The following is a 106,703-nucleotide window of genomic DNA, read 5'->3' on the forward strand; positions in this document are numbered from 1 at the left end:
CTCGTCGTCGCACACTCCGTGGAAGCGGACGAACGCGGGCCCGGTGAGGGCGAGCGGGCCGCGCCCGGCGACCTCGTACATCTCCTGGTACGCGGCGCGGAGGAACGCGTCGAGCCCGGAGTTGTCGATGGTCGCCCCGCGGACGAGGATCCGTTCGGCGGCGCCCTGGCGGATGGTGACGCGGTGGGTCATCTCTGTTCCTTCGGTCAGTCGACTCAACAGGCTGTGGACCGTGGAGCGCTGCACCTCCAGTCGCCGCTCGGCCGCCGACAGATGGGCCCGCAGGGCGGCGACCAGCTCCTCCTGGCCGCCGCCGAGCAGCCGGCGCACCTCCTCGACGGGGATGTCCAGTTGCCGCAGCGCCCTGATCGAGCGCGCCGTACGCACCTGGTCACGCCGGTAGTACCGGTAGCCGCTCACCGGATCGACGAACGTTGGCACCAGGACGCCGCTGGCGTCGTAGTGCCGGAGCGCGGTGACCGAGAGGCCACCGGCCTGCGAGAACTGCCCGATCGGCAGCAGGTTTCTCCTGTCCACGGCTCCGACTGTGCCGTCTCGGGTTACCCGAGAGTCAAGCCCGTCAGGGCCTGGCGTAGGGGCGGGTCATGATCTCCATGTTGTGGCCGTCCGGGTCGGCGAAGTACGCGCCGCGGCCGCCGAAGAGGCGGTTGACGCGGCCCGGTTCGGAGTGACCGGGGTCGGCGTAGTAGGTGACGCCGATCGCGTCCAGCCGGGCGATCATGCCGTCGAACTGCTCGTCGGGTACGAGGAACGCGTAGTGCTGCGGCTGGAGCGGCTCGCCGGCGGGCTGCTGGTAGTAGTCGAGCGTGACGTCGTTGCCGAGGTCGACGGGCAGGAACGGGCCGAAGGGGGCGCCGGGCGTCAGGCCCAGGACGGCGGCGATGAACTCGGCCGACAGCTGCCGGTCCGTGGCGTGGACGACCGTGTGGTCGAGCTGGATACGTGTGACGGACATGGTGTGGTCGCTCTCCAGGTCTCGGGTTTCGGGTTTCGAAGCGAAGACGTGGAGGGGGTGGCGGGCCTCTGGCCCGCCCGGTGGTCATGCGGAGGCCGGGGGCCTCGCTCGTGTGTGGCCCAAGGCCGACCCGGCAGTCACCGGGCCGACCTTACGCGTTGTCGGCGTCAGTCCGCGAGGCGGAGGCTGAACCGGTAGAAGATGTCGCCGACTTCGATCCAGCCGATCTGCCGGCAGCCCCGATCCGTGCCGACGCCGTCGCAGTTGAATCCCGCGACGACCATGCCGTTCAGTTCCCGGGAGTCCTGGTCGTTGACGGTGATCACCGGCCCGCCGCTGTCGCCGGGGCGGGCGATGACGGGGCTGGGGCTGGGGTTCGGGTCGCTGGCGCTGCCCCACACATAGGCGCCGTTGTTGACCCAGGTGGCGCTGCCGGCGTACGCGGTGCGGATGTTGCAGGCCACCTTGGTGGTGTAGCCCAGCTGGCAGGTGAAGTCGCCGACGACCGCGTTGCGCACGCCGTTGAGGCGGCGGGTGTACCCCTGTGCGTCGACGCCGTCCCACGTGTAGCGGCTCGTCGCCGTCTCGATGAACGCCGAGTCGAGGTCGTCCAGCTTGGCCCCGACCGTGCCGACGCGGTTGCCGCCGGCGGTGAAGACGGTCTCGCCGAGCCCGTAGCAGTGGCCCGCGGTGACGAGCCACTGGCGGTTGTCCGTCGCGCTGTGCGCCGGGATGCCGCTGGTGCAGTGGGCGAAGGAGCCGTTGGCGGGTCCGAGCGCGGCGCCCGCGTAGTACGGCGCCGAGTCGTTCCAGCGGCTCAGCGGCACCATGGGGGACGACTGGCGGACGCGGATGGGGGTGGTGCGGGCCGCCGCGAGTTCTTGCGCGACGGCGGGACCGGCGAGGTACTTCTGTGCCGCCTTCGCGTCGTCGACGGTCAGCTCGATCGCACCGCCGTCGACGGTGCTGCCCGCCATCCGGATCTTGAAGGGCAGGTCCTTGCGGGTGCGGAAGTCCGTGATCTCCTTCCTGAGCTGCCGGAGCGTCTTCGCGCTCTTGCGTACGTTCAGCAGCTTCGTGTCGGCCTTCGGGCCGGCCCTGCGCACCGCGTCGAGGAAGGCCGCGGCGCGGGTCGTGTCGGTGAGGTAGACGTTCACCGAGCGGTAGTCGGCGGCCATCTCCACCTGCGTGTACACGTCCGCGTACGCGCTCCGGCCGACCTGCGCCGCGGCGTCGGCCACGACCCTGAGCGGTTCCAGCACCCGGCCCTGCTGTTGCGGCGTCATGGCCGCCACGGCATCGGCGGACAGGGGTCCGGGCGCCTCCGCTTCGGCGGCCGCCGTCGCACCGAGAGGGAGGACGGCCAGCACGGTGGCGAGCGCGAGCGAACGCCAAGCAGCCTTGTTCATACATCTCCTCGAATGGTGACGCTGTGTGTATCGCGTGTACGCAGCGTGACCGTAGTGATCGCCCGAAATGCCGGGCAAGGGCGCACGGCGGCCCTCGGGGGGCGTGCGGGGGGCGTGCGCCCTTGCCCGGGTCAGGCGGTGGCGGGTCCGCCCGAGGAGGCGAAACCGTCCTGCTCGACCGACTCCACGAGCGCGTCCGTCGCCCGAAGCGCCTTGACCTGTCCGGGGGAGAGGGGGGCGGCGAAGCCGTTCATCGCGGTGCGGAAGACGTGGACGGGAGTGATCCCGTAGGCGCGCGCGACGGCATCCGGGTCGAGGCCGCGCCGCACGGTGACGATGTACGTGGGGTGGTCGGCCGGGGCTGTTGCCCGGGACGTGGGCACGGGTGCGGGTGCGGGGTCGGCGTCGGCGGCGTCGGCGGGCAGGGCGCTGACCGCGGCGACCAGTACGAGGAGGAGCGCGGTCGGCAGTGCTCGGCGGCGCGGGCTCGGGGGGTTGCTCATGCGGCGAGGCCACCACCTGCGGCGGGGCCGGTCAACGCGCCCCGCGGGCGTGGTGGGAGTGCGCGCGGTCCGTACGGGTGAGGGCCCGGCGGGCGATCGGCCAGGTGGGGGGGGGCGGCGGTTCAAGCCGCGCCGACGCGGCCGCCGATGGGAGGGGAGGGTGGCGCCCGACGCGGCACCCGTCGCAGCGGTCCCGGCCCGTCGCCCGTGCCCACCTCGTTCGCCCCGTCCACCCCGTCAGGGAGTTCCGTCCATGCGCCTGTTCGCCCGCCTGGCCACCGCCGCCCTCCTCGCCGTGCCGCCGATCGCGGCGGGCCCGGCCTCCGCCGTCGCCCCCGAGCCCCCGGCGCCGCTGCTGACGGCGGCGGACCCGGTGCCGGGCCGGTACATCGTGACCCTGGAGGAGGGGCGCGACGCGGCGAAGGTCGCGCGGGAGCTGGGGCTGAAGCCGTCGTTCGTCTACACGTCGGCGATGACCGGCTTCGCGGTGCCGCTGACGGCGGACGAGCTGGCCGTCGTACGGGGCAGCTCCGGGGTGAAGTCGGTCGAGGAGGACGCCTCGGTGAAGGTGCCGATGCCGGTCGAGGCGGGGGAGGCTCGGGCGCCGTCGAACTCCTGGGGGCAGGACCGGATCGACCAGCGGAACCTGCCGCTGGACCACGACTTCACCACCGTGGGCGACGGCGCGGGCGTGACCGCGTACATCTTCGACAGCGGCATCGACTACGCGCACGAGGAGTTCGGCGGCCGGGCCGTGTTCGGCTTCGACGCGATCGGCGACGGCCGTCAGGGCCAGGACTGCTCCGGCCACGGCACGCACGTGGCGGGCACGGTCGGCGGCGCGACGTTCGGGGTGGCGCGCAAGGTGAACCTGGTCAGCGTCCGCGTGCTCGGCTGCGACGGTTCGGGCTCGTGGTCGGGGGTCCTCGCGGGCATGGACTGGGTCGCCAAGAACGCCCACCAGCCGGCGGTGCTGAACGGCTCCTTGGGCGGGGACCGCTCGGCCACGGTGAACAACGCCGCGACCGCCCTGGCCGAGGCGGGCGTGCTGCCGGTCTTCGCGGCGGGCAACTCCTCGGTGGACGCGTGCACGTTCTCGCCCGCGTCCGCCGGGGGCGTGGTCGCGGTCGCCGCCTCCGACCAGTCCGACGAGCAGACCGGCTTCTCCGACCACGGCCCGTGCGTCTCCCTCTACGCCCCCGGCCAGGCCATCGTCTCCGCGAAGCTCGGCGGCGGGAGCGTGGCCCTCAACGGCACGTCGATGGCCGCGCCGCACGTCACGGGCGTGGCCGCCCTCTACAAGCAGGCACACCCGAGCGCGACCCCGGCGGAGGTCGCGGCCTGGCTGGTGGAGGCGTCCACGAAGGACGTCCTGACCGGCGTCGGCGAGGGCAGCCCGAACAGGCTGCTGTTCACTGGTGGTCTCTGATGGTCGGAGGGTCCTGATGAACCCGGCCCGCAGCCCGATCGGGGTTAGGCTGCGGGCCGAGGGGGATCATGGACACGCCACCGCCGCTCGTGGAGCGGCTCCGGAACCACGTACGGCTGGCCGCGGCCTGCGCGTTCAGCGCGGTCGCGGTGCTGTACGCCGTCCTGTGCTCGAAGTTGAACGTCGTGGACATGTCCGACGGCGTGTGCGACTACGGCGGCTGCCCGCGCGGGCTGGATTCGCTGCTGTGGTGGACCCTGCTCGCCGGGGCGGCTGCGGGCGGATTGTGGTGGTCCGTGGTGAAGCGCCGCGCGTACCGCTCCGGCATCGGCTGGACCATGGCCCTCGCCGTCGGCCTCGTCGCCCTGGGGCCCGGCTGGCTCGGCTTCTCGTGGCTGCGCGGTCCGCACATGGACCTCTTCTCGTACCAGGTCCCGGACGGCCCGGGCGCGGACAAGCCGCTCGGCTCCTGGGCGGGGCACCCGGACACGGGGGTCGTGGTCCGGGCCCGCGCAGACGTGGTGACCGGCTACAACGGGGAGGGCCGCCACGGCTGGAGCATCCCCGCCCCGGCCGGCGGCGCGGTGTGCGCGATGAGCGGCGACACCCCCTCCGGCATCGGCCTGCTCACCGTGACCACCGCGAAGAGCACCTGCGGCAACCGCCTCGTCGCGGTGGACGCCACGTCCGGCAAACAGCTCTGGACCAAGGACGTCCCGAAGCTCGTCGGCAAGCCGTCCGCGGGCGGCTCGCTGGCCGTGACCGCGACGGCGGATGCCGTACTCGCCCACGACCTGGTCACAGGCGGCGAGCTGTGGCGCTCCCCGCTTCCCGCGGGCGCCGTCGCCATGGAGGTCGCCGCGGCTGCGGACCGCGTCCTGCTCATGGCCCGGACCGACGCGGGAGTCGAGCTGTTCGCGCTCGGCGCCCGCACCGGCGCCGTCGCCTGGCGGTACCCGATGCCGGTCGGGTACGAGTCCCCGCGCATCGCGTCGGCGTCCCCGGCCGCCGCCGTCGGTGCCGGGCGCCTGCTGGTGTTCGACGAGGCGGGCCGGGTGCGCGCGCAGTCGCAGGAGCCGTACGTCCCGACCACGGGCGAGACGGAGTGGCTGGTGGTCGGCGACGTGCTGTACGCGTCGGTCCCGGAACGGGAGAAGCGGGAGCTGCTGGCGGCGTTCTCCCTGAAGGACGGCCGCCACCTGTGGACGCGGGCCTTCGAGGACGACTGGCGGGTCCGGGCCCTGGCCGCCGGCCGGGCCGGGCGGATCGCCGTGGTCACGGAGGGCGCGTACCACCACCTCTGGCACCTCGACCCGCGAACCGGCAAGCCGGACGGCGAGTCGACGGTCCTGCGGGGCCTGCGGCTGGGCGAGTCGTTCGCCCTCCACGGGAGGACGTTCGTCAACCTCGACGACGACGGCAGCCTCCCCCCGATCTTCGACGTGGCCCCGACCTTCGGTTGGTGAGTTGCGTTGTGAACTCCGCGTCGCCTCCTCGACACCATGGGGCCCCGTGAGCCCACCTCCGGATCGACCGAATCGTCATGCCCGTGGCGACGCGTGGTTGGCCCGGATGGGTGAGGGTGCTCAGAGAGTGGCGAGGAAGGAGTTCCAAGCCGTCGCGCCGAACACGAGGTGGGCGTCATCGGGCCGCTTGGAGTCCCGGACGGGGACGAGGTCGGGGTGGCCGGCGGCGACTTCGAGGCAGTCGCCGCCGGTGCCGTCGCTGTGGGTGGACTTGCGCCATGTGGCCATCTCCACGCAGCTACCGCCGCTGGCATCGCTGTAGCTGGACTTGTGCCAAGTGGCCGCCGACAGGTCGTACTCAGGCGTGCTGATCATGTTCGTAATCCTCCGCCACCGATTCGATCAGGGCCAGGGACTTGCGCGGTGACAGCGCGTTGGCCGTGAGGAGATCGTAGGCCAGGGAGTGCTGGGTGACGGTGGCCGGATCGTCGAACAGCTGGCCCGTGCCCATGCCTTGGACGTAGGCGAGAGGGGGCGCGTCCTCAAAGGAGAGCAGCTGGACGAACCCGCCCATGGCCGCGTGGAAGCCCGCGCTGAACGGCAGCACCTGCGCGATGATCCGGTGCGATCGGATCAGCCTCGCGATGTGGCGCAGCGCCTCCGCCAGTACCGCCGGATCTTCCCCGGACCTGCGCAGAACCGACTCGTCGAGTACGCACCAAAACAGTGGCGTTGTTGGGTCGCGGAGCAGGGCGGCTCGGGCCAGTCGGTTCGTGACCAGTTCGTCGATCACCTCCTCCGGGGCGGTCGGGTGTCCGGCCCGGAAGACCTCCCGCGCGTAGGCCTCCGTCTGGAGCAGGCCGGGCATCAGCTGGGGCGCGTACTCGCGGATCTCCCTCGCCAGCGCCTCCGCCTCAGCGGCAGCCGCGAAGTGATCCGGGTACTTGGACTTGGCCGCCGCCCCGCAGTTCCGCGTGAAGAAGCCGTTCGTCCCGAGGATGTCGTCGATCTGCCGCGCGAAGTCGATGTGCATGCGGCGGGTGCCCGCCTCCAGTTGGCCTATGAACGAGCCGCTCACGAAGAGCGGTTCGCCGAGTTCGGTCTGGCTCATGCCCGCGCGCTCGCGCGCCACGCGGAGTTCGGCGCCGAGGAGGGCGCGGGGTGAGGAGGAGGGGTCGAGGTTCTTTCCTGGCATGGCAACTCCCTGGTCAACGCATGCGGTTGTTGCGGTGTCCGCGTTGAAAGGCTAGCGAGCGGGCCGCCACGCTGTGTGTCGAAGTCGGATACGCAGAGTGGAAAGGTGACATGTCATGGTGCTCTCCCCACAGGAGCGCGTGCGGGCGGCCGAGGAGGCCGTCCAGCAGCTGAAGGAGTCCCTGGCAGGGGTGGGGGTGGTGTTCCCCTCGCTCGACGTGGAGCGGGTCTCCGCCGCCGGTACCTACGGCCTGCCGTTGGTCGACCTCGGCCGCTGCAACCTGGACACCGCGCTCCGGCTCGCCGCCGTACTCCACGAGCGGGCGCACCCGTGAGCGAGGCGGTGGAGTGGGGGTTCCAGCTCGGCTGGAAGCTGCACGCGCTGGAGGCCGCCCTGGGCGGCGGCGCGTGGAGGCGCGGGGGCGCGGGGCTCTCCGTACGGGTGCGGTGCGACGGCGGCGGGCTGTGGACGGCCGTCGGGGACGACGGCACGCGGAGGGAGGAGCGCTCGGCGGAGACGGCGGACGAGGCGACCGCGCTCGTACAGGAGGCCTTCGGGCTGACGGCGTGGCGGCCGCAGCCGCCCCCGCCGCCGGGGTGGCAGCGGTTCACGCTGCTGCACTGTCCGGTGGGGGAGTGCCCGGAGTTCGAGGACGTTCGTTACGAGGGGCTCAAGGCGCGTCCGCCGCAGGGGTGTTCGGTGGAGGAGGTCGGCGGGTACTTCGGACTGCGCTGCGAGCGGCCGGGGGCACGGCTGCTGGACGCGGTCGCCGAGACCGTGCGGGAGATCCGCGAGGAGCACGGGCTGCTCATGAACGACCTGGGCATCGAGAAGCTGTGGGAGTGGTCGGCGGACGGTGCCGACGGCTGGGGTGCCGAAATCGTCGGCCAGTTGCTGCTGATGGCGGCCGAGCGGGGGCCGGTGCTCGGCTACGGCGCGGATGACCTGGTGCGCTTGCTGCGCACCGCCGCCGGCTGACCCCCGGTTGGCCGGGGAGGTCAGCTGGTGATGGGTTTGCCGTCCTGCTTGCCGCCGACGCAGGTATCCAGGGCGGTGGCCGAGTCGTACTCCACGGTTCCGCCTTGGCTCTCACACTCCTGTCCGGTGACGGTCGGGGCGGCAGCTTGTGCGGCGGGCGCCGCGGCACCGAGAACGGCCAGTACGAGGGCAGCGGTGAAGCCGAGAATTCGTCTGCGCATGGGGGGCTCCTCTCGGTACCAGCGTCGCCCCGCGCCGCCGTTGGCGCACCCGGGCGCTCCAGAGGCGCTTCCAGCGTTAAAGGGGCAGGCTGGTGTTATGGCGAACACGCGGGAGGTTTCCGTGGGGGCGCCTGACGACCTCGGCTTGCGGAAGGTCACGATCGACGGCAAGACCGTGGGAAAGGCCTGGTCTCCCTGGGAACTCAAAAGATTCCTGGATCGTGCCGGTGTGGACCCAGAGCACGAAATCCACTGGTTCGGCGGCGACAGCACTGTCTGGCCGGACAAAGGGGGGTGGCGACGGCGAACGATCGGCTTCTTCGTGTTCGTCGGCCTGCTCGCGACCGTATGTCCGCTCTTCCGGATCGGAATGGCGGACAGCGGGGATGCCCTGACCTACGGCGGACGCATCGCGGGATTCACCATCCTTGTCGCATCAGTGGTGGAATTCTGCGCAGCCTTGGCCTGTATCGACTACTGGGGTAAGCGCCGATGGCGTTACTCGGGGGTGGTCGTCCTGGCCGGAGTCTTGATCGCCCTGTTCAGTGGCATCGCCCTCCTGCTGCTGCTGATCGGCGAGCGCTTCACCGGCTACACCGTGTTCGGTATGGCCCTGACCCTCTGGTCTTCGCTGGCTCTGGCCGAACTCGTCAAATCCCGGGCGTGGAAGGGCCTTCACAATCCCAGGAAGATCGCGATCGGGGCGATCATCTCAACTCTCCTCGCCGGTGCCAACCTGGCGTATTCGCAGATCTACGTCCCCTATGTGAAGACTCCGCTGGTGGAGAGCGGGGCGGAGTTCAAGGACTCGAATCTGGAAAGGCAGGGGGGGCCGCTGTTCGTGACGGTTCATCTGTATGTCAAGAACGAGGGTGAGGTTCCCGTCTACGTCCTCGACAGCAAGTACTGGGTCCATGGCGTGGCCGCGAGCAATCTCTCCGACAAGCCGGTGGGTTCGGCTCCCAAGGGGGCAAAGGCTCCCAAGCCGCCAGAGGAATCGAAGGACGAACTGCTCTACGACGGCGACTTCGTCGCACCGGTGGGTCGAGTGCTGAATCCGGGAGAGGAAATCGCGCAGGACGCGGTCGTTGAGGTGGATGGTCCTGAGAGCCGCACGTATGAAGCGGTCAGGGCCCAGACCGAGGTGTACGTGGTCAGGAAGGACAGGATGAGAGTGCCTCCTGAATACGCGAGTTCCGGAATCGGGGGAGATGATCTCAAGGCGCTGGCCGGCAAGGAGAAGGTTCCGCGCGGCGCGAAATACATGTACCGGTCCGAGGTCTCGAACAGCAGCGAAATACTGAACGTGGCCCGCGGTCCGCAGCGCATAACCTTGTTCAGGGTGGAGAGAGGCCAATGGCCGCGCGTCGTCGTGGACGTATCGCCACCCCGTAAGCGGATAGATTTGGATCCCAGGACTCCCGTGGCGAACAAAAAGCTCATAGAGCGGTACGGCCTATCGGTGGTGCGTGGCTCCACGGCCGAGATCCCCTACCAGGAGCTCCTGGAGAAGGCCCGAGCCGTCCAGAAGCAGGCCGAGCCGCCCAAGTGAGCCCCGCCGTCAGCGGCGCAGGTCGAGCAGCATCACGTCGCGGAGGTCCGTGCCCGGGCCCAGGGGTCGTGCCTCGGCGACCTTGCGGTAGCCCCAGGCCCGGTAGGCGGCCGGCGCGGCTCCGCTCGTGGGGTGGACGTTCAGCAGGACGCGCTCGCGCTCGGCGGGGAGGGCTTCGAGCAGGGCCGTGTGCAGGCTTCGGGCGATGCCGAGGCCGCGCCATGGTCCGCGTACGGCCAGTTCCATGAGGGCGAAGGTGCGGCGCCCGTCCTCGCGCCGCACGTCGGCGGGGACGGGCGTGGTCAGTTCGTCCCACCACACCGCGTCGTGGGCGAGCGCGAAGCCGTACGCCATGCCGACCGGCTCGCCGGTCTCCGTGCGGGCCAGGGCGGCGAGGAAGCCGGGCTTGGCGGCCTGCACCGGGAAGCGGCGGAAGGCGGCGGCGACGTCCTCCTCGGTCTCGTCGTAGGGAGGCTCGGCGAAGGCGTCGGCGTAGACCAGTCGGAAGGCTGCCTCGGCGTGGACCGCCGTCGGACCGTCCATCTGGCTTATTTCGAAGGCTTGTTGCTGCGTCATGCCCTCAAGCTGTCACAGCGCCGGGGTCGGAGTCCCGCGAGTATCCGCCGGTGCGGGGGCGTGGCCCCCGTCCTCACACCTGCCCGGCGCCGTGGGCGCGGGCGCGGGCGCGGTCGTGGAACCAGGCGAGGATTCCCAGCAGGGCCGCGGCGCCGATTCCGTACAGGGGCAGCCACAGGGTGGTCGTGGCGGCCAGGCACTCGGCGACGGCCTGGCGGGCCTGGGTCTGCTGGGCGTAGGCCAGGGCGGCGGGGTCGCTGCCGGCGAGGTTGCCGAGGGCGGCTTCCGTCTGGAGGGCCTGGTAGCGGCCCAGCAGGGCGCACCGGCTGCGGGTGCCGGGCATGGGGAACAGCCAGGCGCGGCGTTGCATCAGCGGGGCGAGGGCGACGGCCACGCACAGGCCGACGACCAGCGCGTACGCGACCAGGCCGCGGGTGTAGGCGGAGCGGATGTCCGGGCTCCACTGCGCCCGCCGCTGGAAGGCGGCCAGCACCGCGAGGAGCGTGACGCCGATGAACGTGGCGAACCACTGCCACGACCCCTGGGCGAGCGCGAAGGTCAGCACGGCGGCGAGCCCGATGCCGACGACTCCGGGGGCGGGGAGGTCACCGCCCGTGTCGGCGGCGGCGCTCGCCCGGCTCGGGGTCACTCGGGTGCGGGGGTCACTCACGGGCCTCTCCCTGGACGGGGAACCCCAGCATCCGCCGCGCGCAGCCCCGCCTCAGGGCGCCATGCCGTACGACTCCGGCGTCCCGCCCGGATGGCCCGCGGGCGGCAGTTCCCGGGCGGCGGAGCGGAAGCGCATGCGGAGGTACTGGGCGTTCGGCGAGGACGAGTCGAAGAGTTGGCGGCCCATGGGCTCGGGGACGGTCGGGCCCCAGAACCAGACCTCGTCGCAGCCGTAGCAGAACGCCGCTTCGAAGAGCGGGGGTGCGGCGTCCGGGTGCGCGTAGGCACGGATGCCCCAACCGGGGGCGAACGCGCAGAGGTTGGGTGTGCTCGTGGGCAGCTTCCGGATCACGGTCAGGGCGGCGGCGGCCTCGGAGCCGTGCCAGTGGGCCACGACGTCGCCGGTCATGGCGTCGCCCCGGTGCTCCGGGCCTGCCGTGATGCGTACGACCTCCAGCCGGGTGGTGGCGGCCACCGCGTGCGGGGGGAGCTTCATGCGGGGGCTTCGTCCGTGCGGAGGCGGGCGTGGAGGTGTTCGTCGTGCCAACCGTCGGCGTGGAGGAGTGCTCCGCGCATGGTGCCCTCCAGGGGGAAGCCGGCCTTGGTCGCGACGGCGCACGAGGCGGGGTTGTGCACGGAGTGGGTGATGCGCAGGCGGTGCAGGCCGAGGTCCTCGAAGGCCCAGCGGGTGATGCGGGCCGTGGCCGCGACGGTGACGCCGGTGCCGCGGCCGGCGGGGAGCAGCCAGTAGAGGATTTCGCCGCTGCCGTCGCGCAGATCGAGGTCGGCGAGGCCGACCAGGCCGAGGGCCGGGCCGGTGGGCGGGGCGATCGCCCAGATCGCGGCCTCCTCCGTCTGCCAGAGGGCGTGGTAGCGGGCGATGTGGGCTTCGGCCTCGGCCGGGGTGCGGCGGGCCGGGCGGTTCCAGTGCCGGATGTCCGGGTCCTCGTACGAGGCGACCAGGGCGGGGGCGTCGGACGCGCGCCACGGGCGCAGCAGCATCCCGCCGGGGAGGGGGAACTCGGGCTGGGGGAGCGCGGCCATGCGGCCGGCCGGGACGACCGGGGGTATGTCGTTGATCATCCCCGCATCATGCGGGAGATTCGCCGCAGGTGTCCTGGGTCGTGGCGCGGGTGAGGCCGTCCGCGATGCGGGTCAGGACGGCGAGGGCCTCGGTCCGCTCGTCGGGGGTGAGGTGGTCGGTGACGCTGCTCTCCAGCTCGGCCCAGATGCCTTCGACCTCGGCGCGCAGGGCGAGGCTGGCGGCCGTGGGTTCGATGATCGTGGCGCGCTTGTCGGTCTCGCTGGGGCGGCGACGGACGAAGCCGGCGTGTTCGAGGCGCCTGATGGTGCGGGTCATGGTGGCGGCGTCGGAGCCGAGCAGGCGCACGAGGTCGGTCTGGCGCTGCGGGCCGCGGTCCCAGAGCTGCATCATGACCAGCTCCTGGCCGGTGTGCAGGCCGACGCGGCGCAGGAGCTGCTGGGCGAGCATGCGGTGCAGGCGGGCGACACGGAAGATCGCGTAGGACATGGGGCCGGCCTGGACGGAGGGCGGCATGCAGGGGCCGGCCGTCGCCTCGGGGGCCGGCCTGCCGGCGGTCGTGCCCTTCGGCTCGCTCATGGGTCCTCGGGTGTGGCGCGCAACTGCTCGAACAGAGATCAGCCTATCGCGGCTCGGACGTGCGCACGGGGGCTGTGTACGGCCCGTCCTTCCCGGAGGGGGTGAGGTGGGTGTGATGCGGGTCACGGGGTTGCGGGAATGGGGTAGCGGATTTACTTGTTCGGACAGTTAATTCCGCTCCGCCCTCGGGCGGCAGCATCCTGTGGAGACGAGGACCCGATCATGTCGACCGCATTCGACTCGTACGAGCTCGCCGGGAAGCGCCTGGCCAACCGCATCGCCATGGCCCCCATGACCCGCAGCCGCGCCGACGCGGCCGCCGGTGCGACGGCCACGGACCTGATGGCGACCTACTACGCCCAGCGCGCGAGCGCCGGCCTGATCATCAGCGAGGGCATCCAGCCCTCGGTGGTCGGCCAGGGCTACCCCTTCACCCCTGGTCTGCACTCCGCGGAGCAGGTCGAATCCTGGCGTCCGGTGACCGACGCCGTGCACCGCGAAGGCGGCGTGATCTTCGCGCAGCTGATGCACACCGGCCGGATCGGCCACCCCAGCCTGCTGCCGGACGGCCTGGTGCCCGTCGCCCCGTCGGCGGTGGCGGCGAAGGGCCAGGTCTTCACCGGCCAGGGCATGTTGGACCTGACCACTCCCGCCGAGCTGACCGAGGACGAGATCCTCCGGACCGTCGAGGACTACGCGAATGCCGCGCGGGGCGCGATGGCCGCCGGCTTCGACGGGGTGGAGCTGCACGGGGCGAACGGCTACCTGATCCACCAGTTCCTCGCCCCCGGCTCCAACCTGCGCACCGACGGCTGGGGCGGCTCGGTCGAGGGCCGGATCCGCTTCGCCATCGAGGTGGCGACCGCGGTGGCCGAGGCGATCGGCGGCGACCGGGTCGGCTTCCGCATCTCGCCCGGGAACACGTACAACGACATCGTCGAGGGCGACGACCTCGACGAGACCTACGGGGCGCTGGTGGCCCGGCTGGCGCCGCTGGGCCTGGCCTACCTGCACCAGCTCGAAGCGGAGGGGCAGCGCGAGCTGGTCCTGCGGCTGCGCAAGGAGTGGCCCGGCACGTTCGTCCTCAACCCGTTCACCGGCGCCGACGTGACGGGACCGGAGGAGTTGGAGCTGGTGGAGGACGGGACGGCGGACCTGATCGCCTACGGCGCGATGTTCCTGGCCAACCCCGACCTCCCGGCCCGTCTCGCCGCCGGAGGCCCGTACAACACCCCCGACACCGCCTCCTTCTTCGGCGGCGACCACCGCGGCTACACCGACTACCCGGCGCTCGGCTGACCCGGCTGACCCGGTTCCCGTCGGCGCCCGTCGGCTCCTCGCGATTGGCTGCCCGAACAGTCAATCGCGGGGAGCCGTTCAGTACGGCGATTCGGCCGAGGCGCGCAGGCGGGCGAGCAGGTCCCGGCCCTGTGGGCTGTCCGGGTCGAAGAACTGGCGTTCCAGGGCGGGCGGGACGGCCGGGCCGGTCAGCCGGATCTCGTGGCAGGAGAAGCAGAAGGCCGCTTCGAAGAGGGGGTCGAGCACGGTCTCGTCGTACGCCCTCACGGTCCAGCCGGGGTTGAAGCCGCAGCGGTGCTGTTCGCTGCCCGGCAGGGCGGCCAACAGCTCCAGCACCCTGCCGGCCTCGGGGTCGGCCCAGCCGCCGACGACCAGACCCGGGGCGGGCCAGGGCTCGGTGAGGCGGACCGTGGTGAGCAGGACGGTGGCGGCGACGGCCTCGGCGGGGAGCAGCATGCGCACAGCATCGTGCACGCCGCTCCCCGCCCGCAGGGGGTTACGCCGGCACCGGTTGCTTCGCCGGTTCGGGCGCGGTGGTCGGGCCGGCGGGCTCCGGGGCGGTGTTCAGGTCGGCCAGCATCCGCTTCGTGAAGCCGAAGAAGAACGTGGCGACGAAGCCCACCAGGTAGCCGACCGCCAGGCCGCCCGCGTAGACGGCGACGGTGACGCCCATGCCGGACTTGCCGTCCAGGAGGGGGAAGAGGGCCCAGCCCGAGGGGCCGATGGCGGTGGAGCCGAAGGTCATGCCGAGCTGGTTGAACAGACCCACGAAGGCCCCGCCCGCCGCGCCGCCGACGCACGCGGTGACGAACGGGCGGCCCAGCGGGAGGGAGACGCCGTAGATCAGGGGCTCCCCGACGCCCAGGAAACCGGCCGGGAGCGCGGACTTGATGGTGGCGCGGAGCGAACCGTTGCGCGGGAGACGGTAGTAGACGGCGATGGCCGCACCGACCTGGCCCGCGCCCGCCATGGCGAGGATGGGCAGCAGGACGGTGTAGCCGGACTGCTCGATGAGCGTGGTGTGGATGGGGATCAGGGCCTGGTGCAGGCCCAGCATCACCAGGGGGAGGAAGAGCCCGCCGAGGACCAGGCCCGCGAAGGCGCCGCCGGCGGCGAGCAGCCAGTTGGCGAAGGAGCCGATGGCGGCGGACGCCTCGCCGGCGAGGAACATCAGGCCGAAGAGGGTGACCAGGCCCGAGACCAGCACCGTGAGGGTGGGGGTGACCAGGACGTCCAGGGCCTCCGGCACCCGACGCCGGCACCACTTCTCGACCTGGACCGCGAGCAGCGCCGCCGCCAGCGCGCCGAGCACGCCGCCCTGGCCCGGCTTGAGTTCCTGCCCGAAGGCGGTGATCTTCGCGACCCCGGGGAAGACGATGATGGCGGCGACCGCACCGCCCAGGATCGCCGTGCCGCCGAACTCCTTGGCCGTGTTGTAGCCGACGAACACCGCGATCAGCGACATGAAGCCGGACGCGATCGCGGCGAGCGCCGGGACCAGGGCCGGGAGCCAACCGAAGTTGGTGAGCACGCCGTTCAGTCCCGCGATCACACCGCAGCCGATCAGGGCCGGGATCAGCGGGACGAAGATGTTCGCGATGCGGCGCAGGAACAGTTTGAAGGGGGTCGCGTTGCGGGCCTTGCGGGCCTCCTTGATGGCCGCGCCCTGGGCCTGGAGGTCCTCCGCCGTCACGGGGTGAGGGGAGGCCGCCGCCGAGCGGCCCTCCTCCACCAGCGCCTCGAACTCCGGGGTCACCCGGGCGACGGCGCCCGGGCCGAGCACGATCTGGTACGTGTCGTCCTCGACCACGCCCATCACGGCGGGCAGCGCCTTCAGGGCCTCGTCGGCGACGAGCGAGCGGTCGCGCAGGGCGATGCGCAGGCGGGTCATGCAGTGCGCGATCGAGGTGACGTTGTCCGGGCCGCCGACCAGGGGGAGGATCGCGGCGGCCGTGGCGCGGTGCTTGTCGGCGGGCGGCGGGGTGGGGGTGGTGGGCTCGGTGGGTTCAGTAGGCATCGTGGGGGTCGCCTTGCTGTCGGGGTGGGCCGGGGTGCCGGGGTGCCGGGGTGCCGGGGCGTCGGTCAGCGGGGTTCGTGGGGTTCGTGGGTGGTGGCGGCGGCGGACAGGGCGGCGCGGAGGTGGCCCCGGGAGGCGGCGAGGAGTTCGGCGGCCTCCTCGCCGTCGACCCCGCCGAGGATGACGAGGACGGCGTTCTTCACCTCGCCGCCGGTGGCGGTCAGCGCGGCCTCGATCTCCTCGTCGGGCGCGCCGGTGGCCAGGGACACGATCCGGCGCGCGCGGGCGCGCAGCTTCTCGTTCGACGAGCGCATGTCGACCATGAGGTTCCCGTAGGTCTTGCCCAGCCGGATCATCGTGATCGTCGAGATGAGGTTGAGTACGAGCTTCTGTGCGGTGCCCGCCTTCAGGCGGGTGGAACCCGTGAGCAGTTCGGGGCCGACGACCACCTCGATGCCGTGCTCGGCGGCGGCCGCGAGCGCGGAGCCGGCGTTGCAGGAGAGCCCGACGGTGAGCGCGCCGCGCGCCCGCGCGGCCTCGACGGCGCCGATCGCGTACGGGGTGCGGCCCGAGGCGGAGATGCCGACGACGGTGTCGTCCGGGCCGATGTCGAGCGCGGCGAGGTCGGCGGCGGCCGACTCGGCCGAGTCCTCGGCGCCTTCGACGGCCTTCACCATCGCGGAGGGGCCGCCCGCGATCAGGCCGACGACCTCGGACGGGTCGGTGTTGAAGGTGGGCGGGCACTCGCTGGCGTCCAGTACGCCCATCCGGCCGGCGGTGCCGGCGCCCGCGTAGACGAGCCGGCCGCCGCGTGCCATGCGTACGGCGATCGCGTCGACGGCGGCGGCGATCTGCGGCAGCCGCGCGGCGACGGCGGCCGGGACGGTGGCGTCTTCGGCGTTCATGGTGCGGGCGATGTCGAGGGTGGACAGCCGGTCGATCTCGGCGAGTTCGGGGCGGAAGGCCTCGGTGGTGAGGGTGGCGAGCTGGGCGCGGAGTTCGGCGTACGCGGTCACGGGGGTTCCTATCGGGCGGAGTGCCGGTGGGCGAGGGCCTCGTACGAGGAGGCGAGCGCGGGCGCGGCCCGCTCGTACGTCCGCTGCGCGACGGCGACGAACAGGCAGTCGACGACGAGGAGCTGGCTGGTGCGGCTGGACATGGCGGCCGGGCGCAGCGCGGTCTCCCGGGCGGCGGAGGTGGCGAGGACGTGGTCGGCGTAGTGGGAGACGGGTGCGCCGGGGCGGCCGGTGAGGGCGATGGTGGTGGCGCTGTGCGCGGGGGCGGTGCGGAGGAGGTAGGGAGGGGGTCGCTCACCTCGCCGGGCCGCTGCCGTCGACGGCTATGACGACGGTGGCGGCGGGGGCCGAGTCGGACTCCTGCTGCGCGGCGAGGGCGGCGGCCGGTGGGGCGGTCACGGGTCCGGCGGGGCGGTTTCCTGCGCCGGGGGCTGCTCCGCCAGCGGTGGGCGCGGCGGTCTGGGCTGTCAACGGGGTCTCCCTGGCAGGGGCGCCCGCGGCCCTGCCCACCGGCGGTGGGAGAAGGGTTTCCTTCGGCTTCTTGCGCACGCGTGAAATCTATTTTCAGGACCGGAGCGGGGCAAGGCGCCATAAGGCCATCGAAAAAGGACCTTCGCCACGGGCCTGCCGCGGGGCCACAATGGGCCCATGGACCACGCGACCCCCCTGGAACAGGCGCTGCATGTCGCCCGCGCGCTCGTGCTCGCCGATCTCGCCGCCGGCGAGGTCGCCGATGCCGATGTCGTCTCCCTCGTCGAGGACTCGGTCACGCACCGCCGGTGGTGGGTGGAGCAGTGGCCGGAGGGCGTCGACTACCTCGCCGGACTCGTCGCCCAGGACGTGCAGGACGCGCTGCTGGAGAAGTACGGCCGCTGGCCGCTGTGCCCGGTCTGCACCCACGGTGAACCGCACGCGCTGGACGTCGAGCCGGAGCTGGGACCCGACCCGCACTGGGTGTGTTCGGAGGCGGGCGTGAGGGTGGCGTCCGTCGGCGCCCTCGGGCCGGTCTTCCACCCGGGCCGGTGAGCCGCCGGTGACGCTCTACATCGACCCGCCGACCTGGCCGGGCCATGGGCGCATGTGGTCGCACCTGGTCAGCGACGTCTCGTACGAGGAACTGCACGCGTTCGCGGCGTCCATCGGCTGCCCGCCCCGCGCCTTCGAGCGCGACCACTACGACGTGCCCTCGCACCGCTACGCGGACGCGGTCGCGGCGGGCGCGGTGGAGATCGGCAGCAAGGAACTGGTCCGCCGCATCACCCAGGCCGGCCTGCGCCGCCCGAAGGGGCGGCCGGCGCCGATGCCGGGGCAGACCGGGCCGGCGGCTCCGGGACGGCGTTCGGCTGGGCCTGTGCCGGGAGCGACCACACGTGCTCCGGAGTCACGATCTTCGTGACCGTGTTGCCGATGAGGGAGCTCAGGTTGCCGAACTTCCCGTCGATGTCGGAGTTGACCACGATCACCATGGTGGTCCGGGCCTGCGGGAGCCGGACGGCGATCGTCTCGTAGCCGGGCAGCTCGCCGTTGTGGCCGATCCAGCCGTCGATGTCGGCGATGCCCAGCCCGTAGCGCACGTCCGGGTACCCGGTGGGGACCGTGCGCAGCCGCTGGGCCTGGGTGCCGGGCTCCAGCAGGCGGTCGCCGTCGGGGAGCCGGCCGTTCACCAGCGTCGGGACCCAGGTGTGCAGGTCGTCCATGGTGGAGATCATCGCGCCGGCGGCCCAGGCCCAGGACGGGTTCCAGGTGGAGGCGTCGACTGTGGTGCCGTCCGGGGTGAAGTTCGTGTAGCCGTGCGCGTACGGGCTCGGCATCGCGGAGCCGGTCGGCAGGGAGGTGTCGTCGAGGCCGGCCGGTTCGAGGACGTGCTCGTCCAGGTACGTGTGCAGGGGCTGTCCGGAGACCTTCTCGACGAGCAGGCCGAGGAGCACGGTGTTGGTGTTGCTGTACATCCAGCGGGCGCCGGGCGCGAACCGGGCCGGGTGCGCGAAGGCGATGTCGAGCAGTTGCTTCGGGGTCCAGGAGCGGTGCGGGTCGGCCTTGTAGGCGGCCAGCCAGGTCTTGTCCTGGGTGTAGTCGTACAGGCCGCTGCGCATCTCGGCGAGCTGACGGACCGTGATCCGGTCGCCGCCGGGCACGCCGGCGAGGTACGTGGAGATCGGCGCGTCGAGCCGTACCTTCCCCTCGTCGACGAGCCGGAGGACCCCGGTGACGGTGAAGGTCTTGGTGACGCTGCCGATCCGGGTGAAGAGCTCGGTCTTCATGGGGGTGCCGGCGGCCTTGTCGGCGGTGCCGAAGGCCCGCTCGTACGATCCGCCGCCGTCGACCCAGAGCCCGACCCCGACACCGGGGATGCCCGCCTCGCGCATGGTCGCCGTGATCGCGTCGTCGAGCTTCTCGGCGGTCGCGGGGTCGATGCCGGCCCGGCCGGGCGGGGCGGCGGGGGCCTGGCCGGCGCACAGCGCGGTCAGCAGCAGGGAGGCGGCGGCGAGGGCCGTGGTCGTCCGCGTCCTCGTCCGCGTCCTCGTCCCAGTTCTCGTCCCGGCCTTCGTCCCGGCATTGGTCCTCGTCCGGTACCGGGCCATCGGGGACCCCCTCTGACGCACGTCCCCGAGTGGTCCCTCCCATCGTAGGAAGGGCAGCTCGGGGCTGCGACCGGGCCGTCGTCAGGCGCGGGCGGGTTCCCCGGCCGGCTCCCCGGTGCGGCCCGGGGCCGGGCTCGCGGAGGCCACGACGCGAGTCGGGGTGGGCGTACGACGGTGCAGGCGCAGCGCGGCCAGGGTCAGGCCGATCGCGGTGACGGTCATGGCCGCGCCCGCCCAGGCGGTGGAGGCGAAGCCGAGGTCCGCGTCGATGACGGTGCCGCCGAGCCAGGGGCCGCCGGTGTTGCCCAGGTTGAAGGCGGCCGTGGTGGTGGCGCCCGCCAGGGTGGGGGCGGCGCCGGCGACGTTGAACATGCGGGCGTTGAGCGCGGGGGCGGTGAAGAAGGCCGAGACGCCGAGGAGGAAGGACAGGGTGATCGCCGCGGCGGCCGTGGAGGCGAGGAGGGCGAGGGCGGTGAGGAAGACGGTGGAGGCGGTGACGCCCCAGATCATCACGCCGAACAGGTGCGCGTCGGCGACCCGGCCACCGATGGTCGTGCCGACCAGGGCCCCGATCCCGAAGAGGCCGAGGATCCACGGCACCCACTTCGAGTCCAGCCCGGCCACGTCCGTGAGCAGCGGCGACAGGTAGCTGAAGGCGCAGAAGACGCCGCCCGCGGCGAGGGAGGTGATGCCGACGGCCAGCCACACCTGGCGGTCGCGGTAGATGCCCAGTTCGCGGCGGAGCGTGGGGCGCTCGGCGGGCAGCGGGATGCGCGGGATCAGCGCCAGGATGCCGGCCAGGGCGATCGCTGAGGCCGCGCCCACCGACCAGAACGCGGAGCGCCACCCCAGGTGCTCGCCGAGGAAGGCACCGGCGGGGACGCCGAGGACGTTCGCGATGGACAGGCCGCCGATCATGACGGCCATCGCGCGGGCCCGCTGGTCCTTGTCGACCATGGCGATGGCGACGGCCGCGCCGACGGCCCAGAAGCCCGCGCAGGCGAGGGCCGAGACGACGCGGGAGGCGAAGAGGAGCTCGTACGAGGGGGCCAGCGCGCCCGCGACCTGCCCGAGGCCGAAGAGGCTGATGAGGGCGACGAGCGTGGTGCGGCGCGGGAGCCGCAGGGTGGCGACGGCCAGCAGCGGTGCCCCGATGACCATGCCGATGGCGAAGGCGGATATGAGCAGGCCCGCCTGGGGGATGGTGACGCCCATGTCCTCGGCGATGGGTGGCAGCAGCCCGGAGAGCATGAACTCGCTGGTGCCGAGTGCGAAGACGGACAGTCCGAGGACGTAGACGGCCACGGGCATGCGGGTGCGGCCTGTGGGGCCCGCGGGGCTCGTGGGGCCCGTGGTGGCTGTCGGGGATTCGGTGCGTACGGGGTTCGGGGCATCAGCGGGCATGACTCACACCAACCGGTGTGAACGCGATCAAATTCCCCGCGGTAGTGAAAGCCCCTCCAGCTCGGCGGTGAGGTTGGCGCGGGCCGGGGCCTCCCAGTGCGCGGCGCCGTACGGGGTGCGGAAGAGCCGGGGCAGGTCGAGCAACTGGCGCAGGACTGCGGCGCGGCCGGTGCGGAAGGCCTCGGCGGGGACGAAGCCGTACTCCTCGCGGACGGCGGCCACGTACGCGGCGTAGGCGTCCGGGGCGCCGGCGAGCACGCCGAGGTCGGCGTCGCAGAGCACTTCGCCGTTGGTGTCGCCGGGGGCGGGGTCGTGGGTGACGGTGAGCCGGACCAGCCGGGCCACCTCGGCGGTGCGGGCGGCGTCCACGCCGAGCTCGGGCAGGGCGCGCTCGGCCATGGCGGCGCTGCGCTCCTCGTTCTCGGAGCGGTCGGGCCGGTAGACGGCGTCGTGGAACCAGGCCCCGAGCCGGACGGCGGCGGGGTCGGCGGCGTGCGGGGCCAGTACGTCGATCCGCGCGAGTACGTCGGCCAGGTGCGCGGTGGTGTGGTACCGGCGCTGGGGCTCCGCCCAGGCGGCGAGGAGCCGGTCGGCGTAGGGGGCGGGGTCGCGGTCGGGGGAGGCGCCGGCGGCGGCGACGGTGGCCTGCCAGTGCGCCCGGAGGGCGGGGGTGTCGTCGTGCGGGGTGCCTGTGTCCATGCGCACATTGTGCGGGTGGCGTGATTGTGCTGGTGGAGCGCGGGCGGAGACCCGTACCCTGATATTGGACTAGACCTATTTTCCATACCCGGACAACCGGACAACCGGACACCCGGACACCCGGACACTCGGACCTAAGGACGGCATCGAATGAGCAACCGTGCGCTCCTGGAGGTGATCGCCCTCGACGTGGAGGACGCGGTCGCGGCCCAGGCCGGTGGGGCGGACCGACTCGAACTGGTCACCGACATGGCCGCGGACGGGCTCACCCCGTCGCGCGAGACCTTCGCGGCGATCAGGGCGGCGGTCGACATCCCGCTGCGCGTGATGCTCCGCAAGGCGGACGGGTTCGCCGCGGGTGACGTCTCCGTGGTGGTGGAGGCGGCGCGGGAGCTGAGGGCGGAAGGCGCGCGGGAGTTCGTCCTCGGCTTCCTGAACCCTGACGGCACCCCGGACCTGACCGCGGTCGAGGCGGTGGTGGCGGAGCTGGACGGCTGCCGGTGGACCTTCCACCGGGCGATCGACCGCGCGGCGGACCGGGACGGGTTGCGCAAGGCGCTGGCGGAGCTGCCCGGGCTGGACACGTACCTGACGGCGGGCTCGGCGGCCGGGGTCGACGAGGGGCTGCCGGTGCTGCTCGCGGAGGCGGGGGCGGCGGGGCGGGGGGAGCCGGGGTACGGGCCGCGGATCCTCGTCGGCGGCGGGCTGACCCTGTCGCACCTGCCGGTGCTGCGCGCGGGCGGGGTCGACGCGTTCCACATCGGCGGTGCGGCGCGGCCCTCCGGGTGGGGCGGGCCGGTCTCGGCGGCGGCCGTCGCGGAGTGGCGCACCGCCCTGTCCTGACGGCCGGGCCCCCCGGGGCGCTGCCCCGCACCCCGCGCCTCAAACGCCGGCGGGGGCTGGATGAGCCTGCCCCCGCGCTGCCCGGCGCACCGCCGCTCCGGGGGCTCGGCCCCCGCACCCCCGCGCCTCAAACGCCGGCGAGGCTGGATGTGCCCGGGCCGGGCTGTCGCGCGCGGCGCCGCTTCCGGGGCTCCGCCCCGCGCCCCGCGCCTCAAACGCCGGAGGGGCTGGAATTGCCGCTGAGCGGCACACCAGCCCCGACAGGCACCACCCAGCCCCGCCGGCGTTTGAGGCGCGGGCGTGCCGGGGACGGGGCGGAGTCCCGGGGGTCAGGTCAGGGGGGCGGGCAACGGGGTCGCGTGGAGGACGGTGAGGCCCGAGACGGCTCGGGTGAGGCAGACGTACAGGCGGCGCAAGCCCGTCCGTTCGTCCGGCTCGCCGTCCACGATCGCCGCCGGCTCGTCCAGGACCACGTAGTCGTACTCCAGACCCTTCGCCAGCGAGGCGGGGACCAGGGTCAGGCGGGACTCGGCCGTGGTCTCCTCGCCGGGGGAGAGCCACACGAGGCCCGCCGCCCGCAGGGCCTCCGTCAGGGCCGGGATACGGGCGTCCGCCGCGATCAGGCCGATCGAGCCCTCGTGGGAGAGGGACGCGCGGCAGGCGTCCAGGACCGCCGCCGTGAGGTCGTCCGTCGGCGAGATGAGGAGCGAGCCCGGGGTCTCGCGGACCGACGAGACCGGCGCCAGCCCCGGTGAGATCGACGGCAGCAGCCGCGACGCGTACGCGATCACCTCGCGCGGCACGCGGAAGCCCGCCGTCAGCTCCTCGACCACCGCCGCCGGCTTGCCCAGGTGCGCGAGGGCCTCGTCCCAGCTGCGCGTGGCCCACGGGGTGGTGCCCTGCGCGAGGTCGCCCAGGACCGTCGCCGAGCCCGTCGTACAGCGTCGCCCCACCGCCCGGTACTGCATGGGGGAGAGGTCCTGGGCCTCGTCGACCACGACGTGGCCCAGCGAGTGGGTGCGCTCCACCAGGTCCGTCGCCTCGTCGATCAGGACCAGGTCCGCCGCCGACCACTTCGCCGACTTCACGCTGCGGAACGGCTTGGACCACAGGAGGAGCTTCTGTTCGTCCGCGGTGAGGACGTCCGCGGCGTGGAGCGCGAGGAACTCCGGGTCGGAGAGCAGGCGCAGCACCAGCTTCGCCGGCTCCACCGGCGGCCAGACCTCCTTGACCGCCGCCTTCACCGCCGCGTTGCGGGCCACCGAGTCCTGGACGCGGTCGTCCGGCGCCTCGCCCGCCTGCTCCATCCGCACCAGCACGGCGTGCGCGATCCGCTGCGGGAGCGCCTCGCGGGCCGCCCCGTAGCGGATGTCGCGGTTCTGGAGCTCCTCGACCATCTCGGCCAGCTCGTACGCAGGCACGCGCCAGCGCCGCGAACCGCGCACCACCATCAGCGCCTCGGTCGGCGCCGTCACGTGCGATTCGAGGGCGCGGCGCAGCACCTCCGCCATCCGGGCGTCGCCCTTGACCACGGCGGTCGCGGCGGCGTCCGTGCCGCGTACCTCCAGGCCGTCACGGGCCACCAGGTCGTCGACGGTGGCCTGCTTGACCTCCAGCTCGCCGAGGGCCGGCAGGACCTGCTCGATGTAGTGCAGGAAGGAACGGTTCGGACCGATCACGAGCGTGCCGGTGCGGGCGAGACGGTCGCGGTGCGCGTAGAGGAGGTACGCGACCCGGTGCAGGCCGACGGCCGTCTTCCCGGTGCCGGGGCCGCCCTGCACGCAGACGGAACCGGACAGGCCGGAGCGCACGATCTCGTCCTGTTCGGGCTGGATCGTCGCGACGATGTCACGCATCGGGCCGACGCGCGGGCGCTCGATCTCCTGCTGGAGGAGCTTGCTGACGGACGCGGACTCGGCCGGGTCGGAGAGGTGCTCGTCCTCGTACGCCGTGAGCTCTCCGCCGGTGTAGCCGAAGCGGCGGCGCAGGCCGATGTCCTGCGGGTCCTGCTTGGAGGCCCGGTAGAACGGCTGGGAGACCGGCGCGCGCCAGTCGATGACCATCGGGTCGCCGCCGGCGTCGTGGACGTGGCGGCGGCCGATGTAGAACTGCTCGCCCTCCGCGCCCTCGGCGAGCTCCGCGCCGGGTGCGTGCAGGTAGTCCAGGCGGCCGAAGAAGAGCGGCGTGTGGGAGAGGTCGGCGAGGGCCTTGATGCGGTCGTCGATCTGGGCCTGGAGGACGATGGCGTTGACCCAGTTCGCGGTGACGTCGCGGATGTCCAGGGCCTCCACGTCCTCGCGCATGGCGCGGAGCGCGGCGCGGGAGGCGGCGAGGTGCGAACGTTCGCGGGTCAGGGGGTTGACGACGGGGTCGGACTCGGGGGCGTGCGCGGGCACGGGACTGCCTCCAGCTGCTGGTGCGGAACAGTTGGCCCGCCGGTTTCCGTCCGGCGGGCGGCTCTCCCCGGTGGGGCGGTGGGAGGCGGCAAGAGCGGAGATTGTAGTCACCGCGGCGTGCGGGCGCGAACGGGTTTCGGGGGCCGGAAGTCCCTCGGGTACGGGACCTCCGTCCGGGTGAGGGGGCGGGGGCGTCAGCCTTTGGGGAGACCCACTAGGGGGTGCCATGCGCCCGGAGGAGGACCCCCGCGGCCTTGGGGTTCCGCCCGCAGGGCGATGTGCGGTGCCGGCCGGGGGCGCACCATGGATACATGAGCACCGCAACCTTCACCCCGATCCAGGGCGGCCGCCCGAGCGGCGCCACCGCCACCTCCACCGGCTCGCACCCCCGGCACTTCGTCGGCAATGCGCTGCGCGCGGCCAAGGTCTTCGCGGCGGCGGCCGTGAGTGTGGTGGTCCTTGGCGAGTACGGGGAGGATGCGGGCGTCCTCCGCCGGTGACCTCCCGGTCGGGGTGGCTGTCCGTTGGTCGGCTGCCGCGCCGCCGGTGACCTCCCGGTACGGGTGGCCGCTCGTCCGTCGGCTGCCGCGCCGCTGCCGGGGCTCCGCCCCGGACCCCGCGCCTCAAACGCCGGCGGGGCTGGGAATGCCGCTGTGTGGCACCCCGCCCCGCACCCTGCGCCTCAAACGCCGGCGGGGCTGGGAATGCCGCTGTGTGGCACCCCGCCCCGGACCCCGCGCCTCAAACGCCGGCGGGGCTGGGAATGCCGCTGTGTGGCACCCCGCCCCGGACCCCGCGCCTCAAACGCCGGCGGGGCTGGAACGTCAGTCGCCGGCCAGTAGTTCGTCCGCGTCCATGATTCGGTAGGCGTAGCCCTGTTCGGCCAGGAAGCGTTGGCGGTGGGCCGCGAAGTCCTGGTCGATCGTGTCGCGGGCGACGACCGAGTAGAAGCGGGCCTCGTGGCCGTCCGACTTCGGGCGCAGGACCCGGCCCAGGCGCTGTGCCTCCTCCTGCCGGGAGCCGAAGGTGCCCGAGACCTGGATGGCGACCGTCGCCTCCGGCAGGTCGATGGAGAAGTTCGCGACCTTCGAGACCACCAGCACGTTGATCTCGCCCTCACGGAAGGCGTTGAACAGCTTCTCGCGCTGCGCGTTCGACGTCTCGCCCTTGATGACGGGCGCGTCCAGGTGCTCGCCGAGTTCGTCGAGCTGGTCGATGTACTGGCCGATCACCAGCGTCTGTTCGCCCTTGTGCTTGCGCACCAGCGCCTCGGTGACCTTCCGCTTCGTCGCCGTCGTCGCGCAGAAGCGGTACTTCTCCTCCGTCTCGGCGGTCGCGTACGCGAGCCGCTCCGACTCGGTGAGGTTCACGCGGACCTCGACGCAGTCCGCCGGGGCGATGTAGCCCTGCGCCTCGATCTCCTTCCACGGGGCGTCGAACCGCTTCGGGCCGATGAGGGAGAAGACGTCCGACTCGCGGCCGTCCTCGCGGACCAGCGTGGCCGTCAGGCCGAGCCGGCGGCGGGCCTGGAGGTCGGCGGTGAACTTGAAGACCGGAGCCGGCAGCAGGTGCACCTCGTCGTAGACGATCAGGCCCCAGTCCCGGGAGTCGAAGAGCTCCAGGTGCGGGTAGACGCCCTTCCGCTTGGTGGTGAGGACCTGGTACGTGGCGATGGTGACGGGGCGGATCTCCTTGCGGGTGCCGGAGTACTCGCCGATCTCGTCCTCCGTCAGCGAGGTCCGCTTCACCAGCTCGTGCTTCCACTGGCGGGCCGAGACCGTGTTGGTGACGAGGATCAGCGTCGTCGCCTTGGCCATCGCCATGGCCCCGGCCCCGACCAGCGTCTTGCCGGCGCCGCAGGGCAGTACGACCACCCCGGAACCGCCGTGCCAGAAGCCCTCGACGGCCTGCTGCTGGTACGGCCGCAGCGCCCAGCCGTCCTCGGCCAGGTCGATCGGGTGCGCCTCGCCGTCCACGTACCCGGCGAGGTCCTCGGCCGGCCAACCCAGCTTGAGGAGGGTCTGCTTGATCTGGCCGCGCTCGGAGGGGTGCACGGCGACGGTGTCCGCGTCGAGCCGCGCCCCGACCAGCGGGGTGATCCGCTTGGACCGCAGGATCTCCTCCAGCACCGGCCGGTCCGTGCTGGTCAGGACGAGTCCGTGCACGGGGTGCTTGGAGAGGGTGAGACGGCCGTAGCGGGCCATGGTCTCGGCCACGTCGACGAGCAGCGCGTGCGGGACGGGGTAGCGGGAGAACTCGACGAGCGCGTCGACGACCTGCTCGGCGTCGTGCCCGGCGGCCCGGGCGTTCCAGAGGCCGAGGGGGGTGATCCGGTAGGTGTGGATGTGCTCGGGAGCCCGCTCCAGCTCGGCGAAGGGAGCGATGGCGCGGCGCGCGGCGCCGGCGAGCTCGTGGTCGACCTCCAGCAGGAGGGTCTTGTCGCTCTGGACGATGAGAGGCCCGTTCACGCACGTACCTTTCCGACGCGGGGCGGTCACCCGGGTGCGGGTGGCCAAACCTCCAGTCTGCCCTATCAGGGAGGAGCGGGGCGGCCGGGGCGTGTTAGCTTGCCCGGGCCAAAAGCGGATCATGGTCGACGGGGGACCTCATGGGAACGAGCGGGTACACATCGCGGACGGACGGCTTCCGAGTCGAGCGGGCCGGTGACAGTGCCGGTGTCGATGCCGCTGCCGACGGCGCGCTTCGGGACTGGCGTCACGTCCACAACCTGGTCGTGCCCACGGCCCCGCTCTCCCCGGACGAGGTGCGGGAGCGGGCCGGACGCAACCGGCTGGACGTCGCGTACCTCGGTGACGTGCTGGTGGGCTGCATGACGGTGCGCCCGGCGGCCGGCGAGGATCCGGTGGTGGTGATCGCGCGGGTGCTGCCCGAGCACCGGGGCCGTGGCCTCGGCGCGGCGCTGTACGAACACGGCCTGGCGCAGGCCCGGGAGTTCGGGGCCGCCACGGTCCGCACCGTGGTGCTGGAGAGCAATCCGGAGGGGCTGCGTTTCGCGCTCGCCCGGGGGTTCGTCGAGGTCGATCGCTACGTGCTGCCCGGGGACACCGTGGCCTTCGTCGACCTGGACCTGGACCTCGACCTCGCCCCCGCGGCGACCGCCTAGTCCGAGCGCAGACCGCGCAGCAGCAGGGCCAGGCCGCCGTCGAACTCCCGGTCCGGCGTGAGGGTCGGGGCTGCGCGCGCGGCCTCGGTCAGGTACGGGAACCGCTCCGGCGGGAGTTCGGCGATGGCGGCCGTGCCCGCGCCGGAGAGGGCGCCGAGGTGTTCCTGCTGGACCGCCCCGATCACGTACGCGAGCAGCGCGCGCAGGGCGATGATCCGCTCCTCGGGCCCGATGCCGGCTTCGCCGAGCACCCCGAGCAGCGTTTCGCCCCAGCCCATCACGCTCGGGGAGCGGTGGCGGTGGGTGAGGACCAGCGGCAGCACGGCCGGATGGGCGGCCACCGCGCCGCGGAGTCGGGCGACGAGTTCGGCGACCCGGTCCTGCCAGGGGCGGCCGGGGGCCGGTGGGGTGGAGTCGACCGCGCTGAGGACCAGTTCCACGACGAGGGCTTCGAGTTCCTCACGGTCCTGGACGTAGCGGTACAGGGCCATCGTGCTGATGCCGAGTTCCACGGCGACGGCGCGCATGGACAGGCCGGTGAGCCCGTCGCGGTCGATGACGGCGAGTGCCGCGGCGGCCAGCCGGGCCGGGGTGTGCGAGCGGGGTCGGGGCATGGTGGTTGACAGCGTACGGCATACGCCTACGCTGGTAGGTGTACGGCATACGCCTAACCAGGGGGTCCAGCTCCGATGAAGCTCTCCGTAGGTTCCGTAGTCCCCTCGCGCACCCTCACCGCGGTCGCGGACGGCGCGTCCGTCGCCGTCCCCGACCCGGACGCCGGGGCCGACCGGCTGATCCACCTCCAGTTCCGCCGGTTCGCGGGCTGCCCCGTCTGCCACCTGCACCTGCGTTCGGTCGTGCGCCGCCATGCCGAGATCGAGGAGGCCGGGATCCGGGAGGTCGTCGTCTTCCACTCCACCGCGGAGGAACTGCGCGAGCACGTCACCGGCTTCCCCTTCGCGGTGATCGCGGACCCCGACAAGCGGCTGTACGTCGAGTACGGCGTCGAATCGTCCTACCGTTCCCTGCTCGCCCCCCGCGCCTGGGGGCCGGTGCTGCGCGCCCTCACCCACGGTCTCTTGGAGATCGCGCGCGGCCGGGCGAAGGCGCCGTCGTTCTTCCCGGACGGCGGGCGCTACGGCCTCCCGGCGGACTTCCTCATCGCACCCGACGGGCAGGTCCTGGCCGCAGGGTACGGGGAACACGTCGACGACCAGTGGCCGGTGGAAAAGCTGCTGACGTTGGCGCGGGAGGTCCGTAGGGTCCGAACATGAGTGACCATCAGAAAGGCTTCGTGTCAGACGGGTTCGAGGTGCCGCGCGTGCTGGTCGGCGCCGGGTTCCGCCTGGAGCCGCTCGGGCCGCGGCACAACGAGCGGGACCTCGCCGCATGGAGCGGGAGCATCGAGCACGTCCGTGCCACGCCCGGATTCGTGGGGCGGGCGTGGCCGCCGCCGGAGGGGATGTCCGCCGAGGAGAACCTGGCGGATCTGGTGCGCCACGCGGAGGACTTCGCCGCGCGCCGAGGGTTCGCGTACAGCGTCCTGGACGGTGACGACGTCATCGGGTGCCTGTACGTCTGCCAGGGGAAGGACGCGCCCGAGCGGGTGAACGTCAGTTCCTGGGTGAGGGCCGACCGGGCGGCGCTCGACGCGGTCCTGTACGCGGCCGTCACGCGCTGGCTCGCCGAGGCGTGGCCGTTCGAGGGGGAGCGGATCGACTACGCGGCCCGGTGAGACGCCCGCGGGGCGGGTACGGAACGGCGCAGGGGCCCGGCACGTGGTGTGCCGGGCCCCTGCGGGGTGTCGGGACGGGTCAGCCCCGGACGGCCTTGCGGCGGCGGGCGCCGAGCCAGGCCGCGGCACCGCCGAGGCCGACGAGGACGACGGCCAGGCCGGAGTACAGGCCGGTGTTGGAGTCGGCGCCGGTGTGCGCGAGGGAACCGGAACCGCCGTTGCCCGTGGTGTGGGTGTTGCCGCCGGTGGTGGTGGTGGTGGTGGTGGTGGCGGACGCGGACGCGGAGGCCGAGGCCGACGCGGAGGGCGACGGGCTCGTCGACGGCTTCGTGGTGGCGGAGCCGCTCGGCGAGGGGGAGGGCGAGGTCGGGGTGGTGGCGGGCGCGACCTTGAACTTGGCCTGGGCGTCGACGAAGGGGTGGGTGTTGCCCTCGGCCAGCGCGGTCTCCGCGTACAGGGTGACCGTGCTCTCCTTCTTCAGCTTCGAGTTCGGACCGACCTTGGCGCGCAGGTGCACCTTGCGCTCGCCGGAGGCCTCGCCGAAGCCCTTCGGGATGTCGGCCAGCCGGTAGCCGTCCTTCGCGGACAGGTCCTTCCACTGGCCGTCGGTCTGGACCTGGAGGCGGATGTCGGCCTCTTCGGCGGAGGTGCCGTCCGAGAGGTTCATGGTCAGGTAGGTCGCCAGGGCCGTGCCGAACTCGCCGTCGCCCGTGGCGCGGTGGTGCAGGTCCATCTCGCGGCACTGCAGCTCGGCGGTCTTGTCCTGGCAGGGGTTGATCCGGTCGATCCAGGTCTCCAGGCTGCCCGGCTTGATGACCGGGTCCGTCTTGAAGATCAGGGTGCCTGCCTCGGTCACATCGGCGTCGTAGCTCGTGGCCTGCAACTTCAGGTCGCCGTCGTTGGTCGGGTAGCTCTTGCCGAGACCGATCGTGACCTTCCAGGTCAGCTTGCCGCCCGCCGGGACCTCGAAGGGCTCGCCCACCTTCTTGCCCGCCGGGTGGAAGATGCCCTGCCAGCCGCCGTCCTGCTGCCCGATGAAGGACTCCGTCGCGGGCGCGGTCACGCCCTCGACCTTGAAGAGGACGTCGGACTTCTGGAGCGGGCTCGCACCGGCCGGGGTGCCGAGGATCCACGGGTGGAAGGAGTGCGGCTGGTCCGAGGTGTTGGCGACGGTCAGCTCGAAGGTCTCGGCCGCTCCGCCGCGGGTCAGCGGGCCGCTCGGCGCCGGGGCACCCATCGTGATCTTCAGCGGGCGCTGGTTGCCGGTCTCGGCCGGGGCGGCGTACGCCGACAGCGGCATGAGGACGGTACCGGCGACGGCGACGGCGGTGGCGGCGGCGGCAGCGGTGGCGCGAGCGGACATGGTCGGATCCCCCCAAGGATTCACGGAAGGCAGGCGAGCGGCGCGGAGCCGCGGTGGCCGGCGAGGTGAAGAAGACGGTCGGGTGGCCGTGGCGGAGCGGCGGCCGGGTGGTGCGGGGTGTCGCTCTCGGGCCGGTCCTGATTCCCCTCGGCCGCTGCTGCGATGCACCGATCTTCACACATCGCGGATCGCTGTTCCATCGCCCGTCCGTCACTGCTCTGCAACAGGGAACGGAGCCGCTCTGACCTGCCAAAACGGGTGCCGTTGTTCCGCTTCTCGGGCGGCCGTCCCGCTACGCGCCCAGGTGCTCCAACGGGTCCGCCGGATACGGGGTCTCCACGGGCAGCAGGGCCCGCGCGGCGGCCGTCTCCCCGGACCGGACCAGGCCGTGGACCTCCCGTGCCAGCGGGGTGACATCGCGGATGGAGACCGTCCACTCGTCGGCGTAGGCGCGCGAGAACGGACCCGACAGACCCAGCTGGAGCGAGCGGTACGGGAGCGGGCCGAGGTGCAGGTCGCGCTCCGGGTCCCACTGGACGCGGGCGGAGGAGTCGCGCAGGGACCGCTTCCAGGCCTCGCGGTCGGTGTGCGTGCCGTGTTCGAAGTGGGACAGGCAGGCGTGGCGCAGCGCGTGGTCGAAGCCGGCGCGGGTGATCTCGACGGCCAGCACCGTCTCCTGGTCGGGCTTCGTGGCCCAGCCGCAGCGGTACATCATCCACAGGAACGAGGGCTTGATCCACGTCATGCGCTCGCGCTTCCAGGCGGCCGGGAAGCGGCCGTCGCGGGCGGCGGGGTCGCCGAGGTGGGGGGCGTAGGCCTGGTAGACGGTGACGGTGGTGTCGGTGTGCGCGGCGCGGATCTGGCGGGTGGGTACGGCTTGCATGCCGTTCAGAGTGCCGGGGCGCCTGCGGCGGGCGCGAGCCGTTTTCCGTGGCGGGCCGGTGCAGGGGGCGTGCCGGGCCCGTGCGGGGTTCGGGTAGGTGGGCCGGCGCGGCGCCGTTGCCGGGGCGCTGCCCCGGACCCCGCGCCTCAAACGCCGGCGGGGCTGGAGTCGCGTCGGGTCGGCGGGGCTGGAGTCGCGCCGGTGGGGCCGGATTCGCTAGAGGTGTTCCTCCGCCAGTTCAGCCACGCCCGTGATGCGGTGCAGGGCGTACGTGCGGACCTCGTCCGCCGTGTGGTCATAGCCCGTCACGAAGCCGCCCTCCACTCGGACCGGGGCGATGACCCGCTGGCTGGCCGCGCCCTCCGCGTTCACGTAGCCGATCCACACCGCCGACCCGGTCAGGGCCGCCGCCTGCACCGTCGCCAGGGTCTCCGCCGCGCTCGTGCGCGGGAGTTCGCCGGGGGCCACCGATGCGGACTCCGCCGACGCCGGCTCCTTGCGGACCGCCGTCGCCGCCACGTCGCCCGCGCGGATCGCCCGTACGGCCGCGCCGAGCAGCGTCTCGTCCGGGACCGGCGGGCCGTCCGGCACCGGTACGGGCGCCTGCCGGTCCGGGGTGCGGTGGGCGTCCGCGCGGGCCACCAGGACGTCGCCGGTACGGGATTCAGCCGCGGGGGCGTAGCCCATCGCCCGCAGACCGTCGAGCAGCGCGGTCGGTTCGGCCTGGGCCGCCAGCACGGTCGGGGCGAGCCGGCGCAGGCCCAGCCCGGCCGAACGCTTGTCGGCCAGGATCTCGTTCAGCATGCCGTCGTCGTCGCAGCGCACGTACGAGGACGCCGCCCCGACGCGCAGGTGCCCGTGGCGCCGGGCCACGTCGTCGATCAGGTACGCGAGCGGTTGCGGCACCGGCGTGATGCTGTGCTCGGCGAGGAAGGCGTGCAGGTCGACCGCGGTCCGCCCGGCGTCCAGCGCACGGCGTACCGACCCCGGCGTGAAGCGGTACACGGTCGCCCCGCCCTTGGACTCCACGTCCGCCAGCACCGCCAGCACCTCGGCGAGCGGGCGCCGCAGCGGGCCCGGGGCGACCGCCGTCAGGTCGGCTTGGAGGAGGACGTGGTCCACCGGCTCGGGCAGGAGCGGCGCCAGCAGGGGTGCGGGGTCGGAGTGCGCGAGCAGGGCGCGACCCGGCCCGGAGAGCGCGCCGCGGCCGGTGACGCCCAGGACCTCCGCGTCGGCCAGCGTCCACCGCGCGAGGCGGGCGCGCAGCTCGCTCGTACCGCGCACGGGACGCTCCCACGCGAGGCGGGCCAGGACCGCCTCCGGGTCGGCGGAGGCGCCCTCCGGCAGGTCGGCGAGGAGTTCGAGGACCCGCCGGCGCACCTCGGGGGCGCCGGAACGGTCGAGTTCGGGGCCCAGCGCCGACAGGGTGCGGCCCTTGGCGTCCTGCTCGCCGACCAGACCGGGCGTCCGGGTCGCCGGCAGCCACGCCGTCACGAGCACCGACCACCGCTCCGCGGGCGGCAGTTCGCACCAGTCGTCGAAGGCGGGCGTGGGCGCGTACCGCTCGTCGGCCTCGCCGTCACTGGCCAGCAGGCCCGCCGCGTAGGCGAGTTCGATCCAGAACGCGGCCTGCGGCTCGGCCGCGTCGAGGGCGACCGCCGTCCGCTTCAGGTCCCGTACGGACAGCCCGCCCGCGCGCAGCACCGGCGGACCGGCGTGCTCCCAGGACTTGACCAGTTCCTCGACGGTGGACAGCGCGGCCAGCGCCTGCCCGGCCGCGTTCGCGTCCACAAGCTGTGGACGGTGCTCGCGGTGCGCGGGCACCGCCGGGGCCACCGGCTCCACGGACCGGTGCGCGAGCCCGCCGCGCAGGTGCAACGCCACCTCGCGGGGCAGCACCACCGTCCGCGCCGACGCGGGCAGCAGCAGCCCCCGATCGCGCAGCCAGCGCACCGGAACCGTCGGATTCGGCGTCACCTCGCCGTACGGAGGACCCCAGACGAGCCGGCCCAGCACCTGGTGCGCCTCCGCCGGAGCGTCGTCCAGCAGCCGCGACATCCGCTGCCGGTCGGTGAACAGGGCCGTCAGCGCCGTCACCGCCGACACCGGGTCGTGGGTGGCGGGCAGCCCGGCGGCCGCCACGATCTCCTGGATCCGCGTCGGCGACATCCCGGCCGTGGCCTCGGAGACCGTGGGGCCCAGGCCCGTCGGGGAGGGCCGCTGCGCGGACGGCGCGAGCAGCTCGCGGGCGGTGCGGACCAGCCGCAGCCGCTCGTCGTCACCCCACACCAGGGCCTGGTCGCGCAGGGTGCCCAGCGCACGGGGGAGCGCGACCCGGGCCCGCTCGCCGTCGCCTTCGCCTTCCGGCTCGCCGCCGGTGAGCAGAGCCTCCAGTACCTCGTAAGGGCACGGTTCGGGGGCCACCGCGAGGGCCTCGGCGGTCTGCAGCGCGAACCGGTCGAGGCGGTCGAGCGCCCGCACCACGGAGGCCCGCGTCCCGGCCCGGGTGGCCAGCTGCGTCACGTCGCCGGGTACCGGGCTGAGCAGGTCCGGGCGGGCGTGGAGCAGCGCGGCGAGCGCCGCGTCGTCGCGGGCACGGAGCGCCTCGGCCAGGGAGCGGGGGAGGGCGCTTCCGCCGGTTGCCCCTGCTGCTCCCGTTGCTCCCGCAGTGCTTGCGTCGGGCACGGTCGCCTCCTCGTCGCGTCGGCCGGTCGGTCGGGTGGGCGGTCGGTCGCCCAGTGCGTCGGCCGGCTCGCCCCCATCCGGCCAACGGTATCCGTTGCGCCCACGGCCGCTCCACGGGCGCACGCGCTACCTTTCGGGCAGCGGGATTGGGAGGAGCCGGGGCATGGGGATCGAAAGCGACCATCTGGTCTACGAATATCTGAGCCGCGTCGGGGACTTGGCGCAGCGCCGACAGCTTTCCTCCGGCGACCGGATGAGGCTCGTGGCGGGGCTGCGGGACGAGATCGACAACCGGCGCGCCAAGTACGACCCGGACACCCCGGCCGCTGTGCGCCGCATCCTGGAACGGCTCGGGACCCCGGAGGAGGTCTTGGACAGGTTGGGGACGGGGACGGGGTCGAGTTCCGGTTCCGGTTCTGTCTCTGCTCCTGCTTCTTCCGTCGCCCCCGTCGCTGCCCCGGCGGTACCGGTCCAGCGGGGCCCCGGCCTGCTGCGCCGCAAGGGCGCGCCGCCGCAGCGGCCCGTGGCCGAGCCGCAGAACGTGCCGCCGCACCTGGCGGGCCTCGACGAGCTCGGCCCGTCCGACGGAGCCGAGCCCGACTGGTGGCGGGTGGCGCCGAGTGCGTACGGGCGGGGGCCGCAGGTCGAGGGGTTCGCGGGCGGCATCGAGATCCCGGACCTCTTCAAGGAGGGGCAGGAGGAGGACGAGGCCGCTGCCGACGCCTCCGCCGGCCCGAAGACCCAGGCGGGCGGGGCGGGCGGGGCGGGGGAAGGGCGCGGGCAGACCCTCGTACGGTTCCTGCGCGACAAACGGCGCGCCAAGCGCGAGGCCGCGGCGGCGGAGCCGGCCGCGGAGGAGACCCCGGCCGCCCGGCCGCGCCCGAACGCCTTCCTCCTGCTGGCCGCGGCCGTGCTGCTCGCGGGGGTGATCAGCGGCTACTGGCTGCTGCTGGTCGTCGGCTGGCTCCTGCCGTACGCGTCGAGGGCCCTGGGCCCCGCCGAACGGAAGTGGACCGTCTTCGGCCCGCCGGGCGTGGTGCTGACGGGAGCGGTGGTGTGGGTGTGGGGCCGCATGAACGGCCGCTGGGGCGAGGCCCTGCCGGAGGACCAGCTGAGCACGGCTCTGCAGGGCATGTGGCCCTGGCTCCTGAGGGGCGCGGGCATCGCCTCGGCGGCGTACCTGGTGTGGCGGGCACGGAGGCGATAGGGGTCGGGCGGGCCGGGCGGAGATGTTCGACCCGGCTCCGACCCAGCGGTCATCACCCTGCAGATGTCGACCACAAGAGCCCCGGCGGGGGGAAGGGCGCGTCGGATCCCTACGCGCTCCTCGACGACGGGGGCTGTCAGCTCTTTTCGGGCTGCTTCCATTCCTGGACGAGCAGTCCGAGCAGGACCTCGTCCAGGAACTCGCCGAGGACCCACGCCGAGGAGCGGAGGACGCCCTCGCGGACGAAGCCGTTGCGCTCGGCGGAGCGCAGCATCGCGTGGTTGTCCGCGAGGGTCTCGATCTGCAGTCGCTGGAGGCCGCGTACGACGAATCCGTAGTGGCACAGCACGGCGACCACGTCGGTGCCGTAGCCCTTGCCACGGGCGGACGGCAGCAGACCGAGCCCGATGTGGGCGGACCGGTTGTGGTTGTCGATCCCCCACAGCGTCGCGGAGCCGACCAGCGTGCCGCCTTCGAGTTCCACGACGGAGAACGGGACGTGCCCCTGCTCCTTGTCGTCCGGGAAGAGCCGTGGGTCCTTCGAGCCGGGAGTGATCGGCCGCCACGGGCCGCTCTCGGCGCGTGAGCCGTTGACCACGTCGTCGTAGAGCTCGGTCCGCAGGATCGGGATGTCTTCCTCGTGCCGGGCCCTGAGCCCGACCTTGCCGCCTCGAAGCATGCGATGTTCCTACCCGGCCGAGCCGGGCGTGGGCAAACCAATAAGCGGTCTGCCCCGACGTGTGCGGGGGTCCGGGCCGACGGGCGACCCGTGTCCCTCAGCCCCCGGCGACGATCTTCTGTTCCTTCTCCACCGGGTCCCTGTCGGCGACCTTGACCAGGTCCAGGAAGGTCTGGTTCTTGGCGATCTCCAAGAGCTGGTCGTTGGTGACCGGCGCCGAGGCGTTGGACTTGGTGTCGGGGTTCACGGACAGCCTGACGTCGCTGCTCCCGTAGCGGAACGAGAGCTCGGTTCCGGTGACGTCGCCGTTGTCCATCGGCATGGTGATCGCCGTGGCGACGATGCCACCGGGCACGGGCAGGGGGGCGTTCTTGCAGACCATGCCCTTCACCTGCAGGCACTGCTTGGAGGCGGGCTCCGACCCCGCCGGGCGCACCGAGAAGATGACGGTGAAGGTCTTGCCGTCCTTCTTGGCCTGGTACATGCGCACGTTGAGGTCGGTCCGCTGCACGGTGCCGACCGACTGCGGCAGCAGGCTCTGGAGCACGGGGACGGCCTGGTTCTGGAAGTTCTCCTGCTTCGCCCGTTCGGCCGGCGGCAGGTCGGCCATCGATGATTCGCCCGGAGTCGGGTCGATGTGCACCGGCGGCTGCGGTGCGGTGCTCGACGGCGGCGCGGCCACGTTGATCACCGCGCCCGACTGCGGGCCGCCGGTGTCGGTCGGCAGTGCGGCGGCGACGGCCACGCCGAGCGCGGCGACGGCCAGGGCGCCGCCGCCGACGGCGAAGCGGACGCGCGCCTTGCGGCGTCGGCCCTGGGCGCGGGCCGGGCCCACCAGGTCGGGCAGCGGGGGCAGGTCGGCGGTCGTGCGGGTCATCGTGTCGCGGATCAGCAGGACGGTCCCGGCGTCGTCGGGGAGTTCGTGGAGCTCTTCGTGGGTGCTCATGGCGTCTCCTCAGTTACCTGTGGCGTAGATGTGGGCGTCCCCGAGCTGCGTCCGCAGCCTGGCCAGGGCGCGCGAGCACTGGCTCTTGACCGTTCCCTCGCTGCACCGCAGCAGCTCGGCGACCGTGCCGACGCTGAGGTCCTCCCAGTAGCGCAGGACGACCATGGCCCGGGCCCGCGGCGGGAGTTGCTCCAGGGCCGCGAGCAGGGTGACGCGCAGGTCGGCGTGTTCGGGCAGCGGAGGGACGTCCGCGTGCCGGTGCGCCAGGAGGTCGCGCAGGCGGCGGCGTCGCTCGGCGAGGAAGGTGCGGGTGAGCACGGTCCTGGCGTAGGCGTCGGGACTGTCGGCGGCGGACACCTTGCGCCAGTGCTGGAACAGTTTCGCGAGCGTCGTCTGGGTCAGGTCGCGCGCGCCGTCCGCGTTCCCGCACAGCAGGTACGCGGTGCGGTACAGCTTGCGCTGACCGGCCCGGGCAAAGGCCTCGAAGTCGTGCTCGGTGCCTGGTGGCATCCGCCCTCCCCTTCACATCGTGTCTCTCATCCCTGTCCTGAGTGCCGGCGCCCGGGAAAGGTTGAGAACGAATTTCGGGGAGATCCGGGGAGGGCCGGCGTTTCCCCCGCGTAGGTCCGCCGTCGGTCTGCCGTCCGCCCGCCTCGGCACAATGGACGGCATGAACCTCACAGTCGGCTTCGACCTCGACATGACCCTCATCGACTCGCGCCCCGGCATCAAGGCCGCCTACCAGGCGCTTTCGGCCGAGACGGGTACGTTCATCGATGCCGACGAGGCCGTCACGCGGCTCGGGCCGCCGCTCGACGAGGAGCTCGCGCACTGGTTCCCGGAGGCCGAGATCCCGGCCATGGCGGACCGCTACCGTGAGATCTACCCCACGTACGCCATCGAGCCGACCCCGGCGATGCCGGGCGCCCGCGAGGCCGTGGAGGCAGTCCGGGCCCTCGGCGGTCGCGCGATCGTGGTCACCGCGAAGCACGAGCCCAACGCCCGCCTGCACCTGGCGCACCTCGGCATCGAGCCCGACGCCGTGATCGGGTGGCTGTGGGCGGAGGCCAAGGCGGGTGCGCTGCGCGAGTACGGGGCGCAGGTGTACGTCGGCGACCACGTGGGCGACGTACGCGGGGCCCGTACGGCCGGCGCGCTGTCGGTGGCGGTACCGACCGGCCCGTGCCCGGAACCGGAGCTGCGCGCGGCTGGTGCCGACGTGGTCCTGCCGGACCTGACCGCGCTGCCGCAGTGGCTGGCGCAGTACGTGGCGGCGGCGCAGCCCGTCTGAGGCGGCGGGTGGTTGCGGGTGCCTCAGGCCGCCTGTGAGGCCCGGGCGGCCTTGCGCTGGGCCGCGGCCGAGCGCAGCACGCCCGCCGCCGAGATGGCGAAGCCGACGCCCATGAGCATGCAGACGGCCCACGCGTACGACGGGAACGGGTCGATGTCGAGGAAGAGCGGGGCCATCGTCACCAGCGTGGCGACGGCGCCCGCGATGAACACGATGCCGCCGGCCTTCACCAGTGCGTCGCCGGGCCGCGCTTCGTCGGGGGAAGAGGAGTCAGTCACCGCACCAGGGTAGTTCCCGGGTCGTGGCGGGTCCCTTCCCGGTGTTTCCCGCAAGGGTCGAGATCCGGGCAGGGGGTGTTCGGCCATGCTTGACGGGCCGCAACTCAGGGGAGACTCTTCACAGCGAGAGCAGGCAGTAACGGCCCAGGTACATGGATACCCTGACCTGCTGAGACATGTTGGTTCGGTTCCGGGTATGTGAGACGGGGTGCGTGCTTTGCCCACCGGCAAGGTCAAGTGGTTCAACAGTGAGAAGGGCTTCGGCTTCCTCTCCCGCGACGACGGCGGCGACGTCTTCGTCCACTCGTCGGTGCTCCCCGCCGGGGTCGAAGCCCTCAAGCCCGGCCAGCGCGTCGAGTTCGGCGTCGTCGCCGGCCAGCGCGGTGACCAGGCCCTTTCGGTGACCGTGCTCGACCCGGCCCCGTCCGTCGCGGCCGCGCAGCGGCGCAAGCCCGACGAGCTCGCCTCGATCGTGCAGGACCTCACGACGCTGCTGGAGAACATCACGCCGATGCTGGAGCGGGGCCGCTACCCCGACCGCACGCACGGCACGAAGATCGCCGGCCTGCTGCGCGCGGTCGCCGACCAACTCGACGTCTGACGACCGGTCCCGCAGGTACGGACTTCCGCGCCCCGCCACTCGAAAGAGCGGCGGGGCGCAGACGTTCTCGGGGACCGGCCGCTCACGGGAAGTCGAGCGCGCCCGGCGCGATGGCCGGCACCAGGCCCTCGGCGGCGGCCCGGGTCAGCAGGCCGCGCACGGCGGCGTACCCGTCCTCGCCGAGCCCGGCCGTGAACTCGTTGACGTACAGCCCGATGTGCTGGTCGGCGACGGCCGGGTCCAGTTCCTGCGCGTGGGCGCGGACGTACGGGCGGGAGGCCTCCGGGTCGTCCCAGGCCATCAGGACCGACGTACGGGCCGACTCGGCGAGTGACCGCAGGGTCTGCGTGCCCAGCGAGCGCTTGGCGATGATCGCGCCGAGCGGGATCGGCAGGCCGGTCGTGGACTCCCAGTGCTCGCCCATGTCGGCCAGGCAGTGCAGCCCGTAGTCCTGATAGGTGAACCGGGCCTCGTGGATGACCAGTCCGGCGTCCACCCGGCCGTCGCGGACCGCCGGCATGATCTCGTTGAACGGCAGCACGACGACCTTGCCGACCCCGTCGGGCAGCACGTCCGCCGCCCACAGCCGGAACAGCAGGTAGGCGGTGGAGCGTTCGCTGGGCACGGCGACGGTCCTGCCCGTGAGGTCGAGGTCCGGCTCCCGGGTCAGGACCAGGGGACCGCAGCCGCGGCCCAGGGCGCCGCCGCAGGGGAGCAGCGCGTACTCCTCCAGCACCCACGGCAGGACGGCGTACGAGACCTTCAGCACGTCGAGCTCGCCGCGCTCGGCCATCCCGTTGGTGATGTCGATGTCGGCGAAGGTGACGTCGAGGGCGGGCGCCCCGGGGACCCGGCCGTGCGCCCAGGCGTCGAAGACGAAGGTGTCGTTGGGGCAGGGCGAGTAGGCGATCCCGAGCGGCTCAGTGCCGCTCATGGCGTCGCTCGCTGCTTCGCTCGCCGCGTCGGTCGCTGCGTTGCTCATGGCGTTCTCCCCAGTTCGCGAGTACGGGGCCCAGTGCGCGGAAGCCGCCGGCGAGCGCGCCGAGCGCGTCCCCGATCCGCCAGGCGGCGCGGTCGCGCGGTCCCACGGCGTTGGACACGGCACGGATCTCCAGTACGGGCAGTCCGTGCGCGGCGGCCGCCTCCGCTACCCCGAAGCCCTCCATGGCCTCGGCCCCGGCCATCGGGTGCCGGGCCGCGAGCGCGGCGGCCCGGGCGGCGGTGCCGGTGACGGTGGAGACGGTCAGTACGGGCGCGAGCAGCGCGCCGGTGGCCTCGGCGGCACGGGCGGCGAGCTCTGCGGGAGGCAGGTGCACGCTGTGCCCGAAGCCGAGGGCGGTGACGTCGAGGAAGCCGTCGGGGGTCTCGGCCCCCAGGTCGGCGGCGACGATCGCGTCGGCGACCACGAGGGAGCCGACGGGGGCGGCGGGCGCGAACCCGCCGCCGATGCCCGCGCTGACCACGAGGTCGTAGTCGGCGAGGGCCAGGGCGGTGGCGGTGCCTGCGGCCGCCGCGGCCGGCCCGACACCCCCGACGAGCACGTCGAGGGCGATGCCGGGGAGGTCCCGCCGGGTCGTGCGGTAGCCACCCGGGAGGGTGCGCGGCTCAGGGCCGGGGGTGTCCGGATGAGGGGTCAGACCGGTGATGGCGGAGTCTGCCTCCGCCGCCACCGCGGTCACCACGAGCGCGCGCACCGGTGGCCGTCCGGTTACTTGAGCTTGAGGTTGAAGGTCCAGACGGCGAGCGGCTTGCCGTCCTCACCGGTCTGGAGGAAGGCGAGCTTCTTCGAGGACGGGGCCTCGCCCTGGCCGCCGGTCGCGAAGACGTCGGCGCCGGGGAAGCTGCGGTAGGTGTTCGACGAGGGTTCGGTGATCGGCTGGCCGTCCAGGATCGCCGACCACTTCTTGCCGTCCGCGACGACCTCGGGCTCGACACCCAGGCGCAGGGTGTCGCCGCGGCCGTACTCGATGGTCTTGGCGTCCTTGAGGCCGGTGAGGCACTCCTGGACCTTGTCCATGGACAGCGGCTCGCCGTCGGAGTGGCAGGCGGCTTCGGCGGACACCGACGAGGTGCCGACCGTCACGGTCGCCAGCGGTGTCGGCTTGTCGCAGGCGGAGAGGAGGAGGAGGCCGGCGGACACGGCTCCGAGGGCCGCGACGCTGCGGCGGGCCCTACCCGAGAAAAGCGGTGCGGTCATGAGCCGAAGGCTATCGGGCCGGTCGGCTGCGCCGCTGCACGGGGTCCGGCCTGCGGTGTGGCGCGGCCTGCCCTCGGTGCGGCGCCACTGTCGGGTGCTCCGCCCCCGCACCCCCGCGCCTCGATCGCCGGCGGGGCTGGAGATGCCGCTGCGCGGCACCCTGGGGCTCCGCCCCAGACCCCGCGCCTCAAACGCCGGCGGGGCTGGGTTTCCCCGGCGGGGCTGGATTGCCCGGAGGGGTGAAATCGCCCTCCGGGCAATCCAGCCGCACCTGGCGGACGGCAGCGGACACATCCAGCCCCGCCGGCGTTTGAGGCGCCGCCGGAGGCAAATGAGCCCCGCCGGCGATTGAGGCGCGGGGTGTGGGGCGGAGCCCGACGGCGGTGCCGCGCAGGGAGCGAGGGGGGGGCGGGGGCGGAGCCCCAGGGGGTTACGCGACTCGGGGACGTTGGGTGCCCGGTTGGGGGTGGCGGGGGGACGTCAGGAGGCCGCGGAGGGCCATCGTCGTGCCGAGGGCGACCATCGCGGCGGCGACCGACATGCCCAGGACCCCGTTCAGCGGCAGGACGATGCCGATCGCGCCGCCGAGTACCCACGCCACCTGGAGGAGGGTCTCCGAGCGGGCGAAAGCCGAGGTGCGCACGGCCTCCGGGACGTCCCGCTGGATCATCGCGTCCAGGGACAGCTTCGCCAGCGCCTGGCAGAAGCCCGCCGTCGCGCCCAGTACGGCCATGAACAGCCCGCTGAAGAAGACCGCCGCCAGGATCGCCACCACGAGGGTGAGGGACAGCACCGCCGCGATGATCGCCTCCGGCGCCCGCGCCCGCAGCCACGCCCCCGCCGCCGTCCCGCACGCGTTGCCGATGCCCGCCGAGACGCCCACGATGCCCAGGGACACCGCCGCGCTCTGCCCCGGCATGGGGTGCTCGCGCAGCAGGAACGCCAGGAAGAAGATCAGGAAGCCGGACAGTGCCCGCATCGAGGCGTTGGCGAGGAGCCCGCACAGCACCGACCGGCTCACCGTCCGCAGGCCCGGCCGCTTCGAGTGCGGCTCGTGCGTGGACAGCCGCGCCCGCCGCTCGCCCTTCGCCTCGTCCACCTTGTGCGGCAGCGTGAACGCCGCGAAGGTCCCCCAGACGAAGACGACGGCGGCCCCGTACAGCGGCCACTGCGGCCCGATCACCTGGAGCCCGGCGCCCACCGGCGCCGCCACGCCCGTGGCCAGCAGACCGGCCAACGTGACCCGGGAGTTCGCCTTGACGAGTGAGAACTTCGGTGGGAGGAGGCGCGGGACCACCGCACTGCGCACGACCCCGTACGACTTGGACGCGACGAGGACCCCGAGCGCGGCCGGGTACAGCTGGATGCCGCCCGTGGCGACCGCGCCCGACATCGTCACCGCCAGCAGCGCGCGGGCCAGCATCGCGGCGGCCATGGAGGCCCGGCGGCCGTGCGGCAGCCGGTCCAGCAGCGGGCCGATCACCGGGGCCAGCACGGTGAAGGGCGCCATCGTGATGCCCAGGTACAGGGCCACCCGGCCGCGTGCCTCGTCCGTGGGGACGGAGAAGAACACCGTCGAGGCCAGCGCCACGGTGATGAGCATGTCGCCGGCGCCGTTGATGGCGTGCAGCTCGATGAGTTTTCCGAGGCCCGATTCACCGGCCCCGTGGGCGTGCGTGGCCCGCCGGATCCCGCGCGCCGTACCGGTGAACGGGGTGTGCAGGGCACGCCCCAGGGCCCGGCCGGCCCGTTTGGCCGGTCCCGAGCCGTCGCCGGACGACCGTGCGGGTGCCACGTGGCCATACTGCCCCAACCCGCCCTCCGGCAGCCTTCCCGGCGCGTCGCCCTGGCGGCCCGGCCGGTCTCCGGGGCCGTTCCGGGTCCGTTCCATGTCCGCGAATCGGACCTTGCATGTGGGCCGGAGGCGTCGGAGGAGGTAGCGTGCGTAGCGCGCCACCGGCGGTTGCTCCTGGCCGCGCGCCTCTTCGCGATCCCGCAGAATGGATCGCATAAAGGTGCGCCCGGAGTCCGATCGGGTGCGGACGTCGACGCGGCCCTCTGGTCCGCTCCGCCCGCGCCACGTACGGACGGCACCGACGGGTCGTTGTGGACGACAGTACGGACGGCGCACACGTGAGACGGCGTAGGAGAGAACGAGAAAAGTGAGTGCTGCGACGACGCGAAGCCGTACCCCGCGTACCCCCGACCGCCTGTGCGTCGAGGCGGTAGAACTCGCCCGCGCGTCGGCCGAGGAGGCCGCGTACCCCGGTGTGGTGGGCGAGCACGTCTCCGCCGTCGCCGAGGGCGACCGGGTCGTCACTCACTTCTTCGAGTGCAAGGAACCGGGCTACCGCGGCTGGCGCTGGGCCGTCACCGTGACCCGCGCCTCCCGCGCGAAGAACGTCACCCTCGACGAAACGGTGCTGCTCCCCGGCGACGACGCGCTGCTCGCGCCGGAGTGGGTGCCGTGGAGCGAGCGGCTGCGCCCCGGCGACATGGGCCCGGGCGACCTGCTGCCCACCGACGCCGAGGACCTGCGGCTGGAGCCGGGCTGGTCGGGCGAGGACGTCCCGCCGCCGAACTCGGTCGTTTCCACCGAGATGGCCGAACTGGTCGAGGCCGAGGACGCCGACGTCACCGACCGCACGGTGGTCCCGGCCCGCGGTTCGATCACCGCGGTGGCCGAGGAGCTGGGCATGCGCCGGGCCCGGATCCTGTCCCGGTACGGGCTGCACAGCGCGGCCGACCGCTGGGACGACTCCTTCGGCGCGAAGACCCCGATGGCGCAGGCGGCTCCCGCCTCGTGCGTCTCGTGCGGTTTCCTGGTCGCGATCGGCGGCTCGCTGGGCCAGGCCTTCGGCGTCTGCGCGAACGAGTTCTCCCCGGCCGACGGCCGCCTGGTCTCCCTGTCCTACGGCTGCGGCGGCCACTCGGAGGCCGCGGTCATGCCGACGCCGCCGCGGCCCGCGCCGCCGGTGCTCGACTCGATGGCCTCGGACGAGTTCCCGCTGCACCCGGCCCCCGCCGCGGACACCGGTTCGGTGCCGCCGGCGGACCTCCAGGCCGCGGACCTGGGTCACTCGTAAGGTCTCCGTCCGCCGGCCGGCCAGGCGGCGTACCCTCGCGGCATGGGGGACGCCGACATGGACATGGTGGGGATGACCGGCCGGGTGACCGGGACGGTCGGGCCGGGCCTCGTGGGCGAGGTCATCGTACGGATCCGGGGCGGGGCGGAGCACTTCCTCGCCCACCCTGTGCCGGGCGCCGGGCCGGAACGGCTGGGCGTCGGAACGGTGGTGACGATCGTCGAGTACCAGCCGCCGCGCACCGTCTACGTGATGGCCGTCTACGACGTCTGAGCCGCGCCTGAGCTGTATGTATCAAGATGGCGATAAGAATCCGCCAACGCCTTCCCGGCCGGCCCGGGCAGGCGCAGACTCGCCCTCGTCGGTGCCGAACGGCACCGGAATAAGGGGGCGTTGCCGATGGCTATCGGCGTCGTGGCGGGAATCGTTCTCGCCGCAATCGTGGCTCTGATCGGCCTGTTCAAGCTCATGTGGCGGGTGGCCGAACCGAACGAGGCACTCGTCATCTCCGGTTCCACGCACCGCACCGAGGGACTCGGCGAGGGCATGGGGTTCCGGATCGTCACCGGACGCGGAACGCTCGTCGTCCCGGGCGTGCAGGCCGTGCGGAAACTGTCCCTGGACCTCAACGAGACGCAGCTGGTCGTCGACTGCGTCACGCACCAGGGCATCCCGCTGCGGGTCAAGGGCGTGGTCATCTTCAAGATCGGCGACGACCTGGTGTCCATCGCCAACGCGGCGCGCCGCTTCCTCGACCAGCAGAAGATGATGCCGGAGCGGGTGCACATCGTCTTCGCCGGTCATCTGCGGTCCATCGTGGGCGGCCTGACGGTCGAGGACATGATCCGCGACCGGGAGAAGCTGACCGGGCAGACCCGGGCGGCCTGCGGCACGGAGATGGAGAAGCTGGGCCTCATCGTGGACTCGCTCCAGATCCACGAGATCGAGGACCCGACCGGCTACATCAAGAACCTGGCGATGCCGCACGCGGCCGCCGTGCAGCGGGACGCGCGGATCGCGCAGGCCGAGGCGAACCGGCTGGCGACGGAGGCCGAGCAGACCGCGTTCGCGCGGATGGCGGAGGCCACCCGGGACAGCGAGATCCTCCAGGCCGGCTACCAGGCCGAACGGGACAAGGCGGCGGCCACCGCCCGCCAGGCGGGCCCGCTGTCGGAGGCGGCGGCGCGCCAGGAGGTCGTGGTCCAGGAGACCAAGGTGGCGGAGCTGGAGGCGCACCGGCGGGAGCAGCAGCTCCAGGCGGACGTGCGCAAGCCGGCCGACGCGAAGGCGTACGAGATCCGGACCCGGGCCGAGGCGGAGCGCGACGCGCGGATCTCGTCGGCCCAGGCGAAGGCGCGGGAGACGGAGCTGGCGGCGGCCGCGGAGGCGACCCGCGTCAAGACGGCGGCGACGGCCGACGCGGCGGCCACGGAGGCCCGTGGTCTGGCGACGGCGACGGCGACGCGGGCGACGGGTGAGGCGGAGGCGGCGGCGACGCAGGCGAAGGGTCTCGCCGAGGCCGCTTCCGCGAAGGCGAAGGGTCTCGCCGAGGCGGAGGCGATCAAGGCGCGGGCCGCGGCGCTGGCGGAGAACCAGGAGGCGGTGGTCGCGCAGCAGCTGGCGGAGAACTGGCCGGCGATCGTGGAGGCCGGTGCGGGGGCCTTCGGCAACGTGGAGCACATGGTCCTCCTCAACGGGGCGGAGGGGATGTCGGAGATGTTCGCGAAGGCTCTGTCCATGGGCGGCGCGGGCCTGGGCGTGGCCCGCCAGCTCCTGGCCTCGATGTCCCAACCCCCGACCGACCCCGGGGCCCCTGCCCCGGCCCCGGCGGCCCCGTCCCTGAACGGCCGAGTCCCGATCCACGAGGAGTGACCACACCGCGGAGCCCGAGACGCCGCTCACGCGGCATCCTGGGCTCCGCCCAGCCCCGCTCCTCAAACGCCGGAGGGGCTGGTTCGCCTCCGGCGGCGCCTCAAACGCCGGCGAGGCCGGATCCGGCTCCTGCCGTCCGTCAGGCGCGGCTGGATTGCCCGCGGGGCAATTCCAGCCCCGCCGGCGTTTGAGGCGCGGGGGTTCGGGGGCGGAGCCCCCGACAGTGGTGCCGCACCTCCAGCCCCGCCGGCGTTTGAGGCGCGGGGTCTGGGGCTGCGCCCCAGGAGGCGGCCCGCAGGGGTCAGTCGGCCGGGCCGCGGCGGCGGAGGAGGCGTTTGGCGGCGAAGACCAGGGCGAAGGCCACCGCCAGGACGGCGGCGCCCTTCCCGAAGCTGCCCTGCGGCTCCGCGGCAGCGGGTGCCCCCGGGGCGGCCGGGGCCGCGGAGGACGAGGGGGACGAGGGCGCGGAGGGCGCGGACGGCACCGGGACCGCCACCACGCGGCTGTTCACGCCCTCCGATCCGAACATCAGCGTCCGCCCGTCCGGCGTGTACGTCACCGACTCCGCCTGCCCCTGCCACGGCGCGTCGACCCGCTCGCCCTCACCCTCCGGCCGCCCGTCCTTCCACGGGTACGCACGGGCCATGAAGTACCCGCGCAGGGTCAGCCGCGTCCCGTCGGGGGAGAACGCCCCGTCCGTCACCCACGGCACGTCCGCGACCCGCCGGAAAACGTTCGACGAGCCCGTCGACAGCTCCGCGGGGCCCTCGTACAGGCCGCCCTTGCTCTCGTCCTTGCTCGCGATGTACACCCGGCCCGTCACCGGATGCACCATCAGCGCCTCCGCGTTCCGCGGCCCGTCCGCGTACCGCACGGTGAACTGCGTCGCCTTGACGGTGACGTCGGCCAGTTCCTTCGGCTCCTCGAAGCGGTAGATCCACACGTGGTCCCAGGTGCCGTTCAGGTTGTCGCCGATGTCCCCCAGGTACAACTGCCCGTCCGGACCGAGGGAGATGGCCTCGACGTCGCGCGGCTTCCCGATGTCCGTCAGGGTGACGCGGGCCACCGTCTTCCCGGTCGCCGAGTCCACGGCGTAGACGTACGGGCCGTCGTCGCTGTCGTTGTGCGTCCAGTACACGCCCGGGTGGATCCGGCTGGCCGCGAGCCCGCTCGACTCCTTGATCCGGGGGTCGGTGATGGTGAACGAGGACGCCCCGGGCGCCCCCGAGGCGACGGCCGCCGAAGGCAGCACGGCGAGTGCGGTGGCGACGGCCGCCACGGCGGCGGATGACAACGGCAGCATGCGCATCCTCCCAGCCTGCCGGCCCGCACCGCGTGTCCGGCATCACAGCTGCTCACAGCGGGCGATCCGCGATGATGACCGGATGCGTTTCATGTTCGTCGGCGACTCCATGACCATCGGACGCGCCGGCGATTACACCTGGCGCCACCGGATGTGGCAGCACCTCGACGCCACCTTCGGCGGCCCGTACGAGATCGTCGGCCCGCGCCACGAGTTGTACGAGGGATCCACCGCGTACGCCGACCCGGGCTTCCCCGAGCAAGCCCGCCGGCACCTCGCCGGCTGGGGCGAGGGCTGGCAGCACATGGCGCCGCTCATCGGGCCGGCCGTCCGGGACTGCGGGGCGGACGTGCTGCTCGTCTCCCTCGGCCTGATCGACCTCGGCTTCTACACGAAGTCCGACGAGACCGCCGCCAACGCCCGCCGTTTCATCGCCGAGGCCCGCGCCGCCCACCCGGGCGTACGGATGGTGCTCCTCCCGGTGATACCGAACGTCCGGGCCGAGGAGGACGCGCCCTTCGCGGCCGAGGTCGACCGCTTCAACGAGCTCCTGGCGAAGGCGGTCGCCGACCTGACGACCGACGCCTCGCCGGTCCTGCTGGCCGCGCGTCCGGCCTCGTACGACATCCACGTCGACACCTACGACGGCACGCACCCCAACGCCTCCGGAGAGCACCGCCTGGCGGGGGAGTTCGCGGCGGTGCTGCACCAGGCCTGGGGCATCGGCGGTCCGTACCGTCCCCGGGCCTGAGAACTAAGCGGTCTCGACCGAACCCGCACCCGCACCCGCACCGTCGTCTTCACCCGCCGCCGGCTGCCGCCGCACCCGCCTGGTCTCCCTCAGGTAGTCCAGGGCCTGCTTCCGGGACACCTCGCCCAGCAGCCGGCCCTCGTGCAGGCCGCGGCGCGCTTCGTTGCGGGCGTCGACGAGCGCCTCGGCGCGCAGCACCAGCAGGCCGCCGAACAGCAGGGAGCCGGCCACCCACCAGGGCGCGTCGGCCATGACGCCCAGCGTGGCGGTGGACAGGCCGCCGAGGGAGGCGAGAAGGCGGGAAACGGTCATCGGTGAACTCCTCGAAGGACGTGCGGGCAGGGGCACTTCGGCGGATCCGCCAACGAATGCCTCGAACATGGCGGTTGGCCGTACAAGCGCGGCCCGGCTCGCCAAGATGGGTGCTCCGGGCAGCGGCGGAGCCCCGGCACCACGGCCGGCGACGACTTCCGCCGAGGACTTTTCTATGCCCGTCACAAGCGGCTGACCAGGGGCTTCGAGCATCCATGAACGCGTGAACGCCCATGAACGGTCCTTGAACGAGGAGTGTGAATGGCAGGAGTCGGAGGCAACCGCCCGAAGGGCCCGCAGCGCCCCGATCCGGCGGCGGCCCCACCCGAAAAACAGCCCTGGGCGGACCTCATGCTCGGGGTGTACGAGGAACTCTGGACGGCGCCGCCACCGGCGGCACGCCTCTCGGTCAACGCGATGGCCCGCAAGGCGCCCATGGCCTCCGGCACCGCCTCGGAGATCTTCTCCGGCAAGAGGGATCCGGACCTGAAGTACTTCCTCGCGCTGGTCCGGGTGCTCGGCGGGGACCCCGGCGCATGGGAGCCGCGCTGGCACCGCGCCGCGGCCCGGGCGGCGGCGATCGAGGCCGGGGAGCCGGTGTCGGACCCGCTGCCCTGGGTCGAGGGCGAAGCCCCCGGCGAGGCGGGCGAGGAGGAGGCGCGACCGCCCCTGTCCGGCCCCGGTACCGAGCTGCCCCGCTACCCGGTCCGCCGCTTCCTGCGGGCCGTCCTCGCGGGGCTGGCCGCGGTGTTCACCTTCCCGATGCGGCTGCGCAGGGACAAGGCCGCCGCGCGGATGCAGCGCCGACTGATCAAGGCGTTCATGGAACGGGCGGCCAAGGACTTCCGCCGTGCCGAGGCCCACCACTACATCGAACCGCGGTTCGTGATCCTGGAGGAGGCGGAGCCCGAGCCGGCCCCCGGAAGCCGACGGCGGGCCAGGAGCGTGCGGCGGACCGCGCCCGAGCGGGTCGCCACCGACGAGCGCGACGTCCGCACGCTGTACGGGGCCAGGGACGAACTGGTCGTGCTGGGCAAGCCCGGCATGGGCAAGACCACGCAACTCGCGCGGCTCGCCCACCGGCTGGCCGAGGAGGCCCTGGCCGGCGGCGACGGTACCGACCCCGCCCACATCCCGGTCTACCTGCGCCTCTACAGCTACCGCGGCGAAGCCGTCGAGGACTGGCTCGCCGCCGAGATGAGCAGGATCCAGGGCGTCTCGACGGTCCTCGTACGCAGCTGGCTGGAGCAGCACCTGCTGCTCCCGGTGCTGGACGGCCTGGACGAGGTCCCGAGGGTGCACTGGCGCAAGTGCGTCAAGGAGCTGCGGCGGCTGCGGGAGATCTGTCCGGGCATGGCCGTCGGCTGCCGCACGGACGAGGGGGATCTGCAACGGCTGGCCCAGAGCCTGCGCGCGCTGCGCTACGTCGAGGTCCAGCCGCCGGAGCCGGGACAGGTGGAGGCCTTCCTCAACGCCAACAGGGCGGCCCTCGCGGACGTGCGCGAGGCACTGGAGGAACGTCAGAGCCTGTGGCAGCTGCTCCGGTCGCCGATGATGCTCAACATCATCTGCGTCACCTACGCCAACCGGTCCGCGGACGACCTGCGCCTGGAGGGCAGCCTCGAAGACCGTCAGAGCCGGATCTTCGACGCCTACGTCGGGACCTGCCTGCGGCGCGAGCGCCCGCGGCCGGACGACGCCCCGCACCGGACGCTGACCTGGCTGACGTGGCTGGCCCGGACGCTCACCGAGCGCAAGGAGCAGGTCCTGTACCTGGACCGGCTGGACGTGAGCTGGCTGTCGCGCCGGGAGGCGATGCTCCCGAAGATCGTCCCGACCGTGGTCATGGCTGCCTGTTCCCTGGGGGTGCCCGTGCTGTGGCTGATGGCGGCGAACCGGGCCGGGTTGCTGCACGCCGACGTGCCGGCCGCCGTGGTCGTGGCCCTGGCCATGGTGGCCAACACCGCGACGCAGGCGTACAAGTCGGAGGAACACTTCCTGACGCTGCCGGAAGAGACGAAGGCCGGTGAGAAGCACCGCGGGGCCCTGGTGATCCCGATGGTGAACAACGGCTTGCCGATGATGATCATCCTGGCCCTGATGATGCTGACGGGCGTCAACCTGGCGTCGTCGGCGACGTTCGTGGTGGGTCTCGCCTACCTGTGGGTCAGCATCACCCAGTGGGAAGGCGCGCTCACCGACGTGTTCTCGCCCGTGGAGCAGTTGCGGTGGACCTGGCGCAGGAGCGAGCGGGCGATGTCGGACGGCGTCATCCCCGTGAAGCGCATGGCGCTGTCCGGCGCCATGTGGATGTCCATCGGGCTCCTGACCGGGCTCGTCGTCCACCTGGTCTGCCCGGAGCCGGGCTGGATCGCCCCCGTCGCGGCCTTCGTCCTGGGCACCTTCTACATCTTCGGCAACCAGTTCGAGCCCTCGATGCAGGACCGGCGCCCCCGCCCCAACGAGGGCATCCGCCGGACGGTCCGCTTCTCCCTGGTCCACGGGTTCGCGGGCCTGGCCGTGGCGGCCGCGTTCGTGACGACGCTCATCGCACTGGCCTCACCCGACCCGGACCTGCGCCGCGCGGCCTTCGTCGCGGGCCTGCTGGGCACGCTGTTCGCGGTGGTCCGCGGCTTCCGCTACGGGGGGCTGGCGGTCGTACGCCACTGGACGATCCGCGCGGTGCTCGCCCACCGGGGCCGCACCCCCTACCGCTACGGGCGCTTCCTGCACACCGCCGAGCAGCGCGTCCTGCTCTTCCGCACGGACAGCGGATACTTCTTCCCGCACAGCCTCGTCCAGCGCCATCTCGACACCACCGCCGAGAAGTTGCTGGAGCGCGTGGGCCCCTTGCCTTGAGCGCACTCGAAGCGTTTGTCTGGTGCCCATGAAGTACACGCAGCTCGGACGCACCGGACTCAAAGTCAGCCGACTCGTTCTCGGCACGATGAACTTCGGTCCCCAGACAGACGAACCGACGAGCCACTCGATCATGGACTCCGCGCTCGACGCGGGTCTGAACTTCTTCGACACCGCCAATGTGTACGGGTGGGGTGAGAACAAGGGCCGCACCGAGGAGATCATCGGCACCTGGTTCGCGCAGGGTGGTGGCCGGCGCGAGAAGACGGTCCTGGCCACCAAGGTCTACGGCTCCATGTCCCGTGAGGGCGAGACCTGGCCCAACGAGGACCGGCTGTCGGCGCTGAACATCCGCCGGGCCGTCGAGGCCAGCCTCAAGCGGCTCCAGACCGACCACATCGACGTCTACCAATTCCACCACGTCGACCGCCGGACCCCCTTCGAGGAGATCTGGCAGGCCGTCGACGTACTGATCCAGCAGGGCAAGATCCTGTACGCGGGCTCCTCCAACTTCCCCGGCTACAAGATCGCCCAGGCGAACGAGACGGCCGCCCGGCGCGGGATGCTCGGCCTGGTCACCGAGCAGTGCCTGTACAACCTCGCAGAGCGGCGTGCGGAGATGGAGGTCATCCCGGCGGCCCAGGAGTACGGCCTCGGGGTCATCCCGTGGTCGCCGCTGCACGGCGGCGTACTCGGCGGGGTCATCAAGAAGGAGGTCGAGGGCGGCCGCCGCGCCTCCGGGCGCTCCGCGGACGCGCTGGCCAACAGCTCGACACGGGCGCAGATCCAGGCGTACGAGGACCTGCTGGAGAAGCACGGCCTGGAGCCCGGCGAGACCGCCCTGGCCTGGCTGCTCACCCGACCGGGCGTGACGGGCCCGATCGTCGGCCCGCGCACCACGGAGCAGCTGCAGAGCTCGCTGAAGGCGCTGGAACTGGAGCTGGGCGAGGAGCTGCTGGCAGCCCTGGACGAGATCTTCCCCGGGCCGGGACCGTCGCCGGAGGCCTTCGCCTGGTGATCAGCGCGGGGCGTCAGGGGTCGTGGCGGGCGCGCCGGCGGTCACTGGCCGACGGCGGCTGCCACGGCCACGACGACGAACATCAGCACGAGCACACCGGCCATCACACGGTTTCTGGTTTTGGGATCCACCCGTCGAGCCTAACCGCTCCCCTCGGGTCGTCCTTCCAGGGGCCAGGCCGCGACGGTCTCGTAGCGGGGCTGCTCCCCGGGGATCCCGCTCGTGGGCAGGTTGCTGCGGACCAGGCTCAGCTCGGTGACCGACCAGGCGGTGCCCTCGAAGGAGGCGAGTCCGTCCAGGTAGGGCCGCAGGTCGTCGCCTGAGCCCTGCTCGGGGTGGTCGCGCCGGATGTCACGGCTGCGGCCGAGGGTGAGGTGCGGGGTGTACCGGTGGTGCCGTCCCATCGGCACCCCGGCCCGCCGGGCGGCGGCCTCGGCGCGCTCGGAGAGCATCCGCATCGCGTCGATGCCCCCGGCGGCCCCGACCCACAGCGCACGGTCCCCGAAGTGCCCGGCGCCGTGCAGGCGCAGGGGGAAGGGGGCCGTGCGGTGGGCGGCGCGTTCGAGGCGGGTGTGCAGTTCGGGGAGCACCTCGTCCCGTACCTCGCCGAGGAAGGCGAGCGTGAAGTGCCAGCCGGCCCGGCCGGTCCAGCGCAGCCGGTCGTCCCGGAGGTCCTGGAGCGCCTGAGCGAGCTCCTCCGCCGCGGAGGCCGGCGGCAGCACGGCGACGAACAGTCTCATGCCCCGAGCCTAGCGGCGCCGCCGGTCCGTTGGACCTGCCGCTGCCCGCTCCCGGGGCGGCGCCCCGGGCCCCCGCGCCTCGCCCGCCGCCGTGGCCGGGAGTGCCGCTGCGCGGCACCTGGGGCTCCGCCCCAGACCCGCTCCTCAAACGCCGGAGGGGCTGGGTTTCCCCTGACGGGGCTGGAATCGCCCTCCGGGCAAACCAGCCGCACCTGGCGGACGGCAGGAGCCGAATCCAGCCCCGCCGGCGTTTGAGGCGCGGGGGCTGGGGCGGAGCCCCCGACAGCGGCGCCGCGCACCCAGCCCCGCGAGGGGAGGGGCGGAGCCCCCGGGGCTACGCGGCCGCCACCAGTTCGCGGCGGTGCGTGGAGGGGACGAACGCCACCCCGTGGCGGGAGACGCTCAGCCGGAGGCCGCCCACACGGGCCAGGACCACCGCGATGGCGACGGACGCGGCCAGCGACACCGCCCCGCCCGCCGCCATGCCGACCTGCGCACCGTACGTGTCCGTGATCCAGCCCACGAGCGGCGCACCCACCGGCGTCCCGCCCGTGAACACCATCATGAACAGGGCCATGACCCGCCCCCGCATCTCCGGGTCGGTGGCCAGCTGCACGCTGGAGTTGGCCGTGACGTTGACCGTCAGCCCGAACAGTCCGATCGGCACCAGCAGCGCCGCGAACAGCCAGAACCCCGGCGCGAAGGCCGTCACGATCAGCAGGGCCGAGAAGAGGACGGCCGCTGCCGTCAGCAGCCGCAGCCGGGAGAGCCCCCGCCGGGCCGCGAGCAGCGCGCCCGCCAGGGAGCCGGCCGCGATCAGGGTGTTGAAGAGCCCGTACGTGCCCGCGTCCCCGTGGAAGACGTCGTCGACGAACGCCGAAAGCCAGATCGGGAAGTTGAACCCGAAGGTGCCGATGAAGCCGACGAGCACGATCGGCCAGATCAGCTCGGGCCGTCCGGCGACGTACCGCAGGCCCTCGCGCAGCTGCCCCTTCGTACGGGGCTGCGGCTCGACCGGGTGCAGTTCGTCCGTGCGCATCAGCAGCAGACCGACGACGGGGGCGGCGAAGGACAGTCCGTTCAGCAGGAAGGCCCAGCCGGAGCCGACGGCGGTGATCAGCACACCGGCGACCGCCGGGCCGACCAGCCGCGCGGACTGGAAGTTCGCAGAGTTCAGGCTGACGGCGTTGGCCAGCTGCTTCTTGCCGACCATCTCGGGGACGAACGTCTGACGCGCCGGGTTGTCCACGACGGTGACGAGTCCGAGCAGGAAGGCGGCGAGGTAGACGTGCCACACATGGACGTGTCCCGCCAGGGTGAGCGCGGCGAGCGCGATCCCGGTCAGGCCCATCGCGCTCTGGGTGGCGATCAGCAGCGGCCGCTTGGGCAGCCGGTCCGCGAGTACGCCTCCGTAGAGGCCGAACATCAGCATCGGCAGGAACTGCAGCGCGATGGTGATGCCGACGGCCGAGGCGGAGCCGGTCAGGGAGAGGACCAGCCAGTCCTGGGCGATGCGCTGCATCCAGGTGCCCGTGTTCGAGACGGCCTGGCCCGTGGCGAAGAGCCGGTAGTTCCGGATCCTCAGCGAGCTGAACATCGAGTTCTTCGAGTTCGTCGAGCTGTTGGAGCCGTTGCCCGCGCGTGCGTCGGCGGAGGTAGAGGGGGTGGATGTGTGGCCGGGTGCGGAGTCTGCTCCGTTTCCCGTACTCAAAAGCGTTCGCCTCCTGGCGTCGTCCTTATAGGTGCGCGAGCTTCTCCAGGACGGGTGCGGCCTCGCGCAGCTTGGCCCACTCCTCCTCGGTCAGCTCGGCCGCGAGCCCGGCCAGGAAGGCGTTGCGCTTGCGACGGCTCTCTTCGAGCATCGCCTCGGCCTCCTCGGTCTGGCGGACCACCTTCTGTCGGCGGTCGTCGGGGTGCGGCTCCAGCGTGACCAGGCCCTTGGCCTCCAGCAGCGCGACGATGCGGGTCATCGACGGCGGCTGCACGTGCTCGCGCCGCGCCAGCTCACCGGGGGTGGCCTGGCCGCAGCGGGCGAGGGTGCCGAGGACCGACATCTCGGTCGGGCTCAGCGACTCGTCGACGCGCTGGTGCTTGAGGCGCCGGCCCAGCCGCATGACGGCGGAGCGGAGATCGTTCACGGCGGCAGCGTCGTCGCCATGGGAAAGGTCACGCATGTCTTTAGAATAACTCATTACTCTCGCTAAAGAATACCGGGTTCCCCTCCCGTCCCTTCCACCACAGCGCGTCAGCCTTCACCAGGCCTCATCACTCGTAAGGGTGAGTGGGGCGCGGAAAGTGACACGCGTACACGCCCGCAGCCCCGACTCTTTCGGCATGGGGACACATGTGCTGAGCATGCGCATAGACGGGGAGCTCCTCGACAGGCTCCGGACTCATGCCGCCAAACGCGGAATGAGCGTCCAGGACTACGTGGTCCGGACGCTCATTCGCGATGACTTCGACGAGCGCTTCAAGGCGGCCGTCGACGAGACAGAGAAGTTCTACGGCCTTACGTAAGGCCCAGGGCGGGCATCGCGTAGTAGAAGACGAACACCGCCGACACGACGTACATGGGCATCGGGACCTCCCGGCCCCGGCCGGTCGCCAGCCGCAGCGCGCAGAAGCTCACGAAGCCGATGCCGATGCCGTTGGTGATCGAGTACGTGAAGGGCATCATCACCATGGCCAGGAAGGCCGGGACGGCGATGGTGAAGTCGCTCCAGTCGATGTCCTTGATCGAGCCCGCCAGGATCAGGAAGCCGACCGCCACCAGGGCGGGAGTGGCCGCCTGGGACGGGACCATCGTGGCGAGCGGGGTGAGGAACAGCGCCACGGCGAAGAGACCGCCCGTCACGACGTTCGCCAAACCCGTGCGGGCGCCCTCGCCGACACCGGCCGTGGACTCCACGAAGCAGGTGGTCGCGGAGGAGGAGGTCGCGCCGCCCGAGGCGACGGCCAGGCCGTCGACCAGCAGGACCCGGTTGATCCCGGGGAACTCGCCGGTCTTCTTGTCGATCAGCTTCGCCTCGTCGCCGACGCCGAGGATCGTGCCCATGGCGTCGAAGAAGCAGGACAGCAGCACGGTGAAGACGAACAGGACGCCCGTCAGCATCCCGACCTTGCCGAAGCCGCCGAACAGGCTGACCTGGCCGACGAGCCCGAAGTCGGGCGCCGCCACCGGGTTGCCCGGCCACTCGGGGACGGTCAGGCCCCAGCCGGAGTCCGGGAGTCCCACGATCAGCTGGACGGCGACCGCGACGACGGTCATGGCCACGATGGAGATCAGGATCGCGCCGGGCGTCCTGCGGATCAGCAGCGCGAGGGTGAGCAGCACGCCGACCGCGAAGATCAGGACGGGCCAGCCGTGCAGGTGGCCGCCGGTGCCGAGCTGGAGCGGGACCGTGGTGTGCGCGGCGTCCGGGATGCGGGTGACGAAACCGGAGTCGACCAGGCCGATCAGCATGATGAACAGGCCGATGCCGATGGCGATGCCCTTGCGCAGGCCGAGCGGGACGGCGTTCATGACCCGCTCGCGCAGGCCGGTCGCGACCAGCAGCATCACGACGAAGCCGGCCAGGACCACCATGCCCATGGCGTCGGGCCAGCTCATGCGCGGGGCGAGCTGGAGGGCGACGACCGTGTTGACGCCGAGGCCGGCGGCCAGCGCGATCGGCACGTTGCCGATGACGCCCATGAGGAGGGTGGTGAAGGCCGCCGTCAGGACGGTGGCCGTGACGAGCTGCCCGCTGTCGAGCTGGTGCCCGTACATGTCCTTGGCGCTGCCGAGGATGATCGGGTTCAGCACGATGATGTAGGCCATCGCGAAGAAGGTGGCGAAGCCGCCGCGGATCTCGCGGCCGATCGTCGAGCCGCGCTCGGAGATCTTGAAGTAGCGGTCCATGGCGCCAGAGGGTTCCTGGGAGGAGGGCTCCGGACGGATGGCTTCGGGGGCGGGGGCCGAGGTGCTCATACGGTCCTCAAATGGGGGTTCATACGAAGAAAATGGGCCTGGCCCAAACCGTTTCAGTATGAACACATGAACGAAGGGGCGTCCATCTCCGCGCGTAGACCCCGAATCGCGGCGCCTAGACTTGGCGCATGGCGAAATGGACTCCGAAGCACGAGGCGCCCGAGCCCCTGGAGGGACCGGTCGTCGCGACCATCGTGGGCGGCACGATCATCTGGTTCGCCATGTTCCTCGCCCAGCTCCCCTTCTACGGCTGGTTCGCCGACCGGGACCTGCTGTGGTGGGTCTGGACCTGCGCCGCCGGCGGCTTCCTCGGCCTGATCGGCATCTGGTACGTCCGGGGCCGCGACGCCGCACTCAAGCGCCACGCGGCGGAGGCTGCTGCGCGGGCCGAGCAGGGGTAAATCCAGCCCCGCCGGCGTTTGAGGCGCGGGGTCCGGGGCGGAGCCCCGTGAAGCGGACCGGCATCCGGTCGCGCTCCATGGCTACCAACGGACGATTCGGGTCATCCCGAAGTCGGATCTTCGCACCGCTCGGCGGGTAAAGCGTTCGAACCACGCTTAACGTCGAAACCATGACGCAGCGGGCGAGGATCGACCATGACGGGCCGGAGCCGGGCGACGCCGCAGGCGGGGGCGGCGGGGCCGCCATCGACGCGGGCGCCGAGCTCGACCCCGTACACCCCGTGCGTCCGCCGGCGCCCCGGTTCAAGCCCGCCGGACTGACCACCGCCGAGGTCGCCGAGCGCGTCGCGCGCGGCGACGTCAACGACGTCCCCGTCCGCAGCAGCCGCTCCACCGCCGACATCGTCCGCGCGAACGTCTTCACCCGCTTCAACGCCATCATCGGCGTCCTCTGGGTGATCATGTTCATCGTCGCGCCGATCCAGGACACCCTCTTCGGCTTCGTGATCATCGCGAACACCGGCATCGGCATCATCCAGGAACTGCGCGCCAAGAAGACCCTCGACGGGCTCGCCGTCATCGGCGAGGCCAAACCCAGCGTCCGCCGCGACGGCCGCACCGCCGAGATCTCCACCTCCGAGATCGTCCTCGGCGACGTCATCGAACTCGGCCCCGGCGACAAGGTCGTCGTCGACGGCTCCGTCGGCGAGGCCGAGAGCCTGGAGATCGACGAGTCCCTGCTCACCGGCGAGGCCGACCCCGTCCTGAAGAAGCCCGGCGACCCGGTCATGTCCGGCTCCTTCGTCGTCGCCGGCGGCGGCGCCTTCACCGCCACCAAGGTCGGCCGCGAGGCTTACGCCGCCCAGCTGGCCGAAGAGGCCTCGCGCTTCACGCTCGTCCACTCCGAGTTGCGCTCCGGCATCTCCACCATCCTCAAGTACGTCACCTGGATGATGATCCCGACCTCGATCGGCCTGATCATCAGCCAGCTCGCCGGCAAGGACTCCAACCTCAAGGACGCCATCGCCCGCACCGTCGGCGGCATCGTCCCGATGATCCCCGAAGGGCTCGTCCTCCTCACCTCCGTCGCCTTCGCCATCGGCGTCATCCGCCTCGGCCGCAAGCAGTGCCTGGTCCAGGAACTCCCCGCCATCGAGGGCCTCGCCCGCGTGAACGTGGTCTGCCTCGACAAGACCGGCACCCTCACCGAGGGCGGCATGGACGTCACCGAGCTGCGTCCCCTCGGCGGAGCGGACCCCTCGTACGTCAAGAAGGTGCTCGGCGCCCTCGGCGAGTCCGACCCCCGCCCCAACGCCAGCCTCCAGGCGATCATCGACGCGTACCCGGACAGCGCGGAGTGGCGCTGCACCGAGTCGCTGCCCTTCTCCTCGGCCCGCAAGTACAGCGGCGCCAGCTTCAGCGAGGGCGACGGCGAGAACAACACCTGGCTGCTCGGCGCGCCCGACGTACTGCTGCCGGCCGGGGACCCGGCGCTCGACGAGATCAACGACCTCAACGAACAGGGCCTACGGGTCCTCCTCCTGGCCCGCTCCGCCCGCGAACTCGACGACCAGGCCGTGGCCACCGGGGTGCGGCCGACGGCCCTGGTCGTCCTGGAGCAGCGGCTGCGGCCCGACGCCGCCGACACCCTGCGCTACTTCGAGGACCAGGACGTCAAGGCCAAGGTCATCTCCGGTGACAACGCGGTCTCCGTCAGCGCGGTCGCCGGGAAGCTGGGGCTGCCGGGCGCCGAGAACACCGTCGACGCCCGCAGGCTCCCCACCGAGCAGGCCGACATGGCCGCGGTCCTGGACGAGAACACGGTCTTCGGGCGCGTCACCCCGCAGCAGAAGCGCGACATGGTCGCCGCCCTCCAGTCCAAGGGGCACACGGTCGCCATGACGGGCGACGGCGTCAACGACGTGCTGGCCCTCAAGGACGCCGACATCGGCGTCGCCATGGGCTCGGGCTCCGAGGCCACCCGAGCGGTCGCCCAGATCGTGCTCCTGAACAACAGCTTCTCGACGCTCCCCTCGGTGGTGGCCGAGGGCCGCAGGGTCATCGGCAACATCACCCGCGTCGCGACCCTCTTCCTGACGAAGACCGTCTACTCGGTCCTCCTCGCCATCCTGGTGGTCTGCTCCCGGGTCGAGTACCCCTTCCTGCCCCGCCACCTGACCCTGCTGTCCACGCTCACCATCGGCATCCCGGCCTTCTTCCTGGCCCTGGCCCCCAACAAGGAACGCGCGAAACCGCACTTCGTGCGGCGCGTGATGCGGTACGCGATCCCCGGCGGCGTGATCGCGGGCACGGCCACCTTCGTGTCGTACCTGATCGCCCGCGCGTACTACACGGGCCCCGACTCCCTCAACGCGGAGACCAGCGCCGCCACCCTGACCCTCTTCCTCACCTCGATGTGGGTCCTGGCGATCATCGCCCGCCCCTACACCTGGTGGCGGGTCGCCCTGGTCGGTGCGATGGGCGGCGCCTTCCTGATCGTCCTCGTCGTGCCGTGGCTCCAGGACTTCTTCCAACTGAAGCTGGTGGGCACCACGATGCCCTGGATCGCCGTGGCCATCGCGGCGGCGGCGGCCACCCTGATCGAATTCACCTTCCGCTGGGTGAACCGCCGCTTTCCCGCCTAGGGCCCGTCTTTCGGATCAGGCCGGGCTCGCGGGGCCTGGGGCCCGTCAGTCGAACCAGCGGTCGCGGGCCAGCTCCGACGTGCGGGACGGGTCCTCCAGGAGGGCCGCCACCTCGAAGCGGCGGGGCCACTGGCCCGCCGACCAGGCGAGGCCGGCCGCCACGCCCTCCAGGGTGGCGGCGTGGAGGGTGCCGTCGGGGGTGCGGCGCCAGTCGAGTTCGGTGCCGCCCGCGATCAGTTCCTCGTGTTCGAGGTACGTCAGCGGGGTGGCGGGGCCGAGGAGGACGCGGACCGAGTCGGGTACGTCGTGCTCCTCGCCCGGGGTCGTGACCTCCGCCGGGACCGTCTCCGAGAGGCGGCGGACCTGGAGGAGGTCCGCGAGGTCGGCGGCCCGGGACGGGGGGACGGGCAGGAGGGGCAGGCCCGTCGTCAGGGGGAGGAGGTCGGGGGCGTCGGCGATGACCGCGTCGGCCGCGTCCACCACCGTGACCTCGCCGTCCACCACCGCGCGCAGCTCGTCCGGGAGCGTGACCTGCTCGGGGTCCAGGTCGGCCAGCGCCCCGTACAGGCCGTGCAGCTGGCGGCCCGTCACCTCGCGGTCCGGGTCGGCCAGGCGGCCCAGGAGCTCGGCCGCGCCGCCCGGCTCGTCGAGGAGGGCCGGGACCGTGGTGCGTACGCCGAGGGCGCGCAGGACCTGCTCGTCCTCGAAGCCGGTGGCGTCCGCCGAGGTGTACAGGCCGTCCAGGAGCGGGTCTCCGCCCGCCGCGCGCAGGCCCGCCGGACGGCGGCCGTCGAGCACCGGGTGGTCGCGCAGCCACCACGCGGTGTACGGGCGCACCGACTGGGTGGTGCCGTCCGGGAGGAGGACGCGCACGGGCTGCGTGAGGGCGTCCCGGAGCGGGGGCTGCGCGAGCATCGCCAGGGCCTGGGGCCAGCAGTCGTCGTCGACCAGGTCGAGGTCGCGGACGGCGACGAGTTCCGTGGCCACCGGGGGGACGGGCAGGTCGGGGAGCTGGTCGAGGAGGTCCTCGCACCACACGTCGACCGCGTCCAGCAGCCCCGCGTCGTCGGGCTCGGCGAAGTCGCCCTCGCGCGGCTCCAGTTCGTCCGGGTCGAGGACCACGTCGGTGGCGCGGACCAGCTGGAACGTGGCGAGGACCCCGCAGGCGGTGAGGGTGCCCGCGTCCCAGCGGGCGGCGAGGTCGGCGTCCACGTACGGGACCTCGTCCTCGCGGATCACGGAGGCCAACGGGCTTCCCGGCAGGAGCAGTTCGCCCGCCGGGGTCAGCTCGCCGTCCTCGTCGGGCAGGGCCAGCGCGCCCAGCCAGGGCTCGTCGCCGGGGGACAGTTCGGCGTCGCGGACCAGCGTCAGGACGATCTCGGCGAGTTCGTCGGCGTCCGGGGTGTCCGCGTCCTCGTCCCAGATCTCGCCCGCGTCCAGGGAGGCCGCGACGGCCGCCCGTACCTGCGGGGTCGTCAGCACGGCCCGCGCCGTCGCCGGGAGCGCGCCGAGCTTCTCCAGCAGCGGGTGCGCCGCGTCCGGGTGGGCCACCTTCAGGCCGAGGCGGGCCAGGTCGGCCGGGGTGTCCGCGTACGGCAGCAGGACGTGGCGCGGGCCGATCGTCGTACGGCCGTCGGCGAGCGGCACGGGCAGCCCGGACAGCCGGTCCGGGTCGACGCCGGCGAGGCTGTCGTAGAGCCGGTGCCACCACTCGGGGGTCCGCTCGATGCCCGCGATCCGCTCGATGGCGTCGCCGAGCGGCAGCCGGCCCACGCCCAGGGTGCGCAGTTCGGGGCGGCGCTCCAGGCCCGCCGGGAGCAGCGTCGGCAGCACCTCCGCGAGGACGCGGACGGTGTCGGCGCCCGCGCCCTCCACCACCTCGGCCTCGAAGGGACGCAGCGCCGACAGCTCCTCGGAGGGGGCCGCCGGGGCGAGGAACGCGGTGCGGGGGAGCCGCTTCAGGACGGCCGCGCGCAGGGCCCCGTCGAGCTCGCCCTTGCCGAGCGGCCCCGGTACGAGGTCCACGAGCGCGGGGCTCACCGGCTCCCACCCGCCGAGGAGTTCGGCGTACGCGTCCGCCGCGCGCTCCACGAGGAAGTCGGTCAGAGGTCCCGGCGCGGGGTGCCGGCGGGTGGTGTCCAGCGGCAGGGTCGCGATGAGCAGGGCGGGGATGCCGAGCGGCTCGTCGGTCGGGGTCGGCGCGTGCACGACCGGAGCGGTGGCGGGGCGCACCGGGGCGCCCTCGGCGTCGACGGGCACCGCCCAGGACACCGCCCAGGCCGGTCGCAGCCGCTCCTCCACGGGCCGGTCGGCGAGCAGGGCCCGCTCGATGGGGCCGCCGTGGCGGACGGTGCGCCAGCGGTTGGTGCCGGTGAGGGAGTCCTCGATGACGGTGTACGGGCCCTCGTCGCGGCGGTACAGGGTGCGGGTGCCCCCGGCGGGCGTGTCCACGACGACCTCGCGCAGCCCCGGCAGGGTCAGCAGCAGGGCGTCGTCGATGCCGGCCAGCAGCCGTTCGGCGAGGTCCTCGGCCGCGGTGTCGCGCAGCGGGAGGACGACGACGGTGTCGTAGCCCTCGGGCGCGGTGCCCTCGGCGGGCAGCGGGAGGCGCAGCAGCGGGACGTGCCCGTCGCGGCGGCGCAGCTCGTCACCGAGGCCGGGGCTGCCGACGGCGGCGCCCCGGGCCAGTTCGCGGGCCTCGGCCAGGGACCAGCGGACCCCGCCGTGCCGGCCCAGCACCGCGGGCTCGTCGCAGACGGCCAGTACGGCGGCGAAGCCGACGCCGAAGCGGCCGACGCTGTCGTGCGCGGGCTCCCGCTTCGCGGAGGCGCGCAGGGTGGACAGCGATTCCACGCCCGTCGCGTCCAGCGGGGCACCGGTGTTGGCGACGGCCAGCACGGCGGGCCCGTGCTCGCCCTCTCCCGGGTGCAGGGTCAGCCGCAGCCGGCCCGGCACCCCGGCCCGAGCGGCGGCGTCGGCCGCGTTCTGCGCCAGCTCGACGACGAGCCGGTCGCGGTAGCCGCCGAGCGCGAGGTCCTCCTCGGCGTTGGCGTCCTCACGGAACCGGGCCGGACCCGCGCCCCACGCGTCGAGCACGCCGCGCCGCAGCCGGGCCGTGCCGAAGGGGTCCACGCCGCTCTGGGCCGCCGTCACTCGCACGCTCACGCCGCTGCCTCCAAGTCGCTTCCCGGGGGTGCTGACCGTGCCGACCCCGGAGCCCTGAAGGTATCGCGTACGGGGCTAGGCCTTGCCCGTGAGGTGGGCGAACACGACGAGGTCGGAGTCCCAGTGGCGGTCCTTCGTGAGGTCGCCGCCGCAGGTGATGACGCGGAGTTCGGCCTTGCCGTGGGTGTCGCCGTAGACCTTGTCGGTGGGGAAGGCGTCCTTCTTGAAGGTGTCGACCTCGTCGACGGCGAAGACGGCGGTGGTGCCGTCGGCCCGGTGCACGTCGATCTCCTCGCCCTTCTTCAGCCTCTTGAGGTCGAAGAAGACGGCCTTCGGGACCTGCGGGGTGTCCATGTGACCGACGACGGCCGCCGCGCCCGGCTCGCCGGGGGTGGGGCCTTCCTCGTACCAGGCCGCGTCCTTCGGCTTGGCGAAGTCGGGTTCCCGCATGACGCCCTGGGCGTCGAGGCCGACGGCGTCCAGTGGGGCGTCCACGCCGATGTCGGGGATCTTGATCCGGTCGGGGACGGAGGGCGGGAGGGAGGAGGCGGCGGTGGTGTGGGCCACGGGGTGGACTCCGGTGGCGGAACCGGTGGCGGAACCGTTCGTGGCCGCGCCCGCCGAGCAGCCGGAGACGAGGACCACGGCGAGGGTCGAGGCCCCCGCCAGGGCGGCCGCGCGGCGCGCGCGGCCGCCCCGGCGGGGGGTGGTGGCCGTGGCGGACTCAGGCATTGCCGGCCTCGGGAACGTAACCGACCGGGGCCTCGCCCGTGTTCACGGAGCCCTTGGGCGTCCTGTGCTCGCTCGGCTTGAGCGGCTGCGGCTTGGGCTGCGGCTTCACGTCGGGGGTGCTCCCGCCCTCGGTGGAGAACTTCACGGTGTCGAACTTCTTGCCGCCCGCGTACGCGTCGACGCCGTAGTAGCCGGTCTTGACGTCCTTGGCGACGACGGCGGTGCCGGTCCAGGTGCCGTGGCCGTCGCTCTTGAGGTCGACCCGTCCGCCGGCGAAGGCGCCCGACTGCACGGAGGCGTTCTTCTCGCCGGTCTTCACGGTGACGACGACCTTGTCGCCGGGGCGGCCGTGGTCGGTGGACAGGCTCAGGGTGGAGGGCGCCGGGGTCGGCTTGCCGCCCTTCTGGACGGTCAGTTGGGCCGTGGCCTGGAGCTTGGCGCCGTCGGGGCCGGTACCGGTCAGGGAGACGCCGTAGGTGCCGTCCGGGACGTCGGCGACGACGGCGGTGCCGCCGCGGCCCTCGGTCATCTTCACGTCGGCGAGGGCCTTGGAGGAGACGGACAGGTTGGTGGAGCCGTCCGGCACCTCCATCCGGAAGCCGACGGAGGCGCCGGGCTTCGCCGTCGACTCCGACAGCTTCAGACCTGCGGCGTCCTCGTGGACGGCCGTGCCGATGGTGGCGAGGGGCGCGACGGGGGAGGGTGCATCGGCGGCGAATGCGGTGGCGGCGCTGCCGAGGGCCATCGAGGAGGCGAGGGCGATGCTCGCGATGGTGAGTGCCTTGTGCATGGGATTCCTCCTGAACGGGCCGGGGTTGTTTCCCGGCACACCAGACATGAGGGACATCCTGGGCGCTCGGTTGCAGTGGCGGTTGGGGGTCGGAGGGGGGCCGCCGAAGGTCCCGAGCGGCATATCCGCAGGCCGCGCGGGGCGTGAAGATCTTCCTTTTAAGTACTCTTTGCCCCGATTTTTGGGACGAAGGTCCCGGAAGCGGACACGGAAACGACGAAGCCCCCGGCGACCGTTCGGTCGCCGGGGGCCCCGTAAGGCTCACCGGATCAGAGCTGCTCGATGACGTAGTCGATGCACGCGGTCAGCGCCTGCACGTCCGCCGGGTCGATCGCCGGGAACATCGCGATGCGGAGCTGGTTGCGGCCGAGCTTGCGGTACGGCTCGGTGTCCACGATCCCGTTGGCGCGCAGCACCTTCGCGACGGCCGCCGCGTCGATGTCGTCCGAGAAGTCGATCGTGCCGATGACGGCCGAGCGCTTGTCGGCGTCCGCGACGAACGGGCTCGCGTACTTCGAGGCCTCCGCCCAGCCGTACAGGTTGCGCGCGCTGGCTGCCGTACGACCGGTGGTGAACTCCAGACCGCCCTGCGCGTTCATCCACTCCAGCTGCTGGTCCAGCAGGAAGAGGGTGGAGAGCGCCGGGGTGTTGTACGTCTGGTTCTTCAGCGAGTTGTCGATCGCCGTCGGCAGGGAGAAGAACTCCGGGATGTGCCGGCCCGACGCGTGGACGCGGGCGGCGCGCTCCAGGGCGGCCGGGGAGAACGCGGCCAGCCACAGGCCGCCGTCCGAGGCGAAGGACTTCTGCGGGGCGAAGTAGTAGACGTCGGTCTCGGTGATGTCCACCGGCAGACCGCCCGCACCGGAGGTCGCGTCCACCAGGACGAGCGAACCGGCGTCGGCGCCCGCGACGCGCTTGATCGGCGCCGCGACACCCGTCGAGGTCTCGTTGTGCGTGTACGCGTACACGTCCACGCCCGCCTCGGCGACCGGCTCGGGGTGCGTGCCCGGCTCGGAGGAGATCACCGAGGGCTCGTCCAGCCACGGCGCGAGCTTCGCGGCCTTGGCGAACTTGGAGGAGAACTCGCCGAAGGTGAGGTGCTGGGACTTCTGCTCGATCAGACCGGCGGTCGCGATGTCCCAGAAGGCGGTGGAGCCGCCGTTGCCCAGGATCACCTCATAGCCCTCGGGGAGGGAGAAGAGGTCCCGGAGGCCCTGGCGCACCGAGCCGACCAGGTTCTTGACCGGGGCCTGGCGGTGGGAGGTTCCGAGCAGGGAGGTACCGGTGGCGGCGAGGGCGTCCAGCGCCTCGGTCCGCACCTTGGAGGGGCCCGCGCCGAAGCGTCCGTCGGCGGGCTTGATGTCAGCGGGAATCTGGATCTCAGCCACGGGCGGAGCGTATCGGGTCCAGGTGGGCGCCATTGCGCCGCGTCCACCCGGTGAGACGCCGTGGCGGACACCCGGCGGGCGTCCGGCGGGCGTCCGGCGGCGATTGGCGGGGGTATGGCGGGGTTACGGCATGCCCACCGGGCGACTACGGCAAGTGAACGTCACACCGGACCGTAACCGCTCACCGAACACCTGTAAGGAAACACACGCGGCGACACTCCTTACCTCCGTCTACCCTTGGAAGATGACCGCGCCCGCGCCCTCCTCCTGCCCCACCACCCCCGCCACCTCCACCGCCTCCGCCACCCCGGCGGCCGCGCCGGCCTCCGCCGCCACTTCTCCTCGTGGTGGGGCGGCGGCCCGCTTCGGGCCGGTCGCGCTGGTGATCTCGGCGGGCATCTCGGTGCAGTTCGGCGCCGCCCTCGCGGTCACGGTCATGCCCAGGGTCGGCGCGGCCGGCGTGGTCACCCTGCGCCTCGCCGCCGCCGCGATCGTGCTGCTGCTCCTGTGCCGGCCCAAGCTGCGCGGCTACTCGCGCTCCGACTGGCGCACCGTGATCGCCTTCGGCATCGCCATGGCCGGCATGAACGGCCTCTTCTACCAGGCGGTCGACCGCATCCCGCTCGGCCCCGCCGTCACCCTCGAAGTGCTGGGCCCGCTGGCGCTCTCCGTCATCGTCTCCCGCCGCCTGGTCAACCTCCTGTGGGCCGGGCTCGCCCTCGCGGGTGTCGTCCTCCTCGCCGGCCACGGGGGAGGCGGCTTCGGCGGCCTCGATTTGTTGGGTGCCGGCTTCGCGCTGGGGGCGGGCGCGATGTGGGCCGCGTACATCGTCTTCAGCGCCCGTACCGGCCGCCGCTTCCCGCAGGCCGACGGACTCGCCCTGGCGATGGCGGTGGCAGCGGTGATCTCGCTCCCGCTCGGCGCCTTCGAAGCGGGCTCGGACCTGCTGCGCCCGAGCACCCTCGCCCTGGGCGTCGGGGTGGCCGTACTGTCCTCCGTCCTGCCGTACACCCTGGAACTCCTGGCCCTGCGCAAGCTGCCGGCCCCCACCTTCGCGATCCTGATGAGCCTGGAACCGGCCATCGCGGCCACGGCGGGCTTCCTCGTCCTGCACCAGGCGATGTCGGCCCTGGACGCCCTGGCCATCGCCCTGGTCATCGCGGCCAGCATGGGCGCGGTCAGGTCGCAGGTGGGGAAGCGGGGGGAGTAGGGCCCTCAACCCCCAGCCCGGAACGGTGGCTGCCCACGCGCCCCCCACGGGGGTGGGTGGTGGCCCCGCTCGCGGTCCGCATTCCTCAGGCGCACCCTGGAAGCAGGGTGACCCCCTGGAGGTGATGCACCATGGCCACACTCGTCGGGTGGCATGTGGATCTCGAATTCACCGAGGAGGGCCATCGCACCAGTGCGGCGGCCCTGGTCAGGCTCGGGGACGGCTCCGAGATCAGGGCGCGTGGGTACGCCATGCGCCACCCCTCCGACCCGGAGCAGCTGAGGGTCGGGGAGGAGATCGCGGGCGCTCGCGCGCTCATGGACATCGCGTCGCAGATGCTGCAGAAGGCGCACAGCGAGATCGACGAAGCCACCGGCCGGCATTCCTATCCGCTCAATCGGTGAGCGACAGCGGCGGACGGGTCCGCTGACGGGCTCCGGCCGGAGTTCGTCAGCGGGTCCGGCCGCGGAACAGGACGCCGGACAGGGCCACGGCCGTCGCCGTGATGCCCGCGCACCAGGCCAGGGCCACCCAGGGGGTGTTCCCCGCGGGCTGCGCCAGCAGCAGCGCGCGCAGTGACTCGATCACCGGGGTCAGCGGCTGGTGCTCGGCGAAGCCGTGCAGCCAGCCCGGCATGGTCCCGATGGGCACGAAGGCGCTGGACGGGTACGGCAGGAACATCATCAGGAAGGTGAACCCGCCCGCCGCCTCCGCCGACTTGGCGAGCAGCCCGAGGACGGCGGCCAGCCACGAGATCGCCGTGATGTACGCGAGCAGCAGCCCGGCCGCCGCCAGGAAGGCGGACGGTCCCGCCTCGGGGCGGAAACCGATGGCGAGGGCGACGACGAGCACGAGGGTGGTCGACAGCAGGTTCCGCAGGACGGAGGCCGCCACGTGTCCGGCCAGGATCGGGACGCCGCCGATGTCCAGGGAGCGGAAGCGGTCGACGACCCCGTTCTTCATGTCGTCCGCGACGCTGACGGCGGTGCTCGCCGCGCCGAACCCCGCACACAGCAGCATCGCGCCGGGGACCACGTACGTCACGTACTCGGTCCCGGTGTCGATGGCGCCGCCGAAGAAGTAGACGAAGATCAGCATCAGCATCACGGGCAGCATCAGCGCGGCGATCAGCGCGTCGGGGCTGCGGCGGCTGATGCGCAGGCTGCGCCCCGCCAGCGACAGGGCGTGGGTGGCGGCGGTCATCGGGCGGCTCCCGTCAGGGCGAGGAACACGTCGTCGAGGGTGGCGGTGCGTACGGCGAAGCGGTCGACGGCGGTGCGGTCCGGGTCGAGTTCGTCGAGCAGCGCCCGTACGTGCGCGGCGCTCCCGTCGGTGGCGAGGCCCAGGGTGAGCTCCTCGGGGTCGAGGTGGACGGCGCGCGGGGCCAGGGCCTCGTAGGCGGCCCGGTCGGTGAGCGTGAGGTCCAACCGGTGTCCGTCGACACGGGACTTGAGCTCGGCGGGCGTGCCCTCGGCGGCGATGCGCCCCTCCGCGAGGACGGCGACGCGGTCGGCGAGCCGGTCGGCCTCCTCCAGGTACTGGGTGGTGAGCAGCACGGTCGTGCCGTCCGTGCGCAGTTCCCGTACGAGGTCCCACAGGTCCTGGCGGCTGCGCGGGTCGAGCCCGGTCGTCGGCTCGTCCAGGAAGATCACCTCGGGCCGGGAGACCAGGCTCGCGGCGAGGTCGAGGCGCCGCTGCATGCCCCCGGAGTACGTCTTCGCCGTGCGCGCGCCGGCCTCGGTGAGGCCGAAGCGGTCGAGCAGCTCGTCGGCCCGGGCGCGGGCCGCGCGCGGTCCCAGCCCCCGGAGCCGGCCCATCATGCGGAGCGTCTCGGCGCCGGTCTGGAGCGCGTCGACGGCCGCGAACTGCCCGGTGAGGCTGATGGCGCGGCGTACGAGCGTCCGCGCGGAGGCGGTGTCGTGGCCCGCGACCCGGGCGGTGCCGGCGTCGGGCTCGGTGAGGGTGGCGAGGATCCGGACGGTGGTGGTCTTCCCGGCGCCGTTGGGGCCGAGGAGGGCGAGGACGCTGCCGCGGGGGACGGCGAGGTCGATGCCGTCGAGGACGCGCAGGGCGCCGTAGGACTTGGTCAGGCCGGTGGCGTGGATGCCGAGGTCCGTGCCCGGTGCCCTGCCGAGTCCCCTGTCGAGGTCCCTGTCGAGGTTCGTGCCGCGGGCCTTGCCGCGGGTGGTGCCGGGGTCGTACGCGGTCATGACGGACCACGCTCCCTTCTGCGTATGGGTTACACGCTACTGCGTAAGTAATACACAGAACTAGGATGTGGGTCAACGGCGTACGGGCGTACGGCGTTGACGGACGGAGAGCGGGAGGAGGCCTGTCATGGCGGACCAGGACGAAACGGCGGCGGACGGCACCGGGCTTCCGGCGAGTCTGGAGATGGCCTGGGGCCTGCGCGAGCGCCCCGGCAAGGGGCCGCGCCCCACCCTCACCGTCCCGCGGATCGTGGAGGCGGCCGTCGCGCTCGCCGCCACGGAGGGCATGGACGCCGTCTCCATGGGCCGGGTGGCCAAGGAACTCGGCGTCTCGACGATGTCCCTCTACCGGTACGTCGCGGCCAAGGAAGAGCTGTACATCCTGATGTCGGACGCGGGAGTCGGCACCCCGCCGCCGCTGCCTCCCGAGGCGGAGGGGTGGGCCTGGCGGGAGCTCCTGTCGGACTGGGCCCACGCGCAGCGCGCCGTCCTCATGGCCAACCCGTGGATCCTGCGCATCCCGATCACCGCCCCGCCGGCCACCCCGAACCAGCTCGCCTGGATGGAACGCGGGCTCGCCGCCCTCGCGGGCACCGGCCTGGGGGAGAGCGAGAAGCTCTCGACGATCATCCTCATCGGCGGTCTCGTGCGGAACGAGGCGACCATGGCCGCCGACATGATGGACGCCATCATCAAGAGCGGCGTCTCACCGGACCAGGTCGTCGGCCAGTACGTGCGCACGCTGCGGCTGCTCACCGGACCCGACAGCCACCCGGCGGTGACCCGGCTGCTGGAATCAGACGCGTTCACCGGCTCCGACGAGCCGGACTTCCAATTCCGCTTCGCCCTGGCCAGGTTGCTCGACGGCCTCGCCGAACTCGTCGAAGCGCGCGGCGGATCCGGTGCGCCCCGCGGATCCGCCGGTCGAGACGGCGGCGGCTCAGGCTCCCGACGCCTGTAGCGTCGCCGCCAGTTTCATCCGCTCGTCCAGCTGCTTCTTCGCCAGGTCCAGCGTCTCCGCGTTCCGCTCGATCGCCCGCTGCTGGTAGGCGACTTCCACCGTGTACCAGACGCCCACCAGGTTGGTTTCCTTCTTGCACGCCACGTCCTGGCCGGCCATGGTGATCGCCTGCGGGCTGCCCAGAGCGGACTCGTCGATGCCCGGCGGCGGGCCCGTCGGGTCCTTGAAGCCGGCGTAGCCGTGCTGTGCCATGCACTCGCTCCACGCCTTCGTCGCCGCGACCACCCGGCTGTCCTTCTGGGCGCGGCCGTAGGCCTCCAGCCCGTACCCCTGCGCGACCATGCCGTCCACCGTGCCCTTCGTGGGCGTGAACAGCTTCAGGGAGCTCTCGCGCAGGCAGCCGCCCGCCGGGACCTTCTGGCCGCCGACGACGGTGGTCGCCACGTCCGACTTCTCGGCTTCTTCCTGGCTCATCGGGACCGGGAGCGAGGGGTCCACCTCCAGGCCGTTCAGCACCAGCTTCTCGTTGGGGCCGAGGGACTGCTGCTGCGACTTCGCGGGGCCGCCGGACCTCGGGTTCGTGTAGCCGGACCGGGCCGCTTCGGCCGGGTCGGAGAGGCCGTAGCGGCGGTTCTCGTCCTGCCTGGCCGCCGCGTCGGCCCTGCGCCGCTGCTGGTAGCGGAAGCCGTAGCGCTGCATGCACTGGTCGATGAGCACGTCCTGCGCCTCGTCGAGCACCGCGATCTGCCGGTTGTCCGCGCTGTACGGGGCCAACGGGAAGACCAGGCTGCGGCTTTCGAGCAGCGCCGGTACGGCGCCGATCGCGGGTTCCTTGCCGGCGTCGGGATCGGCGCCGGGGCCGCCGGCCTTGCCGCCGTCAGGCTGTGAGCACCCGGTGAGCAGGAGCGCCAGTACGGCTGCGGAGGCCGCCAGAACGGCGCGCGGGGCGTGCGGCGAGAACATGGTGGCTCCGGATCCGGATCGTGGAGGCGGCTGCGGCGCGGGGCGGCTCCGCCGGTGGACGACGGGCGGAGCCACCATCTCGCGCGGGCCTAGAAGTAGAAGGCCGAGGAGATCTGGTTGAAGAAGGTCGCGTTCAGGTTGCCCCGGCCGCCGGCCGCGAGGTTGAGCTGGTAGCCCGCGCCGCCCGAGCCCGTGTACACCTTCCACGTGTAGGTGTCGCGGTTCGACCAGGACTCCGTGTTGTCGTCCGTCACCTGCTGGGCGCAGCTCCTCGACCCCGTGAAGTAGTCGTTGAAGAAGTTGATGTCGTTCACGTAGAGGTCGAAGACCGAGTTCGACTGGTCCTGGTAACAGAACAGGCCGAGCTCCCCGTCGTTGAGCCAGCCGTCCTTCTCGGCGGCGGAGGCCGAGCCGGAGCCGACGGCGACCACGCCGAGGGCGAGGCCTGCGGCCGCGACGGTGCGCAGGGAGTTACGAAGCTTCATCAGGCATGCCTTTCGGGCGAACTATCGCTCTTTCAGGGGCGGTTCGTGGCCATAGCGGACGCGGACGAGCTTCGACCGCCATGGAGTGGATCACGCTGCGGCCTCCGTGGCAACTGTCCCCGAGGACAGGCATGCGGTCCCATCGTCGTGCCACACGCCGACGGCCCCCGTCTCCCGGGCGGGGAGACGGGGGCCGTCGGATGCGATTTGTACCGGTCAGAGCTTCTCGGGGGTGCGGATGCCCAGCAGGGACATGCCCTTGTTCAGGGTGCGGGCGGTCAGGTCGCACAGGAACAGGCGGTTCTCGACCTGCTGCGGGGTGGCGGCCTGGAGGACCGGGCACTCCGCGTAGAACGTCGTGTACAGCGACGCCAGCTGGTACAGGTACGCGGCCAGCTTGTGCGGGGCGTACTCCGTGGCCGCCTCGGCGATCAGCTCGCCGAAGCCGTCCAGGTGCAGGCCCAGCGCCCTCTCCGACGCCGTGAGCTCCAGCTCCGGGTGGGCGGCCGGCCGGGTCTCGCCCGCCTTGCGCAGGATCGACTGGATACGGGCGTACGCGTACTGCAGGTACACGGACGTGTCGCCGGTCAGCGAGACCATCTGGTCCAGGTCGAACTTGTAGTCGCGGGAAGCGGACGTCGACAGGTCGGCGTACTTCACCGCGCCGATGCCCACCTGGGCGCCGCGCTTGGCGATCTCCTCCTCCGTGAGGTCCCGGGCCTTCTCCCGGACCACGGAGGCGGCCCGCTCCACGGCCTCGTCCAGCAGGTCCACCAGCCGGACCGTCTCGCCCTCACGGGTCTTGAACGGCTTGCCGTCCTTGCCGAGGACCGTACCGAACGCCAGCTGGACGGCCTTGACCTCGTCGTTCAGCCAGCCCGCCCGGCGCGCCGTCTCGAAGACCATCTTGAAGTGCAGCGACTGGCGGGCGTCCACGACGTACAGCAGGGTCGTCGCGCCCAGCTCGCCGACACGGTCGCGGATCGCCGACAGGTCGGTCGCCGCGTAGCCGAAACCGCCGTCCGACTTCTGCACGATCAGCGGCGTCGGGTTGCCGTCCGGGCCCTTGACGTCGTCGAAGAACACGCACAGCGCGCCGTTGGAGCGGACGGCGACGCCCGACTCCTCCAGCAGCTTGCACGTCTCGACCAGCATGTCGTTGTAGCCGGACTCGCCGACCACGTCCGGGTCCTGGATGTCCATGTCCAGCTTGTTGAAGACCGAGTAGAAGTAGATCTTCGACTCGTCCACGAACCGCTGCCACAGCGCCAGCGTCTCCGGCTCGCCGGCCTGGAGGTCCACGACCCGCGCCCGGGCCCGCGTCTTGAACTCCTCGTCGGAGTCGAAGAGCGCGCGCGAGGCCTTGTACAGCCGGTTGAGGTTGGACATGGCCTCCTCGCCGGAAGCCTCCCCCTCCGACTTGTGGTCCAGCTCCTGCGGGTGCTCCATCAGGTACTGGATGAGCATGCCGAACTGGGTGCCCCAGTCGCCGATGTGGTGACGGCGCACCACCTTCTCGCCCGTGAACTCCAGGATCTCCACCATTGCCGCGCCGATCACGGCGGACCGCAGGTGGCCGACGTGCATCTCCTTCGCGACGTTCGGCTGCGCGTAGTCGATCACCGTCGTGCCCGCGTTCGCGGTCAGCGGCACGCCGAGGCGGTCGTCGCCCGCACGCGCCGCGAGCGTCTCGACGATCGCCCGGTCGGTGATGGTGATGTTGAGGAAGCCCGGACCCGAGACCTCGATCTCCCGGATCAGGTCACCGGTCGGGATGCCCTCGACCACGGTCGTCGCCAGCTCGCGCGGGTTGGCCTTCGCCTTCTTCGCGAGCGCCAGGATGCCGTTGGCCTGGAAGTCGGCCCGGTCGCTTCGTCGCAGCAGCGGGTCGGCGCCACCGGCCTCCGGCAGAGCCGAGGCGAGGGCGTCCGCGACGCGCTGATTGACGGAAGAAGCGAGGGAAGGGACCGAGGCCATGAGCTGCCGTTCCTGTGAGGTTGTGCCGGTGGATGCACTTGGTTGTTCCGACAAGTGCCGAGTATCCCACGTGGGGCCTCCACGTTTCGCGGCATATCACCGGTGGGGAGCAACCCCGAAGCGACCCGTTCCGTCTGGGAGAATGGCCAAAGCCAGCATTCGAGATAGAAGGACGTGTCGTGGCTCAGAGCGCCCAGAGCAGCACCGAGACCGACTGGGTCTCCCGTTTCGCGGACGAGGTCATCGCCGAATCGGAGCGCCGAGCCCCGGGCAAAGCGGTCGTCGTCGCGTCCGGACTCTCCCCCTCCGGCCCCATCCACCTCGGCAACCTCCGCGAGGTCATGACCCCGCACCTGGTCGCCGACGAGATCCGCCGCCGCGGGTACGAGGTCCGTCACCTCATCTCCTGGGACGACTATGACCGGTACCGCAAGGTCCCCAAGGGCATCCCCGGCGTCACCGAGGAATCGCACGCACAGCACATCGGCCGCCCGCTGACCGCCGTGCCCGCGCCCGAGGGCTCCTCGTACCCGAACTGGGCCGAGCACTTCAAGGCCGCCATGGTCGAGTCCCTGGCCGAGCTGGGCGTCGAGTACGACCCCATCAGCCAGACCGAGCAGTACACCGCCGGTACCTACCGCGAGCAGGTCCTGTTCGCGATGAAGCACCGCGGCGACATCGACGCGATCCTCGACCAGTACCGCACCAAGCAGAAGCCGGGCGGCAAGAAGCCCCAGCAGAAGCAGGTCGACGAGGCCGAGCTCGAAGCCGCCGAGGGCTCCGGCGCGGCCGCCGAGGACGACGGCAGCAGCGCCGAGGGCGGCTACTTCCCGTACAAGCCCTACTGCGGCGAATGCGGCAAGGACTTCACCAAGGTCACCTCGTACGACGACGAGACCACCGAGCTGACCTACGTCTGCACCGAGGACGAGTTCACCGAGACGGTCAAGCTCAGCGAGTTCAACCGCGGCAAGCTCGTCTGGAAGGTCGACTGGCCCATGCGCTGGGCCTACGAAGGCGTGATCTTCGAGCCCTCCGGCGTCGACCACTCCTCGCCCGGCTCCTCCTTCCAGGTCGGCGGCCAGATCGTCGGCATCTTCGGCGGCGAGCAGCCCATCGGCCCCATGTACGCCTTCGTCGGCATCAGCGGCATGGCCAAGATGTCCTCCTCGAAGGGCGGCGTCCCCACCCCGGCCGACGCCCTGAAGATCATGGAGCCGCAGCTGCTGCGCTGGCTCTACGCCCGCCGCAAGCCCAACCAGTCCTTCAAGATCGCCTTCGACCAGGAGATCCAGCGGCTCTACGACGAGTGGGACAAGCTGGAGGCCAAGGTCGCCGACGGCACCGTCCTGCCCGCCGACGCCGCCGCCCACGCCCGCGCCGTCCGCGTCGCCTCCCACGAGCTCCCGCGCACCCCGCGCCCGATGCCGTACCGCACCCTCGCCTCCGTCGTCGACATCACCGCCGGCCACGACGAGCAGACCCTGCGCATCCTCTCCGACCTGGAGCCGGACAAGCCGCTCACCTCCCTCGACGAGGTACGCCCCCGCCTGGACCGCGCCGAGAACTGGATCACCACCCAGGTCCCCGCCGACCAGCGCACCCTCGTACGCGACGAGCCCGACACCGAGCTGCTGTCCTCCCTCGACGACGAGGGCCGCGCATCGCTCCGCCTGCTCCTCGACGGACTCGACTCGCACTGGTCCCTCGACGGGCTCACCACCCTCGTCTACGGAGTCCCCAAGGTCATGGCCGGGCTGGAGCCCGACGCCAAGCCCACCCCGGAGCTCAAGGTCGCCCAGCGCACCTTCTTCGCGCTCCTCTACCGGCTCCTCGTCACCCGCGAGACCGGCCCGCGCCTGCCCACGCTGCTCCTGGCCGTGGGCGCGGACCGGGTGCGCAAGCTGCTCGCCGTCTGAGGTCCCTCAGGTCCCTCAGGTCCTTGAGGTCCGTGACACGACGGAAGGGCCCGCACCCCGAGGGGGTGCGGGCCCTTCCCGCGTCACCGGACACGGCTACGCGATGTGCTCGTTCTCCAGATCCTTCTGGTAGCGCTGCTTGAACGCCGGGATCATGCGCCGCAACAGCGAACCGCTGCGCGGGTGCGTCACGCCGTAACCGTCCGCCAGGTGTATGTCGAGCGCCTCCGCCGTCGGGAAGTCGTTCTGCTCGTCGACCAGCGTGCGGAACACCTTGTACGCGGCCTCCGCGAAATCCGCCTCGTCCGGCGTCTCGTCAGCCGTCGCCGCGGCCACAGCGGCTCCCGCGGCCTCCGCGGCCCCGTCGTCCTGCCTCGGAGCCGGCATCGGCAGCTGCTCCTGCGGGTACAAGAGCTGCTCCGCGTCCGGGCCCGCCGGAGGCATGACCGGAGTCGGCTCCAGACCCTCCACGTACTGCGGGTTGTAACCACCCTCGTACGCCGCCTGCGGCGCCAACGGCGCCGCGAACCACGCACTGTTGTGCGCCGCCGGCATCGCCGTCGGCTCCACCGCGTACGCCGCCGGAGCGTGCATCATCTGCTGCGCCTGCTGCTGGGCCTGCGCCTGCGCCTGCGCCTGCGCCTGCGCGAAAGCGAGGGCCTGGGCCTGGGCGAACGCCTGTACCTGGGCCTGCGCCTGGGCCTGCGCCTGCATCGGATCGGCGGCCGCGGCCTCCAGCGCCGGAGCCCCGGACGCCCCCGCCTGCCCCTCCACGGCGGCCTGCGCCTCGCCGCCCTGCTCCACCGGAGGCAGCAGCGCCGGCTCGATCCCCGCCGCCGCCAGCCCCTCCGGGGCCGTCTGCGACAACGGCACACCGATCCGCGCCAGCCGCAGCGGCATCAGCGCCTCCACCGGCGCCTTGCGCCGCCAGGCGCGCCCGTACCGCGCCTGCAGACGGGCCTGGTAGATCAGCCGGTCCTGCTCCATGCCGACCGCCTGCTCGTACGAACGCAGCTCCCACAGCTTCATCCGCCGCCACAGCTTGAACGTCGGCACCGGCGACAGGAGCCACCGGGTGATCCGCACGCCCTCCATGTGCCGGTCCGCGGTGATGTCGGCGATCCGGCCCACCGCGTGCCGGGCCGCCTCCACCGTCACCACGAACAGGATCGGGATCACCGCGTGCATGCCCACGCCCAGCGGGTCCGGCCACGCCGCCGCGCCGTTGAACGCGATCGTCGCCGCCGTCAGCAGCCACGCCGTCTGACGCAGCAGCGGGAAGGGGATCCGGATCCACGTCAGCAACAGGTCGAGTGCCAGCAGCACACAGATGCCCATGTCGATGCCGATGGGGAACACCAGGGAGAAGGTGCCGAAGCCCTTCTTCAACGCCAGGGCGCGCACCGCGGAGTACGAACCCGCGAAACCGATCCCCGCGATGACCACGGCGCCGGCGACCACGACACCGATGAGTATCCGGTGGGTACGAGTCAGCTGCATCGCGGCCACCCGTGATCCCCTCCCCTTGTCGAGCACTTCCCAGTACTTACCGAGCCTTTACCGAGCCACGGCAGGCACAGCGTAAGCCCGACCGGAAGTCACCGCTCCCCTGGCCCCGTTACTACCGGAAGGTCACTACTGGGGCTGCGGCGACTGCGACTGCCCCTGGCCCTGCTGCTGGTTCGCGGTGTCCACCGAGGCCACGGCCTCCTTGACCGCCGCGATCGCGTCCTGGAGCAGCTTCGCCTGGTCCGGCGCGCCGGCACCCTCGTACGCGGCACCGTTGTAGTCCAGCGTGATCACCACGTTGTGCGTGCGCGCCACGATCGTCGTGTTGAAGGAGTCGACGTTGTCCTTCTTCACCGAGTACACGACCGACGTCCCCTGGTCGCCGATGCCACCCGCCTGCTCGGCCTTCAGGTTCTGCGCACCCTCGGTCGCCTTCGCGAGCTCGACCTGCTTGTTGAACTGCTCCTCGGCGCGCTTGTCGGCGCTGCCGAGCGAGGCGTGCGACTCGGAACGGGAGAAGTTCACCGCGAGCCAGCGGTACTGCGAGCCCTTCAGACCGTCCTCGTCCAGACCGTTCCAGGAGCAGCCCGCCCGGCTGGCCAGGTCGTTCGACTTGGCCGCCGCGCCGTTCTTGTCCTTCACCTTCGGGACGAGCGTGTCGAGCGTCGCCGACTGGAGCGCCTTGCAGGGGTCCGGGAGCGCGGCGTACGTCGCCTTCTCCAGGGGGGTCGAAGACTTCCCACTCGGCTTCGCAGACGCGGACGAACCGGACTTCTTGTTGTTGCCCGAGCTCGACTCCTTGCCCGAATCGGAGGAGCAACCGGCGACGGCGAGGACCACCGGGACGGCTGCGCAGGCGAGAACGCGGGTGAGGCGCGAGGCAGATCGGTGCATGTTTCCTTCTGGTGCGATGGTCGGACTAATTCGGACGCGAACCCGAGCAACGGTAGCCCGACCCGACGCCTCCATGCTGTGCGCGCCGTCACCCACGGGCGTGGCGAACCGACTTCACTCGTTGAAACGCTCGACGAGCGCCTGCGCCAACTGCCGTGTCCTGTCCTGGGTTTCACCGCTCGGCGGGACCACGCCCGGCAGGGCCGGCTGCACGCTGTACTCCACCGTCACGATGACATTCGAGGTACGGAACACAATCCGCACGGTCCGCGACTGCGCCGCGCTGGCCCCGGCGGGGCTCAGCTTGTCCTCGATGAACGCCTCGGTCCCGAGCCCCTCCAGCACCCGCGACCCGAGCTCGACGGGGGCGGACGGAGTGGGGGTCGCGGCCGCGGTCGTCCCCGACGTCGGCGCCCCGGGGGCCGGGGGCGTCGCCGCGCCGTGCGAGGGCGTCGGCGTGGGAGTCGCCGTCGGCGTCGGCGTGGGTGCCGTGGTGGGGCTGGGGAAGGGGAGGTGCGCGTCGGTCACCCGGCGCACGTACACCTGCCGCGCCTTGTCGTCGTCGCTCGTCGCGGACCGGTCGTACGAGACCACGCGCTCGAAGACCACCGACAGCAGCCGGGTCTCCTCGGGCGTCTGCGCGTTCCAGCGGCAGCCGACGTGCCGGTCGCCGTCGTACGAGGTGTCCGCGACGCCCGCGTACAGCTGGTCGCGCTGCGGGGTGGGCAGCGTGTCCGGGACCGGCAGCATCCCCTTGATCCGCTTGCTCTCGACACCGGCCCGGCAGGGCGAGGGCAGGCTGCGGTATTTTCCGGGCTGCGCGGGCGCGGCCTGGTTCCCGCCGCCCTTGGCGTCGCTGCCGCCGCCTTGGCCGCTCCCGCCGGTGCACCCGGTCAGGACTCCCGCTCCGGCCGCGAGCGCGGCGAACATCGCGATGCCGGGCAGGACTCGCCGTACCGCCGCCTTGCGCTGCACGTCCACTGGCCCCCTTAAATACGTTGCCGCGACTCGGACGCGGATGGACACAATGTCTACCGCACACGCTGGTGCCGACGCCGGTCCCCTGTCCCATTCAGGACCATGAGCGAGGCTTTTTGCGCTTTCCGACTTTTCTTTGTTTTTCGGGGGATTGATTCCTTATGTCGTACGTAGAGGTACCCGGGGCGAAGGTCCCGATCCGGATGTGGACCGACCCGGCGTCGGTCGAGGACAGCGCGATGCGCCAGCTCCAGAACACGGCCGGCCTCCCCTGGATCAAGGGCCTGGCCGTGATGCCGGACGTCCACTACGGCAAGGGCGCGACGGTCGGCTCGGTCATCGCGATGAAGGACGCGGTCTGCCCGGCGGCGGTGGGTGTGGACATCGGCTGCGGCATGTCGGCGGTGAAGACGTCCCTGACGGCGAACGACCTCCCGGGGGACCTGTCGAAGCTGCGGGCGCGGATCGAGCAGGTGATTCCGGTGGGGGCCGGGATGCACCGCGAGGCGGTGGACCCCGGGCGGCTGTACGGGTTCCCGGAACGGGGGTTCGGGGACCTGTGGGAGCGGTTCGACTACGTCGCGGATGCGGTGAAGTTCCGGCGGGACAGGGCTTTGCGGCAAATGGGAAGCCTCGGGCAGGGAAATCACTTTTGGGAACTTTGTGTCGATATGTCCGATTCGGTGTGGATCATGTTGCACTCCGGATCCCGGAACATCGGCAACGAGTTGGCGGACTTCCACATCAACGTCGCTCGCGGGCTCGCTCACAACCAGAACCTGGTCGACCGCGACCTTGCGGTGTTCCTCGCGGCGACCCCCGAGATGAAGGCCTACCGGGACGACCTCTTCTGGGCGCAGGAATATGCGAAGTACAACCGCGCCGTGATGATGAGCCTCTCCAAGGAGGTCATCAGGCGTGAGTTCCGCAAGGCGAAGGTCTCCTTCGAGCAGGAGATCAGCTGCCACCACAACTACGTGGCGGAGGAGCGGTACGACGGCATGGACCTGCTGGTCACCCGCAAGGGCGCGATCCGCGCCGGCAGCGGCGACTACGGGATCATTCCGGGCTCCATGGGCACGGGTTCGTACATCGTGAAGGGCCTCGGCAACGAGAAGTCCTTCAACTCGGCCTCGCACGGCGCCGGCCGGAAGATGAGCCGCACGGCTGCGAAGAAGAAGTTCTCGGCGCGCGACCTGGCGGAGCAGACCAAGGGCGTCGAGTGCCGCAAGGACTCGGGCGTCGTGGACGAGATCCCGGGCGCGTACAAGTCGATCGAGCAGGTCATCGACCAGCAGACCGACCTCGTGCAGGTCGTGGCCAAGCTCAAGCAGGTCATCTGCATCAAGGGCTGAGCGAGGACGACGTGCGGAGGGCCCGGATCCGTCAGGATCCGGGCCCTCTCTGCCAGGGGGCTTAGATTCGCCCCGCGCGCAGGCGCCACAGGCGCAAGGCGCAGCTCTTTTCGGTCCGATCGAGGGCGATGCCTGCGGCTGTGGGATCGTTCAGTCGCAGCAGCTCCTGGTCCTCCCGGGTGGTCCAGCGACGTCGCGGCGGGGCGATCCGCATGTCAGCAGGGCGCACCCAGGCTTGGACTGCGTCCGCGTTCGCCTTCTTGTGGGCGAGTGCGAGGCAACCGTCGTCGTAGAAGTGCGCGGCGAGCTGCTGGGCCGTCTCCTTGTAGTAGCAGATGTTGTAGACGCCGTCTCTGGTGTTGCGGGAGGTGGTTCGTTCGGTGCCCGTGATCTTCTTGCCGTAGTGGCAGAGGTAGGCGGCGATCGCGGTGCTGGCCGATGTCAGGGCCAGGTAGGGCCATCCCTGGGCGGTCCAGCCGAGGGAGCCGTCCGCATCGATGATTCCGCGCAGGTAGTCGGGGCGGGAGAACTCCGTGCGGGGCGGCTTGATCGTCAAGGACTTCTTGCCGTACGGGATGCCGAGCTCGTTGACGATGGTCCTTGCTTCGAGTGAGCAGACGGACCAGGTTGCCGAGTGGTGGCTTTCGGCGAAATTCGTCTGCCTGACGCGCTCGGTGATGGAGCTGAAGTACGGCGTGAGCTGCTGGAACTCGCGGAGGATGTGGATGTCTCGCGCGTTGATCTCAGCGGTGAGTTTGCCCTTCTGTCCCGGGCCCTGCGCGAGGTGTCCATCGGCTTGGAGGAAGCCGAACATGTAGGCGTAGCGCGGGTCCTGGAGGTCCATGAAGCGCACGGCGGCGCTAAGGTCCTGTTCAGCCATGAGGAAGTCCTTCTTCCCTGTTGGTGAGGCCCTCGTCCGGGACTGCAATCCCGGACGGGGGCCGTTTGTGTTGTGGCCGAACCTAGGTGTGGAGCCAGGGCGCGGTAGGCCATTCCGGCGGCGTTCACTCGAACGTATGGCGGAATGTCACATGGTCTCCGACGGCACCCGTGAAGTGATCCGGGTCACAGGCGCCCGCGTGCTGTCACAGGGATCGGGCCAGCGGTGTCTTGTGGTCGACCCCCTGGAGACGGACCTAGGAGACACCATGAGCGGCAACACGAACGTCGTAGTGATCGGTGGCGGGTACGCCGGCGTCATGGCGGCCAACCGGCTGACGCAGCGGGGGGACGTGAGCGTGACGCTGGTCAACCCGCGTCCGGACTTCGTGCACCGGATCCGGCTGCACCAGCTGGCCGCCGGGACCGGGGACGCGGTCGTCGGGTTCCGGGAGGTGCTGGCGGACGGGGTGCGGCTCGTCGTGGACGCCGTGACGCGGATCGACGCGGCCGGGCGGCGGGCGGAGCTGGCGTCGGGGGACGCCGTCGGTTACGACTACCTCGTCTACGCGGTGGGCAGCGGCAGCGCGGACCCGAAGGTGCCCGGGGCGGCCGAGTTCGGTTACCCCGTCGCGAACCTGGAGGACGTGCAGCGGCTGCTGCCGGTGCTCGGCGCGGCGCCGGCGGACGCCGCCGTGACCGTGGTCGGGGCCGGGCCCACCGGGATCGAGACCGCGGCCGAGCTGGCCGAGCGGGGGCGGGCCGTGACCCTGGTGTGCGGCGGGGTGCTCGGGCCGTACCTGCACGCCCGCGGTCGGCGTTCGGTGGCGGGGCGGCTGGCGGCGCTCGGGGTGAACGTGGTCGAAGGCGACGGGGCCAAGGTGACGGCCGTGACCCGGGACGCTGTGGAGCTGGCCGACGGGCGGGTGCTGCCGAGCGCGGTGACCATCTGGACCGTCGGGTTCGCCGTGCCCGACCTGGCGGTGCGCAGTGGGCTGAGCACCGACGCGCTGGGGCGGCTGCTCACGGACGAGACGCTGACCAGCGTCGACGACGACCGCGTCTTCGCGGCCGGGGATTCGGCGGCGCCGTCGGGGCAGCCGCTTCGGATGAGCTGCCAGGCCGCGATGCCGATGGGTGCGCGGGCCGCCGACACGGTGCTCAGCCGGATCGCGGGGGAGCGGCCCGAGGAGCTGCACCAGCCGTTCGCCGCGCAGTGCATCAGCCTCGGGCGGGGTACCGGCATCTTCCAGTTCGCCAACAAGGCCGACGTCGCGGTGTGGGCGCACATCGACGGTCGGCTCGGGGCGAAGCTCAAGGAGACGGTGTGCAAGGTGGTCGTCAAGCACCTGGCCGAGGAGGGGCACAAGCCCGGCGGTTACAAGCTGCACCAGGGTGGGAGCGCCGCCAAGCGTCAGGAGCTGGTGCGGGCCGGGGCGGCGGCCGAGGGTGCGCGGGCCGAAGCGGTTCTTCAGCGGATCGGCTAGTTCTCGCCGCTCGAGGAAGAGATGATCAAGACGTGAATGATCACGTAGTCGACGAGGCGACCGAGGCGTTCGTCGCCCACCGCAATCTGCTCTTCACCGTCGCCTACGAGATGCTCGGTTCGGCGGCCGATGCCGAGGACGTCCTCCAGGAGACCTGGCTGCGATGGGCCGAGGTGGACCTGGAGCAGGTGCGGGACCGGCGCGCGTACCTGGTCCGGATCGCGACCCGGCAGGGGCTCAACCGGCTGCGCAGCATGTCGCGCCGCAAGGAGTCGTACGTCGGGCCGTGGCTGCCGGAGCCGCTGCTGACCACGCCGGACGTGGCCCAGGACGTCGAGCTCGCCGAGAGCGTGTCGATGGCGGTGATGCTCGTACTGGAGACGCTGTCGCCGACCGAGCGGGCGGTCTTCGTCCTGCGCGAGGTCTTCGACGTCGGGTACGAGGAGATCGCGGAGGCCGTCGAGAAGACGCCGGCGGCCGTGCGGCAGATCGCGCACCGCGCCCGCAAGCACGTGGACGCCCGTCGTCCGCGCGAGGTGGTGTCCCAGAGCGAGACGCGGGCGGCTCTGGATTCGTTCTGGGCGGCTGCGAACGGCGGGGACATCCAGAGCCTCCTCGACGTGCTCGCGCCCGACGTCGTCCTGATGAGCGACGGCGGCGGCATCAAGCAGGCCGCGGTGCGGCCGATCGTCGGCGCCGACAAGGTGTCGCGCTTCTTCATCGGCGGGTTCGGCAAGAACCGGATCCCGATCGCCGTCGGCCACACGCTGGTCAACGGGAACCCGGCGCTGATCGTGCACGTGGACGGCGAGCTGGACGGGGTCATGGCGGCGCGCGTCGAGGACGGCCGGATCGTGGGGCTGTACTACGTCCGCAACCCGGAGAAGCTGTCCCGCGTCGAGTCGGAGATCGTGCTGACACTGCGGTGAGGTGGGGCCACGGCCGTCAACAAGGGGGTTGACGGCCGGAGTTGGTCTAGACCAAGGTGTGCGGCATGTGGAGATCTCGTGTGCTTGCCGCCGCTCTCGCGTCGTTGTCGCTCGCCCTCGGGGCCGCCGGGTCGGCCGGGGCCGCCGGGTCGGCCGGGGCCGCCGGGTCGGCGGAGACCATCGGGGCCGCGGAAGCCTCCGGGTCCGCTCAGGCGGCCGGGGTGGGGCTGCCGCCCGTCGTGTCGCACGTGCCGACCGACGAGAAGGTCGTCTTCATCACCGTCGACGACGGTTGGAACCACGATCCGGAGGCGGCCCGGATCCTGCTGGAGAAGCGGGTGCCGGTCTCGTTGTTCCTGCTGCCGGGGGCGATCTCGTACGACACGCAGTACTTCACCGCCCTCACCGAGCAGGGCCGGGCGACCGTGGAGAACCACACCGTCAACCACCCGGACCTGACTGCGCTCGACGCGGCGGGCAAGGACGCCGAGGTGTGCGGGGCGGGGGAGCGGCTGCAGGCGACGTTCGGGCGGACGCCGAAGCTGCTGCGGCCGCCGTACGGGGCGGTGAACGACGACGTGCGGCTCGCGGCGAAGGCGTGCGGGGTGAAGGCACTGGTCACGTGGACGTACGACTTCACGACCTGGAGCCAGACGCCGCCCACGCCGCGGCTGAAGGCCGGTGACATCGTGCTGCTGCACTTCACGCCGACCCTGGCGGCGGACCTCCAGCGGGCGCTGGACGCGGCGAGGGCGGCCGGGCTGAAGCCGGCCGCCCTGATGCCGCACCTGAAGGCGGCCGGGCTGGTCCCGTAGCGGGGGCGGGACTACAGCTCGCGGTGCAGCTTCGTGTTCGAGGCCTGGGCGCGGGGGCGGACCACCAGGAGGTCGATGTTGACGTGGCTGGGGCGGGTCACCGCCCAGGTGACGGTCTCGGCCACGTCGTCGGCGGTGAGGGGGGCGGCGACGCCCTCGTACACCTTGGCGGCGCGCTCGGTGTCGCCGCGGAAGCGGGTGGTGGCGAACTCCTCGGTCTTGACCAGGCCCGGGGCGATCTCGATGACGCGTACGGGCCGGCCGACGAGTTCCAGGCGCAGGGTCTCGGCGAGGACGCGGGCGCCGTTCTTGGCGGCGACGTAGCCCGCGCCGCCCTCGTAGGTGGCGTGGCCGGCGGTGGAGGAGAGGACGACCACGGTGCCGTCGCCGGAGGCGGTGATCGCGGGGAGCAGGGCCTGGGTGACGTTGAGGGTGCCGATGACGTTGGTCTCGTACATCGTGCGCCAGTCGGCCGGGTCGCCGGTGGCGACGGGGTCGACGCCGAGCGCGCCGCCCGCGTTGTTGACGAGTACGTCGACGGACGGGTAGCGGTCGAGGGAGGCGGCGAAGGCGTCGACGGCGGCCCGGTCGGTGACGTCGAGGGCGTGGACCGCGGCGGAGTGGCCGGCCGCGGTGATCTCGGCGGCGAGGGCCTCGATGCGGTCCTTGCGGCGGGCGGTGAGGACGACGTGGTAGCCGGCCGCGGCGAGCTGCCGGGCGGTGGCCGCGCCGATGCCGCTGCTCGCTCCGGTGACGACGGCGGTGCGGATGGCCGTGGTCGTGCTCATGTGGGGGGCTCCTCGGTCGTTCGTACGGTCGAATACTCGCCAGCATAGGCGGGACGGGCGGGGCTCAGCGGCCGCGCGGGGCGTACATGATCACGGCCATGCCGGCGAGGCAGACGAGGGCTCCGGCGATGTCCCAGCGGTCGGGGCGGTAGCCGTCGGCGACGACGCCCCAGGCGAGGGATCCGGCGACGAAGACCCCGCCGTAGGCGGCGAGGACGCGGGCGAAGTCGCCCTGGGGCTGGAGGGTGGCGACGAAGCCGTAGAGGCCGAGCGCGATGACTCCGGCGCCGATCCACGCCCAGCCCTTGTGTTCGCGGACGCCCTGCCAGACGAGCCAGGCGCCGCCGATCTCCAGGAGGGCGGCGAGGGCGAAGAGGGCGATGGAGCGGGTGATGAGCATGTCCGGAGCCTATGCAGGGGGCGGTGGGCGGATGGGGGTATGCCCCGCCCTCATTCGTGTGATGGTCCGACCGGACGGGCTCGGCGCCGGCTAGCCTCCGCGCGAAGACGCGTTCCGCGTGATCAGGAGGTGGTGGCGATGCGCCGTATTGCCGTGTCGGGTGTGGTGGCGGCGGGACTGTCCGGGTTGCTGGCGTTGGGGGCCGCGGCTCCGGCGGGGGCCTGGGCCGGGCCGGAGGCGGATGTCGCGTACCACGGCCGGGTGGCCCTGGCCGGGGCGCATCTGCGGATCTGGCTGGTGCCGGAGAACGAGGGGTCGTCGGCGGTGCCGAACGCGACGCTGCGGGTGCGGCTGTCGGCCGATCTCGCGGACCGGCAGGAGCTGCCGCTCGGCTGTGCGCGGGCGGGGCTGCGCGAGGTGGTGTGCGAGACCGGGCCCATGGCGGTGCACGGGCGCGGCCGGCACGTCGGGATGGCGCTGGGGCTGCGGGAGCGGGCGTCGGAGGTGGTGGTGCGGGTGGACACGTGGTGGAACGGCGGCGCCACCGATCGCGACAGTGCCGACGACGAGCACGTGGTGCTCGCGCTGGACACCGGTGACGCCTACGCCTTCTGAGCCTGAGTCTGAGTCTGAGTCTGGGCCTGGGCCCGGGCCTGCTCGGCGGTGCCGAATTCGGTGAGGGCCTCGTCGACGATCCGCTCCAGGCGGGCGTGGTGGGCGCCGCGCCAGTAGACGCGTTCGCAGTCGGTGCACTGGGCGAACACGTCGTAGGAGCGGTGCGTGCCCTGCTCCAGGCGGTCGCCGACGCTGTCCTTGTCGGCTTCGCGCAGCGGCCCGTTGCAGGCGGTGCAGCGGGTCCACGGCGCGAGGGCGGGTGCGAACCGGCCGAGTACGTCGCGCAGTTGCTCGTCCGGGTTGTCGCTGTAGACGTAGGCGCCGGCGAAGAGCTCGCGGCGGCGCAGGAGTCCGCGGTCGCGGGAGAGCAGTACGCGCTGTTCGGCGGCGGAGCGGGTGGCGAGGGCCGGGTCGCCGATGTCCTCGTTCTCGTAGGCCGCGTCGACGCCGAGCAGGCGCAGGCGGCGGGCGAGGGTGCCGAGGTGGACGTCGAGGAGGAAGCGGAGCGGGGCGCCGTCGACGCGTTGGGGCCGCTCGACGCCGAACACCTCGACGTTCTGGCCGTCTTGGGGGACGTACGAGACGGGGACCTCGTGGCCGTCGACGAGGATGCGGCCGACTTCGGTGAGCGGGACCCCGGCGGATTCGACGACGTGTCCGAGGCTGGAGGCGCCGTCGGTGGCCGTCGGTACGCGGTCCGCGCGCCTGCTGGGTGCGGCGAAGAGGCGCAGGTCGGGGGCGAGGGTGAGTTGAATGCCGGGTCCGTTCACCTTGTCAGCATGCCACTGCGGGGGTGTGGGGCGCCGGGGTTTTAGACGGCGGTGGCGCTCTCGGAGGCGCTCTCGGCGGCGGCGTCGTAGGCCTGGCGGTGGGCGGCGACCTTGTCGAAGTGGTTCTCGGCCCACAGTTTCACCGAGGAGAGCAGGCAGGCGAGGGTGCCGCCGAGTTCGGTGAGCCGGTAGTCGACGCGGGCGGGGACGGTGGGGGTCACGGTGCGGGTGACGATGCCGTCGCGTTCCAGGGAGCGCAGGGTCTGGGTGAGCATCTTCTGGCTGACGCCGGGGATCTTGCGGCCGAGGTCGCTGTAGCGCATGGACCGGTCGTCGGCCTGGGCCAGCGCGCTGACGACGAGGCCGACCCACTTGTCGCTGATGCGGGCCAGGAGTTGTCCGGTGGGGCATTCCTTGAGGAAGGCGTCGTAGGCGTGGCGGGCTTCTTCGCGGCGGGCGGCTGCGGTGCGGGTGGCCATGGGTGCCCCACTTCCGGGTCGGGTACGCACCCGGAAGTACGTACTTACGAAAAGAGAGTACCTCTCCCTAGGTTAGTGCTCACCAGGAACGAACGGCTCGACGAGCACGACGGGGAGAGATCATGAGCGGCGCAACGATGAAGGCAGTGGTCGTGGACGGCTTCGGCGGTCCGGAGCAGGTGCGGGTCGTCGAGGTGGCGGTACCGCGCCCCGAGGCCGGCCAGGTCCGGATCCGGGTCCGGGCGGCCGGGCTCAACCCGGTCGACGCCGGGGTCCGCGTCGGCGTTTTCGGCGGCGAGGGGCAGAGGATCGGCCTCGGCTGGGACGTGGCGGGGGAGATCGACGAGGTCGGCGCCGGCGTGGCCGACTGGAGCGCCGGGCAGCGGGTCGTCGGGCTGCACTACGGGACGGTGAAGCCGCTGGGATCGCACGCCGAGTACGTGGTCCTCGACGCCACGGCCATCGCCGCCGCCCCGGCCGCCGTGGACGCCACGACCGCGGCGGGCCTCCCGCTGGCGGCGCTCACCGCGGCCCGCTCCGTGGACCTGCTCGGCCTCGCCGCCGGAGCCTCGGTGCTGATCACCGGCGCCGCCGGGGTGGTCGGGGCGCTCGCGGTCCAGCTCGCGGCGCGGGCGGGGCTGGTGGTGACGGCCCTCGCGGGCGCCGACGACGAGGCGTACCTGCGCTCCCTGGGCGCGACCGGCTTCGTGCGGCGCGGGGAGGCCCCGGCCGAGCGGGTCGACGGGGTGCTGGACACGGCCGTACTGGGGGAACCGGCGCTCGGCTTCGTCCGCGACGGCGGCGTCTACGTCGGTGTGATCCCGCACGCCGCCCCGGCGGCGGAGCGCGGGGTGCGGGTGGTGGAGCAGGAGGTCGCCGCGGACGGGGAGCACCTGTCCCGACTGGTCTCCCTGGTCGACGAGGGCGCCCTCGCGCTGCGGGTCGCGGAGGTCTTCGACCTCGCGGACGCCGCCAAGGCGCACGAGCGGCTGGCGACCCCCGGCGTGCGGGGCCGGATCATCCTGACCCCGTGACGGGTCGATCCGACCTCGTGACGGGTCGATCCGGCCCCGTGACGGGCCGATCGGCGGTTCGCGGAGGCGTGAGGGCCGTGCGGGGGGCGGCCCTCACCCCCTGATCCGCCGGCACCAGTCGTTGGAGGGGTGCGGAACACCGGGCGGGTACTCGAACTCGACCTCGCCCAGGCACACGAAGCCCGCCCGGCGGGCCACGGCGTTCGAGGCCGGATGGTCGGTGCCGGGGAAGGCGCGGAGGGTCTCGCGGGCGGGGGAGCCGTGGGCGCGGACGTACGAGAGCAGCTCGCGCAGCGCGACCACCGCCAGCCCGCGCCCCTGGTACTCGGGCAGGATGCCCCAGCCGGTCTCGTACACCGGCTCGCCCTGCCAGTCCCGTTCCCAGAAGCCGATGGTGCCGACGCTCTCGCCGGCCGGCTCCAGCACCACCCGGAACATCCGCCCGGCCGCCGGCTCCCGGGCGCTCATCGCCTCGTAGCGCCCCTGGCGGTCGGCGAGCTTGGCGGCGGTCTCCGGGCCGCCGAGGTGCTCGGTCATGACGGGCTCGTTCTTGCGCTCCAGCAGCCAGAAGTCGTCCGCTGTCCAGGGCGCCAGCCGTACGGCAGGGTCTTGGGGATTCCCGTGTTCCGTCATGCCCGCAGCCTATGGAGGCAGGTCCGTCTCCTCGACCCCTTTCCTCCGCAGTCCGACCTGGACCGCGCCGAAGAGCACCTTGGCGACTATGCCGACCACGATCAGGTCCGCGACCATCTGCGCGGTGGTCAGCACGCGCGTGGCCTGGGAGACGGGTGCGATGTCCCCGAATCCGACGGTCGCGAACACGGTGACCGTGAAGTACAGGGCGTCGGTCCTGTTCAGCGGCTCCGTGAAGGAGGCCGGGTACTCCGTGGAGATCAGGAAGTACACCGCCGAGAACAGCACCAGGAACAGCGGCACGGCGGTGGTCAGGGCCTCGATGGCGCGCAGTCTCGGATACTCCGAACGGGCGATGGCGTCGACCTGCCGGACGACCACCAGGCCGAAGACGACCAGGCCCGCGAGCAGCATCAGGACGGTGTCGAAACCTACCCCCTTGTCCAGCGGGATCAGGTAGTACAGCCAGGTGAGCGCGGTGACGGAGGCCGCCGAGCGGAGCAGGTGGCCGGTGACGATGCGGCGCCGCTGCCAGTCGTTCGGGAGGCTCATGTGCCCATCGTCAGACGACTTCTGCTCGGCGTGCGACTCGGATCATCGGGCGGTATCAAGGATGGGAAGGGTGAAAGATCCGCATTCGGGCGGAAATGATCGGAGTCGAGAATGGACGATTACCCGCTCCTCAACCTCTTCTGGACGATGCTGTGGCTGTTCCTCTGGATCCTCTGGTTCTTCCTGCTCTTCAAGATCATCACGGACATCTTCCGTGACCACAGCATGAGCGGGTGGGGCAAGGCCGGATGGCTGATCCTCGTGATCATCCTTCCGTTCCTGGGTGTCTTCATCTACCTCATCGCCCGCGGCAAGAGCATGGCCGAGCGGGACGCGAAGCAGATGAAGGAGAGCGAGGCCGCCTTCCAGGACTACGTCCGCAAGACGGCCGGGACCGGCGGCGGCGGTTCGGCGGACGAACTGCACAAGCTCGCCGCGCTCAAGGACAAGGGCGACATCACCCAGGAGGAGTTCGACCGCGCCAAGGCGAAGCTCCTGGCGTAGTGGTGACGCCCGGTCGCTCCGGTCGGCCCGCCGGGGCCGCTCAGCCCGTGAGTCGGGCGGCGGCCTCGCGGGCCGCGTCGAGCGCCCCGGCGCGGGCGGCCTGCCGGTCGTCGTCGCTGCGGGCGTAGGCAAGGTGGATCACGATGTTGCTGCGGCGGAAGACGACCTGCGCGGTGATCGCCTTGCCGGGAGTGGGCGGCCGGAAGCGCAGGAACGCCTCGTCGCCGAGGCCGGACAGCTCCTCCTGGGTGTCCTTCTCCCAGCCGAGTTCGCCGCCGGTGCGCTGTTCGCGGATGTCCTTGCGGGCCAGGTCGACGGTGAGGCGGCTCGCGAAGAGATGGACGTTGGCCCGGTACGCGCCCTTCTCACGCGGGGCGGCCCAGCTGCACGAAGCCGCGTCGGCACGCCCGCCGTACGACTCCGGCACGAGCCGGTGGACGGTCTCGGGAGTGACGAGCCGGCAGAAGTCCGGATCGGCGGTGAACTCGCCCTCCTGCGAGCGGTCCCACCACCGCCAGGCTCCGAAGGCGGCGCACGCCACGACGAGCAGCGCGGTCAGCGTGATGAGCGCGCGGCGCGAGGGCTTGGCGGGATCGGCGGGAGTGGTCACCGCCGCAGCATAAGTGCCCCCGTCTCGGCCACCGAGGGGTTTTGGGACCCCCGCGGCCTCCCCCGATACGATCTCAACTTCTTGATCGTCTAGGGGGAATTGATGGCGAACGCCTCGAACGCCGCACCGTCCGTGCTGAGTCCGTTGGGGCCGGACGATCCGCAGGAGATCGCCGGCTACCGGCTGCTCGCGCGGATCGGCGAGGGCGGCATGGGGTCGGTCTACCTCTCCCGCACCCGGGGGAACCAGCCGGTCGCGCTGAAGGTCATCCGGCGCGAGTTCGCCCAGGACCAGGACTTCCGTGCCCGCTTCGAGCGCGAGGTGCAGGCGGCGCGCCGCGTGCAGGGCTACCACATCGTGCCGGTCGTGGACCACGACACCAGCGGCGACCAGCCCTGGCTCGCCTCCGCCTACGTGCCGGGGCTCGCGCTGGACGACGCGCTCGCCGCCCACGGGCCGCTCCCGCTGACCGCCGTGTTCCAGCTGATCGGCTGCACCGCGCGGGCCCTGCACGCCGTGCACGGCGCGTACGTCATCCACCGCGACCTGAAGCCCGGCAACATCCTGCTGGGTTCGAACGGCCCCTGGGTGATCGACTTCGGCATCGCCCGCGCGACGGACGCCACCCAGCTCACGCGCAGCGGCGGGTTCATCGGCACGCCGCAGTACATGTCGCCCGAGCACGCGCTGGGCCGCGAGGTCACCCCGGCGACCGACGTCTTCGCGCTGGGGCTGATCGCCGCGGTCGTGGCCACCGGACGCCACCCGTACGGCGACGGCTCGGGCCTCTCGATCGCCGCCTCGATCGCCAACACCCCCCAGCAGGCGCCGGACCTGAGCGGCTACCCGGACGAGCTGCGGCCCCTGCTGGAACGCTGCCTGAAGGCCGACGCCGCCGAGCGGCCCGGAACGGAGGAACTGGCCGAGTGGTGCGAGCGGTTGGCCGGGCGGCCGCTGCGCGATTTCCAGGACTGGCTGCCGGCTCCCGTCACGGCGGAGATAGCCCGGCGGGAGCGGTCGGCCGAGGCACCCCCGCAGCCGCAGCCCCCGGCCATGCCCGCGCACAACCCGCCCCCGGCCCCGTCGTACGCCCCGGCGCAGGCGGCCGCACCGGCCGCAGGGAACCCGTACGCGTCGACGCAGGGCCCCGCCCAGTCCGCCCCGCCGTCGTACGCGCCGACGCAGGCCCCCGGGCCCGCCGCCCCGCAGCCGTACGCGCCGGCGCACGCGGCGACGGGCCCGCAGGCGGCGGCCTACGGAGCCGCCCCCGCACCGGCTCCGGCTCCGGTCCCCGCGCCCCGCGGCCGCAGCCGGGTGCCCCTGATCGCGAGCGTCCTGGCCGTCGTCCTGACCCTGGGCGGCGCCTGGTACCTCACCCGCGACGACGGCAAGGGCAAGACCGAGGCCAAAGCGGAGGGCAAGGCGGCGGACCAGCCGAAGCCCTCGTCCTCTTCCTCCGGGGCGCAGGGCCAGGCCCCGGCGTCCGCCGCGCCCCAGACCCCCGCCGCGCCCGCCTACGCGGTGGTGTTCAAGGACACCCCGGTGAAGTTCCTGGGTCCCAGGGAATTCGGCAAGTACAACGACGTCGACCTCGACTTCCCGAAGGTGGCGCCGTTCCTCGAGATGCCGAGCAGCAACCGGGAGCTGCAGATGGGCTTCGACGCCGTCACGAGCGACACGTCCTTCGGCAAGAGCAAGGGCCCCACCCCCGAGGAGTGCGCGGCCGGAGCCGCCACGAACCCGATCCCCGACAAGCTGAACGGGGCCGCCCTGAACGGAGCGGACGCCGCCATCGTCAAGGGCGATCTGCTCTGCACGGTCACGACCAAGGGCAACCTGGCGATGGTGAAGATCATGGCCGTCGAGCCCTCGCCCGACAAGCTCTACGACATCCCGACCTACCTCACCGAAGTGACGCTCTGGAAGAAGCAGTCGTAGTCAGGACCCGGCCCAGGTCCAGCACGGTCAGGCCGAACATCGTGACGCCGAGGGGCACGTGGACGGCCGGCACGTGCGCTATGCCGAGGACCACCTGGACCGAGGAGAGCACGAGGAAGCCGGTGGAGTAGAGGATCGGGCGGGGCGATCCCCCGCCCGGCTTCCACGCCAGGACCGCGGCGAGTACGTACAGCATCGTCGCGCCGTAGGTCACTCGTGCGCCGACGGCGTGCAGCGTCTCGCCGTAGGAGGTGGACAGCAGCAGACCGGCGCTGACCGCCTGGAAGAAGAGGGTCAGGGTCTGCAGGCCGATGGAGACCCTGAGGAAGGTGGATCCGCGCGTCGTGGTCGCCGCGCTCGTCGCCGGCGTCGTCTCAACGGCCATGGTGGGAACCCCTGTTCTGCCTCGCGGCGGTGATCGGTAGTGTCTCGACCGATCGACGACGCAGCCCCGCGAAATGTCAGGTGGGTGTCGGGGACGAGGAAGGACACGGGGGCGAACACGACCATGGGCACCGTCATCGAGGAGCGCCGGCATCTGGTCAACGTCGCCTATCGGCTGCTCGGTTCGGTGGCCGAGGCCGAGGACGCCGTGCAGGAGACGTACACCCGTTGGTACGCGATGTCGCCGCGGCAGCGGGAGGCCGTCGAGTCGCCGGGCGCCTGGCTGACGACGGTCGCCGGGCGGATCTGCCTGGACGTGCTCGGTTCGGCGCGGGCCCGGCGCGAGCGCTACGTCGGCGCGTGGATCCCCGAGCCGCTGCCGGACCGTTCGGAGTGGACCAGCGTGCGGGTCGACGGCGCCGGCGCCGAACCGGTCGACCCCGCCGACCGCATCACCCTGGACGAGTCGGTGAACATGGCCTTCCTCGTCGTCCTGGAGTCGATGACGCCCGCCGAACGCGTGGCGTTCATCCTCCACGACGTCTTCCGCTACCCCTTCGCCGAAGTCGCCGGGATCGTCGGCCGTACGCCCGCGGCCTGCCGCCAACTGGCGTCCTCGGGCCGCCGGCGCGTCCGGGACGCGCGCTCCGGAGCGGCTCCGGCGGCCGCCGCCGCGCAGGCCGGTCTCGTACGGGACTTCAAGGAGGCCTGGGAGGCCAAGGACATCGAGGCCCTCGTCGGCCTCCTCGACCCGGACGCCACGATGACCGCCGACGGCGGCGGCATGGTCGGCACCGTCCTGCGGCCGGTCGTGGGCGGCAGGAGCATCGCCCAGTACCTGATCCACATCGCCGACAAGGCCCCCGGACTGACCCTGCTGGAACGCACGGTCAACGGCCGGCCCGGCCTGGTCGCCCAACACACCGGGATCTCGGTGACCGTGGCCGCCTTCGAGGTCACCGACGGCCGCGTCACCGCCATCTGGGCGGTCCGCAACCCGGAGAAGCTCCGCGCGTGGAACGAGGACGGGGAGAACTGACCCGACGTCCCGGCGGGAACGGCCGGATCGGGCGGGTCAGTCGAATCGGGCGGGTCGGCCGAATCGGGTGGATCAGGGCCAGACGAGGCAGTACGCCTGGTGGCCGTTCTCGTGGAGCCGGTGGGAGAAGTCCTGCCACTCGTGGAGCAGCTGGTAGACGTTGAACGCGTCGCTCGGGCCGCCGCGGTCGGGGACCGTGGACCAGATGAAGGCCGCCGCGCCCACCGACTCCTCGCCGACGCCGCGCAGCGGGTCGACCACCGTCATCGGGAGCTTGACCACCGCGTAGTCGGGGTGCAGGACGACCAGCTCCAGCGGCGGGACCTTGTGCAGGGGTATGCCCTCGATGCCGGTCAGGACCATCGCGGCCACCGTCTCCGGCTTGATCTTGCTGAAGAGCCCGCCCATGCCGAGTTCGTCGCCGCCGAGCTCCTCCGGACGCATCGTCACCGGGACCCGCGCGGCGCTGGCGCCGTCGGGCGCGCCGAAGTACCTGTACGTCACGCCCATGCCCCGGCCGCCCTTGGGCAGGTCGTCTTCCTCCGAGGGCAGCGTGGGCCCCGGTGCCGACTCGGCCGCCTCCGCCGCGCGCCTGCGGTGCTTGCCCCGGCGACGGGCCTCGCGGGCTTCGCGGGCGCGCTGCGGGTCGAGGTCGCCCGTACCCTCGCCCGGTCCACCACCGCGTTGCATATCTCCACCCGACTGGTCTTGCTCGCCCCGGCCCCGCGGCCCCCGCCACGCAGCCTGATCATCATGGCAGTGACCTCCCCCGCGGCGACGCGGTGAAACGCCCGCCCGCAAGTCTGTCGCGGCCTCTGAGACCATGGCTGGTGTGAGCTACCCGTACCCGTATGAAGCCCCAGTTTCGCAGACGCTCTTCGAGCGCGCCTCCCTCGTGACCCCCGGCGGCGTGAACTCTCCCGTCCGCGCCTTCCGAGCCGTGGGCGGTACGCCCCGGTTCATGGTGTCCGGGACCGGTCCGTACCTCACCGACGCCGACGGTCGCGAGTACGTCGACCTCGTGTGCTCGTGGGGACCGATGATCCTCGGCCATTCCCACCCCGAGGTGATCGAGGCCGTCCAGGCCGCCGTCGCCCGCGGGACCTCCTTCGGCACGCCCGGCGAGGGCGAGGTCGCGCTCGCCGAGGAGATCGTCGCCCGGATCGAGCCGGTCGAGCAGGTCCGGCTGGTTTCGTCCGGTACCGAGGCCACGATGTCGGCGATCCGCCTCGCGCGCGGTTTCACCGGCCGGGCCAAGGTCGTGAAGTTCGCGGGGTGCTACCACGGCCACGTGGACGCGCTGCTGGCCGCCGCCGGTTCCGGGCTCGCGACCTTCGCGCTGCCGGACACCCCCGGTGTCACCGGCGCGCAGGCCGGCGACACGATCGTGCTGCCGTACAACGACCTCGAAGCGGTACGGGCGGCCTTCGCCGCGCACCCCGGCGAGATCGCCTGTGTGATCACCGAGGCCGCGCCCGGCAACATGGGCGTGGTGACCCCGCTCGACGGGTTCAACCAGGGGCTCGCCGACCTCTGCCGCGAGAACGGCGCCCTGTACATCTCCGACGAGGTCATGACGGGTTTCCGCACCTCGCGCGCCGGCTGGTACGGCGTGGACGGGGTCAGGCCCGACCTGATGACCTTCGGCAAGGTCATGGGCGGCGGCTTCCCGGCGGCGGCCTTCGGCGGCCGGGCGGACGTGATGGGCCACCTCGCGCCCGCCGGGCCCGTCTACCAGGCCGGCACGCTCTCCGGGAACCCGATCGCCACGGCCGCCGGTCTCGCGCAGCTGCGGCTGCTGGACGACGCGGCGTACGACAAGGTCAACGCGGTCTCGAAGGAGATCCAGGGCCTGGTGACGGCGGCGCTGGCCAAGGAGGGCGTCGCCCACCGGCTCCAGACCGCGTCCAACATGTTCTCCGTCTTCTTCACCGAGGACGAGGTCCGCAACTACGACGACGCCAAGAAGCAGGAAGGCTTCCGCTTCAACGGCTTCTTCCACTCGATGCTGGCGCAGGGCGTCTACCTGCCGCCGTCCGCGTTCGAGTCCTGGTTCGTGTCCACCGCCCACGACGAGCAGGCGATCGAGCGGATCGCGGCGGCCCTGCCCGCCGCCGCCCGGGCCGCCGCGGAGGCCACCGCATGAGCACAGCCCCCACGAACGACATCACCGTCGTGCACCTGGTGCGCCACGGCGAGGTGCACAACCCGGACGGGGTCTTGTACGGGCGTCGCGCGGGCTACCACCTCTCGGACCTGGGCCGCCAGATGGCGGACCGGGTCGCGGAGCACCTGAAGGGCCGGGACGTCACCTATGTGGTGTCCTCCCCGCTGGAGCGTGCGCAGGAGACGGCGGAGCCGATCGCCAAGGCGCACGGCCTGGACCTGGCGACGGACGCGCGGCTGCTGGAGGCGGAGAACGTCTTCGAGGGCAAGACCTTCGGCGTCGGCGACGGCGCGCTGCGCAAGCCGGGCAACTGGAAGCACCTGACGAACCCGTTCAAGCCCTCCTGGGGCGAGCCGTACGTCGACCAGGTGGTCCGGATGATGAGCGCGCTGGAGGCGGCGCGCGACGCGGCCCGCGGCCACGAGGCGGTGGCGGTCAGCCACCAGCTGCCGATCTGGATCGTGCGCAGCTGGGCGGAGAAGCGCCGGCTGTGGCACGACCCGCGCCGTCGGCAGTGCACGCTCGCCTCGTTGACGTCGTTCACCTTCCAGGGCGACAAGCTGGTGTCGGTGGGCTACAGCGAGCCGGCCCGGGACCTGGTCCCGGCGCACCTGCTGGCGGGGGCGAAGCCGGTGAAGGGCGCGTCGAAGGCGTTCGGCGCCTGACGGGCCGATGCCCTGTTCGTCCGACCGCCGGATCGCTTGATCGACGGTCTGTTACGAACCGTTACAGCTTTACCTAAATAAATATAAGTTGCGCCGGGAATCACCGTTCCAGTGCCGCAAGTTCTGTCGAATTGTCCGTTTATATGGGCAGTGCATGAGCTGTGCGGGTGACGACTGGGACGGTGAGATGCGCAACTTCACGCGAAGGGGATTGCTCGGACTCGGACTTGGGGCTGCCGCCGCGGTGGGCATCGCCGGCTGCGGTTCACCCGACAAGACCGAGCCCGGCAGCCCCGGGCCGATCAAGAACCCCAAGCCCGAGAAGCCCGAGGCGAAGGCCATCGGCGACGGCTCCACCGCCGACACCGGCCCGCAGCCCAACCAGCCGGCCAAGCCGGTGCCCCTCCAGCCGGGCGAGACGCCGCCGCAGTTCGTCGTCTTCAGCTGGGACGGCGCTGGGGAGATCGGCAACGGACTCTTCCCGCGCTTCCTCAAGCTCGCCAAGGACCACGGCGCGGCCATGACCTTCTTCCTCTCCGGCCTCTACCTGCTGCCCGAGACGAAGAAGGGCCTCTACCGGCCGCCGAACAACCCGGTCGGCGCCTCGGACATCGGCTACCTCAAGGACGAGAACGTCCGCTCCACCATCAAGTACGTCCGTGAGGCGTGGCTCGACGGGCACGAGATAGGGACACACTTCAACGGCCACTTCTGCGACGGCTCCGGATCCGTCGGCAGGTGGAGCCCCGCCGACTGGCACAGCGAGATCGACCAGGCCGTGTCCTTCGTCACCAACTGGCGCACGAACACCGGCTTCACCGACCTGCCGCCGCTGCCCTTCGACTACCGCAAGGAACTGATCGGCGCCCGCACCCCCTGCCTCCTCGGCCAGGAGAGCCTCCTCGAAGCCGCCGCGAAGCTCGGCTGGCGCTACGACTCAAGCTCACCCGGCGGCCTCCAGCAGTGGCCGGTGAAGCGGGCCGGGGTCTGGGACCTGCCGCTCCAGTCCCTGCCCTTCCCCGGGCACTCCTTCGAAGTGCTGTCGATGGACTACAACATCCTCGCCAACCAGTCGAAGAACACCACGAAGGGCGTCCCCGCCAACTACCCGGCCTGGCGCACCCAGGCCACCGCCACCTACCTCGGGGGCTTCCGGCGGGCCTACGAGACCAACCGCGCCCCGCTCTTCATCGGCAACCACTTCGAGGAGTGGAACGGCGGCATCTACATGGACGCCGTCGAGGAAGCCCTCAAGGGCATGGCGGACAAAAGGGATGTAAGGCTCGTATCGTTCCGTCAGTTCGTCGACTGGCTCGACGTCCAGGACCCCAAGGTGCTCGCGAAACTGCGCGGCCTCGGCCCCGGCCGGTCGCCCGCCGGCGGCTGGAGCGCGTACATGACCTCGGCCTGACGGACGCCTGACCAGCGCATTGGCATCCCGCCGGGGGGCGCGGCAGAGTCGGAAATTGCTCATGCGAAACTTTTCACATGAGCCTTAGCCGCGCGCTTGTCCGTCGAAGTAGCCGCCGCTCGACCAGCGGCCGCGCCCTCCTGCTCACTGCGGTGTCCCTCGCGAGCGCCCTCACCCTCACGGCGTGCACCGGCGGGGACGGCAAGCCGAACGGCAGCTCCGGCGGCGGCTACGTCACCGGCTCGGGCGGCATCGCCCGCGTCGCCCAGGGCGAGCGCACCGAGGCCCCCAAGCTCGACGGCGAGACCGTCGACGGCTCGACCCTCGACGTCTCCACCCTCAAGGGCAAGGTCGTCGTCCTCAACGTGTGGGGCTCCTGGTGCGCGCCCTGCCGCGCCGAGGCCCCGCACTTCGCGAAGGTGGCCAAGGAACTCGCCGACGCCGGCAAGGACGTCGCCTTCGTCGGCATCAACACCCGCGACAGCAGCAAGCAGACCGCGGCCGCCTTCGAGTCGGACTTCGGGATCACCTACCCGAGCATCTACGACCCCGTCGGCAAGCTGATGCTCCGCTTCCCCAAGGGCACCCTCAACCCGAACGCGATCCCCGCCACCGTCGTCCTCGACAAGGAGGGCAAGATCGCCGCCCGCGCCCAGGTCGCCATGGACGACGTGGCGCTGCGCGGGATGATCGACCCGCTCCTCGCGGAGAAGTGAGCGGTCCGGCGTGAACGCGACGGTCCTCAACGGCGCGCTGCTGCTCGCCCTGCCCATCTCGGTCCTCGCCGGGCTGGTCTCCTTCTTCTCGCCCTGCGTGCTCCCGCTCGTCCCCGGTTACCTCTCGTACGTGACCGGCGTGAGCGGCGCCGACCTCGCCGAGGCCCGGCGCGGGCGGATGCTCGCGGGCGCGAGCCTGTTCATCGCCGGTTTCACCGCGGTCTTCGTCTCGACCGGGGCCCTCTTCGGCTACTTCGGCAACAGCCTCCGGGAGAACGCGGAGATCATCTCCCGGGTGCTGGGCGCCCTGGTGATCGTCCTCGGCCTCTTCTTCATGGGGGCCATCCCGGGGCTCACGATGCGGGAGTTCCGCTTCCACAAGAAGCCGACGGCCGGTCTGCTCGGCGCGCCCCTGCTCGGCGTGCTCTTCGGCGTCGGCTGGACCCCCTGCATGGGACCGACCCTCGCCGCCGTCACCACGCTCTCCCTCGACCAGGCCAGTGCGGGCCGCGGGGCGCTGCTGACCGTCGGCTACTGCCTGGGCCTCGGCCTGCCCTTCATCCTCACCGCGATCGCCTTCCGCAAGGCGCTCGGGGCATTCGGCTGGGTCAAGAAGCACTATGCGTGGGTGATGCGCATCGGCGGCGGCATGCTGGTCCTGACCGGTCTGCTGCTCGTCACAGGTTTGTGGGACAGCATCATCAACGGCATGCAGAGCTGGACCCAAACCTTCACGGTGGGGATCTGAGGACTAAACGGACATGAGTACGACAGACAACGCGTCCACCGAGGCGTCGCACGACCCGGCCGAGGCCACGGCGGCCACCGCGGCCGCCGACGCCGTGGAGGCGGCGGCCGGCTCCCAGCTCTCCACCGCCCCCGAGGAGGACAGTGGTCCCGTCGGCATCGGCGTGATCGGCTGGGCCCGCTGGATCTGGCGGCAGCTCACCTCCATGCGGGTGGCGCTGATCCTGCTGTTCCTGTTGTCCCTCGGCGCGATCCCCGGCTCCCTGATCCCGCAGAACTCCGTCGACCTGATGAAGGTCGCCGAGTGGAAGCGCACCCACGCCTCCTGGGTGACGGTCGCCGAGAAGCTCCAGCTCTTCGACGTCTACACGTCGTTCTGGTTCTCCGCGATCTACATCCTGCTCTTCGTCTCCCTCATCGGCTGCATCCTGCCCCGTACCTGGCAGTTCGTCGGCCAGCTCAGGGGCCGCCCGCCGGCCGCCCCCCGCCGCCTCGACCGGCTCCCCGCGCACACCACCTGGCGCACCGAGAAGTCCCCCGACGAGGTCCTCGCCCACGCGAAGAACCTGCTGGCCGGGCGCCGCTTCCGCACCGAAGCGGGCGAGGGCCATGTCTCGGCGGAGAAGGGCTACCTCCGCGAGGCCGGGAACCTGATCTTCCACGTCGCGCTCATCGTGATGCTCGTGGCCTTCGCCTGGGGCAAGCTCTTCATGTCCGAGGGCGGCAAGCTCGTCCTGCGCGGCAGCGGCTTCGCGAACACGCTCACCCAGTACGACGACTTCAAGTCGGGCAGCATGTTCGACCCCGACGACCTGCCGCCCTTCAGCTTCACCCTCGACGAGTTCGACGCCACCTTCGAGCCCGACGGCCCGCAGAAGGGCACCCCGCGCGACTTCAAGGCGCACGTCACCTACAGCGAGGGCGCCGACGGCAAGCCGAAGAAGGCCGAGATCGAGGTCAACAAGCCCCTCGAAGTCGACGGCTCCAAGGTCTACCTGCTCGGCCACGGCTACGCGCCGATCGTCTCGGTGACCGACCCCACCGGCAAGGTCGTCTTCAAGGACGCCGTGCCGATGCTGCCGCAGGACAAGAACCTCACCTCGCGCGGCGCCATCAAGGTCACCGACGGCTACAAGAACAAGAACGGCGAGAAGGAGCAGCTCGGCTTCTCGGCCCAGTTCGTGCCGACCTTCGCGGGCAAGGGCCAGGGCACGATGCTCTCCCAGTTCCCGGACGCGAACTTCCCGGTGATGGCGATCAACGCCTACCACGGCAGCCTCGGCGTGGACTCGGGTCTGCCGCAGAACGTGTACCAGCTGGACACGACCAAGATGCAGCAGTTCAAGAAGGAGAACGGCGACCCGCTCGCCAAGATGCTGCTGCCCGGCGAGACGATGGAGCTGCCCGACGGCGCGGGCTCCGTGAAGTTCGAGGGCATCGAGCGCTGGGCCACCTTCTCCGTCACCCACCAGCCCGGCAGCGGCCTCGCCCTCGCGGGCGCGATCGCCGCCATCGCGGGCCTGGCCGGATCGCTGTTCATCCAGCGCCGCCGGATCTGGGTCCGCGCGGTGACCGGCAAGGACGGCGTCACCGTCGTCGAGATGGCGGGCCTCGGCCGCAGCGAGTCCGCCAGGCTCCCGCAGGAGCTGTCGGACCTCGCGGCGACGCTCCACCAGCAGGCGCCGAGCGCGTCTGATCCTGTTGAAGAAACCCCTGAAGGAGAGCGCGGATGACGCCGCTCGCAGCCGCGACCAACGAGAACCTGGCTCAGATCAGCAACTACCTGGTCTATTCGTCGATGGCGGTCTTCACGCTCGCCTTCTTCGCGCACATCGCCGAGTGGACCTTCGGCAGCCGCAGCAAGGTCGGCCGCACCGCCGCCGCGCTCACCGGCGCCGGGGAGGCCCAGGCGGCCCCCGCCGTGCAGGTGCGCGGCAAGAACGGGGGCACCGCGGTCCTGGACCGGCCCAAGGTCACCACCCGCTCCGCCGCCGGCACCCGTGACGTGCCGGACGGCCCGGGCGCCGCGGGCGGCACCGAGCAGGGCGACCTGTACGGGCGGATCGCGGTCTCGCTGACCGCGCTCGCGTTCCTCATCGAGGCGGGCGGCGTCCTCACCCGCGCGCTGTCGGTGCAGCGGGCCCCGTGGGGCAACATGTACGAGTTCTCGATCACCTTCTCCACGGTGGCCGTCGGCGCGTACCTGGTGCTGCTCGCCCTGAAGAAGAACGTCCGCTGGCTCGGCCTGATCCTGGTCACCACCGTCCTGCTGGACCTCGGCATCGCCGTCACGGTCCTCTACACCGACAGCGACCAGCTCGTCCCGGCCCTGCACTCGTACTGGCTGTGGATCCACGTCTCCACCGCGATCTTCTGCGGCGCCGTCTTCTACCTCGGCGCGGCCGGCACCCTGCTGTACCTCTTCCGCGACTCGTACGAGAACAAGCTCGCGAACGGCGGCACGCCCGGCAAGTTCGCCGCCTCCGTGATGGAGCGGCTGCCCTCGGCGGCCTCGCTCGACAAGTTCTCCTACCGCATCAACGCGGCCGTCTTCCCGCTGTGGACCTTCACGATCATCGCGGGCGCCATCTGGGCGGGCGACGCCTGGGGCCGCTACTGGGGCTGGGACCCCAAGGAGGTCTGGTCCTTCGTGACCTGGGTCGCGTACGCCTGCTACCTGCACGCGCGCGCCACCGCCGGCTGGAAGGGCCGCAAGGCCGCCTACCTGGGTCTCTTCGCCTTCGTCTGCTGGATCTGGAACTACTACGGCGTGAACATGGTCCTCAACGGCCTGCACTCCTACGCGGGCGTCTGACCGCCGGGCGTCCGACCGCCGGGAGTGGGACGCTGGTGGTATGTCTCTCGTGAGCCATGCCACCAGCGAGCGCCGCGGCGAGAACCGCTGGCTGCTCCGCTTCGAGCTGCACCTGCCGTACTCCTACGAGGTGCTCTGGCCCGCCCTGACCAGGGCGGACGGACTGCGCACCTGGCTGGCCGCGGCCGACGTACTGGAACGCCGGCTCGGCGGGGCCGTCATGCTGCGCTGGCTGAACACCGGGACGGTGGTGACCGGCCGCATCACCGCCTGGGACGTCGAGCGGGTCGTGGAGTACACGGTCACCGAGCACGGGCGGATCCGCTTCCACCTGGAGGCGGTCGGCACGGATTCCACGGTGATCCGTTTCGTGAACGAACGCGGCGGTCCCGAGGACGAGCGCCTGGACTGCCTCGCCGGCTGGCACGAACACTTCGAACTGCTCAACTCGGCCCTGGCCGGCCACCCGGCGGACTGGTCCACCTGGTCCGACACCCGCTGGGCCGAGCTCCGCGAGGCCTACGCCTCCTTCTCCCGCGCCTCGGCGGCCTGACCGCCGGCGCCGCGGTTCCAGCCCCGCCGGCGACACCTCCAGCCCCGCCGGCGTTTGAGGCGCGGGGTGTCCGGGGGCGGAGCCCCCGCAACGGCGCCGCACCGTATCCCGACCGCCGCCGCCCCGTCGCCCGCCCGCCGCCCCGCGAGGCCACGGCTCACCACACGGGTCGCAGGGGCGGCAGTTCCGCCTCCCCGTTGAGCGTGCGCACCAGGCGCCCCAGCTCGCCGCGCAGGGTGCCGAGGTCGACGGTGCCGCCCAGCTCCGCCTCCAGCTCGTGCAGGATCCGGCCCGCGACGGCCAGGTGCTCGTCGGCGGCGGCGGTGAGCACCACCAGCTTGCGCCGGCCCCCTTCCGGGTGCGGCTCGCGGCGGACGTAGCCGCGCTTCTCCAGGTCGTCGACGAGCTGTCCGGCCGCCTGTTTGGTCACCCCGAGCCGCTCGGCGAGCTCGCTCGCGGTGGCTCCGGGCCCCTTCAGCGCCTGGAACGCCATGCCGTGCGCGGGGCGCAGGTCGGCGTACCCGGCCTCGCCGACCCGCCTGGTGAACTCGCCCAGCAGCAGCTGGAAGCCGAGCCCCAGCAGGAAGGCCAGCTCGATGCCGTCGTCGTCTCGTCGGTTGGTCACGGAAACATGGTGACACGGGCAAGACAAGCTGCTTTACTCATCTCAGCGAGTAAAGCTACTTGACTCAATGGAACGAGGGCTCCTCTTGCACGTGATCACCAATTCCCCCGAGCACGTCATCGTCACCCCGAACGCCACCATGACCGGCCTCGCCGCCCCCAGCCGGGGCAGCGCCGAGCTCAGCACCTGGCACGTCGACATGCCCGCCGGGAGCACCGGCCCCGAACACTCCGTCAGCCGCGAGCAGGTCTGGACGGTCACGGCCGGCTCCTTGGAGGTCACCTGCGACGGCCGCACCGAGAAGGTGACCACCGGCCAGACCCTGGTCCTGCCGCCCGACGTGCTCCGTCGCATCCACGCCGCCGAGTCGTTCCGGGCGTACGTGGCCATGCGGGCGGACGGCGTCGTCTCCGTCCCCGGCACCGAGGGCACCCGCGTCCTGGCCTGGGCCCAGTAGGACGCCCGGCGGGACCCGACGGCCGACGGCTACGACTGCTCGTCGTCCTTCTTGTCCTTCTTCCGGTCCTGCTCCTCGCGCAGCGACCGCAGGAACTCCGGATTGTCGTCCGGCGCCACCCACTGGTTCCGCGCCGCGCGCCCACCGCCCACGGCCGACCGCTTCTTGCCCGCGAACAGCCACACCACCGGGCCGACGATCGAGAAGAGCAGGATGATGATCACCCAGACCACCTTGGGGAGGTGCTTGACCTCCTCCTCCGGGGTGTTCAGGCAGTCGATGAAGGCGTAGATGGTCAGCGCGATGATCAGCAGGAAGGGCAGATAGCGCAGCACGGTGTGGGACCGACTCCCGGGCAGTGGCGGCGGGCCCGCGCGGGGCCCGGTGACAACCCCAGAGTAGTTGTTGACGGATACTTGCCCCTATGGCTTACGACGATCTCCGCTCGCTGCTCCGGGCTCTGGAGCGAGAAGGCGACCTCAAGCGCATCAAGGCCGAAGTCGACCCGTACCTGGAGGTCGGGGAGATCGTCGACAGGGTGAACAAGGCGGGGGGTCCCGCGCTCCTCTTCGAGAACGTCAAGGGCTCGGCGATGCCGCTGGCCATGAACGTCTTCGGCACCGACCGCCGCCTGCTCAAGGCCCTCGGCCTCAAGTCGTACGGCGAGATCAGCGAGAAGATCGGCGGCCTGCTCAAGCCCGAGCTGCCGCAGGGCTTCATCGGGGTCCGCGAGGCGTTCGGCAAGCTCGGTTCGATGGTCCACGTCCCTCCGAAGAAGGTGAAGGGCGACTCCGCACCCGTGCAGGAGGTCGTCCTCACCGGCGACGACGTGGACCTCGACGCCCTCCCGGCCCTCTTCACCTGGCCGAAGGACGGCGGCTCCTTCTTCAACCTGGGCCTGACCCACACCAAGCACCCCGAGACGGGCGTGCGCAACCTCGGCCTCTACCGCCTCCAGCGCCACGACAAGCGCACCATCGGCATGCACTGGCAGATCCACAAGGACAGCCGCAACCACTACGCCGTCGCCGCCAAGCGCGGCGAGCGGCTGCCGGTCGCGATCGCCTTCGGCTGCCCGCCGGCGGTGACGTACGCGTCCACCGCGCCGCTGCCGGGTGACATCGACGAGTACCTCTTCGCCGGGTTCGTGGCGGGCAAGCGGATCGAGATGGTCGACTGCAAGACGGTCCCGCTCCAGGTCCCGGCCAACGCCGAAGTCGTCATCGAGGGCTGGCTGGAGCCGGGCGAGATGCTCCCCGAGGGCCCCTTCGGCGACCACACCGGCTTCTACACCCCGCAGGAGCCGTTCCCGGCGCTGAAGATCGACTGCGTGACGATGCGCAAGCGCCCGCTGCTCC

Annotated in this window: 110 protein-coding genes and 2 pseudogenes (2 of these 112 cut by a window edge); 48 read left to right on the forward strand and 64 right to left on the reverse strand. The window is 72.1% G+C overall.

The window, feature by feature from the left end; translation table 11 throughout:
- The 4 genes from ACFYYJ_RS25455 to ACFYYJ_RS25470 form a co-directional block, all read right to left on the reverse strand.
- On the reverse strand, positions 1 to 537 hold the 5' portion of the coding sequence (locus ACFYYJ_RS25455) for a MerR family transcriptional regulator (RefSeq protein ID WP_389135677.1). The gene continues 306 nt to the left of window position 1, outside the view; the window shows 537 of its 843 coding nt (coding positions 1-537); its start codon is at positions 535 to 537; its stop codon lies beyond the left edge, outside the window.
- A gap of 43 nt (positions 538 to 580) precedes the next feature.
- Complete coding sequence (locus tag ACFYYJ_RS25460) at positions 581 to 976, reverse strand: VOC family protein (RefSeq protein WP_389135680.1); 396 nt, start codon at positions 974 to 976, stop codon at positions 581 to 583.
- Between the two features lie 167 nt (positions 977 to 1,143).
- Positions 1,144 to 2,385, reverse strand: a complete 1,242-nt coding sequence (locus ACFYYJ_RS25465) for a hypothetical protein (RefSeq protein WP_389135682.1) — start codon at positions 2,383 to 2,385, stop codon at positions 1,144 to 1,146.
- A 131-nt stretch (positions 2,386 to 2,516) separates the two neighbouring features.
- Complete coding sequence (locus ACFYYJ_RS25470) at positions 2,517 to 2,888, reverse strand: protease inhibitor I9 family protein (RefSeq protein WP_389135685.1); 372 nt, start codon at positions 2,886 to 2,888, stop codon at positions 2,517 to 2,519.
- A 253-nt stretch (positions 2,889 to 3,141) separates the two neighbouring features.
- On the opposite strand from ACFYYJ_RS25470, the gene ACFYYJ_RS25475 reads away from it, so the two are divergent.
- Positions 3,142 to 4,317 carry a S8 family peptidase gene (locus tag ACFYYJ_RS25475; RefSeq protein WP_389135687.1) on the forward strand — a complete coding sequence of 392 codons (1,176 nt, stop codon included), beginning with the start codon at positions 3,142 to 3,144 and terminating at the stop codon, positions 4,315 to 4,317.
- Positions 4,318 to 4,385: 68 nt separating this feature from the next.
- A complete protein-coding gene (locus ACFYYJ_RS25480) occupies positions 4,386 to 5,783 on the forward strand; it encodes a PQQ-binding-like beta-propeller repeat protein (RefSeq protein WP_389135690.1) in 1,398 nt (465 codons plus the stop codon).
- A 120-nt stretch (positions 5,784 to 5,903) separates the two neighbouring features.
- Here ACFYYJ_RS25480 and ACFYYJ_RS25485 read toward each other — a convergent pair whose 3' ends face one another.
- Together ACFYYJ_RS25485 and ACFYYJ_RS25490 are read right to left on the reverse strand one after the other, a co-directional pair.
- A complete protein-coding gene (locus tag ACFYYJ_RS25485; RefSeq protein ID WP_389135693.1) occupies positions 5,904 to 6,158 on the reverse strand; it encodes a DUF397 domain-containing protein in 255 nt (84 codons plus the stop codon).
- Positions 6,142 to 6,978, reverse strand: a complete 837-nt coding sequence (locus ACFYYJ_RS25490) for a Scr1 family TA system antitoxin-like transcriptional regulator (RefSeq protein ID WP_389135695.1) — start codon at positions 6,976 to 6,978, stop codon at positions 6,142 to 6,144. Before ACFYYJ_RS25490 ends, ACFYYJ_RS25485 begins: the two co-directional genes overlap by 17 nt.
- A gap of 115 nt (positions 6,979 to 7,093) precedes the next feature.
- Between ACFYYJ_RS25490 and ACFYYJ_RS25495 the strand changes: the two genes are divergently transcribed.
- Both ACFYYJ_RS25495 and ACFYYJ_RS25500 read left to right on the forward strand, forming a co-directional pair.
- Positions 7,094 to 7,312: a hypothetical protein gene (locus ACFYYJ_RS25495; protein ID WP_384754387.1), complete on the forward strand. Its 219-nt coding sequence runs from the start codon at positions 7,094 to 7,096 to the stop codon at positions 7,310 to 7,312.
- Positions 7,309 to 7,956 carry a hypothetical protein gene (locus ACFYYJ_RS25500; RefSeq protein ID WP_389135699.1) on the forward strand — a complete coding sequence of 216 codons (648 nt, stop codon included), beginning with the start codon at positions 7,309 to 7,311 and terminating at the stop codon, positions 7,954 to 7,956. Before ACFYYJ_RS25495 ends, ACFYYJ_RS25500 begins: the two co-directional genes overlap by 4 nt.
- 20 nt (positions 7,957 to 7,976) lie before the next feature.
- Here the strand turns inward: ACFYYJ_RS25500 and ACFYYJ_RS25505 are convergent, their stop codons facing one another.
- Entirely contained in the window at positions 7,977 to 8,177 is a 201-nt protein-coding gene (locus ACFYYJ_RS25505; protein ID WP_389135703.1) for a hypothetical protein, read from the reverse strand.
- 97 nt (positions 8,178 to 8,274) lie between these two features.
- On the opposite strand from ACFYYJ_RS25505, the gene ACFYYJ_RS25510 reads away from it, so the two are divergent.
- Entirely contained in the window at positions 8,275 to 9,729 is a 1,455-nt protein-coding gene (locus tag ACFYYJ_RS25510; RefSeq protein WP_389135706.1) for a hypothetical protein, read from the forward strand.
- A 9-nt stretch (positions 9,730 to 9,738) separates the two neighbouring features.
- Here ACFYYJ_RS25510 and ACFYYJ_RS25515 read toward each other — a convergent pair whose 3' ends face one another.
- The 5 genes from ACFYYJ_RS25515 to ACFYYJ_RS25535 form a co-directional block, all read right to left on the reverse strand.
- Positions 9,739 to 10,305 carry a GNAT family N-acetyltransferase gene (locus ACFYYJ_RS25515; protein WP_389135709.1) on the reverse strand — a complete coding sequence of 189 codons (567 nt, stop codon included), beginning with the start codon at positions 10,303 to 10,305 and terminating at the stop codon, positions 9,739 to 9,741.
- 73 nt (positions 10,306 to 10,378) lie between these two features.
- Complete coding sequence (locus tag ACFYYJ_RS25520; protein ID WP_389135712.1) at positions 10,379 to 10,975, reverse strand: hypothetical protein; 597 nt, start codon at positions 10,973 to 10,975, stop codon at positions 10,379 to 10,381.
- 51 nt (positions 10,976 to 11,026) lie between these two features.
- Entirely contained in the window at positions 11,027 to 11,470 is a 444-nt protein-coding gene (locus ACFYYJ_RS25525; RefSeq protein ID WP_389135714.1) for a hypothetical protein, read from the reverse strand.
- Positions 11,467 to 12,057, reverse strand: coding sequence for a GNAT family N-acetyltransferase (locus ACFYYJ_RS25530; RefSeq protein WP_389135717.1), 591 nt, complete (start codon positions 12,055 to 12,057; stop codon positions 11,467 to 11,469). Before ACFYYJ_RS25530 ends, ACFYYJ_RS25525 begins: the two co-directional genes overlap by 4 nt.
- 7 nt (positions 12,058 to 12,064) lie before the next feature.
- Positions 12,065 to 12,532 (reverse strand): MarR family winged helix-turn-helix transcriptional regulator, encoded by a 468-nt coding sequence (locus tag ACFYYJ_RS25535; RefSeq protein ID WP_389135989.1) that lies wholly within the window; start codon positions 12,530 to 12,532, stop codon positions 12,065 to 12,067.
- Positions 12,533 to 12,817: 285 nt separating this feature from the next.
- On the opposite strand from ACFYYJ_RS25535, the gene ACFYYJ_RS25540 reads away from it, so the two are divergent.
- Positions 12,818 to 13,894, forward strand: a complete 1,077-nt coding sequence (locus ACFYYJ_RS25540; protein WP_389135720.1) for an alkene reductase — start codon at positions 12,818 to 12,820, stop codon at positions 13,892 to 13,894.
- A gap of 78 nt (positions 13,895 to 13,972) precedes the next feature.
- Here ACFYYJ_RS25540 and ACFYYJ_RS25545 read toward each other — a convergent pair whose 3' ends face one another.
- From ACFYYJ_RS25545 to ACFYYJ_RS25565, 5 genes and pseudogenes are all read right to left on the reverse strand, one after another.
- Entirely contained in the window at positions 13,973 to 14,350 is a 378-nt protein-coding gene (locus ACFYYJ_RS25545) for a hypothetical protein (RefSeq protein WP_385366215.1), read from the reverse strand.
- A gap of 40 nt (positions 14,351 to 14,390) precedes the next feature.
- Positions 14,391 to 15,911 carry a PTS transporter subunit EIIC gene (locus ACFYYJ_RS25550; RefSeq protein ID WP_389135723.1) on the reverse strand — a complete coding sequence of 507 codons (1,521 nt, stop codon included), beginning with the start codon at positions 15,909 to 15,911 and terminating at the stop codon, positions 14,391 to 14,393.
- A gap of 65 nt (positions 15,912 to 15,976) precedes the next feature.
- Positions 15,977 to 16,927, reverse strand: coding sequence for an N-acetylmuramic acid 6-phosphate etherase (gene murQ, locus ACFYYJ_RS25555; RefSeq protein WP_389135725.1), 951 nt, complete (start codon positions 16,925 to 16,927; stop codon positions 15,977 to 15,979).
- Positions 16,928 to 16,935: 8 nt separating this feature from the next.
- A pseudogene (locus ACFYYJ_RS25560) lies at positions 16,936 to 17,202 on the reverse strand (MurR/RpiR family transcriptional regulator); the annotation flags it as partial.
- Positions 17,203 to 17,221: 19 nt separating this feature from the next.
- Entirely contained in the window at positions 17,222 to 17,398 is a 177-nt protein-coding gene (locus tag ACFYYJ_RS25565; protein WP_385132227.1) for a hypothetical protein, read from the reverse strand.
- A gap of 177 nt (positions 17,399 to 17,575) precedes the next feature.
- Between ACFYYJ_RS25565 and ACFYYJ_RS25570 the strand changes: the two genes are divergently transcribed.
- Positions 17,576 to 17,953 carry a hypothetical protein gene (locus tag ACFYYJ_RS25570; protein ID WP_384592411.1) on the forward strand — a complete coding sequence of 126 codons (378 nt, stop codon included), beginning with the start codon at positions 17,576 to 17,578 and terminating at the stop codon, positions 17,951 to 17,953.
- Positions 17,954 to 17,960: 7 nt separating this feature from the next.
- Positions 17,961 to 18,227 (forward strand): annotated as a pseudogene (locus ACFYYJ_RS25575) (DUF4031 domain-containing protein); the annotation flags it as partial.
- On the opposite strand, the gene ACFYYJ_RS25580 reads toward ACFYYJ_RS25575, so the two are convergent.
- The 3 genes from ACFYYJ_RS25580 to ACFYYJ_RS25590 form a co-directional block, all read right to left on the reverse strand.
- A complete protein-coding gene (locus tag ACFYYJ_RS25580; RefSeq protein ID WP_389135729.1) occupies positions 18,184 to 19,509 on the reverse strand; it encodes a serine hydrolase domain-containing protein in 1,326 nt (441 codons plus the stop codon). The pseudogene ACFYYJ_RS25575 and the gene ACFYYJ_RS25580 overlap by 44 nt on opposite strands.
- An 81-nt stretch (positions 19,510 to 19,590) precedes the next feature.
- On the reverse strand, positions 19,591 to 20,820 hold the full coding sequence (locus tag ACFYYJ_RS25585; RefSeq protein ID WP_385132241.1) for a Cmx/CmrA family chloramphenicol efflux MFS transporter: 1,230 nt from the start codon (positions 20,818 to 20,820) through the stop codon (positions 19,591 to 19,593).
- A 120-nt stretch (positions 20,821 to 20,940) separates the two neighbouring features.
- Positions 20,941 to 21,612, reverse strand: coding sequence for a hypothetical protein (locus ACFYYJ_RS25590; RefSeq protein ID WP_389135732.1), 672 nt, complete (start codon positions 21,610 to 21,612; stop codon positions 20,941 to 20,943).
- Positions 21,613 to 21,762: 150 nt separating this feature from the next.
- Between ACFYYJ_RS25590 and ACFYYJ_RS25595 the strand changes: the two genes are divergently transcribed.
- The gene (locus tag ACFYYJ_RS25595; protein WP_385132235.1) at positions 21,763 to 22,455 is read left to right on the forward strand and encodes a copper homeostasis protein CutC; all 693 of its coding nucleotides are present in this window, start codon (positions 21,763 to 21,765) and stop codon (positions 22,453 to 22,455) included.
- 329 nt (positions 22,456 to 22,784) lie between these two features.
- Here the strand turns inward: ACFYYJ_RS25595 and ACFYYJ_RS25600 are convergent, their stop codons facing one another.
- Positions 22,785 to 24,851: a HelD family protein gene (locus ACFYYJ_RS25600; RefSeq protein WP_385132074.1), complete on the reverse strand. Its 2,067-nt coding sequence runs from the start codon at positions 24,849 to 24,851 to the stop codon at positions 22,785 to 22,787.
- A 311-nt stretch (positions 24,852 to 25,162) separates the two neighbouring features.
- Here ACFYYJ_RS25600 and ACFYYJ_RS25605 point away from each other — a divergent pair, with 311 nt between their 5' ends.
- Positions 25,163 to 25,351, forward strand: coding sequence for a hypothetical protein (locus tag ACFYYJ_RS25605; RefSeq protein WP_385364451.1), 189 nt, complete (start codon positions 25,163 to 25,165; stop codon positions 25,349 to 25,351).
- Between the two features lie 324 nt (positions 25,352 to 25,675).
- Here the strand turns inward: ACFYYJ_RS25605 and ACFYYJ_RS25610 are convergent, their stop codons facing one another.
- Positions 25,676 to 27,319, reverse strand: coding sequence for a DNA repair helicase XPB (locus ACFYYJ_RS25610; protein WP_385132079.1), 1,644 nt, complete (start codon positions 27,317 to 27,319; stop codon positions 25,676 to 25,678).
- Between the two features lie 140 nt (positions 27,320 to 27,459).
- Between ACFYYJ_RS25610 and ACFYYJ_RS25615 the strand changes: the two genes are divergently transcribed.
- Positions 27,460 to 27,975 (forward strand): GNAT family N-acetyltransferase, encoded by a 516-nt coding sequence (locus ACFYYJ_RS25615; protein ID WP_389135738.1) that lies wholly within the window; start codon positions 27,460 to 27,462, stop codon positions 27,973 to 27,975.
- On the opposite strand, the gene ACFYYJ_RS25620 is transcribed toward ACFYYJ_RS25615, so the two are convergent.
- Positions 27,972 to 28,589: a TetR/AcrR family transcriptional regulator C-terminal domain-containing protein gene (locus tag ACFYYJ_RS25620; RefSeq protein ID WP_385364447.1), complete on the reverse strand. Its 618-nt coding sequence runs from the start codon at positions 28,587 to 28,589 to the stop codon at positions 27,972 to 27,974. The genes ACFYYJ_RS25615 and ACFYYJ_RS25620 overlap by 4 nt on opposite strands.
- A gap of 75 nt (positions 28,590 to 28,664) precedes the next feature.
- Here ACFYYJ_RS25620 and ACFYYJ_RS25625 point away from each other — a divergent pair, with 75 nt between their 5' ends.
- Entirely contained in the window at positions 28,665 to 29,249 is a 585-nt protein-coding gene (locus tag ACFYYJ_RS25625; protein WP_389135741.1) for a peroxiredoxin-like family protein, read from the forward strand.
- Positions 29,246 to 29,710: an N-acetyltransferase gene (locus tag ACFYYJ_RS25630; protein WP_389135744.1), complete on the forward strand. Its 465-nt coding sequence runs from the start codon at positions 29,246 to 29,248 to the stop codon at positions 29,708 to 29,710. Before ACFYYJ_RS25625 ends, ACFYYJ_RS25630 begins: the two co-directional genes overlap by 4 nt.
- A 79-nt stretch (positions 29,711 to 29,789) precedes the next feature.
- Here the strand turns inward: ACFYYJ_RS25630 and ACFYYJ_RS25635 are convergent, their stop codons facing one another.
- The 3 genes from ACFYYJ_RS25635 to ACFYYJ_RS25645 form a co-directional block, all read right to left on the reverse strand.
- A complete protein-coding gene (locus ACFYYJ_RS25635; protein ID WP_389135747.1) occupies positions 29,790 to 31,073 on the reverse strand; it encodes an LPXTG cell wall anchor domain-containing protein in 1,284 nt (427 codons plus the stop codon).
- Positions 31,074 to 31,365: 292 nt separating this feature from the next.
- On the reverse strand, positions 31,366 to 31,956 hold the full coding sequence (locus ACFYYJ_RS25640) for a DUF4291 domain-containing protein (protein WP_385132094.1): 591 nt from the start codon (positions 31,954 to 31,956) through the stop codon (positions 31,366 to 31,368).
- A 216-nt stretch (positions 31,957 to 32,172) separates the two neighbouring features.
- Positions 32,173 to 34,569, reverse strand: coding sequence for a helicase C-terminal domain-containing protein (locus ACFYYJ_RS25645; protein ID WP_385132122.1), 2,397 nt, complete (start codon positions 34,567 to 34,569; stop codon positions 32,173 to 32,175).
- 235 nt (positions 34,570 to 34,804) lie between these two features.
- Between ACFYYJ_RS25645 and ACFYYJ_RS25650 the strand changes: the two genes are divergently transcribed.
- On the forward strand, positions 34,805 to 35,848 hold the full coding sequence (locus tag ACFYYJ_RS25650) for a hypothetical protein (protein WP_389135750.1): 1,044 nt from the start codon (positions 34,805 to 34,807) through the stop codon (positions 35,846 to 35,848).
- Positions 35,849 to 35,984: 136 nt separating this feature from the next.
- Here ACFYYJ_RS25650 and ACFYYJ_RS25655 read toward each other — a convergent pair whose 3' ends face one another.
- The 3 genes from ACFYYJ_RS25655 to ACFYYJ_RS25665 form a co-directional block, all read right to left on the reverse strand.
- Positions 35,985 to 36,527 carry a GNAT family N-acetyltransferase gene (locus ACFYYJ_RS25655; RefSeq protein WP_385132099.1) on the reverse strand — a complete coding sequence of 181 codons (543 nt, stop codon included), beginning with the start codon at positions 36,525 to 36,527 and terminating at the stop codon, positions 35,985 to 35,987.
- A 97-nt stretch (positions 36,528 to 36,624) separates the two neighbouring features.
- A complete protein-coding gene (locus ACFYYJ_RS25660; RefSeq protein ID WP_389135754.1) occupies positions 36,625 to 37,473 on the reverse strand; it encodes a hypothetical protein in 849 nt (282 codons plus the stop codon).
- Positions 37,474 to 37,482: 9 nt separating this feature from the next.
- Positions 37,483 to 37,983: a SigE family RNA polymerase sigma factor gene (locus tag ACFYYJ_RS25665; RefSeq protein WP_389135757.1), complete on the reverse strand. Its 501-nt coding sequence runs from the start codon at positions 37,981 to 37,983 to the stop codon at positions 37,483 to 37,485.
- 160 nt (positions 37,984 to 38,143) lie between these two features.
- Between ACFYYJ_RS25665 and ACFYYJ_RS25670 the strand changes: the two genes are divergently transcribed.
- On the forward strand, positions 38,144 to 38,764 hold the full coding sequence (locus ACFYYJ_RS25670) for an HAD family hydrolase (RefSeq protein WP_384735339.1): 621 nt from the start codon (positions 38,144 to 38,146) through the stop codon (positions 38,762 to 38,764).
- A gap of 23 nt (positions 38,765 to 38,787) precedes the next feature.
- Here ACFYYJ_RS25670 and ACFYYJ_RS25675 read toward each other — a convergent pair whose 3' ends face one another.
- Positions 38,788 to 39,042: a hypothetical protein gene (locus ACFYYJ_RS25675; RefSeq protein ID WP_385364434.1), complete on the reverse strand. Its 255-nt coding sequence runs from the start codon at positions 39,040 to 39,042 to the stop codon at positions 38,788 to 38,790.
- A gap of 217 nt (positions 39,043 to 39,259) precedes the next feature.
- Between ACFYYJ_RS25675 and ACFYYJ_RS25680 the strand changes: the two genes are divergently transcribed.
- Positions 39,260 to 39,643 (forward strand): cold-shock protein, encoded by a 384-nt coding sequence (locus ACFYYJ_RS25680; protein ID WP_385132124.1) that lies wholly within the window; start codon positions 39,260 to 39,262, stop codon positions 39,641 to 39,643.
- An 82-nt stretch (positions 39,644 to 39,725) separates the two neighbouring features.
- Here the strand turns inward: ACFYYJ_RS25680 and ACFYYJ_RS25685 are convergent, their stop codons facing one another.
- The 4 genes from ACFYYJ_RS25685 to ACFYYJ_RS25700 all read right to left on the reverse strand — a co-directional run bounded on the left by ACFYYJ_RS25685 (position 39,726) and on the right by ACFYYJ_RS25700 (position 43,653).
- Positions 39,726 to 40,577, reverse strand: a complete 852-nt coding sequence (locus tag ACFYYJ_RS25685; protein ID WP_389135994.1) for a 1,4-dihydroxy-6-naphthoate synthase — start codon at positions 40,575 to 40,577, stop codon at positions 39,726 to 39,728.
- Positions 40,564 to 41,337, reverse strand: coding sequence for a futalosine hydrolase (locus tag ACFYYJ_RS25690; protein ID WP_385132110.1), 774 nt, complete (start codon positions 41,335 to 41,337; stop codon positions 40,564 to 40,566). Before ACFYYJ_RS25690 ends, ACFYYJ_RS25685 begins: the two co-directional genes overlap by 14 nt.
- Before the next feature lie 14 nt (positions 41,338 to 41,351).
- Complete coding sequence (locus tag ACFYYJ_RS25695) at positions 41,352 to 41,840, reverse strand: DUF2771 domain-containing protein (protein ID WP_385132111.1); 489 nt, start codon at positions 41,838 to 41,840, stop codon at positions 41,352 to 41,354.
- 430 nt (positions 41,841 to 42,270) lie between these two features.
- Positions 42,271 to 43,653 (reverse strand): MFS transporter, encoded by a 1,383-nt coding sequence (locus ACFYYJ_RS25700; protein WP_385366736.1) that lies wholly within the window; start codon positions 43,651 to 43,653, stop codon positions 42,271 to 42,273.
- Between the two features lie 349 nt (positions 43,654 to 44,002).
- Here ACFYYJ_RS25700 and ACFYYJ_RS25705 point away from each other — a divergent pair, with 349 nt between their 5' ends.
- The 3 genes from ACFYYJ_RS25705 to ACFYYJ_RS25715 all read left to right on the forward strand — a co-directional run bounded on the left by ACFYYJ_RS25705 (position 44,003) and on the right by ACFYYJ_RS25715 (position 46,798).
- Positions 44,003 to 44,926: a DUF3027 domain-containing protein gene (locus ACFYYJ_RS25705; RefSeq protein ID WP_385366735.1), complete on the forward strand. Its 924-nt coding sequence runs from the start codon at positions 44,003 to 44,005 to the stop codon at positions 44,924 to 44,926.
- A 42-nt stretch (positions 44,927 to 44,968) separates the two neighbouring features.
- Complete coding sequence (locus ACFYYJ_RS25710; protein WP_384582117.1) at positions 44,969 to 45,199, forward strand: hypothetical protein; 231 nt, start codon at positions 44,969 to 44,971, stop codon at positions 45,197 to 45,199.
- A gap of 126 nt (positions 45,200 to 45,325) precedes the next feature.
- Positions 45,326 to 46,798: a flotillin family protein gene (locus tag ACFYYJ_RS25715; protein WP_389135764.1), complete on the forward strand. Its 1,473-nt coding sequence runs from the start codon at positions 45,326 to 45,328 to the stop codon at positions 46,796 to 46,798.
- 301 nt (positions 46,799 to 47,099) lie between these two features.
- Here the strand turns inward: ACFYYJ_RS25715 and ACFYYJ_RS25720 are convergent, their stop codons facing one another.
- Positions 47,100 to 48,107 (reverse strand): WD40 repeat domain-containing protein, encoded by a 1,008-nt coding sequence (locus ACFYYJ_RS25720; RefSeq protein WP_389135766.1) that lies wholly within the window; start codon positions 48,105 to 48,107, stop codon positions 47,100 to 47,102.
- Between the two features lie 76 nt (positions 48,108 to 48,183).
- Between ACFYYJ_RS25720 and ACFYYJ_RS25725 the strand changes: the two genes are divergently transcribed.
- On the forward strand, positions 48,184 to 48,852 hold the full coding sequence (locus tag ACFYYJ_RS25725) for a GDSL-type esterase/lipase family protein (RefSeq protein ID WP_389135769.1): 669 nt from the start codon (positions 48,184 to 48,186) through the stop codon (positions 48,850 to 48,852).
- Between the two features lie 3 nt (positions 48,853 to 48,855).
- Here the strand turns inward: ACFYYJ_RS25725 and ACFYYJ_RS25730 are convergent, their stop codons facing one another.
- Positions 48,856 to 49,164: a hypothetical protein gene (locus ACFYYJ_RS25730; RefSeq protein WP_389135771.1), complete on the reverse strand. Its 309-nt coding sequence runs from the start codon at positions 49,162 to 49,164 to the stop codon at positions 48,856 to 48,858.
- A gap of 261 nt (positions 49,165 to 49,425) precedes the next feature.
- Here ACFYYJ_RS25730 and ACFYYJ_RS25735 point away from each other — a divergent pair, with 261 nt between their 5' ends.
- Positions 49,426 to 52,023: an NACHT domain-containing protein gene (locus tag ACFYYJ_RS25735; RefSeq protein WP_389135774.1), complete on the forward strand. Its 2,598-nt coding sequence runs from the start codon at positions 49,426 to 49,428 to the stop codon at positions 52,021 to 52,023.
- 28 nt (positions 52,024 to 52,051) lie between these two features.
- A complete protein-coding gene (locus ACFYYJ_RS25740) occupies positions 52,052 to 53,041 on the forward strand; it encodes an aldo/keto reductase (RefSeq protein WP_385362404.1) in 990 nt (329 codons plus the stop codon).
- A 140-nt stretch (positions 53,042 to 53,181) separates the two neighbouring features.
- Here the strand turns inward: ACFYYJ_RS25740 and thpR are convergent, their stop codons facing one another.
- From thpR to ACFYYJ_RS25755, 3 genes are all read right to left on the reverse strand, one after another.
- Entirely contained in the window at positions 53,182 to 53,781 is a 600-nt protein-coding gene (thpR, locus tag ACFYYJ_RS25745; protein ID WP_385133593.1) for an RNA 2',3'-cyclic phosphodiesterase, read from the reverse strand.
- Between the two features lie 334 nt (positions 53,782 to 54,115).
- A complete protein-coding gene (locus tag ACFYYJ_RS25750; RefSeq protein WP_389135778.1) occupies positions 54,116 to 55,492 on the reverse strand; it encodes an MFS transporter in 1,377 nt (458 codons plus the stop codon).
- 25 nt (positions 55,493 to 55,517) lie between these two features.
- Positions 55,518 to 55,955, reverse strand: a complete 438-nt coding sequence (locus tag ACFYYJ_RS25755; RefSeq protein ID WP_329381216.1) for a MarR family transcriptional regulator — start codon at positions 55,953 to 55,955, stop codon at positions 55,518 to 55,520.
- A 160-nt stretch (positions 55,956 to 56,115) separates the two neighbouring features.
- On the opposite strand from ACFYYJ_RS25755, the gene ACFYYJ_RS25760 reads away from it, so the two are divergent.
- Positions 56,116 to 56,298 (forward strand): hypothetical protein, encoded by a 183-nt coding sequence (locus tag ACFYYJ_RS25760; protein WP_030156886.1) that lies wholly within the window; start codon positions 56,116 to 56,118, stop codon positions 56,296 to 56,298.
- Here ACFYYJ_RS25760 and ACFYYJ_RS25765 read toward each other — a convergent pair.
- The gene (locus tag ACFYYJ_RS25765; RefSeq protein WP_389135783.1) at positions 56,291 to 57,751 is read right to left on the reverse strand and encodes an NCS2 family permease; all 1,461 of its coding nucleotides are present in this window, start codon (positions 57,749 to 57,751) and stop codon (positions 56,291 to 56,293) included. The genes ACFYYJ_RS25760 and ACFYYJ_RS25765 overlap by 8 nt on opposite strands.
- Positions 57,752 to 57,879: 128 nt before the next feature.
- On the opposite strand from ACFYYJ_RS25765, the gene ACFYYJ_RS25770 reads away from it, so the two are divergent.
- Positions 57,880 to 58,152, forward strand: a complete 273-nt coding sequence (locus ACFYYJ_RS25770) for a DUF2530 domain-containing protein (protein WP_389135786.1) — start codon at positions 57,880 to 57,882, stop codon at positions 58,150 to 58,152.
- A gap of 170 nt (positions 58,153 to 58,322) precedes the next feature.
- On the forward strand, positions 58,323 to 60,797 hold the full coding sequence (locus tag ACFYYJ_RS25775; protein WP_389135789.1) for an HAD-IC family P-type ATPase: 2,475 nt from the start codon (positions 58,323 to 58,325) through the stop codon (positions 60,795 to 60,797).
- 45 nt (positions 60,798 to 60,842) lie between these two features.
- Here the strand turns inward: ACFYYJ_RS25775 and ACFYYJ_RS25780 are convergent, their stop codons facing one another.
- From ACFYYJ_RS25780 to serC, 4 genes are all read right to left on the reverse strand, one after another.
- Positions 60,843 to 63,962: a sacsin N-terminal ATP-binding-like domain-containing protein gene (locus ACFYYJ_RS25780; protein WP_389135791.1), complete on the reverse strand. Its 3,120-nt coding sequence runs from the start codon at positions 63,960 to 63,962 to the stop codon at positions 60,843 to 60,845.
- A gap of 75 nt (positions 63,963 to 64,037) precedes the next feature.
- Positions 64,038 to 64,694 (reverse strand): class F sortase, encoded by a 657-nt coding sequence (locus ACFYYJ_RS25785; protein ID WP_389135794.1) that lies wholly within the window; start codon positions 64,692 to 64,694, stop codon positions 64,038 to 64,040.
- Positions 64,687 to 65,484, reverse strand: a complete 798-nt coding sequence (locus tag ACFYYJ_RS25790) for a hypothetical protein (protein WP_389135797.1) — start codon at positions 65,482 to 65,484, stop codon at positions 64,687 to 64,689. Before ACFYYJ_RS25790 ends, ACFYYJ_RS25785 begins: the two co-directional genes overlap by 8 nt.
- A gap of 269 nt (positions 65,485 to 65,753) precedes the next feature.
- On the reverse strand, positions 65,754 to 66,872 hold the full coding sequence (serC, locus tag ACFYYJ_RS25795) for a phosphoserine transaminase (RefSeq protein WP_385362418.1): 1,119 nt from the start codon (positions 66,870 to 66,872) through the stop codon (positions 65,754 to 65,756).
- Between the two features lie 244 nt (positions 66,873 to 67,116).
- Here serC and ACFYYJ_RS25800 point away from each other — a divergent pair, with 244 nt between their 5' ends.
- Entirely contained in the window at positions 67,117 to 68,082 is a 966-nt protein-coding gene (locus tag ACFYYJ_RS25800) for a DMT family transporter (protein ID WP_389135801.1), read from the forward strand.
- Between the two features lie 131 nt (positions 68,083 to 68,213).
- A complete protein-coding gene (locus tag ACFYYJ_RS25805) occupies positions 68,214 to 68,486 on the forward strand; it encodes a DUF1876 domain-containing protein (RefSeq protein WP_384595591.1) in 273 nt (90 codons plus the stop codon).
- A 46-nt stretch (positions 68,487 to 68,532) separates the two neighbouring features.
- On the opposite strand, the gene ACFYYJ_RS25810 is transcribed toward ACFYYJ_RS25805, so the two are convergent.
- A complete protein-coding gene (locus ACFYYJ_RS25810) occupies positions 68,533 to 69,285 on the reverse strand; it encodes an ABC transporter permease (protein ID WP_385127574.1) in 753 nt (250 codons plus the stop codon).
- Complete coding sequence (locus ACFYYJ_RS25815) at positions 69,282 to 70,292, reverse strand: ATP-binding cassette domain-containing protein (protein ID WP_389135806.1); 1,011 nt, start codon at positions 70,290 to 70,292, stop codon at positions 69,282 to 69,284. The genes ACFYYJ_RS25810 and ACFYYJ_RS25815 overlap by 4 nt, the downstream gene beginning before the upstream one ends.
- Before the next feature lie 127 nt (positions 70,293 to 70,419).
- Here ACFYYJ_RS25815 and ACFYYJ_RS25820 point away from each other — a divergent pair, with 127 nt between their 5' ends.
- Positions 70,420 to 71,253 (forward strand): TetR/AcrR family transcriptional regulator, encoded by an 834-nt coding sequence (locus tag ACFYYJ_RS25820; RefSeq protein ID WP_389135809.1) that lies wholly within the window; start codon positions 70,420 to 70,422, stop codon positions 71,251 to 71,253.
- On the opposite strand, the gene ACFYYJ_RS25825 is transcribed toward ACFYYJ_RS25820, so the two are convergent.
- The 3 genes from ACFYYJ_RS25825 to argS form a co-directional block, all read right to left on the reverse strand.
- The gene (locus tag ACFYYJ_RS25825) at positions 71,233 to 72,216 is read right to left on the reverse strand and encodes a hypothetical protein (protein WP_385127580.1); all 984 of its coding nucleotides are present in this window, start codon (positions 72,214 to 72,216) and stop codon (positions 71,233 to 71,235) included. The genes ACFYYJ_RS25820 and ACFYYJ_RS25825 overlap by 21 nt on opposite strands.
- An 89-nt stretch (positions 72,217 to 72,305) precedes the next feature.
- Positions 72,306 to 72,701 (reverse strand): hypothetical protein, encoded by a 396-nt coding sequence (locus tag ACFYYJ_RS25830; protein WP_385127582.1) that lies wholly within the window; start codon positions 72,699 to 72,701, stop codon positions 72,306 to 72,308.
- A gap of 216 nt (positions 72,702 to 72,917) precedes the next feature.
- Entirely contained in the window at positions 72,918 to 74,678 is a 1,761-nt protein-coding gene (gene argS / locus ACFYYJ_RS25835) for an arginine--tRNA ligase (protein WP_385362427.1), read from the reverse strand.
- 179 nt (positions 74,679 to 74,857) lie between these two features.
- On the opposite strand from argS, the gene lysS reads away from it, so the two are divergent.
- Positions 74,858 to 76,597 (forward strand): lysine--tRNA ligase, encoded by a 1,740-nt coding sequence (lysS, locus tag ACFYYJ_RS25840; RefSeq protein ID WP_384752312.1) that lies wholly within the window; start codon positions 74,858 to 74,860, stop codon positions 76,595 to 76,597.
- 96 nt (positions 76,598 to 76,693) lie between these two features.
- On the opposite strand, the gene ACFYYJ_RS25845 is transcribed toward lysS, so the two are convergent.
- The 3 genes from ACFYYJ_RS25845 to ACFYYJ_RS25855 all read right to left on the reverse strand — a co-directional run bounded on the left by ACFYYJ_RS25845 (position 76,694) and on the right by ACFYYJ_RS25855 (position 79,981).
- Positions 76,694 to 78,097, reverse strand: a complete 1,404-nt coding sequence (locus tag ACFYYJ_RS25845; RefSeq protein WP_389135814.1) for a DUF2637 domain-containing protein — start codon at positions 78,095 to 78,097, stop codon at positions 76,694 to 76,696.
- A gap of 135 nt (positions 78,098 to 78,232) precedes the next feature.
- A complete protein-coding gene (locus ACFYYJ_RS25850; protein ID WP_385127586.1) occupies positions 78,233 to 79,000 on the reverse strand; it encodes a DUF3558 family protein in 768 nt (255 codons plus the stop codon).
- Positions 79,001 to 79,114: 114 nt separating this feature from the next.
- Positions 79,115 to 79,981, reverse strand: coding sequence for a DUF3558 domain-containing protein (locus ACFYYJ_RS25855; protein ID WP_389135817.1), 867 nt, complete (start codon positions 79,979 to 79,981; stop codon positions 79,115 to 79,117).
- A gap of 158 nt (positions 79,982 to 80,139) precedes the next feature.
- On the opposite strand from ACFYYJ_RS25855, the gene ACFYYJ_RS25860 reads away from it, so the two are divergent.
- Positions 80,140 to 81,333 (forward strand): RtcB family protein, encoded by a 1,194-nt coding sequence (locus ACFYYJ_RS25860; protein WP_389135820.1) that lies wholly within the window; start codon positions 80,140 to 80,142, stop codon positions 81,331 to 81,333.
- A gap of 61 nt (positions 81,334 to 81,394) precedes the next feature.
- On the opposite strand, the gene ACFYYJ_RS25865 is transcribed toward ACFYYJ_RS25860, so the two are convergent.
- Positions 81,395 to 82,213 (reverse strand): hypothetical protein, encoded by an 819-nt coding sequence (locus ACFYYJ_RS25865; RefSeq protein ID WP_389135824.1) that lies wholly within the window; start codon positions 82,211 to 82,213, stop codon positions 81,395 to 81,397.
- Between the two features lie 268 nt (positions 82,214 to 82,481).
- Here ACFYYJ_RS25865 and ACFYYJ_RS25870 point away from each other — a divergent pair, with 268 nt between their 5' ends.
- From ACFYYJ_RS25870 to ACFYYJ_RS25880, 3 genes are all read left to right on the forward strand, one after another.
- Positions 82,482 to 83,699 carry an NAD(P)/FAD-dependent oxidoreductase gene (locus tag ACFYYJ_RS25870; protein WP_389135827.1) on the forward strand — a complete coding sequence of 406 codons (1,218 nt, stop codon included), beginning with the start codon at positions 82,482 to 82,484 and terminating at the stop codon, positions 83,697 to 83,699.
- A 32-nt stretch (positions 83,700 to 83,731) separates the two neighbouring features.
- Entirely contained in the window at positions 83,732 to 84,628 is an 897-nt protein-coding gene (locus tag ACFYYJ_RS25875; protein WP_389135830.1) for an RNA polymerase sigma-70 factor, read from the forward strand.
- Between the two features lie 65 nt (positions 84,629 to 84,693).
- A complete protein-coding gene (locus ACFYYJ_RS25880) occupies positions 84,694 to 85,443 on the forward strand; it encodes a polysaccharide deacetylase family protein (RefSeq protein WP_389135833.1) in 750 nt (249 codons plus the stop codon).
- Positions 85,444 to 85,454: 11 nt separating this feature from the next.
- Here ACFYYJ_RS25880 and ACFYYJ_RS25885 read toward each other — a convergent pair whose 3' ends face one another.
- Entirely contained in the window at positions 85,455 to 86,231 is a 777-nt protein-coding gene (locus ACFYYJ_RS25885) for an SDR family NAD(P)-dependent oxidoreductase (RefSeq protein ID WP_389135836.1), read from the reverse strand.
- Positions 86,232 to 86,295: 64 nt separating this feature from the next.
- Positions 86,296 to 86,631, reverse strand: coding sequence for a YnfA family protein (locus tag ACFYYJ_RS25890; protein WP_385127596.1), 336 nt, complete (start codon positions 86,629 to 86,631; stop codon positions 86,296 to 86,298).
- Positions 86,632 to 86,769: 138 nt separating this feature from the next.
- Between ACFYYJ_RS25890 and ACFYYJ_RS25895 the strand changes: the two genes are divergently transcribed.
- On the forward strand, positions 86,770 to 87,246 hold the full coding sequence (locus ACFYYJ_RS25895) for a hypothetical protein (protein ID WP_385362304.1): 477 nt from the start codon (positions 86,770 to 86,772) through the stop codon (positions 87,244 to 87,246).
- On the opposite strand, the gene ACFYYJ_RS25900 is transcribed toward ACFYYJ_RS25895, so the two are convergent.
- Together ACFYYJ_RS25900 and ACFYYJ_RS25905 are read right to left on the reverse strand one after the other, a co-directional pair.
- Positions 87,234 to 88,016 carry a Mut7-C RNAse domain-containing protein gene (locus tag ACFYYJ_RS25900; protein ID WP_389135841.1) on the reverse strand — a complete coding sequence of 261 codons (783 nt, stop codon included), beginning with the start codon at positions 88,014 to 88,016 and terminating at the stop codon, positions 87,234 to 87,236. The two genes, ACFYYJ_RS25895 and ACFYYJ_RS25900, sit on opposite strands and share 13 nt — an antisense overlap.
- Before the next feature lie 41 nt (positions 88,017 to 88,057).
- Positions 88,058 to 88,495 (reverse strand): winged helix-turn-helix transcriptional regulator, encoded by a 438-nt coding sequence (locus ACFYYJ_RS25905; RefSeq protein WP_389135844.1) that lies wholly within the window; start codon positions 88,493 to 88,495, stop codon positions 88,058 to 88,060.
- A gap of 137 nt (positions 88,496 to 88,632) precedes the next feature.
- On the opposite strand from ACFYYJ_RS25905, the gene ACFYYJ_RS25910 reads away from it, so the two are divergent.
- The gene (locus ACFYYJ_RS25910) at positions 88,633 to 89,529 is read left to right on the forward strand and encodes an NADP-dependent oxidoreductase (protein WP_385127689.1); all 897 of its coding nucleotides are present in this window, start codon (positions 88,633 to 88,635) and stop codon (positions 89,527 to 89,529) included.
- Between the two features lie 93 nt (positions 89,530 to 89,622).
- On the opposite strand, the gene ACFYYJ_RS25915 is transcribed toward ACFYYJ_RS25910, so the two are convergent.
- Positions 89,623 to 90,162, reverse strand: a complete 540-nt coding sequence (locus tag ACFYYJ_RS25915) for a GNAT family N-acetyltransferase (RefSeq protein WP_385362308.1) — start codon at positions 90,160 to 90,162, stop codon at positions 89,623 to 89,625.
- Between the two features lie 9 nt (positions 90,163 to 90,171).
- Complete coding sequence (locus ACFYYJ_RS25920; RefSeq protein WP_389135848.1) at positions 90,172 to 90,714, reverse strand: potassium channel family protein; 543 nt, start codon at positions 90,712 to 90,714, stop codon at positions 90,172 to 90,174.
- 111 nt (positions 90,715 to 90,825) lie between these two features.
- On the opposite strand from ACFYYJ_RS25920, the gene ACFYYJ_RS25925 reads away from it, so the two are divergent.
- Complete coding sequence (locus tag ACFYYJ_RS25925; protein ID WP_385362310.1) at positions 90,826 to 91,218, forward strand: SHOCT domain-containing protein; 393 nt, start codon at positions 90,826 to 90,828, stop codon at positions 91,216 to 91,218.
- 40 nt (positions 91,219 to 91,258) lie between these two features.
- Here the strand turns inward: ACFYYJ_RS25925 and ACFYYJ_RS25930 are convergent, their stop codons facing one another.
- Positions 91,259 to 91,828, reverse strand: a complete 570-nt coding sequence (locus tag ACFYYJ_RS25930; protein ID WP_389135850.1) for a hypothetical protein — start codon at positions 91,826 to 91,828, stop codon at positions 91,259 to 91,261.
- 102 nt (positions 91,829 to 91,930) lie between these two features.
- Here ACFYYJ_RS25930 and ACFYYJ_RS25935 point away from each other — a divergent pair, with 102 nt between their 5' ends.
- Positions 91,931 to 93,766 carry a serine/threonine-protein kinase gene (locus ACFYYJ_RS25935; RefSeq protein ID WP_389135852.1) on the forward strand — a complete coding sequence of 612 codons (1,836 nt, stop codon included), beginning with the start codon at positions 91,931 to 91,933 and terminating at the stop codon, positions 93,764 to 93,766.
- Here the strand turns inward: ACFYYJ_RS25935 and ACFYYJ_RS25940 are convergent.
- A complete protein-coding gene (locus ACFYYJ_RS25940) occupies positions 93,732 to 94,151 on the reverse strand; it encodes a hypothetical protein (RefSeq protein ID WP_385362316.1) in 420 nt (139 codons plus the stop codon). The genes ACFYYJ_RS25935 and ACFYYJ_RS25940 overlap by 35 nt on opposite strands.
- Positions 94,152 to 94,274: 123 nt before the next feature.
- Between ACFYYJ_RS25940 and sigJ the strand changes: the two genes are divergently transcribed.
- Complete coding sequence (sigJ, locus tag ACFYYJ_RS25945; RefSeq protein ID WP_385127691.1) at positions 94,275 to 95,189, forward strand: RNA polymerase sigma factor SigJ; 915 nt, start codon at positions 94,275 to 94,277, stop codon at positions 95,187 to 95,189.
- A 72-nt stretch (positions 95,190 to 95,261) separates the two neighbouring features.
- Here the strand turns inward: sigJ and ACFYYJ_RS25950 are convergent, their stop codons facing one another.
- Positions 95,262 to 95,879, reverse strand: coding sequence for a hypothetical protein (locus ACFYYJ_RS25950; RefSeq protein WP_385362318.1), 618 nt, complete (start codon positions 95,877 to 95,879; stop codon positions 95,262 to 95,264).
- Positions 95,880 to 96,012: 133 nt separating this feature from the next.
- On the opposite strand from ACFYYJ_RS25950, the gene hemL reads away from it, so the two are divergent.
- From hemL to ACFYYJ_RS25990, 8 genes are all read left to right on the forward strand, one after another.
- A complete protein-coding gene (gene hemL / locus ACFYYJ_RS25955) occupies positions 96,013 to 97,335 on the forward strand; it encodes a glutamate-1-semialdehyde 2,1-aminomutase (protein WP_389135856.1) in 1,323 nt (440 codons plus the stop codon).
- Positions 97,332 to 98,021: a histidine phosphatase family protein gene (locus ACFYYJ_RS25960; RefSeq protein ID WP_385127618.1), complete on the forward strand. Its 690-nt coding sequence runs from the start codon at positions 97,332 to 97,334 to the stop codon at positions 98,019 to 98,021. The genes hemL and ACFYYJ_RS25960 overlap by 4 nt, the downstream gene beginning before the upstream one ends.
- 187 nt (positions 98,022 to 98,208) lie before the next feature.
- Positions 98,209 to 99,432, forward strand: a complete 1,224-nt coding sequence (locus tag ACFYYJ_RS25965; protein WP_389135999.1) for a hypothetical protein — start codon at positions 98,209 to 98,211, stop codon at positions 99,430 to 99,432.
- A gap of 77 nt (positions 99,433 to 99,509) precedes the next feature.
- Positions 99,510 to 100,148, forward strand: a complete 639-nt coding sequence (locus ACFYYJ_RS25970) for a TlpA family protein disulfide reductase (protein ID WP_385362320.1) — start codon at positions 99,510 to 99,512, stop codon at positions 100,146 to 100,148.
- A gap of 10 nt (positions 100,149 to 100,158) precedes the next feature.
- Positions 100,159 to 100,896, forward strand: a complete 738-nt coding sequence (locus ACFYYJ_RS25975; RefSeq protein ID WP_389135859.1) for a cytochrome c biogenesis CcdA family protein — start codon at positions 100,159 to 100,161, stop codon at positions 100,894 to 100,896.
- A 13-nt stretch (positions 100,897 to 100,909) separates the two neighbouring features.
- Entirely contained in the window at positions 100,910 to 102,628 is a 1,719-nt protein-coding gene (locus ACFYYJ_RS25980) for a cytochrome c biogenesis protein ResB (protein ID WP_389135862.1), read from the forward strand.
- Complete coding sequence (gene ccsB, locus ACFYYJ_RS25985; RefSeq protein WP_389135865.1) at positions 102,625 to 103,710, forward strand: c-type cytochrome biogenesis protein CcsB; 1,086 nt, start codon at positions 102,625 to 102,627, stop codon at positions 103,708 to 103,710. Before ACFYYJ_RS25980 ends, ccsB begins: the two co-directional genes overlap by 4 nt.
- Positions 103,711 to 103,750: 40 nt before the next feature.
- Positions 103,751 to 104,263 (forward strand): SRPBCC domain-containing protein, encoded by a 513-nt coding sequence (locus ACFYYJ_RS25990; protein ID WP_385362326.1) that lies wholly within the window; start codon positions 103,751 to 103,753, stop codon positions 104,261 to 104,263.
- A gap of 157 nt (positions 104,264 to 104,420) precedes the next feature.
- Here the strand turns inward: ACFYYJ_RS25990 and ACFYYJ_RS25995 are convergent, their stop codons facing one another.
- Entirely contained in the window at positions 104,421 to 104,888 is a 468-nt protein-coding gene (locus tag ACFYYJ_RS25995; protein ID WP_385362328.1) for a MarR family winged helix-turn-helix transcriptional regulator, read from the reverse strand.
- Positions 104,889 to 104,979: 91 nt separating this feature from the next.
- Here ACFYYJ_RS25995 and ACFYYJ_RS26000 point away from each other — a divergent pair, with 91 nt between their 5' ends.
- Positions 104,980 to 105,345, forward strand: coding sequence for a cupin domain-containing protein (locus ACFYYJ_RS26000; RefSeq protein WP_385362330.1), 366 nt, complete (start codon positions 104,980 to 104,982; stop codon positions 105,343 to 105,345).
- A gap of 29 nt (positions 105,346 to 105,374) precedes the next feature.
- Here the strand turns inward: ACFYYJ_RS26000 and ACFYYJ_RS26005 are convergent, their stop codons facing one another.
- Complete coding sequence (locus ACFYYJ_RS26005; RefSeq protein ID WP_385127631.1) at positions 105,375 to 105,680, reverse strand: PLD nuclease N-terminal domain-containing protein; 306 nt, start codon at positions 105,678 to 105,680, stop codon at positions 105,375 to 105,377.
- Positions 105,681 to 105,769: 89 nt separating this feature from the next.
- Here ACFYYJ_RS26005 and ACFYYJ_RS26010 point away from each other — a divergent pair, with 89 nt between their 5' ends.
- On the forward strand, positions 105,770 to 106,703 hold the 5' portion of the coding sequence (locus tag ACFYYJ_RS26010; RefSeq protein ID WP_384584052.1) for a menaquinone biosynthesis decarboxylase. The gene runs 524 nt beyond the window's last position; only the first 934 of its 1,458 coding nucleotides appear in the window; the start codon lies at positions 105,770 to 105,772; its stop codon lies off the right edge, out of view.

The sequence above is a fragment of the Streptomyces sp. NPDC002467 genome (genome assembly GCF_042889825.1).
Lineage (GTDB): Bacteria > Actinomycetota > Actinomycetes > Streptomycetales > Streptomycetaceae > Streptomyces.

Excerpts from the sequence above, each read along its gene's own strand:
- hemL (WP_389135856.1), top strand. The coding sequence starts at position 96,013 with ATGGCTGGTGTGAGCTACCCGTACCCGTATGAAGCCCCAGTTTCGCAG.
- ACFYYJ_RS25800 (WP_389135801.1), top strand. The coding sequence starts at position 67,117 with ATGACCGCGCCCGCGCCCTCCTCCTGCCCCACCACCCCCGCCACCTCC.
- ACFYYJ_RS25505 (WP_389135703.1), bottom strand. The coding sequence starts at position 8,177 with ATGCGCAGACGAATTCTCGGCTTCACCGCTGCCCTCGTACTGGCCGTT.
- ACFYYJ_RS25720 (WP_389135766.1), bottom strand. The coding sequence starts at position 48,107 with ATGCGCATGCTGCCGTTGTCATCCGCCGCCGTGGCGGCCGTCGCCACC.
- ACFYYJ_RS25585 (WP_385132241.1), bottom strand. The coding sequence starts at position 20,820 with ATGCCCGTGGCCGTCTACGTCCTCGGACTGTCCGTCTTCGCACTCGGC.
- ACFYYJ_RS25825 (WP_385127580.1), bottom strand. The coding sequence starts at position 72,216 with ATGTTCTCGCCGCACGCCCCGCGCGCCGTTCTGGCGGCCTCCGCAGCC.
- ACFYYJ_RS25595 (WP_385132235.1), top strand. The coding sequence starts at position 21,763 with ATGAGCAACCGTGCGCTCCTGGAGGTGATCGCCCTCGACGTGGAGGAC.
- ACFYYJ_RS25755 (WP_329381216.1), bottom strand. The coding sequence starts at position 55,955 with ATGCGTGACCTTTCCCATGGCGACGACGCTGCCGCCGTGAACGATCTC.
- ACFYYJ_RS25470 (WP_389135685.1), bottom strand. The coding sequence starts at position 2,888 with ATGAGCAACCCCCCGAGCCCGCGCCGCCGAGCACTGCCGACCGCGCTC.
- ACFYYJ_RS25965 (WP_389135999.1), top strand. The coding sequence starts at position 98,209 with ATGCGCAACTTCACGCGAAGGGGATTGCTCGGACTCGGACTTGGGGCT.
- ACFYYJ_RS25695 (WP_385132111.1), bottom strand. The coding sequence starts at position 41,840 with ATGACCGCACCGCTTTTCTCGGGTAGGGCCCGCCGCAGCGTCGCGGCC.
- ACFYYJ_RS25490 (WP_389135695.1), bottom strand. The coding sequence starts at position 6,978 with ATGCCAGGAAAGAACCTCGACCCCTCCTCCTCACCCCGCGCCCTCCTC.
- ACFYYJ_RS25545 (WP_385366215.1), bottom strand. The coding sequence starts at position 14,350 with ATGCTGCTCCCCGCCGAGGCCGTCGCCGCCACCGTCCTGCTCACCACG.
- ACFYYJ_RS25710 (WP_384582117.1), top strand. The coding sequence starts at position 44,969 with ATGGGGGACGCCGACATGGACATGGTGGGGATGACCGGCCGGGTGACC.
- ACFYYJ_RS25950 (WP_385362318.1), bottom strand. The coding sequence starts at position 95,879 with ATGCAACGCGGTGGTGGACCGGGCGAGGGTACGGGCGACCTCGACCCG.
- ACFYYJ_RS25550 (WP_389135723.1), bottom strand. The coding sequence starts at position 15,911 with ATGCCTACTGAACCCACCGAGCCCACCACCCCCACCCCGCCGCCCGCC.
- ACFYYJ_RS25915 (WP_385362308.1), bottom strand. The coding sequence starts at position 90,162 with ATGACGGAACACGGGAATCCCCAAGACCCTGCCGTACGGCTGGCGCCC.
- ACFYYJ_RS25845 (WP_389135814.1), bottom strand. The coding sequence starts at position 78,097 with ATGCAGCTGACTCGTACCCACCGGATACTCATCGGTGTCGTGGTCGCC.
- ACFYYJ_RS25515 (WP_389135709.1), bottom strand. The coding sequence starts at position 10,305 with ATGACGCAGCAACAAGCCTTCGAAATAAGCCAGATGGACGGTCCGACG.
- ACFYYJ_RS25685 (WP_389135994.1), bottom strand. The coding sequence starts at position 40,577 with ATGAGCGGCACTGAGCCGCTCGGGATCGCCTACTCGCCCTGCCCCAAC.
- ACFYYJ_RS25485 (WP_389135693.1), bottom strand. The coding sequence starts at position 6,158 with ATGATCAGCACGCCTGAGTACGACCTGTCGGCGGCCACTTGGCACAAG.
- ACFYYJ_RS25475 (WP_389135687.1), top strand. The coding sequence starts at position 3,142 with ATGCGCCTGTTCGCCCGCCTGGCCACCGCCGCCCTCCTCGCCGTGCCG.
- ACFYYJ_RS25860 (WP_389135820.1), top strand. The coding sequence starts at position 80,140 with ATGTCGTACGTAGAGGTACCCGGGGCGAAGGTCCCGATCCGGATGTGG.
- ACFYYJ_RS25815 (WP_389135806.1), bottom strand. The coding sequence starts at position 70,292 with ATGACCGCGTACGACCCCGGCACCACCCGCGGCAAGGCCCGCGGCACG.
- ACFYYJ_RS25625 (WP_389135741.1), top strand. The coding sequence starts at position 28,665 with ATGAAGCTCTCCGTAGGTTCCGTAGTCCCCTCGCGCACCCTCACCGCG.
- ACFYYJ_RS25460 (WP_389135680.1), bottom strand. The coding sequence starts at position 976 with ATGTCCGTCACACGTATCCAGCTCGACCACACGGTCGTCCACGCCACG.
- ACFYYJ_RS25620 (WP_385364447.1), bottom strand. The coding sequence starts at position 28,589 with ATGCCCCGACCCCGCTCGCACACCCCGGCCCGGCTGGCCGCCGCGGCA.
- ACFYYJ_RS25810 (WP_385127574.1), bottom strand. The coding sequence starts at position 69,285 with ATGACCGCCGCCACCCACGCCCTGTCGCTGGCGGGGCGCAGCCTGCGC.
- ACFYYJ_RS25540 (WP_389135720.1), top strand. The coding sequence starts at position 12,818 with ATGTCGACCGCATTCGACTCGTACGAGCTCGCCGGGAAGCGCCTGGCC.
- ACFYYJ_RS25465 (WP_389135682.1), bottom strand. The coding sequence starts at position 2,385 with ATGAACAAGGCTGCTTGGCGTTCGCTCGCGCTCGCCACCGTGCTGGCC.
- ACFYYJ_RS25480 (WP_389135690.1), top strand. The coding sequence starts at position 4,386 with ATGGACACGCCACCGCCGCTCGTGGAGCGGCTCCGGAACCACGTACGG.
- ACFYYJ_RS25615 (WP_389135738.1), top strand. The coding sequence starts at position 27,460 with ATGGGAACGAGCGGGTACACATCGCGGACGGACGGCTTCCGAGTCGAG.
- ACFYYJ_RS25655 (WP_385132099.1), bottom strand. The coding sequence starts at position 36,527 with ATGCTTCGAGGCGGCAAGGTCGGGCTCAGGGCCCGGCACGAGGAAGAC.
- ACFYYJ_RS25880 (WP_389135833.1), top strand. The coding sequence starts at position 84,694 with ATGTGGAGATCTCGTGTGCTTGCCGCCGCTCTCGCGTCGTTGTCGCTC.
- ACFYYJ_RS25640 (WP_385132094.1), bottom strand. The coding sequence starts at position 31,956 with ATGCAAGCCGTACCCACCCGCCAGATCCGCGCCGCGCACACCGACACC.
- ACFYYJ_RS25865 (WP_389135824.1), bottom strand. The coding sequence starts at position 82,213 with ATGGCTGAACAGGACCTTAGCGCCGCCGTGCGCTTCATGGACCTCCAG.
- ACFYYJ_RS25660 (WP_389135754.1), bottom strand. The coding sequence starts at position 37,473 with ATGAGCACCCACGAAGAGCTCCACGAACTCCCCGACGACGCCGGGACC.
- ACFYYJ_RS25525 (WP_389135714.1), bottom strand. The coding sequence starts at position 11,470 with ATGAAGCTCCCCCCGCACGCGGTGGCCGCCACCACCCGGCTGGAGGTC.
- ACFYYJ_RS25960 (WP_385127618.1), top strand. The coding sequence starts at position 97,332 with ATGAGCACAGCCCCCACGAACGACATCACCGTCGTGCACCTGGTGCGC.
- ACFYYJ_RS25940 (WP_385362316.1), bottom strand. The coding sequence starts at position 94,151 with ATGGCCGTTGAGACGACGCCGGCGACGAGCGCGGCGACCACGACGCGC.
- ACFYYJ_RS25970 (WP_385362320.1), top strand. The coding sequence starts at position 99,510 with ATGAGCCTTAGCCGCGCGCTTGTCCGTCGAAGTAGCCGCCGCTCGACC.
- ACFYYJ_RS25715 (WP_389135764.1), top strand. The coding sequence starts at position 45,326 with ATGGCTATCGGCGTCGTGGCGGGAATCGTTCTCGCCGCAATCGTGGCT.
- ACFYYJ_RS25725 (WP_389135769.1), top strand. The coding sequence starts at position 48,184 with ATGCGTTTCATGTTCGTCGGCGACTCCATGACCATCGGACGCGCCGGC.
- ACFYYJ_RS25805 (WP_384595591.1), top strand. The coding sequence starts at position 68,214 with ATGGCCACACTCGTCGGGTGGCATGTGGATCTCGAATTCACCGAGGAG.
- ccsB (WP_389135865.1), top strand. The coding sequence starts at position 102,625 with ATGACGCCGCTCGCAGCCGCGACCAACGAGAACCTGGCTCAGATCAGC.
- ACFYYJ_RS25740 (WP_385362404.1), top strand. The coding sequence starts at position 52,052 with ATGAAGTACACGCAGCTCGGACGCACCGGACTCAAAGTCAGCCGACTC.
- ACFYYJ_RS25920 (WP_389135848.1), bottom strand. The coding sequence starts at position 90,714 with ATGAGCCTCCCGAACGACTGGCAGCGGCGCCGCATCGTCACCGGCCAC.
- ACFYYJ_RS25765 (WP_389135783.1), bottom strand. The coding sequence starts at position 57,751 with ATGAGCACCTCGGCCCCCGCCCCCGAAGCCATCCGTCCGGAGCCCTCC.
- ACFYYJ_RS25535 (WP_389135989.1), bottom strand. The coding sequence starts at position 12,532 with ATGCCGCCCTCCGTCCAGGCCGGCCCCATGTCCTACGCGATCTTCCGT.
- ACFYYJ_RS25590 (WP_389135732.1), bottom strand. The coding sequence starts at position 21,612 with ATGGACACAGGCACCCCGCACGACGACACCCCCGCCCTCCGGGCGCAC.
- ACFYYJ_RS25775 (WP_389135789.1), top strand. The coding sequence starts at position 58,323 with ATGACGCAGCGGGCGAGGATCGACCATGACGGGCCGGAGCCGGGCGAC.
- ACFYYJ_RS25820 (WP_389135809.1), top strand. The coding sequence starts at position 70,420 with ATGGCGGACCAGGACGAAACGGCGGCGGACGGCACCGGGCTTCCGGCG.
- sigJ (WP_385127691.1), top strand. The coding sequence starts at position 94,275 with ATGGGCACCGTCATCGAGGAGCGCCGGCATCTGGTCAACGTCGCCTAT.
- ACFYYJ_RS25895 (WP_385362304.1), top strand. The coding sequence starts at position 86,770 with ATGCGCCGTATTGCCGTGTCGGGTGTGGTGGCGGCGGGACTGTCCGGG.
- ACFYYJ_RS25910 (WP_385127689.1), top strand. The coding sequence starts at position 88,633 with ATGAAGGCAGTGGTCGTGGACGGCTTCGGCGGTCCGGAGCAGGTGCGG.
- ACFYYJ_RS25570 (WP_384592411.1), top strand. The coding sequence starts at position 17,576 with ATGGACCACGCGACCCCCCTGGAACAGGCGCTGCATGTCGCCCGCGCG.
- ACFYYJ_RS25990 (WP_385362326.1), top strand. The coding sequence starts at position 103,751 with ATGTCTCTCGTGAGCCATGCCACCAGCGAGCGCCGCGGCGAGAACCGC.
- ACFYYJ_RS25770 (WP_389135786.1), top strand. The coding sequence starts at position 57,880 with ATGGCGAAATGGACTCCGAAGCACGAGGCGCCCGAGCCCCTGGAGGGA.
- ACFYYJ_RS25580 (WP_389135729.1), bottom strand. The coding sequence starts at position 19,509 with ATGGCCCGGTACCGGACGAGGACCAATGCCGGGACGAAGGCCGGGACG.
- ACFYYJ_RS25905 (WP_389135844.1), bottom strand. The coding sequence starts at position 88,495 with ATGGCCACCCGCACCGCAGCCGCCCGCCGCGAAGAAGCCCGCCACGCC.
- ACFYYJ_RS25760 (WP_030156886.1), top strand. The coding sequence starts at position 56,116 with ATGGGGACACATGTGCTGAGCATGCGCATAGACGGGGAGCTCCTCGAC.
- ACFYYJ_RS25785 (WP_389135794.1), bottom strand. The coding sequence starts at position 64,694 with ATGCCTGAGTCCGCCACGGCCACCACCCCCCGCCGGGGCGGCCGCGCG.
- ACFYYJ_RS25730 (WP_389135771.1), bottom strand. The coding sequence starts at position 49,164 with ATGACCGTTTCCCGCCTTCTCGCCTCCCTCGGCGGCCTGTCCACCGCC.
- ACFYYJ_RS25605 (WP_385364451.1), top strand. The coding sequence starts at position 25,163 with ATGAGCACCGCAACCTTCACCCCGATCCAGGGCGGCCGCCCGAGCGGC.
- ACFYYJ_RS25935 (WP_389135852.1), top strand. The coding sequence starts at position 91,931 with ATGGCGAACGCCTCGAACGCCGCACCGTCCGTGCTGAGTCCGTTGGGG.
- ACFYYJ_RS25735 (WP_389135774.1), top strand. The coding sequence starts at position 49,426 with ATGGCAGGAGTCGGAGGCAACCGCCCGAAGGGCCCGCAGCGCCCCGAT.
- ACFYYJ_RS25635 (WP_389135747.1), bottom strand. The coding sequence starts at position 31,073 with ATGTCCGCTCGCGCCACCGCTGCCGCCGCCGCCACCGCCGTCGCCGTC.
- ACFYYJ_RS25530 (WP_389135717.1), bottom strand. The coding sequence starts at position 12,057 with ATGATCAACGACATACCCCCGGTCGTCCCGGCCGGCCGCATGGCCGCG.
- ACFYYJ_RS25495 (WP_384754387.1), top strand. The coding sequence starts at position 7,094 with ATGGTGCTCTCCCCACAGGAGCGCGTGCGGGCGGCCGAGGAGGCCGTC.
- ACFYYJ_RS25885 (WP_389135836.1), bottom strand. The coding sequence starts at position 86,231 with ATGAGCACGACCACGGCCATCCGCACCGCCGTCGTCACCGGAGCGAGC.
- ACFYYJ_RS25830 (WP_385127582.1), bottom strand. The coding sequence starts at position 72,701 with ATGAAGCTTCGTAACTCCCTGCGCACCGTCGCGGCCGCAGGCCTCGCC.
- thpR (WP_385133593.1), bottom strand. The coding sequence starts at position 53,781 with ATGAGACTGTTCGTCGCCGTGCTGCCGCCGGCCTCCGCGGCGGAGGAG.
- ACFYYJ_RS25980 (WP_389135862.1), top strand. The coding sequence starts at position 100,910 with ATGAGTACGACAGACAACGCGTCCACCGAGGCGTCGCACGACCCGGCC.
- ACFYYJ_RS25790 (WP_389135797.1), bottom strand. The coding sequence starts at position 65,484 with ATGCACAAGGCACTCACCATCGCGAGCATCGCCCTCGCCTCCTCGATG.
- ACFYYJ_RS25925 (WP_385362310.1), top strand. The coding sequence starts at position 90,826 with ATGGACGATTACCCGCTCCTCAACCTCTTCTGGACGATGCTGTGGCTG.
- argS (WP_385362427.1), bottom strand. The coding sequence starts at position 74,678 with ATGGCCTCGGTCCCTTCCCTCGCTTCTTCCGTCAATCAGCGCGTCGCG.
- ACFYYJ_RS25850 (WP_385127586.1), bottom strand. The coding sequence starts at position 79,000 with ATGCACCGATCTGCCTCGCGCCTCACCCGCGTTCTCGCCTGCGCAGCC.
- ACFYYJ_RS25665 (WP_389135757.1), bottom strand. The coding sequence starts at position 37,983 with ATGCCACCAGGCACCGAGCACGACTTCGAGGCCTTTGCCCGGGCCGGT.
- ACFYYJ_RS25630 (WP_389135744.1), top strand. The coding sequence starts at position 29,246 with ATGAGTGACCATCAGAAAGGCTTCGTGTCAGACGGGTTCGAGGTGCCG.
- ACFYYJ_RS25890 (WP_385127596.1), bottom strand. The coding sequence starts at position 86,631 with ATGCTCATCACCCGCTCCATCGCCCTCTTCGCCCTCGCCGCCCTCCTG.
- ACFYYJ_RS25870 (WP_389135827.1), top strand. The coding sequence starts at position 82,482 with ATGAGCGGCAACACGAACGTCGTAGTGATCGGTGGCGGGTACGCCGGC.
- ACFYYJ_RS25670 (WP_384735339.1), top strand. The coding sequence starts at position 38,144 with ATGAACCTCACAGTCGGCTTCGACCTCGACATGACCCTCATCGACTCG.
- ACFYYJ_RS25510 (WP_389135706.1), top strand. The coding sequence starts at position 8,275 with ATGGCGAACACGCGGGAGGTTTCCGTGGGGGCGCCTGACGACCTCGGC.
- ACFYYJ_RS25650 (WP_389135750.1), top strand. The coding sequence starts at position 34,805 with ATGGGGATCGAAAGCGACCATCTGGTCTACGAATATCTGAGCCGCGTC.